Origin of the sequence: Agriterribacter humi (assembly GCF_009192765.1) — a bacterium.
Lineage (GTDB): Bacteria > Bacteroidota > Bacteroidia > Chitinophagales > Chitinophagaceae > Agriterribacter > Agriterribacter humi.
In genome coordinates this window covers 519,045-634,387 of sequence record NZ_VOHQ01000001.1, presented here as the reverse complement: position 1 = coordinate 634,387, position 115,343 = coordinate 519,045, and the positions used below count along the sequence as shown (strand labels likewise).

Genomic DNA, 115,343 nt, shown 5'->3' with positions numbered 1-115,343 from the left:
ATGAACTGGCAGAATATGAAAAAGCGCCGCAGGAAGTAACGGTTGATGCTGAGCATTTTGTTGAAAGTGGTTTTGGCGAAAACCCGGTATGGTGGGCTTTTGTAGCAGAAGCTCCTTCTGCTGAAAACGTTGGGGATGCAATAATTGTAGCATTTGCTTTGTATTATATCCGGTATTCTACCTGGAAGGGTCAGCGAATGTACTTAGAGGATATTATTGTTACCAGTGAATGGAGAGGCAGGGGAATTGGTCAGATGTTGTTTGATCGTTTGCTGGAAGAAGCCAGGGCAAAAAAATTTACAGGCATGATGTGGCAGGTGTTAGACTGGAATGAATCTGCTATACAATTCTATAAAAAATACAATGCGCAGTTTGATGCAGGCTGGATAAACTGCAACGTTAATTTTTAATGTTAGCCAACGTTAATTTTTGGGAAATAAATGTTAAGGGTAAAGTTTTGAGCAACCGTATGCCCTGTAAATGCGTAATTTCAGATGGTATTTTGCTGTCGTTCACCTTCTGTTCCAAACCTCAATAGCAGAAATATGAATTTGAAAAACATTGCTTTATTATTCTTTTCAGCCTTTATGTTTTCATTTTTCGGCTGTAAAAAAGAAGATAATAATTCCGGTAATACCACTGCAGACGATAAGATAAAAGATAGTGCCTGGAGCTATGCAAAAGATCTTTATTTATGGAATAAAAATCTTCCTTCTGATTTTAATGCGAGAACCTATGCGGATCCCGATGCTATCATGAAGGCGTTGCGTCCCTATAGTACTGAATCCGGATTTACTGATCCTGTAGACCGCTGGAGCTTTGCTATAAAAAAGAATGAATGGGATGATGTAAGTTCCGGAATCAGCGGCGATTTTGGACTGGGTATATTTTTCATGTCTGAGAATGATCTTCGGGTTTCGTATGTTGAACCTGCATCTCCTGCTGCCACAGCGGGCATAGAAAGAAGCTGGCGTATTATATCGGTAAATAACAATACTGCTGTTAATACCGATGATGCAACGGTATCACGTATTACCAATGCAGTATTCAACAGTTCCTCCACCAGTTTTACTTTTAAAAAGCCCGATGGTACTGATGTTGATATTGCACTCACTGCTAAAACGTACCAGGATGAACCCATTATTCTGGATAGCATATATACCAATGGTGGTAATAAAACAGGGTACTTCGTCTATAATTCTTTTTTAGGCAATATTGGTAATATCAAAACCCGCCTTGGCGATATTTTCAATACGTTTTCTGCCGCGGGTGTTACTGATATGGTAATAGATCTGCGTTACAACGGGGGAGGCTATGTAGAGCTTCAGAATGAACTGGCAAATTATTTGGTGCCTGCCACGGGTAACAATGGCGTTATGTTGCAGGAAAAATTTAACGATAACTACAGCGCCCTTCTTGATACTACAATCAACTATCAAAAAAAAGGAGCGCTTGATCTTAGCCGTATCTTTTTTATCATAACCAAAAATACTGCATCCGCAAGCGAACTGCTTATTAATAGTCTTAAACCATATATGGATGTAAAGCTGATTGGCAGGGCAAGTCATGGAAAACCTGTAGGCTATTTTAATATAGGCGTAGGCGATTGGTACATTTTTCCTGTATCCTTTCGCAGCGTAAATAAAAACGGCGAGGGTAATTATTTCAATGGACTTCAGCCTGATGCCACTGTTGATGACGGATTGGATAAGCCCTGGGGCGATGTAAATGAAAGCTGCCTGGCAAGTGCATTGTATTATATAAATAATGGGGCTTTTTCACGTATTTCGTCCCGTGCGCAACAGGATATTAAGCTGGAAAGCAGCAATAGCGCATTGGATGTAAAAAGATTTAAGGGAGCGGTGGAGGAGAGGAGGAGAATGTGGTAATTTGAGTGAAACGTGAGAGGTGAGAAGTGAGGGGGCTGTCGTTTCACGTTTCACAAGAGAAGAGGCAGGCGGTTGCTCATAAAAGAACCAAATCACAAAAGACAAGAACCAAACTAAAGGGCAGGCAGGCCTGTCCGCCGTGGCGGATAAAAACCAAATTTCAAATCAATTACTCTGCCTGACGTTAGTAGTAATCACCTGATCTGAAAGCTGGTTGTTCAGAGACGAGAAACGTGAGAAGTGAATAGGAAAAGAGGGAAGATAACACTGACATCGACTTTCTGTGTCGTTTTTTGCTGATAGATGACCGCTGACCGCTCATAGCTCACTCCTCATTTCATAAATGCAAAATACACGGCGCCCATAAGGCAAATGAAGCTCAGCAAGTATTTCCAGTGCATGGGTTCGTGCAGGTACAGCAAAGCAAAAGCAACAAATACCACCAGTGTTATGGCTTCCTGTATAATTTTTAACTGAAAAGCGCTTAAACCGCTGATATATCCATAACGGTTGGCCGGCACCTGCAGGCAGTATTCAAAAAAAGCAATGCCCCAGCTTAGTGCAATTGCTTTCCACAGCGGAACGTTTTGATGTTTTAAATGACCATACCATGCTATAGTCATGAAGATGTTTGAAAACAACAACAATACAATGGTGCGCATACATAAATGCTTATAAGTAGAAAGCGTAGTGTGGGTTAACCTCGCCACCTGCACCCTGCAACCTGTAACCTGAGACCTCCGTCTTAATCTACTTTTGTAATCTTAAGCAGGTTGGTAGGCAAATGAAGGTGAACAGGTAAACTGCCCGTATTTACTACGGTATCTCCCGTTTTCAAAAAACCTCTTCCTTTTAAAATTTGTATCTGGTCAAAAATAATCTGGTCTATATTTTCCTCCTCATTATAAAAGAACGGTCTAACTCCCCAGCTCAGGCTAAGCTGGTTAACCAGCGATTTTTCTTTTGTAAAAATATACAATGGCGATTTAGGCCTGTAGCTGCTTACCACAAAGGCCGTGTAACCTGTTTGCGTCATCGCTAACAAAGCGTCAGCATTTACATCTTTTGCAATTTTGCAGGCATTATAGCAAATGGCATCGCTGTGAAATGAAGGAGAATGCGGCTGTGGCTTAAGGTCTTCTTCACGGTTATAGCGGTATTCCTTTTTTTCTACTTCCAGGATGATTTTGCGCATGGTTTGTACCACCAGCACCGGGTACTGACCCATTGCTGTTTCAGCGCTCAGCATCACTGCATCTGCTCCTTCCAGCACGGCGTTGGCTACGTCTGTAGCTTCGCTGCGGTTGGGTTTAATTCGGTCAATCATGCTTTCCATCATTTGCGTAGCCACAATAACGGGTTTGCCACGATGGAGGCATTTGCGTATAATGTCTTTTTGGATGAGAGGAACCTGTTCAATAGGCATTTCAACGCCAAGGTCACCCCGGGCGATCATAACACCATCCGATTCAAGAATGATCTCGCGAAGGTTTATAATGGCTTCGGGCATTTCAATTTTAGCCATCACCTTGCATTTGCTTTTCCGCTCCTCCAGTATATCTCTTATGATCTTAAGATCATCAACTTTTCTCACAAAAGAAAGCGCCACCCAGTCCAAAGCATGTTCAATCATAAAATCCAGGTCGGCAAGGTCTTTTTCGGTTAGCGCCGGTAATGAAATTTTCGTATCAGGCAGGTTCACTCCTTTTTTGGATAATAGTACACCAGGCATCGTAACCACCACTTTCACATCCCCTTTTTTCGTGATCTCCGTAACCTGTACTTCTAATTTCCCATCATCTATCAAAATTTTGTTACCTACTTCTACATCACTTGCGAGGCTTGGATAGGAAACATATATTTTTTCTTTATTTCCAATACATTTTTCATTTGTGAATGTAAGAATATCACCCACATTTACCGGCAAGGAACCATTTTCTATATCACCTACGCGAAGCTTGGGTCCCTGGAGGTCGCCTAAAATACAGATATTGTAAGGCTCTTTTTCATTAATCTGGCGGATGTATTTGATGATGTTCAACTTGTCTTCATGCGCACCATGCGAAAAGTTTAAACGGAATACGTTCACACCCGCCTTAACCAGTTCCAGCAATTTTTCATAGGTGTCGCAGGCCGGTCCAACTGTAGCGACAATTTTTGTGCGATGAAAGGCATGTTCAAGACCTGCTTGTTTATCCATTTCTTCATACAGATACTTGGTAATATTTTTTGACATACTATTATAAAGATTTTATTTTTGATATAGGGTATGGAACGTAAGGCAGGGGCATTTAATTGTACCCCAAACATTTCATAAATCTTCTACGAAGCTAATATCTTCACAATTTTAAGCCATTCGTAATCTATTGTTTGTTCCGCTTTTACTGCCTGGTCCAAAGGGGTATAATGCAATTGATTGTTTACAATCCCGATCATAGTATTAACATCTTTGCCAGTCATCAGGCATTCCACGGCTGCGTAGCCCATGCGGCTGGCGATCAGCCTGTCGAGGCAGGAAGGTGAGCCGCCACGCTGTATATGCCCGAGGATACAAACTTTTATATCGGCATTGGGCATTTTTTCCTTTAGCACTTTGGCTATTTCATTGGCTCCTCCCAGTTCGCTTCCTTCCGCTACTACCAGCAGGTTCACTAATTTCTTCCTTTTTTCTTTTTCCTGTAATGAATCAATTACTTCGTTGATATCTGTTATGCGTTCGGGGATCAGGATGTTTTCAGCGCCGGTAGCAATACCGCTGTGCAAAGCAATATAACCGGAGTCTCTGCCCATCACTTCAATAATAAATAACCTGTCGTGGGCATCGGCGGTATCCCGTATTTTATCTATGGCTTCTACGGCCGTATTTACTGCGGTATCAAAACCTATGGTAAAGTCTGTACCGGCAATGTCTTTATCAATGGTGCCGGGTAAGCCAATACAGGGAATATCGTATTCGTTGGAAAATATCTGTGCACCTCTGAAAGAGCCATCCCCGCCTATGATTACCAGCCCGTTAATGCCCAGTTTCTTAAGATTTTCGTAGGCTTTTTTTCTTCCTGCGGGTTCAAAAAATTCCTTGCATCTTGCGGTTTTAAGGATAGTGCCTCCTCTTTGAATGATGTTGGCTACGCTGCGCGTTTCCATCTTAAAAATATCATTCTCTATCATTCCCGCATACCCGCGCATAATGCCAAATACATCTAATCCATAATATAAACCGGTACGTACCACAGCACGTATCGCTGCATTCATACCCGGGGCGTCTCCTCCTGAAGTCAATACCCCGATTTTAGAAACTTTCTTTTCCATTCGTTTAAAACTTGTCTGAAATGATTAAAAATCATTCAAAGGGCAAGTGCAATTATTACAAAATTTTATATATCATTTTAAAGAAGCGTCAAAAGTACATAATTACAATCATTTCCCAATTTTAGATTAAAGGTTTAATGATTTTGTAAATTGAGGCCTTATACGCTTTAATAATGAAGATTTTAATTACCGGAGCCAACGGTCTTTTAGGACAATATGCTGTGAAACAGTTTGCAGGCGCCGGGCACGAAGTAATGGCTACCGGCAGGGGTGGCTGCAGGTTGCCGGATAATGCTAAACCATACCAATATACTGATCTTGACATTACGGATAAAAAGGGGGTATTGGCGTATGTAACTGCTATGCGGCCGGAGGTAATTGTTCATGCCGCCGCCATGGCCCAGCCCGATACCTGTGAGCTGAACAGGGAGGCATGTTACGACAGCAACACCAATGCCACGCTTTATTTTACGGAGGCTGCTGAGGCTGTGAGCGCAAAAATGCTATATATTTCAACCGATTTTATTTTTAGTGGTGATGACGGGCCCTACCGCGAAACGGATAAGCCTGCGCCTGTTAATTATTATGGTGAGACCAAATTGGCTGCGGAGCAAATCGTCCGGCAAAGTAAAATCAACTGGGCTATTGTACGAACCGTACTGGTATATGGAAATATATTATCCGGAACCAGGAGCAATATTGTAACCTGGGTAAAGGAAAATCTTGAAAAAGAAAACCCGATAAAAGTGGTAAGCGACCAGGTTCGTACACCTACTTATGTGGAAGACCTCGCCCGCGGCATACACCTGATCGTAGAAAAAAACGCCATGGGAATATACCATCTCTCCGGTAAGGAAGTGCTTACTCCCTATGAAATGGCAGTTCAGGTTGCTGATTATTTTGGACTGAATAAAACGCTGATGGAAAAAGTAGATGCTTCCGTATTTACCCAGCCTGCGCAGCGGCCATTAAAAACGGGTTTTATTATTGATAAAGCAGAAAAGGAATTGGGCTACAGCCCCGTTAGCTTTATGCAGGGCATTCGAAAAATGTTTCCTGGGAAAGAGGCAGGTATGCATAAATAAATAGGTCGCCGCATATTTTAAACGACCAATAGCCTAACCTTTTCTTATGGTAACGGCCATTTCTTTTATGATCTCCTGTATGGCATAGTTATTTTCGTTAAAGCTTTTTTTTGGGAGTACAGTGGAGTCTGATGCAGCTCTTTGAATGATCAATAGCTTTGAGTTGTCGGGCCGGTCATCTATGCTTTCATTTATTTCGTTCAGGATATTGATGTAGAACACAGCAGACCATTCTCTATTAATGATTGAATTTCCTTTTCAAATTTGAAAGGAATTTCCTTAATAAAGTCAAGTCGTTGTCCAGGTTTGTATATTGCCATTTGTTTTACGTTATCTGTCGCTTATAATTGTGCTCCGATTTACGCATCTATCTACCCTTAAACGTTCCCAGGCATTTACAAATGCCTGGGAACGTTTAAAGCTTTCAATATTTAATGCTAAACAGATTTATTCAACGGCAGAAAAATGCATGATACAGAACACTGTTATTCACTATAACACATAAACCCAATGCCATTAAAATAGCCGGATCAACTCACCACTCACTACTCACCACTCGTCCCCTCACACCACTCTTCCCATAAACGGATCCGTAATGCTAATCCTGCCTGTTTCCACCCTGCCGGCGTATCTTTTTTCAAAATCCTTTTGTCCTTTTACTTTCACACTCAGGTCGTACCAACCGGAGCTTTTAGACAGGTCGGCAATAATGCTTGCCTGTGCACCAGGGTTGATGATCTTCGTTTGCGCCTTACCTTTATAAGCATTGTCTGTTACTTCTACGGTTAGTTTTTGTTTACCGGTGTTCCTGAGCTTTATTTCGGCATTTCCGCTAAGCTTTTTTGTGGCGCCAGCAGCACGCTGGTATTCCAAAGCAATATCTAAGGCAGGATCGTTGCCATTACCCAAAAATTCGCGGAAGAAGCCATTTGGGCCGTACACCTGCAAATGATAGTTTTCATTAGCGGGCAGTGTCCATGTATCAATGAGCTGGTCGCCTGCTTTTACAGCATAATTACGAGGGGCAGTATCTTTACCGGGCATATATACATTAAATGGCGAGCCGGTAGCTGAAGTGCCAAATACTTCGTTCTTTGCTGCAAATTTTATTTTAAAAGTTTGCTTGTCATCGCTAAGCTTTCCATCTGCATACAATTGGTAAGGCAATGGCGTGGCGGGCCTTGTTCCTTTTTCCTGCTGCGGTATCCATGGTGAGGCGTAAGGATCTTTATTGATTTGTTCTATTTCGGAAGTGCTGAGATTCTTAAAGCCGGAAGGCAGCGCTTTAAACTGCGCTTTATGAATGCTTTCTAAAAATGGAATTCTGTCAACCGGTTTTGGCGCGGGTATGGCTTCTCCATTGTATGGTCTGAATACGGAGGTGAGATCTCCCGAAACCGTGCGGCGCCATTGGGTGAGATTGCTGTTCTCTATTTTCTTACCTGTTTTTTTAGATAAAAAATGTTCCAGGAACTGGATAGGAGAGGTAAGGTCAAATACTTCTGAGTTTACAAATCCGCCGCGGCTCCAGGGCGATGCCACTACCATGGGTACACGAAAACCAAGGCCTATAGGACCTTCACGGTCGCCCTTGCTTGCTGCTTTATCTTTCATCCATTGCTGGCTGCGGTTCAGGTATTCTGTTTTGGTATCTATTCCGGCCGATACCAAACCACTGTTTTCTTTATAAGGATTGGGCGGTACAAAAGGAGGTACATGATCAAAATACCCGTCATTTTCATCGTAATTGAGCACAAAAATGGTTTTTTTCCATACTTCCGGATTCTTCGTAAGAATGTCTATCACTTCACTTAAATACCAGGCGCCATACCACGGTGAACCCGGATGATCGGAAAAACGGCACGGCGCCACAATCCACGAAACAGTAGGTAATTTACCATTTTCCACATCAGTTCTGAACTGGTGCAGCACATCACCCTTTGGGATCTCCATTTTGCGCTCCGTATTGTTTTCAGTATAGGTGATATCTGTAAGGTGGCGGTAATCGGGGTCATTCCGGTTGTCGGTAAATGCCTTTTCATGCAAATTTTTATGCCACTCCGATAATTTGTTGTATGCTTCCAGGTTATACTCCTCCGAATCTTTTGTTGCGCGGGCTAGAGTCGCTTTTTTTCTGTTCAGGTCTTTCAAAAGCTGCGGACGATCATTGTTGGATTCAGGCAATGCTGCTATTTTTTCTTCCAGTTCTTTTATTATAGCAGGCAATACCTCCTGCATTTTTTTCATGTACTGGATATGCCGGGGTGAAAACCGTACCTTAAACTGCGAAAACCATTCAATGGGATTGTCGGTAAAATTGGCCAGCCAATCTTCCTCCTCTCCTTCAAAGCCGGTGTCAACGCTTAGCTCATTCTGATATATTCTCCAGGGTATATCGTTTTCTTCGAGGTATTCCGGGAATGTTTTCCACGATGCTTCCCTGTCATAGGTAACATCGGAATTATATACATTGGCCTGTACATTTTCATCGTGTTTCTCACGGATGGTTCCTGTCCAAAAATACAGCCTGTTGGGTGTTGTGCCGGTTAAGGAACCACAGAAATGCTGATCGCAAACGGTAAATGCATCGGCAAGTGCGTAATAGAAAGGAATGTCCTGCCGGTTAAAATGGCCCATGGTCAATGGCATCTCTCTCACCTCCTTATGCCCCGATTTTTTGGAGTCTAACCATTTATCATGTTTTCCTTCATTCCTGGCGTCCGTCATGTCACTCCAGCCATGCGGCAGCGACCCCAGCCAGGTAATGTTACTTTCTTTTATGTTTAAACGGAAAGGTGCATACGTTTCACCGGCAGCGTTGGATTGCAGCCATACTTTGTTTTTGTTGGGTAATGGAATAGCGCGGGGATCATTAAAGCCGCGAACGCCCTGCAGCGTGCCATAGCAGTGATCAAAGGAACGGTTCTCCTGCATCAGAAAAACAATATGTTCCGCATCAAGATAAGTAGAGCCTGCTTCGGGGTTAATAGCAAATGCTTTCTGAATAGAAGGTGGCAGTCCGCTTAGCAAACCTGTGCCGCCCGATAATAGTGCTGCTTTTTTAATAAAATCTCTCCTGGTATCCATGAGGTAAAAGGGTTTAATATATAAAGGATAAATATAGGAAATACGAAGGGAATATAAAGGTCCAGGAAATAAATAACAGGAAACAAATAAATGCAGATGGTTCGTTCCCCGCCACGGCGGGCAGGCTGCCAATGCCAGATGCAATTAAATCCGAAGCCGGAATTTCGAAACCCGAATAGAATACAGGATGAATACCAAGCATAAAGAACCAAATCACAAAAACCAAATAAATTTCAATTTCAAATCCGAAAACAGAAACCCGAAATTCGAAATGAAATCTCAACGGTAAGCCAAAAACAATAAACCACAAAATTCGAAGACGGAATTTCGAAATTCGAAGTGCAATGCAACCATAAACCACAAATCACAAAATCCGAGAGGAGAATTCATCCTACTGTTATTAATTTACCCACCTGATACCTGACTGCTGATGCCTTATCCAAACAATATCATGGCGATGATCAGGGTGAAAATAATATTGAAGAATTGTGCGATCAGGAATGCGTAAAGTGGTTTACGGTTATTGGTTTGGAACAGATCCCTGAAATTGGTTTCAAGTCCTATACTGGTAAAGGCCAGGGAAAACCAGAGCGTTTGGATATTTTTCAGTGGTGCTTTAACCGTTGCAACTACCGATGGATCTATGATAAAAGAAAAGAGCAGCGATGCAGCCACAAACCCTACTACAAATTTTGGAAAACGTTCCCATATCAATCCTAATGTAGGTTTTTGGTCAACGCCCGGGATATTGTTTTTTTTGGAGTAAGTCCAGTAAACGGATATGGCGAAAGCAGCCAGCCCTAATAATACATTCTGCGAAAATTTTACAATGGTGCTGATCTTTAAAGCTTCTTCGCCAACCAACGTTCCTGAAGCTACTACAGCGCCTGTGGTATCAATCGTTCCACCCAGCCAGGCACCGGTTACTGCTTCCGGAAATTCAAAGTAAAGCGCAATATAGGGCATGAAGATCATCATGGGAATGGCTGTGATCAGTACCAGTGAAACGACATACGATAGCTTTTTAGGATCTCCTTTTATAGCGCCTGAAGTAGCAATGGCAGCCGATACACCGCAGATGGACACGGCACTGGAAAGCATCATACCTAATTCTGCATCAATTTTTAGCTTTTTGCAGATCCAGAATGCAAAATACCATACGGCTAATACTACGATAACGGCCTGTAATAGTCCTTTGGAGCCCGCTTTCAGCACATCCGAAAAAATAATAGCGGTGCCCAGCAGTACCAGCCCGATCTTTACGAACATTTCAGTGGTTAGTGTTTGCCTGAACCAGTCGGGCAATTTTATGGTATTGCCAATCAGCAATCCAATAGCCAGGCTAAAGATCACCGATTCGAGGTTGAGGTCATTCATTGTTTTATTGCCCGTTATAACCAGGGCGATGACGGTAAGCACAAAAACAACAGGAAATACATATACCAGGTTTCGTATGGACCTTCCCGTTAGCCATGTACCCGCTATAGCGATAACGAATGTAATTAAAAATTGCAGGCTTATCTCTGCAAGGTTGTGACCCGAAAATACTTTGCTGAATAATTGGTCTGTATTGCTCCATTTAAAAGCCGGTAATGGAAAATATAATCCTGCGATAGCCAGAAGAATAAGTGCAAAGCCCAGTATTACCACTGTCCAGTCTTCTGTAATAGCTAGTCCTTTTTTTTGTGCTGCCATGAATAGAATTTTTTTTTCGCTAATGTAAAATAATATTTTCAGTATCTTCGCATTATATCATTGCATGCGGCTCACATTAATGCATGCTGTTATTCCTGCATCATTGCTTTCCCTCATAACTTTGCATGTCCGTTATAATGTTATCTAACTATTGGCTGCCTTTTATTTAACCATAAAAAAAGGTATATGTATAAAACAGGTTTTCTGATAGACATGGATGGTGTTATCTATAAGGGCAGCGAGCCTATCCCCGGTGCCGTTGCATTTATTAACGGGCTTAAGCAAAAGAAATTCCCCTTTTTGTTTCTCACCAACAATAGCCAGCGAACCAGCAGGGATGTTTGCTATAAATTGCTGAAAATGGGCTTTAACGTAAGCGATGAAGACATTTTTACCTGTGCAATGGCTACTGCCAGGTATCTTGCATCTAAAACGCCCGGTGGTACAGCATATGTAATTGGTGAAGGAGGTTTGCTGAATGAACTGCACAATGCAGGTTATTCCATTGTAGACGATCATCCTGATTATGTAGTAATAGGAGAAGGCAGAACCATTATGCTGGAATCGGTTGACAAAGCGATTAACATGATCATGAAAGGATCAAAATTGATTGCTACAAATCTTGACCCGAATTGCCCCGTAGGCGGAGGAAAATACAGGGCAGGCTGTGGCGCTTTTGTAGCGATGATTGAGATGGCAACAGGAAAGCGGGCTTTTAGCGTGGGTAAGCCAAGCCCGGTAATGATGCGTATGGCCAGAAAAACATTACAGTTGGCTACAGACGAAACGATAATGATCGGCGATACCATGAGTACCGATATATTGGGCGCAGGCTCTATGGGGTTTACCACTGTGCTTACTTTATCGGGAGTAACCAAAGCAGAAGACCTGGAACAGTTTGGGTATGCACCTGATTTTATTATTCCTTCTATACATGATCTGTTAAACGAAGAATTGTTTGATCAGGTAATCAGCAAACATGCCGAAGATCGGTTAGTAGCATTAGGTTAGCTTCATTTGAGATTGCAGTACCAGGGAAAACTTTTTTATTAAACTGCAATTTTTATTTTATGATGCTTCTGTATTTCATCAGGCCATATGGCGTGTATTGCGGGATATATTATCAATGGTCCAGTCTATTCTTTTTTCAAATGTATGTTGCCTCACGGTGCACTCCATCTTTTGGCATATGTTGCAGGAGAAGTCGAGACAGGCATCTGCATGGATGAAAAGCTCAACCGATTCTCCAAATTCTTTTTGTATTAACAACGAAAGCGCATCCATTTCGGCATGTGCTTCCTTTACATTAAGATACCAGGGTACTGTAAGATGGCAATCCATGTGCAGCACATTGCCGTATTTAATAATACGCAGATTGTGCAGGTCAATCCAGTTTACCCGCCTGTTGGCATTCAGCAATGCCACCATTCTTTGCAACAGGGCCTTGTCGGCTTCATCCATTATGCCTGCCACAGAACTTCTTACTATGCGGTAACCTGTATAAATAATAAAAAACGAAAATCCAATGGCAATCGTGCTGTCTATCCATTGCAGGTGGGTAAACCATATGAGTGCCAGTCCTGCTATAATGCCCAAAGTAGACCAAGTATCGCTTTGCAAATGCTTACCGCTGGCAACCAATGCCAGGGAATTGTTTTGTTTTCCTGTTTTTATACAATAGCCGCCGGCTATATAATTGATAATAGCTGTAACAGCTATGAGGAGAATACCAAAGTCTAATTTTTTTAACTCCCGGGGATAAATAAAATGATGAATGGATTCATATATAATAAAAACGCCTGCTATCATCATCAGTGCGCCTTCTATGGCTGCGGATAGAAATTCGGCTTTGCCATGCCCGTAAGGATGATTCGCATCGCGCGGTTTGCCAGCAATATATAAACCGAAAAGGCTGATAAATCCTGCTGTTACATTAACTGTACTTTCCAGCGCATCTGTAAGCACAGCCACAGACCGGGTAAGGTACCATGCAATGATTTTGATGATGAATAAAGCCACTGCTATAACAGTTACTATCTTTTGCAGTCGTAGATTGATCCGGGCAGTATGCAATAGTGAATATTTTGAGGTAAAGGTATTTTTTATCTCTTTACAGGGAGCGGGCTTAATAGGAATAAAAAAAGGCTCGCTGAAATCGTATTCAGCAAGCCTTTATATTGCTCTCTTATCCCTGCTTCCGGCTATTGTTTATTTTTTTTAAACCTTTTGTCTGCGGTACCGTCTTTTTTTAGGTGCTGGCTGTGCTTCTTATACCTTTTATCCGGCGTACCATCTTTCTTTAAAGGTGCAGCAGTTGCTGTTGCTGAAGATTCCTTAACCGCAGCCGTTGTTTGTTTTTGATGGTCCGCTGTTTTTACAGCATGTGTTTTTGCATGTGCAACTTCTTTTTTAGCCGTCTTTGTTTTTTCCTGTGCCGGCTGAGCCGATTGGGTTTGCTGTGCGAATATGGCGCTTCCTGTGAACAGCATAATAAAACAGGCGAGAATAATCTTTTTCATAATTGTAATTTTTTATAGAATTATACAGCATAATTAATTCCAAAATATCGCCGGCGCCTGTAACGGGTTGTTAATGAACCAGCATTAACTATTGTTTTACAATGGCCGGACGGCAGAAGCGTTCCAGGTAAAATAGCAACAGGCAGTTGTTGGGCTATGCCGGAAGGTAAAAGTGAAGGGTGAACGGTTGTTAGTTCAATTCTTGTATTTTTGTTTTCTTTTAAATAACAGTACTATGCAATTCCAGTTGAATGAAGAACAATTGATGATTCAAAAAGCAGCGCGAGATTTTGCACAAAATGAATGTTTACCGGGTGTAATAGAAAGAGATGAGAAGCAACAGTTTCCTGAAGCACAGGTCTTAAAATTAGCGGAACTGGGTTTTATGGGAATGATGACTGCGCCCGAATACGGAGGTGCAGGTATGGATAGCATCAGTTATGTGCTGGCCATGGAAGAAATAAGCAAAATAGATGCAAGTGTGAGTGTATGCATGAGCGTTAACAATAGCCTGGTTTGCTGGGGTTTGGAAAAATATGGCAGCGAAGAACAAAAGCAGCAATACCTTACTCCATTGGCCCAGGGCCGTAAAGAGGGGAGCTTATACCTGGGTGCTTTTTTGCTCAGCGAACCGGAAGCCGGGAGTGATGCAACCTCACAGCATACCATAGCCGAAGATAAAGGCGATCATTATGTATTGAACGGAACCAAAAACTGGATCACCAACGGCAAAACTGCCAGCATATACCTGGTAATGGCGCAAACAGATGTATCAAAAGGCAGCAAAGGCATTAATACTTTTATTGTAGAAAAAAATACCGCAGGTATAACAGTTGGAGCAAAAGAAAATAAATTAGGCATCAGGGGAAGCGATACGCACAGTGTTATGTTCCAGGATGTAAAAGTGCCCAAACAAAACCGCATAGGCGATGATGGCTTTGGCTTTAGCTTCGCCATGAAAACACTGGCTGGCGGGCGCATCGGCATTGCAGCGCAGGCGTTGGGCATAGCTTCCGGGGCCTATGAAAGAGCGGTTGATTACGCGAAACAGCGCAAGGCCTTTGGTAAAGAGATCGCCCATCACCAGATTATACAGTTTAAACTGGCAGACATGGCAACCCGTATTGAAGCCGCGCGGTTATTGTGTTTGCGGGCGGCATGGGAAAAGGACAACGGTAATGATTATACACTTAGCAGTTCTATGGCTAAAGTATATGCTTCTGAAACAGCTATGTGGGTTACTACAGAAGCAGTGCAGATTCACGGAGGCTATGGCTATGTAAAAGAATATCATGTAGAACGCCTGATGCGCGATGCAAAAATTACACAGATATATGAAGGCACCAGCGAAGTGCAAAGGATAGTGATTGGAAGGGGGATATTGAAGTAGGGGGAGTTACAGGTTACAGGGAGGTAAGGGGCTACAGGTTATAGAATTCAGGGATATACAATAAGCAATTCATGGCGGTAAATATTGAAGCATATCAAAGTATAAAAAAAGAACTGGATAGTAAAAATGTAGTGTTGGTTGCAGTATCTAAGACCAAGCCCGTTAATGACATTCGTACTTTATATGATCTGGGTCAACGCGATTTTGGTGAAAACTACGTGCAGGAGCTTGTGGAAAAACAAAAGCACTTACCCGGTGATATCCGCTGGCATTTTATAGGTCACCTCCAGCGCAATAAAGTAAAGGAAATAGCGGCTTTTGTTCATTTAATTCATGGCGTGGACAGCCTGAGGCTTTTGGCTGAGATCAATAAGCAGGCTACCAGGGGTAACAGAACCATTTCCGTATTGCTGCAGGTGCATATAGCACGTGAAGAAACAAAATTTGGACTGGATGAAAACGAACTGGAAGAAATAGTAAAAAGCCTTTCGGGATTGAATAATGTAGCAATAAAAGGACTGATGGGCATGGCATCATTAACAGATGACAGGGAAACCATAAGAACAGAATTCCGTTACCTGAAATCATTATACGATCAGTTCTCGTTACCTGCGCAACCTGCCCTCCACTCATCACTGGCCATTCACCCCTTACCACTCACTACCCTTTCCATGGGCATGAGCAATGATTACCCGATTGCTATCGAGGAAGGAAGCAATATGGTTAGAATTGGCAGTTTATTATTCGGCGCCAGGAGTTAGAGGTATGAAAATCATACTTTAAAATTTGTAGTGTATACTATTGCATTTTTAATATAATTGTGTTTCCTTTAAGTGCTTCATTCAAAAAAGAAAACAGATTCGTATGTATGTGTTTAAAAAATTGGCATGGATCATTTCATCCATGTTCTTCATGATAAGTTTATTATCCTGCAAAAACAAGTCTTCACAAATAAAGAGCGAACCGTTTATTGATCTGACCGGCATGGATTCAACAGTGAAGGCGGGCGAAGATTTCTTTTCGTATGCCAATGGTAAGTGGTATCAAAACACGGTTATTCCTGCCGACCAGTCTGGCTGGGGTACTGCTCATATATTGTATGAAGACAACAGAGAAAAATTGCATGCCATGCTGGAGGAATCTGCCGCAGGCAATAATTTTGCGAAAGGTTCGCCCGAACAGATGATGGGTGATTTGTATGCGGGAGCAATGGATTCCTTGGCTATTGATAAGGCGGGGTATACTCCTGTTGCAAATGATCTTAAACGGATTGATGGATTGTCTTCTGCAGCAGATATCGTTAAGGAGTGTGCTTATGAATACAGCCAGGGTGCAGGTAACCTGTTTGGCGCCTATGTGGCGGCCGATGACAGAAATGCGGCTGTTAATAAACTACAATTTTACCAGTCTGGATTATCGCTGCCCGGCAGGGACTATTATTTGAAAGATGATGCTGAAACAAAACATATCCGCAGTGAATTTGTACACTATGTTGCCCGTATATTTAAAGCAATTGGCGTGGATAGTTTAACGGCAACAAAAAATGCGTCAGCTATTCTTGAACTGGAAACAGCTTTGGCCAAATCGCATTCCACCCCGGTTGAATTAAGGGATCCCGTAAAAAATTATAACAAGTTCGCAGTAAAGGATCTCAATACGTTAACACCAGGCATAAACTGGGATCAGTTTATTGAAACCTATGGTGCAAATACAGATACCGTATTGGTGGGTCAGCCGGATTACTTTAAAGAACTGGACAGGCAATTGAAATCTGCTCCATTAGAGGTGTGGAAAAATAAGCTCAAACTGGGCGTAATAGAGGAAGCATCACTGGGCAATCCTTTCGAAGATCTGCAGTTTTCATTTTACAGGAAAACATTAAGAGGTATACAGGAAAAACCTGTGCGCTGGAAAATGGCAACGGGCGTTGTGAATAACCTGGCAGGAGACCTGCTGGGCAGGGTGTATGTAAATAAATATTTTCCGGCCGATGCTAAAAAAAGAATGCTTGACCTGGTAAATAACCTGCAGCGTGTATACGAGAGCAGGATAAAGAATTTAGACTGGATGAGCGACAGCACCAAGGAAAAAGCGTTGAACAAACTCAATGGCTTTGTAAAAAAGATAGGGTATCCCGATAAATGGAAAGATTATGCCGGCGTGCATATTGAAAGGAATGATTATTTCAGTAACATCAGGCAACTGGAGATATATGAGTTTAAAAGAGATTTGGCTAAAATTGATAAACCGGTAGACAAAACAGAATGGTTTATGAATGCTTCCGAGGTAAATGCGTATTATAATCCTTCTTTTAATGAAATCGCGTTTCCTGCAGGAATTCTTCAGCCGCCGTTTTTTAATAACGCCGCAGATGACGCCATTAACTATGGCGCCATAGGTGCGGTTATCGGGCATGAGATGACGCACGGCTTTGACGACCAGGGCAGACAGTATGATGCAAACGGCAACCTGCACGACTGGTGGACGAAAAAGGATGCAGAGCTATTTACGCAGAAAGCAAAAGTGGTAATTGACCAGTACGATGCGTATACGATGCTGGATAGTTTGCATGTAAACGGCAGGTTAACGTTGGGAGAAAATATTGCTGATATTGGTGGTTTGATGATTGCTTACGATGCTTTTAAAAATACGCCTCAGGGTAAGGGTGATGAAAAAATTGACGGGCTCACACCTGATCAGCGTTTCTTTTTATCTTTCGCCAATGTATGGCGTTCAAAATTCAGGGATGCTACGGTGAGGGAAAGACTGCTGCTTGATCCGCATTCACCTGCAAAATACAGGGCAAACGGTTCGGTTTCGAGCATGCCTGTGTTTTACAATGCATTTAATATAGAGCCCGGCGATAAAATGTACCGTGCTGATAGCGTAAGAGCGAAAATATGGTAGGGCAGCAGGTTACAGGTTGCAAGTTACAGGGACGCCCTCTCAAAGAAGGGAACCAATCAGGCAATCACCCCCTTTCACTTCAACTTATTCTTTTCAACGCCATCGTTGGTAATAATCACGGGTTTGATCAATCCATTTCCATCAAAATACATGCGGTCAATACAGGTTACTCTCGCATTGCGGTCGGTTTCGGTTAAAGGCCGGCGATGGTAAACCATATACCATTGGTCGGCGCCTGGGCTGTGGATCACCGAATGGTGGCCGGCGCCGGTTGCGATTTTCGGATCCTGCTGGAGTATCTTTCCAATTCTTTTGAACGGACCAAACGGCGAATCAGCAATTGCATAGGCAACGCTGTAGTTGGGGCCTGTCCAGCCGCCTTCCGACCACATAAAATAATATTTGCCATTGCGTATAAACATAAAGGGGCCTTCAACATATCCTTCCGGTGTTATTTCTTTAAATGTTGTTCCGTCTTCAAAAGGAATGAAGCCCGTAAAATCATCATTGAGTTGGGCGATGTTGCAATGTCTCCATCCGCCGTATATTAAATAATACTGCCCGGTGCTGTCTTTAAAAACAAACTGGTCAATAGGCTGTGCGCCGTTACGAAACTTATCCACCAATGGTTTGCCCAGGTGATCTTTAAAGGGCCCTGCGGGATGATCGGCAACGGCAACCCCAATGCCACCCGGTTCTTTATCACTTTGAATATCGTTGGCGCCGAAAAATAAATAGTACTTGTTTTCTTTCTCTACAATGGCCGGCGCCCACACCGCCCTTTTGGCCCACTTAATAGCAGCGGTATCCATTATGCGGTTATGCTTTGTCCATTGAATAAGGTCTGGTGATGAAAAAGCGTCTAAAAAAACCTGCTTGTCATAAGGCGCGGAGTAAGTAGGATATATCCAGTATGTATTATTAAAAATGATGCCTTCAGGGTCGGCGTACCATCCCGGAAAAATGGGATTGCCTGATTTGATTACGTCTTTCTTTTGTTGCGCATGAAGGATGGTGGCGTAAACCAATAAAGCACTAATCAGCATTATTCTTTTCATTATGCTTTTTATGCGAAACTACATGATTTGCCGGTAGTAGAAGTTGGGTCTCTTAACTAATAATATTGGGCCATCGCCGGAGGCGATAATAAGAAAGTTCGCGGCGAGGACGCCGCGAACAGTAGCGTTTCGTATTAATTTACCGGTATATTGTTAAACCTGCCGGAAGCATCGGTGATGCTGCCAGAGTTCCCTCCTGCATCAATACAGCCGAAAGAAAAAAGAAAGGTGCCGGATGCCTTATTGCCTTCAATAGTTTCTATTTTAAGCCAGGATTTAGTTGTAAAATAGTCGAATACATAAAAATGCTTTATCAGCGAATTTCCTTTAAAATGCGAATAGGAAATTGTGCCCCTGGTATCGGCAAGGGGTACATTATAATAGTTGAGATTATAGGTTTTACCCTCTATCAGCTTATCTCCATCCACGGCACGCGACCATTCGAAGCTTACTATATACTCATCTGTGCCACCGCTTTGGTAGCTTGCATCGCAGAATTGCCATTGAGGTAAAGGAGGAGAAGTTGCCACTCTTGAAACTGTGAAAATCCAAATGCACCGAATGGTATCTTTAGCCGTATATATTCTCATGGTTCCGCTGACCGGCATGGAGGCTTTAAACTCATAATCTTCGTTTGTAACCTCAACAGGAACACCCTGAATTTTCATGGCTACGTAAGATTGTACCTGGTCGAGAGCCGGAGGGTCATTATCATTATTGTTATCATCCGGCGATACATCCTCTTTTGAGCACATACCCGCTACCGATATTGAATAGAAAATAAAGCAGAACACGGAATATTTAAGTGTAGAAAGTAATTGTTTCATAACGCGATATTTTAAGCGATGTTTAGTTATTGTTGATTGGTGTTGCATTTTTAATTATTGCTTTCTTTTTCAGTTTCCATTTCTTTTTGGCGCTTCTGTTTTTTAAACATATTCTTTCTCAATCCCCCAAAACGTAACCCCACATGAAAATCTACCTGCTTTGAATTGCCGAACAAAGCGGTAAGCACACTGCCTGAGCCTACAACTAATTGCCCCAGGCGAAGGGATACGCCTGCATTGAGTTTGGTTAACTGATTATAATTAACGGGTATATACAAACCCAGCTTTCTGCCTTCTATACGGGGTGTAACAGTAATGGAGGAATAATAATAGCTGTTCCAGGCTTTGTTGGAGGCATCTACTAAACTTAGCTGCCCGGCAACGTTAATATAAAAACCTTTATTGAAATGATAATCCGCATCAACGCGTAGCGAAGAAGGCAGTGCCACTTTATATTTTTTATCGCTACTAACTGCACCAGGTGTAAAGTATTGCGGGTGCCCATCAAAATAGTTTTTAAGATCATCAACCGGCACGTCGGCCAATTCATTTACATACCATTTTTCGGAGCCTGTAATATCCATGTTGTAGGCGCCGCTGCGCTGCATATCTTTTTCATATTGAAGGGAACCGATATCAAGTAAGGCCACGCCAATCCTTAATTTGTATTTATTCATGTCTTTTCTCCAACTGTTATCATCAAGCCGGTACTTGTCATAATCGGGCCTAAATTCATATACAAAGCCTATATCAGCGCCAATGCCCGTGCTTTTAAAAGTGAGCAACTGACTGGCTTCAAAATCATCAAGATTTATGCCGCCAAACCCTAACTGCATGTTGCCGGTACTGTTTTGCAAATAGGCTTCCTCTTTTACATCATCAAAATTTAATGTACCCTTAAGGCTATTAATATTAAGATAGGCGTTAGCGGCGCCAGCCAGGTATTTGAGCGTGAGCCCGCCTTTAAAAAAATGTTTATCCTTATCGGTGATTACCATAGCGTAGGAAAGCCCGTATTCCGTCCATCCGTTTATGCCAACGCCCATATTCGCATTGGAGTTAATGCTGTAAGGAAAAGCAATATCGCCCGATGAGCCATCTATTATTTGATTTGCCAGTGCAGCGTCTATTTCGTTGGCGTTTTCCATTACCCTTGCACGCGTGGTAAGCGCGATAGCGCTTTTTTTACTGGTATTGATCATCAGGGAAGGTCCGTTCATTATCACATTTGCCAGGGCATTTGTTAAGCCTGCGTTTTTGCCAATGAATTGATTGAGTATAGAGTCGCCGAAGGTTTGCCCAATGTTTTTAAGGTTAAAGGAGGCCTGGTTATTACCCACATAAGTATTTAGGGAAAACAAATTAAAATCCCAACTATAACGGCTATCCGCAATATTGGCGGGATTAAAAAAAGCACCGTTAACGCCGGTATAATTTCCACTGTTGTAACCGGGGAAATCCTGGGCGCTCAATTGACCTGAAGCGAACAGGGCGATAATGCCAAGTGTTTTATAAATGCGCATATAAAGGGTTTATGTGTTGACGAAAAAGATTGTTATTCAGATTTTTTTAAGAAGATAATGCTAAGGGTTAAAAGGACATTCATTGCTTTTTACCTGTTAGTAATGATTTATCGGAATTTTATTAAACCGGCCTTTTAAGTTGGTGGCAATTGGAAGCCGTTACTGTTGAGCTCGCAGACAGAGCCGAAACTTAGTGAAAAGGAATCAGAGGCAGTATTGTTTTCCATTTTTTCAATTTTCAGGTAGCTCTCAGCAACATTACCACCATTGCCTCCAAAATAGGTATTGAAGGAAACGACAACTGCATTGTTGGCATGTGCGTGTACAAAAATAGAAGCACCTCTTGTGTCACTAATGCTCAACCAGTTTCCCGCACCATCTTTATGATGCGACAGGCTGTAAGTTGCACCCACTGTTAATTCACCCTGGGTTCCTCCCGTCCATTCAATTGAATTTAAGAATCTGTCGTGGCCTTTAAAATCATAAGTAGAATCACACAGGTCCCAGAAATTGGTTTGGGTATCATCATTCTCTAGCGTCTTATTCCGGAATTCAAAATTTAAAAAAGTGGTATCGCCATGTGTTGTTATTATGAATGGCGAGGAAAAAGTTGCTACTCCATAATGAGGCTCATTTATTCCCACAGCATTGGCATAATAGGCGACATAGGCCTTACTGTCATCGGGCAGGCCATTGCCGTTGTTTTTATCGGGATCTGTAGCATTCTCTTTGAAACACATGCAATAAATGGAACTGATGGCTGCAAATAACAAGAGGAATTTTAAAGCTGTTGATTTCATATTACTGGGTTTGAGTTTTTTAAAAATCATTGGTCAAAACTGAAAGGGAAGCCCATCTCATCAAACCGTTTTAAGCCCGGTTTACCACCGTATTTTCCCCGGTATAGTAAAAATGGTTTTGAAAAGGATAATGAACGGAACCCGCTATTGCGTATCTTTCATTAGGAGGAGTCTTTTGTTTGGCATCACTTTACCGATACAAATATTGCACACTATAAAAACCAGGACAATACAAAGCAGTTGGTATTTTTTTAGATTTTCCATCAGGCTATCTTGTGGTTGGAAACGCGGATATCTTATTTATTCGTTTAACCATACGCCGGGTGGTGCGTGGAGACGCGCACCACCCGGCGTATGAGGAGATTATCTTGTGGCCCGAAATGGAGTTATTTTAAATATTTTTTTAGAACTGGAATGCGATTTAAAAAAATCATACTGCTTTCGTTTTCTATTTTGAGCTGGCTGCTGACTTATTCACAGCCAGTTCAGTTAAAAGATTTTTCTCAGGAGAAATATATATTCATTAATGGCTTTACCGATTATCTAAAAACTACTAATCCTATCCCGCTGGATTCAATTCTTCAACCACGAACGCAGGAGCAATTTGTCAGGCTTGAAAATAAGAAAGTGCTATTTATAGGATATGATCCGTATTACTATTGGTACAGGTTTAGCATCTCTAATAAGGATACTTTAAATAAGGATATTATTTTACTTCTGGGCGGTCTCGGCATACACGAGGCTGATTTATGGCAACGAAAAAATAACCGCTCTATTTTTTCAGGAAGATCCGGTTATCAGTACCCCTTCGACAAAAGGCCTTATCCATATGTGCATCATGCGTTTCCAATGACTATTGCCGCATATAGCACCGACACTTTTTATATTAGAATGGACGAAAGCCATGCGTATAAAAGCACCGCGTTTGTATTGGTAGAACCTGCAAGTATGCGAAAGTTTGAACATCGATTCTATTTTATAATGGGTATCATAATAGGATTATTGTTGCTGTTTTCAATTTTCAACCTGTATTTATTTATCTCTGTAAAAGAAAAAATTCATTTGTGGTATAGCCTGTACATATTCGCCATTTTGTTTTTTCTTATAAAGCAGGAGGGAATTGATGCGGAATTTTTAGGATTGGATTCAGACCAAGGCTACAGAACCACTTACATGGGTGCTGTTGCCAGCCTGGCTGTAGGTTTTTTGCTGCAGGTGGTGCAATTGTTTTTAATGAATATTAAACCAAAAAGTTTTCTGTACAAAATAATGCTTTTAACAAAATGGTCTTCATTTGTTACTGCAATTATTCAATTCATTGTTTTTTACGTTCGGCCCGATTACAAAATTGAGCGATTTGTTTTTGAATGGTCCAACAAAACCGCATTGCTTGCTTTTATGCTTATTTTGATTTCCTGTATTTATAGTTTTTATAAAGGCTTTAAACCTGCATTATTTATATTGATCGGTCAATCCCTTTTTATTATAGGCGGAATCAGCAGAGCACTTTTTATAGGCACTGAAAGTTATATCTTCCCACCCTCCCTGTTTGAAACAGGATTAGTAGCCGAAGTGGTAATCATTTCATTTGGATTAATGTACCGCTACAACTTGTATAAAAAGGAGAAAGAGCAATTAACCTTTCAACTACAGGAACAAAAAATAAACGCAGCACAGGAAATACTCTTTGCGCAGGAGCAGGAGCAAAAGCGCATTGCGGAAGACCTGCACGATGAACTGGGCGGCAACCTGGCCGCCATTAAAATGACTTTGCAAACCCTGGATTTGCCCGGTGAGCAATCCGATGCATTAACCGGGCTTATTGATAAAGCCTCCACTAACGCCCGCAATATATCGCATAACCTGATGCCCCCCGAGTTTATTGAAACCAGGCTGGATGACCTGTTGAGGAATTATTATACCAGGCTAAATACAGAAGGAACTATAAAGTTTCACTTTCATTATTCGGGGATTGACGAAAAGTTTAATAAAAAAGATGAACTGATGATTTACCGCATTATCATGGAGCTTACCAGCAATATCATCAGGCATTCAAAAGCCACTGACGCCACCATACAATTGGTATATCATGAAAAGCAACTGGCGATTATGTCCGAAGATAATGGCAAAGGATTTATTTCCGATACGCAGACGGGCATCGGATTAAAAAATATTCGTTCCAGGGTAAATTACCTTAACGGCACAATGAATATTGATTCGGGAATGCACGGCACTACGGTTATGTTTCATATCCCTTACAAAAAACAGCAGGATGAATAATATAAACATCATAATTGCCGATGACCATGATTTGTTTATTCATGGATTGCAGTTGCTGCTGAAGGCAGAACCTTATTTAGAAATATTGGATATTGCACGCGATGGAAAAGAACTACTGGATATTTTAGATAAAAAACTTCCGGATATTGTTTTGCTTGATATCAATATGCCCAAAATGAATGGACTGGAATCAGCACGTTTTATAAAGCAGGCTTATCCCACGGTAAAAATTATTATGCTTTCCACTTATAACGAAGATCACCTGGTAGAGAAAGCAAAACAATATGGTGCTAATGCCTACCTGCTTAAAAACAGCAGTAGGGAAGAGCTGTTGCAGGCTATCGGGCTTGTAATGGAAGGGCATAGCTGTTTTCCTTATCGTTTGCCCAAAACAGATAATGGTTTTAATGCGGGCGACAGCTTTTTGAAACAATTCAATCTTACCAAACGCGAAGCCGAAATGATACAGTTGCTCAAGAAAGGATTAACCAATCAGCAGATTGCCGATACCTTATTTCTAAGCGTGTATACCGTGGAAACTCATAGAAAGAACATTATGCAGAAACTGGATTTAAAAACACCCGCTGCTTTAATGAAATTTATAATGGAACATAACCTGTAATGAATAGCCCATATTGTCGCAGGCATCCTTTATTTTATAATATCGTACTGCATTTTAAATTCCGACAGATCAGGTTTATATTTCCGCTCCCGGTTTAATTCGTGTCGGTACAGTACTTCACCCAAATATTTCATAAATGGAAACCCAACCGTATTATAGTCATAAACGCCATCATTAATAATATTATCCTCATTGCAGTAAATAACCGCGCTCAGCATAAACTCAACCTGGTTTTCAAAATCTGCTATATAGGCGGCATCGGTTAAAAAACCATAGGCGCCCCCAATCTTATTGAATATGCGAACACCTCGTGGTAGCATAGCTTTTTTATCGGCCCCCAGCAACAGAAATTTGCAGGAAGCATCATAATACAAAGAGTCATATGGAGGGTAAACTGTTTCCTGCGGTAATTGCGACATGTATTGCCGTACAAAGCGGTAATCTTCAGGTGTAATATTAAACCGCTCACCCGCAGGAACTGATTGTGGGAATATTATGCTGCGCAGCATATGATGAAGGTCCTCTAATGAGATACGGTTTTTAATGGAAAAATTCATGGGCTCGTTTATCAATACCTCATCTTTATAATATCCTTTTCCCAGCCGGTCATTTCTTTGCAAATAGGGAGTAGTGCTGTATTGCATGGGCTGATCATAAATAACTTTTCCCTGTGCATTCCTGAACTGTACAGGATTGGTATGGCGGTTTTCATCATCCGGTAGCGCAATATTGAGGCGGTGATTGATTTGCACATCCTTATATCCTTTGCTATGCAATTGATCATTAATATATTGTTGTCCTAAAAATTCATACAAACGGTTGAAAGCATTGTTATCACTCACCAAGAATATTTTTTTAATATATTGTTCCACCGACGGGCTTCCATCCGGAGTAGTGGGATCATTGTAAACGGCAGTTTCACCACTGTAATCGCTTTCAGTTATCATTGTGGTGTGGCGGTTAAGTCCTGCTATATTGAGTTCATTCAAGCGCTGTAAAGCCAATAGCGCCACCGGCATTTTAACCGTAGAAGCAGGATAGAAATAAGCTTTTGAATTTACGTGAAAGTAGTAATCTGTAAAATGGGGATTATTATCAGCATCCCTGTTTATTTGCGTGTAAATGATCTGTACTTTAAAGTCTGTTCTTTTTTTGAGTATTGAATCAAAATATTGCGGGTATTGCTGAAGCAGGTTTTCCAAAAAGGCATCTGTGCGGCTGCTGTCTTTTTGGGGAACAGGTTTCTCTGCTGTTACAGCAACGGTATCTTTCGGGTTTATTTTAGTAGTATCAGTGATGGAGTCTATTATTTCAATTGAATCCGTTACCCCAATAACATTATCATTATTGTTATCCGGCGCTATGGATTTTTGAGTGGTTTTACAGGCGAAGAATGAAATTACCGTGAACGTTATTAGTGATAGGATATCGCGTTTTATATGCATTATGTAAAGTTTATGATTTATCGTTTTCTCCCTGCAGTCAGTTTTTATTGCGGGATTTGTTCTACTGTAAACATTTTAATATTTTTTTATGAAAATACCAATTATTGTTGCTTTATCCACCCCCGCATACCTTGTGGCTAAAATGCAATGAAGCCAATGTTGCCATTAGCACCTAAGCTGTAATGGTAAAAGAAGCAAAGATGCATATATAATAAATTGCTTTAATCCGGCATACCGTTCCTGCACATTCATAAGCACCCGTAACCTATGCTTGTAAAGCAATTGAGAAAAGAAAAGCACTTCGGGGAGAACTGTTTTTATGCCACAAATTCATGTTGAAACCCCTATCTTTGCCCCCACTTTAAACTTTTGTAAACGCTTTTTTGTATGCAACTGAAAGGTTTGGTCTCTGTTTTTGCGATTGCATTGATTGCTATATCCCTTTACCAACTGCATTTTACATGGGTGGTACATAACCACGAGGGGAAGATGGAAAAACAAGCCCTTAACTGGGTAAATTCTCATTATAACGGCGCTTCACAGGAAGCCAAAGATTCTGCCTATGAGCGCAGATTAAGCCGCTTATTGGACAGTACCAAAGGAAAAATCATTACTTACGGCATTAACGGCGCTACCAGTTACCAAAAAGCCAAGGAACAGGAATTAAGCCTGGGATTGGATTTACAGGGTGGTATGAGCGTAACGCTTGAGGTGGAACTGGAAAACCTGCTGCGGTCTATTTCCAACAGTCCCAAGGATGCTAACCTGAACAAGGCTTTGGAACTTGCCAGTCAGCGTAAAGGAACAACAGACGCTGATTATATAAGCCTGTTTGCAACAGCATATAAAGAAGTAAACCCTTCCGGGAAATTATCGGGTTTATTTGCCAATGCCGGCCAGCGCAACATTAAATTGGAAGATTCTGACGACCAGGTTGTTGCCAAGTTAAGAACGATGGCAGGAGAGGCCTTTCAAAATACTTTCAGGGTATTAACCAAGCGCATTGACCAGTTTGGCGTGGCTCAGCCCAATATTAACCCCGATCCGCGCAAGGGTACGATAAGTGTGGAGCTGGCGGGTGTAAAAGATGATCCTGAAAGAGTACGTAAAATATTACAGGCTACCGCCAACATGCAGTTTTGGGAAGTGTATACAGGTAATGAACTGGCACAGTCTTTTACACAGGCCGAAGAAACGTTGAAGAAAATGGGCGGCGAAAGTAAACCGGCTGCCGACACAAGTCAAAAAGCCACGGATACTGCACAAACCGCTGCTGCTTCTGCCGATACTACTAAAACACTTTCGTTAAACGAGCTCTCCACCGATACGAATCAGGCAAAAGATATTGGCGTTGCACCCTCAACTACCCATACCATACTTGGTTTATTGATGCAGGCTCCGCAGGGTGATGCGGCGATTGCCTATGTGCAGGTAAAAGACACCGCCTTATTAAATCAAAACCTTAATACTGTACAGGATATCTTTCCGGCCAATGCCCGTTTTTTGTATGGCATTGCACCAAAAGGGGCGGGTACAACTTCAAATGTGCTTCCGCTATATGCGATCAAAACACGCGATGGCGATAAAGCGCCCCTTGAAGGAGATGATGTGGAAGAATCTACTATTTCTTACGATGAGCGTGGCAGACCTGCAGTTTCACTGAGGATGACCAAGCAGGGAACAAAAAAATGGGCAGATCTCACTACGGAAAATGTAAACAAACCGGTAGCCATCGCGCTGGATAATATTATCTATTCAGCACCTAATGTTATCAATCCCATATTAGATGGCAACTCCCAGATTTCCGGCAGTTTTACCGTAGAAGAAGCTTCTGATCTGGCAAATATCCTCCAGTCGGGTCAGTTAGCTGCACCGGCAAGAATTGTACAGGAACAAATGGTCGGTCCTACGCTGGGTGCGGAAGCCGTTAGAGGTGGCGCTATGTCTTTCGTCATTTCTTTTGCGGTAATATTCGCCCTTATGTTATTGTATTTTAATACCAGTGGCTGGATCGCCAACATAACATTAATATTAAACCTGTTCTTCACTATTGGTGTTTTAAGCGGTTTGGGCGCTACATTAACGTCTGCGAGTATTGCAGCATTGGTGCTTGCAATTGGGATGGCAGTAGACACCAACGTGATTATATTTGAACGTATCAAGGAAGAAATAACCTGGGGACGAAGCTATGCTATGGCCGTAGACCATGGGTATAACCGGTCGTTGCCGCCGGTGCTTGATGCGCACGTTACCACGTTACTAACCGCAATCATCCTGTATATTTTTGGCATGGGGCCTATTAAAGGTTTTGCCACTACGCAAATTATTGCCGTGGTATTGAACCTGTTTTGTGGTATTCTTATCGCCAGGCTGGTTTCCGAATGGTGGACAAACAAAAAAGGACGTCACTTTGAATACTTCACTAAGCTGTCCCGCACTATATTTAAAAAGGCGCATTTCAAATTCGTTGAGGCGCGTAAATATGCCTATGCTATCTCTGTAGTGGTATTTATATTTGGAATTGGGTCTTTCTTTTACGGATTTGATGAAGGGGTTGAATATAAGGGTGGAAGAAGTTATACCATTCATTTTGATCATGCCCAGGAAAACAATGATGTAAAGAATGCTTTGCAAAAGGTTTTTGGCGAATATCCTGTAGTAAAAACAGTAGGTGATGCGCGTACTCTCAATATCACTACAGCTTTTCAGAAAGAAAATCCTTCGCGTACAGCGGATTCTTTGGTTGAAGCAACTTTATATGGAGGGCTTAAGCCATTTTTAGCCGAAGGAGCAACTGCTTCCGATTTTAAAAGGGTATACCTGCAAAGCTCGCAAAGCGTTCAGCCTTCTATTTCGGAAGACCTGAAGCGTGGCGCTGTAACTGCTACGATTGTATCCATAATTCTTATTTTCTTTTATATTTTTCTCCGTTTCCGCGACTGGAGATTTTCGCTCGGTACTATCTTTTCACTGGTGCATGATGTATTTGTTACACTGGCGGTGTTTTCTTTCTTCAGGCATATTATGCCCTTCCCGCTCGAAATTGACCAGCACTTTATTGCCGCGATATTAACGGTAGTAGGGTTTTCGATGAATGATACGGTGGTTGTATTTGACCGTATTCGTGAATATAGCAGAACAATGAAAGGAGAAAGTAAAACCAAAATTATTAATGCGGCTATTAATGATACTTTAAGCCGTACCGTTATGACATCGGTAACTGTATTTATTGTTTTAGTGGTTTTATTCATTTTTGGCGGAGAAGTAACAAGAGGATTTTCTTTTGCTATGCTGATCGGTGTAATAACAGGTATCTATTCCTCGATATTTGTCGCTGCGCCTATATTGGTTGACTTTGCAAAAGATAAACCTTTGGGTAAGTTAACTTCCGAAGAAACAAAACAGCGGGCTAAAGCAAAACAGGCCGCTGCCGCCGCGCACTAACAAAATCGTTTCTATAAACCAACCCCGGGTAAGCAGTCCGGGGTTTTTTATTGCAGTAACTTAGCTTTGCTATCATTCATTCACTAATCCCGTTAACAGGCATTGACCATTGATGAATTATATATGTACCGTTGCCTCCAACTGGCTCAGGCCGGGGCGGGACACGTTGCACCTAACCCGATGGTAGGCGCTGTACTGGTGTACAATAACCGAATAATAGGCGAAGGCTACCACCGGGAGTATGGCATGCCTCATGCCGAAGTGAATTGTATTGCATCGGTAAAAAAAGAAGACCTGCACCTGGTTAATAAAAGCGTGATGTACGTATCGCTGGAACCTTGTGCACATTATGGTAAAACCCCACCCTGCGCCGATCTTATTGTACAACATCGCATCCCCAAAGTAGTAATTGGCTGCAGGGATCCTTTTCCGGAAGTAAACGGAAAGGGAATTGAAAAACTTTTGGCGGCAGGTGTAACCGTTGCAACAGGTGTATTGGAAAAAGAATGCCGGCAATTGAATAAACGGTTCTTTACATTTCATACACAGCATAGTCCTTATATAATACTTAAATGGGCTCAAAGCAGTGATGGAGCCATAGCCGCTGCTGGTGGTTCCGCTGTGCAAATCAGCAATGTATACAGCAACAGGCTGGTGCATCGCTGGCGCAGTGAGGAATGCGCTATTTTGGTAGGAACCAGAACTGCCATGCTTGATGATCCTGCCTTAACCACACGATTATGGCCGGGTAAAAACGCCGTAAGGCTGGTTATTGACAGGGAGTTGAAACTGCCTGCCTCTTTACGGTTGTTTGATGAAACTGCTCCGACTGTTATTTTCAATGAACTCAGGAATACAGTTTCGATGGATGGAAATAATGTTTTTACGGATGGAAGAAACTGGTATTACCAGTTTAAGCAGGATACAAGTATCATTCATCAGCTTATGAACGCCCTGTATCAACTGCGTATACAAAGTGTGCTGGTAGAAGGCGGGGCAAAATTACTGCAATCTTTTATAAATGAAAACAGGTGGAATGAAGCAAGGATTATTACGAATGAAACATTGCGGATTCCCGGAGGTATTAAAGCGCCGGAACTGGCACAGGCGCAAATGATAAGGGAAGATCATTTGTTTTCCGACAGGATTGAGCATTATATTAATCCTTCAGTATTGGTTTAAGTATTGGTATATACTGTGCGGGAGAGCGATTTATTCAGGATAATGACAAGCATATGGATTTTTATTATACAGTTGAGCAAAGGGCAATGGCAGAATTTAAAGACAGGGGAAGCCGGTTTATTGCCTGTTTAATTCCGCTTGCATCGGTTGGTGATTTTAAAAAAGAATTGGAGACTGTTAAAAAGGAATATCCCAAAGCTACGCACTATTGTTTTGCTTACCGGGTGGGATTGGATGGAAATAATTTCCGTGTTAGTGATGATGGTGAACCTTCGGGCACTGCCGGAAAACCTGTTCTCGGCCTTATGGAAAGCAGGCAGCTTACCAATGTGCTGATAGTGGTGGTCCGTTACTTCGGAGGCACTTTACTGGGCGTGCCAGGTTTAATTAACGCGTACCGATCGGCGGCCGCCCTGGTGCTGCAAACCGTACCTGTTGTGCAAAAAGCCATCGAACGGAACTACAAACTCCAATTCGACTATACTATTATGAATAGTATCATGACAATCATTAAACAGTATAATTGCAGCATAACGGAACAGCAATTGCAACTATTTTGTACTATGACAATTGGTATACCACAAAACCGGCTGGAAGAAGTGTTGTTCAAATTGAAAGAAATAAGAGGGCTGGAGATAAATGCTGAGGTGTGAGTTGCCGGGTGCAGGTTACAGGTCTCAGGTTTCAGGGAACAAGTTTCAAGGAGAAACAAAAGTTGCAGGTCTCCGTTCCCGGCAACTGACTAAAGTATAGTAATGATTTGTAATGGAATGTGCGTGCCTTGTAACTTGCAACATGTAACCCATCTTACCACTACTTATGATACTGCAGCATCCATTCATAAACATTCATGCCGTTTTCTTTGTAAGAAGGATTGGTGGCTTTTGTCCATGCATCGTGGCCACCGGTTGGCCATAAGGTCATCCTGGCTTTGGGATTTGGATTGTAGCTGTTGATAAGCCGTACAAAATCTTTTGTTTTTTGTACAGGTGCCGCCGGATCATCTTCATTGTGAAATGTCCACACAGGTATATTTTTTGACGCTATTGCTTTTGTGTTTGAAACGGTTGCAGTATTGGAAGCGCAAATGGGTGCAACTGCTGCTGCCATTTCTCCATATTTAGATGCGAAATTCCATGTGGTATTACCTCCTAAGCTCAGCCCTGTAACATATATTCTGGTGGTATCCACCCTTAATTTGGTGATGGCATATTTTATCATGGCGCGTACATCTTCAGGTGTTGTCCAGCTTTTAACCTGTGGGGAAAGCACAATAAAAGAGAAGTGTTTGCCTCCTGCTGTAAAGCTGGGAGGGAATTTCTTTTTATTGATGAGGTTGGGAACTGCATTTTTTAATACTTTGGGTAAGTCTGTTGTGCCGTTACCCATTTCTCCGGCTCCATGAAGGAAGATGAGCAAAGGATAATGTTTTGTTGTTGAGTCGTAACGTGCGGGCAATGCCCTGTAAAATCCGGCGCAATTGGCTGTAACATTATAATGAACCGCCACCTGAATTGGGGGGAGGGTTTCAATAATATCAATATCTGGTTTAGTGCTGCTACCGTCTGCGTTTAAGCCGGCGTTTTCTTTTTTGCAGGAAATGAAAATGCTATGGAGTAAAAGAATACATAACAATTTTGCAATTGCAGGTTTCATGGGATCAGATTTTATAAATAACGGATTATCGCCGTTGTTTATTCAAATCTGGTGCCGGTTGTAGTTGATAAATGTGAAAATTTATTCTTCCATTTCTCTTTTGATCGTTTCGGAAATGGCTACCAGTACTTTATCAATCCGGTGCCCGTCCATATCGGCTACTTCAAAAGTAAATCCCCGCCAGTCAAGCCTGTCGCCGGTATGTGGAATGCGTTCTAATTGATGTAAGATAAATCCTGCAAGCGTATCAAAATCATGCTCGCCTTCATTCATCCATTCTGTTTTTTCAAAGGTTCTTAAAAAATCGTAAAAAGGGATCTGACCATCTACAAAGTAAGTGCCGTCTTCTCTTTCCGTTATCTCGTAGTCTTCTTCATCTGTTTCTGGTATGTCTCCCACAATGGCTTCCAAAATATCGTTGAGCGTGATCATGCCCAGGAGACTTCCATATTCATCTACTACAAAACAGCAATGTATTTTTGTTTCCTTAAACCTTTCCAGCACCTGGTAGGCTGTATTGTTTTCGGGTACAAACAGTGTAGGTTGCATGATCTCGGCAAGCAATGTGCTGTTTTCATGCACATACAGGTCTTTAATGGATACCACGCCCTTTATATTGTCAATATCACCATCACAAACAGGGTATACGGAGTGTGGTTCGGCGATGATCTTTTCTTTTATTTTTTCTTCGTCTTTATGAAGACTGAACCAAACAATATCATTCCGGTGGGTCATTAATGATGTAATGTTCCTGTCGCCAAGATGAAAGACACGCTCAATGATTTCCTGTTCGGCTTCTTCAATGGTTCCCTGCTCCGTTCCTTCACTAATGATCGCCTTGATCTCTTCTTCTGTTACCTGGGTGTCTTTTCCTTTTATGTTCAATAATTTAACGGTATAATGGGTTGACCTGCTTAAAAACCAAACAAAGGGATAGGCTATTTTGCTGAGTATGCGCATGGGCGCGGCAACCAGTTTGGCTATACTTTCCGGCCGCGAAAGTCCAATCCGTTTGGGAACCAGTTCGCCTAATATGAGTGTAAAATAGGTAAGGATAATTACAATAATGGCTGTGGCGGATGCGCTTGCATAAGGGCCGATCCATTCGAACCTGTTGAGATAAGCAATCAAATCTGTTTTTAATGCTTCACCTGAGAAGATACCGGTTAAAATGCCGATAAGGGTAATGCCAATTTGTACAGTAGAAAAAAAAGCATCGGGTTTCTCCATGAGTTTTAATGCCTCTTTTGCCCTTTTGTCGCCCTTTGCTGCCTGTGTTTCTAATCGTGTTTTCCGGGAAGATACCAGTGCCATCTCTGCCATGGAAAAAATGCCGTTCAATAAAATTAATCCCAGTATAATCAAAATTTCGATCATAATGTATGAAGTTAAGCTAAAGTGGGTAAACCTGCTTTCTTATTGAAAGTCCAGGCAGTACCCATGCCAATAGCGCAGCCCAGCAAGGCTCCGCAGGCAATATCCAATGGAAAATGTACACCAACATATACCTGGGCATATGATATGGCAAAGGCCCATGCAAACAATATCCATCTCCATGCCAATGGGATAAATAAAAGGGTTTTAAAAGCAAACATGGCCATGCCAAAATGATTGGCGGCATGCGAAGAAGTAAAGCTATATGGTCCGCCGCAACCTACAACCTGCCGTACCGAATCGGCAAGAAATGGATCGGCGCATGGCCTTAAACGGCCTACCCAGGGCTTAATTACGGAACTGCTGAGCATATCAGTTATAGCAAATGTTATCAGGAAAAAAGCGATCCAGCCAAAACCTTTCTTTTTAAAATTTATTAATATAAAAACAAGGGTGAACAGGTATAGGGGCGACCAGAAGAACTGGTTCCTTAACAAGGGCAAAAGCCAGTCTAAAAAGGAATTATGCCATTGCCTGTTTATCTTAAAAAATAATTCAATATCATACCGGATCAGGTTGTTCATGCCAAAAGAATTTTAGTATGGAACAGCGCTGTTGTAGCTATGCTGTGGGATTTTGCCAGATAAACAGATGTATGATAAAGTGTGAAGAACCAACGGTTGCCCGGCATGAATAGGATGAATTGTTTAGGCAAATGTAATTATACTTTTACAACCCGGCTCATTTAGGATGGGTTTACTTGCAATACCTGTTATAATTCCTGCTTCAAAATTGTTCCGGGGAAGCCGGACAGGTACTGCTAAACATGGAATAAGATATAAACAGGTATGTCTTCCCGACTTATTACAGGCAGGCGGATTTAAAAATTTAAACTAAGTTTGCATCCATAAAATAATTAGTACCGTGGCATTGATTAAGAGCATATCCGGAATCCGGGGCACCATAGGAGGAAAACCTGGGGAAACACTTTCACCATTGGATACAGTAAAATTTACAGCGGCTTATGGAAGCTGGCTGGTTGCAAAAACCGGTAATAAGAAAGTAGTTATTGGACGAGACGGAAGGATAAGCGGGCCATTAATACAAAGCATTGTTGTAAGCACGCTGAATGCTCTTGGAATAGACGTAGTTGACCTGGGCTTAAGTACAACACCTACTGTAGAAGTTGCAGTAGTAATGGAAAAGGCCGGTGGGGGAATTATTTTAACTGCAAGCCACAACCCCAAAGAGTGGAATGCTTTGAAATTGCTGAACAGCAACGGAGAATTCATTTCGGCACAGGATGGAAAAGAGGTGCTGGAGATTGCGGACGCTGAAAATTTTACATTCGTTCCGGTTGATAAGCTGGGTACGGTAAAAGAAGATGACTCATATCTTAAAAAGCATATAGAAGCTATTACTTCTCTTAACCTGGTTGATATTGCAGCCGTTAAAGCCCGGAAATTTAAAATTATTGTAGATGCTGTAAACAGCACCGGCGCCCTGTTTGTGCCGGAGCTATTGCATGCCCTGGGCGTGCAGGCTAAGGATATTACAGTGATAAACGGGGAGATCAATGGTAAGTTTGCTCATAACCCCGAGCCGCTTCCCGAAAACCTGGGGGAGCTAAGCAATATGGTGCGCAAGAGCGGGGCAGATATGGGTATTGCCGTTGACCCAGACGTTGACCGGCTTTGTTTTGTATGTGAAGATGGTAGCATGTTTGGAGAAGAATATACACTGGTTGCCGTTGCCGATTACGTGTTAAGCAGGCAGCCCGGTAATACAGTCAGCAATATGTCTTCTACCCGGGCTTTAAAAGATATTACTTTAAAACATGGGGGGCAGTATTATCCCAGCGCTGTGGGCGAAGTAAATGTGGTGAACCGGATGAAAGAAATAAATGCTGTGATAGGTGGCGAAGGCAATGGAGGCATTATATTACCTGCTTTACATTACGGACGCGATGCCCTGGTGGGTATAGCGCTATTTCTTACCCAACTGGCAAAAACGCAAAAAAGCATCAAACAGTTAAGAGGCACCTACCCGGATTATTTTATCAGTAAAAACAAACTCGAACTGGAACATGGGGTAGACGTAAAGCAAGTGTTTGAAAAAATTAAAACCAAATATAAAAGCCATCCCGTTAATACCGAAGATGGTCTAAAAATTGAGTTTGATAACGATTGGGTACACCTGCGTACCAGTAATACGGAACCGATCATCCGCATTTATGCTGAAAGTAATTTTGAATCTACCGCAAATAACATAGCACTGCGCTTAATGCAGGATATCAGGGAATTGAAATAGTATAGTACTGCCGCTTTTTAATTTTTTGTTGCCTGCAGGTTTTGTGAGGATAAACTTAAATTTCGTGCAAAAAAGAATATATTTTGATAATGCCGCCACTACGGCGCTGGCTCCCGCTGTATTGGATGTGATGTTACCCTATATGACAGAGAAGTTTGGTAACCCTTCTTCTATTTATTCTTACGGGCGGGAAAGCAGGCTTGCAATTGAAAGCGCAAGGAAATCTGTTGCCAAAATACTCAATGCGCATCCCGCAGAAATTTTCTTTACCAGTGGGGGAACGGAAAGTTCCAATACAGCCATAACCGCTTCTGTAAGAGATCTGGGATGCAAACGCATAATTACTTCACCCATTGAGCACCATGCTGTTTTGCACACGGCAGAGTATTTACGGAACCGGGGAGAAGCGCAGCTTTCCTTTGTTAAATTATTGCCCAACGGTCATATTGACCTGGATAACCTGGAGCAGTTGCTTGCAGGCAGCGAAGAAAAAACTTTAGTTACGCTTATGCACGCCAATAATGAAATTGGTAACCTGCTTGACCTGCACGCGGTGGGCGAAATGTGTAAGCTGTATGGGGCAATTTTTCATTCAGACACGGTGCAAACAGTGGGTCATTATTCCATTGATCTGCGGCATACACCTGTTCATTTTATTACAGCAGCCGCTCATAAGTTTCACGGTCCTAAAGGCGTTGGTTTATTGTATATCAATGAAAATGTAAGCATACATCCTTATATACATGGCGGAAGCCAGGAAAGAAATATGCGCGCCGGAACAGAAAACCTGTATGGCATTGTAGGTTTCGCAAAAGCGCTTGAGCTGGCTACAGCCGCTTATGCAACAGATAGCGAGTTCATCAGATCCATTAAGCAGTATATGGCCGAACAGCTAAAAAAACATATCAAAGGCGTTGGATTTAACGGCGATTTTACAGGGAGAAGTTTGTATACCGTGCTAAATGTGAGCTTGCCGAAAACTGAAAAATCGGAAATGCTTTTGTTTAATCTTGATATCAATAACATATGTGCATCCGGTGGGAGTGCATGCACCAGCGGCGCAGACCAGGGCTCTCATGTTATCCGCTCTGTTAATAATAACCCCAACAGGGTTGCCGTTCGTTTTTCATTCTGCAGGCATAACACAAAAGAGGAAGTAGATATAGTGGTTGAAAAACTAAAGGAGTTGATATGATCCTATGGTTGATTGGTTCATTAGTGATTGGTTGGTCGGTTCATTGGTGATTGGTTCCGTTCCTTCGGGTAACAATACCTCCCTGCAACTTGCAACCCGTAACAAATAGTTGACACCTCACCCCTCACTCTTCTTTTTCGCTGAACAATACCCTGTTTCCAAACGGATCCGTTACTTCCATCGTAATGGCGTTCCATGGCGTATGCTCTAATCCGGGACGATTGTATTTGTACTTTTTTTCGGATAGCAGGGTATAAAACTCACCGGCTTTTGCATAGTCAAAAATGCGCAACACGGGAATGACTTTATTGCTCATGGTTTAAAAGTTTGCGCAGCAGGCTAACTTTTCGGTTACTCGGTTTTTAACAACTTTTCATGCAGTGCAATAACCTGTGGTATTAATAATTGTTGTTCATTATTGTATATCACAAAATCACAAAGCTTCATTTTTAATTCTTCATTCACCTGGTTGCTCATGCGCTTCAGTACTTCATCCCGGCTAATCGTATCCCGCTGCATCGTTCGTAGAATACGAAGGGACTTAGGTGCATATACGCCTATTACCAGGTCAAGCCCGTTCTGCGAGCCACTTTCGAAGATCAATGCAGCTTCCTTAATTGCATATGCTGCCTGCTGCTGTAGCATCCATTTTTCTGCAGCTCTTATGGTGGCCGGGTGAACCAGTGAATTTAGTAAAGCTAACTTTTCTTTGTTTTGAAAAACAATGGACGAAATATATGCCCGGTTAAGCGTGCCATCTGTATATGCAGCTTTACCAAAATGCTCAATTATTAATGCTTTAAGGCTTTCGTCTTCATTCATAATGGTTTTGGCAGCGGCATCCGCATAGTATACCGGTATACCCAATAGTTCAAATATACGGGCAACCATGGTTTTGCCTGATCCTATGCCTCCTGTTAAGCCAATTTTGAGCACTCCATTTTAAATTTTAGCCATTTTTGAACTTTATGTAAAACAAAAATCCGAAATCCTTTTAATATTCGGATTTCGGATTCTGAAACTGAGGTTTCGTAAAAGCTTATTTTTTGTCAGCAGCAGTTCCGCTGTTCAATTGCTTGCTCCATTCCATGCTTACAGCGCTTTTTTCAATGCGCAGGTAGCTTCCGGGACTCACTTCCAACTGGATGGTATTGTCTTCTATCTTATCAATTTTGCCATGTATGCCGGCAATGGTTACTATTTTATCGCCTTTTTGCAGGTTGCTTTGAAAGTTTTTGGCTTCTTTTGCTTTTTTAGTTTGGGGGCGGATCATAAAGAAGTAGAACACAGCAATAATACCAACCAGCATTATCATCTGCATCATTTGAGCGTTTCCTCCGCCACTTTGTAATAAAACGAAATAATTGTTCATGTTGATGATTTAAATATATAAGTACTAACTCTTTTTATTAACGATTACATTAAAAGTAAGGCCATAGGTTTCCGGTTGTGTATTGGCTACTACTGTAATGGTTTTATGATTGGGACCTGGTTTGTTATGGCTGTCGAACACTGCTTTAATGATTCCTTCCTTACCGGGTGCAATAGGTTCCAATGGTTTTTCGGCTACCGTACAGCCACAGGACGGGCGGACATCTTTTATAATCAGTGGTTTTTCACCGGTGTTTTTAAAGCGATAAACGATCTCTATTTTCTCCCCTTCTGTAATAGTGCCTTTATTAAAAGTTGAATCCAGCCATTGGATGGTAGTAATGGCCGCGGGTTCACTGGCAGGTGTGTTTGCCTGAACAGCAATATCGCTATCCCCGGGTTTGTTTTCCGAAGACTGGCAGGCCGTAAATACAATGCCAAAAACAGCCAGCAGTAAAAAAGGATTTTTTGTCATAATTGCAAAAACTTTTTGAAGGTGCAAATGTATGCATTTGGAGGTATATCACGGCTTCATCAATGCCACTAATTTCAGGGTTTTTTATAAGATATTTTGTGCAGTTTATCCTGCGCCAGCAAATCTTTATGGATGTTATCTAGTATGCCGTTCACAAACTGCCCGCTTTGGGGGGTGCTGTACTCTTTAGCCAGGTCAATATATTCGTTTATGGTAACTTTTGTTGGAATGGTTTCAAAATACAGGAATTCACATACGCCCATCCGCATCAAAATCATATCCAGAACGGCAATTCTTTCAGCATCCCAGTTTTTTAATTTGGGTTTGATCAATTCCATGCAATAGGATTCCTTATTGATTACTGCATCTAACAGTTCGTTGGCAAATTTTCTTTTTTCTGTGCCCAGCATATCCTGGAAATTGCAGTTCACGGGTTTTTGCAGAAAGTTCAGTATAAGCTGGTTCATCATTTCTGCATCATCATCCCAGTGAATAAAAATATCCTCCATTTCCGATATAAAATCATCATTGGGAAGCATGAGATCGGTAAAGATAAATTCCAGGATATTTTTTTCCGATTTTTTATTGCGTTCCTGTAATTCAATGTATTCCTTATATACAGGAGTTTCAGCCAGTTGCAGGTATGTTTTCCGGATAAAAGGGGGGTTATCCCATTGCTGGGGTTTAATGTCACTACAGGCTTTCTGGTAGGAGGGATCTTCCATAATCTTCCAGATCAGTTCATTGCCTGCAATTTTAATATTTACATTCAGATCCTGTTCGGTAGGCAAATGCTTGGACGACCTGTTATGGGAATCCTTTTCGGCATAACGCGCCACCTGTATTATAAAATGAAGGAGATAAACAAATAATTGCCGCGATTGCTCCAGGTGTTTATCCAATAGCCTGTTCGCTTTATCTTTCTGGTCTTCGGCCGCATCAATGGTATACAGCGTTTGCATTACTTTAACCCGGATATTTCTTCTGCTAATCATCTTAAAGAGCTTATTATGCGGCGGCGAAGATAGGAAATTTGAAGCAGGTTTCAGGTCTCAGGTTACAGGATTGAGCTATCGGACTTCAATTTCAAATTTCAAACCTGTCCGCCGTGGCGGATATTAAATCTCAAATGCACCTGTTACCTGGCAAACCTAACAGGTTGTGCAAATTTGGCATACCGCTCTGTGTCAAACGCTGCCAAGTTTTTGATTTGACCCCGTAATTATCATCAAAACATGAAAATTTTTCCGGGCTTGACGCTTTGGCATATTATTCGTTTACCTTTGGCAGCCTTAAAGATTTATAAAACCAATCTTTAACCAACACAAAAAAATTATTAACTATGTCTAAAAAGTTCAATGTAACTCCACTCCATGACAGGGTGATTGTGAAGCCCGCCGCTGCCGAAGAAAAAACTGCCGGTGGCATTATTATTCCTGATACCGCTAAAGAAAAACCTCAGCGCGGAACTGTTGTTGCAGCAGGACCAGGCAAAAAAGATGAGCCGGTAAGTGTAAAATCGGGCGATACCGTTTTATATGGCAAATATGCCGGTACTGAAATTACGATTGAAGGTGCTGATTATCTCATTATGAGAGAATCTGACATTTTAGCGATCGTATAATGAATAAACGCAAAATCAGTTTGTCTCTAAACCGGGGACGATTTTCATTTCAAATTACAAATTCACAAATTTTCAAATTGTTATAATTATGGCAAAACAATTATTCTTCGAAGTTGAAGCCCGCAATAAAATGAAAAGAGGGGTTGATATCCTTGCCAATGCGGTAAAGGTTACCCTGGGGCCAAAAGGACGTAACGTGGTATTGGAAAAGAAATTTGGTGCACCCGCAGTAACTAAAGATGGTGTTACTGTAGCTAAAGAAATTGAACTGGAAGATCCTATTGAAAATATGGGCGCCCAGATGGTAAAAGAAGTAGCCAGCAAAACTGCTGATATTGCAGGTGATGGTACTACTACCGCCACTGTGCTGGCCCAGTCTATTATCAGCGAAGGTTTAAAGAATGTTGCTGCCGGTGCTAATCCCATGGATTTGAAGCGCGGTATTACCAAAGCGGTTGAGAAAGTAGTTGAACACTTGCGCGGACAGTCACAGGCTGTAGGTTCCGACAGTAAAAAAATTCAGCAGGTAGCTTCTATTTCTGCTAATAATGATGAAACCATAGGTAAACTGATTGCCGAAGCTTTCGGTAAAGTGGGTAAAGACGGTGTAATTACCGTTGAAGAAGCCCGCGGTACAGAAACAACTGTAGAAGTGGTAGAAGGTATGCAGTTCGACCGTGGTTATGTTTCTCCTTATTTCGTTACCAACAGCGAAAAAATGGAAGCTGAACTGGAAAAGCCCTATATTCTTATCTACGACAAAAAGATCAGCACCATGAAGGATATCCTTCAAATTCTGGAGAAAGTAGCTCAGCAGGGCGCTCCTTTGCTGATCATTTCTGAAGACCTGGAAGGTGAAGCATTGGCCACCCTGGTGGTAAATAAATTGCGCGGTACGCTTAAAGTAGCTGCAGTTAAAGCTCCCGGTTTCGGCGACAGAAGAAAAGAAATGCTTACAGATATCGGTATTCTTACTGCCGGTACTGTAATAAGCGAAGACATGGGGCATAAATTAGAAGGCGTTGACCTTACTTCCTTAGGAAGAGCAGAAAGAGTAGTTATTGATAAGGACAATACTACCATTGTTGGTGGTAAAGGTAAAAAAGTGGATATCGCCGGACGTGTTAACCAGATCAAAGCACAGATCGAATCAACAACTTCCGATTATGATAAAGAGAAATTACAGGAACGCCTTGCTAAATTAAGCGGTGGTGTGGCTGTATTGCAGGTTGGCGCTGCTACCGAAATGGAAATGAAAGAAAAGAAAGACCGTGTGGATGATGCTTTGCATGCAACCCGCGCTGCGGTTGAAGAAGGTATCGTTCCTGGTGGTGGTGTAGCATATATACGCGCTATCGAATCATTAGAAAAATTCAAAGGACTGAACGAAGATGAACTGACCGGAATTGCTATTGTAAAAAGGGCTATTGAAGAACCGCTCCGCCAGATTGTTATCAACAGCGGTATTGAAGGCAGCATTGTTGTACAAAAAGTAAAAGAAGGTAAGGGTGATTACGGCTTTAATGCCAGAACAGAAATATATGAAAACCTGTTCAAAGCCGGCGTTATTGATCCTACCAAGGTTACCCGTATTGCACTGGAAAATGCAGCTTCAATTGCTGGTATGTTGCTCACTACAGAATGTGTGATTGCCGACAAGCCTAAGAAAGAAGAAGCAGCCGGGCATAACCATGGCGCCCCTGATATGGGTGGAATGGGTTATTAATCTGCCTTTCTTAAAGCAAATAATAACAGGTCCCGCTTCTGCAAAGAAGCGGGATTTTTTTATTACGGTGTGGAGCTGTCAGCAATCAGTCACCAGCCGTTAGCCAGAGAGTGTGTGAGTAGTACTCTACCTGGTAATCATATTTTTTCGTAAATAGCATCAAATACGGATCGTAATGAAATTATACCGGCTTTATATTATGCTGCTGGCAAATGCCCTGTTATGGCTGGGATGTAATAATGCCACGCCGGATCAATACTCCGGCTGGGGAATGGTAAATGGTAATTACACCGGAAACAAGTATTCTTCCCTGGCGCAAATAGATACCGGCAATGTTAAGCAACTGCAGGTAGCTTGGATTTACCGTACAGGCGATGCAGATACAGCGGCGCATTCACAAATCCAATGCAATCCTGTAATTGTTAATGGCATACTCTATGCCGTATCGCCACAACTTAAATTGTTAGCGCTTGATGCTGCTACCGGTATACTCAAATGGGAGTTTCTTCCTTATGATACAGCGGGCGCAGGTAAGAAACCGAACTTCAATCTCAACAACAACCGTGGTGTTGCGTATTGGAGCGATGACAAAGATGATAAGCGGCTATTTTATACGGCTGGTGCATTTATTTATGCTGTTGATGCCGGCACGGGTAAAACAATCGCCGGTTTTGGTAAAAAAGGCAAACTGGATTTACATGAAGGGCTGGGCGAAGAGGCGGCCGGTCTCTTTGTTACGGCAACGTCTGCTCCCACCATTTATAAAGATCTTTTGTTAACAGGTACACGGGTTTCCGAAGGTATGGATGCGGCGCCCGGGCATATCCGTGCTTTTGATGTGCGTACCGGACAAATGAAATGGATCTTTCATACCATACCACAGCCCGGAGAGCCGGGCTATGAAACCTGGGAAGATAAGGATGCATGGAAAGTGACCGGGGGAGCTAACAACTGGATGGGCATGACCATTGACCAGAAACGCGGCATTGCCTATGCGTCCACAGGGTCGGCCGCTATGGATTTTTATGGTGGCAAAAGGCTGGGCGCTAACCTGTATGCAGATTGTTTGCTGGCCCTGGATGCGTTAACCGGAAAGTTACGCTGGCATTTTCAATATATTCATCACGATACCTGGGATTATGATCCATCTTCTGCACCGGTGTTGCTAACGGTAACGCATAATGGAAAAGAAATTGACGCGGTGGCACAGACCACTAAAACAGGTTTTGTATTTATATTCAACCGCGATACCGGTGAACCTTTATTTCCCATAGCGGAAACGCCTGTAGATACTTCTGGTGCATTGCATGGCGAAAGATTATGGCCCACACAACCCATTCCGCAAAAGCCCATGCCTTTTGTGCGGCAGTCTTTTTTAGAAAAAGATATCAATCCTTATTTGTCACCGGAGGAATCGGAGGAAGTAAAAAAACAGTTGAGATCATACCGCACGGGTAAAATGTTTATGCCCGGCTCGCTGCAGGGTACCATTGTATTACCAGGGTTTGATGGCGGCGGGGAATGGGGTGGTCCGGCCGTTGATCCCGAAACAGGATTGCTGTATGTGAACGCCAATGAAATGGCCTGGATATTGAAAATGGAAGAGGTTAAAAAGAAGGAAAGCTACAACGAAAATTATTTACAGGCCGGGCAACGCTTATACCAGCAACATTGTACCAGTTGTCATGGAAAAGATATGAAAGGCGGTGGTAATTATCCTTCTATAGCCGGCATGGATAAAAAATACGACAAGACATCACTGATTGAATTTATAAATAATGGACGACGGATGATGCCCGCTTTTAGCCATCTGAAACAGGAAGAAAAAGAAGCCATTGCTTCGGTAGTACTGAATGTGAAGAATGAATATCAACGCAAATTTGAAATACAACAAACAGCGGCTGATATATTCCGCCAGTTGCCTTACCGGTTTACAGGGTATGATAAATTTTTGACTAAAACCGGCAAGCCTGCTTTAGCGCCTCCATGGGGAACACTTACGGCCATTGATTTAAATACGGGCGAGCATGTATGGAAAACCGTTCTTGGGGAAGATGCAGCGTTTAAAGAAATGGGGATAAAAGAAACGGGAACAGAAAATTATGGCGGGCCTGTTGTTACCAAAACCGGGCTTTTGTTTATAGCCGCCACTAAGGATGCTAAGTTCAGGGCTTTTAATAAAAGCAACGGGAAATTATTATGGGAAACCACTTTGCCCGCACCCGGCTTTGCTACACCTGCTATGTATGAAGTGAATGGCAAGCAGTTTATCGTTATTGCATGCGGTGGTGGAAAATTGGGTACAGCTTCCGGCGATGCGTACGTGGCTTTTGCATTGCCATAGCATTTAATTTGTATCCGCATTAAGGAGTCGGATGAAACGTATGATATCGTTGCGATTAATTGTTATAGATGCTTCCCTGCCTGCCGGTAGTCAAGCTGCGTTAGCATGACAAGCAGTGTAAAGGTGATGAGCTTTCCCGCTAATGCTGAACAAAGAACCCACTGTCTGTCACCCTGACGCAGGAAGGGTCTGGCTCCGACCTTCGGCATCTTCAGCGCGATTAAGTGTTTTGTGCAAACACGACCAGGTAATATTTGTATCTTAGAATAAGAACGATCATTCTTATTCCTTCAATACTTCTGCTATGCATGCAAAAATCACGCTTGCTGTATTAACATGTTTACTATGCTGCTGCAATGGCATTGCACAAAAAACAGCCACCGGTTCCCTGCTGGTGTTGAATAAAGCAGACAATACCCTGGTTGTTGTTGATGGAGCAACTTTAAAAGTAGTAGCCACCGTGCCCACCGGCGAAGGGCCGCATGAAATGACGGTATCGGATGATGGTAAGCTGGCTTTTGTTGCCAACTATGGTGCACAACAGCATGGACATAGTCTTTGTGTTGTTGATATAGCTGCCCGGAAAGAAATCCGCCGGGTTGAACTGGGCTCTTTGCTGCGCCCTCACGGCATTGAAGCAAAAGCAGGTAAAGTATATTTTATTTCAGAGCTTACGCGAACGGTGGGCCGCTATGATTTTGCCGCTGATAAAATTGACTGGCTCACGGGAACCGGGCAGGATGGCGGACATATGCTGGTATTAACACCTGATGGTAAACGAATGTATACAGCAAACAGGGTATCCAATACCGTTACTTCCATTGACATTGGTACACCGGCATCGCCAGGGAAAATGATGCAGATCGCAACGGGCAGCAAACCTGAAGGAATTGATATTTCACCCGATGGCAAAGAAGTATGGGTGGGTAATACCGGTGATGGAACCATTGATATCATAGATGTGGCGTCCAATGCCATAAAGCAAAGCTTCGCGGTTGGAAAAGTGCCTATCCGCGTTAAGTTTACGCCCGATGGCAAAAGAGTGCTGGTATCCGATAATGGTGCGGGAGAGCTGATCATCATAGACGCCACTACGCGCAAAGTGATCAAACGGGTTAAGGCGGAGGGTGCACCGGTAGGGATACTGATCGTTCGGGATGGCAGAAAGGCTTTTGTTGCACGCAGCGGATCGGGCATAGTAAGTGTGTTTGACCTGGATACACTGGAATTTACAGACGATATTAAAACCGGCAACGGACCGGATGGCATGGGATGGGCAAGATAGTTTGTGGTTTGTAATTTGTAGTTTATCGTTGCATTTAGGGCTATCAGCAATCAGCCGTCAGGTATCAGTGCGTTAATTACTAACGATAGTGAATACTACTTCATCATGTATTGGCCGTAGCTCAAAACTGATTGCTGACAGCTTCTTTCGGATTTCGAATTCCCGGCTTCGGATCTTTTTAGTTTACAGTTTATTATTATAGTTGCATTTGTCTTCGAATTTCGAATTTTCTGCTTTGAATTTGACATTTGAATTTTATTTGATTCCACTTGCTTTGTATTTCCCCAGATTTCGGATTGTTTCACGCAAAGTGCGCAAAGAAGCAGCGGACGCAAAGAAAGGTTTACAGTTTGGAGTTTAAAGAACTACAAACCATAAACCATAAATTATAAACTTCTCTGTGTGTCCCTGTGGTGCAGCGGTTTATTTCAAAAACCCTCTCAGCACATATTGCAGGATACCGCCGTTTTCAAAATACGCCACATCAATGGCGGAATCTAACCTTGCTTTTGCTTCAAATGTTATTGTTTCACCGGAATCTTTTCTTGCTATGACTTTTATTTTTTTAAAGGGATACAAATCTTCAGCTATCCCTGTAATATCAAATTTTTCTTTACCCGTTAAGCCCAATGTTTCCGCGGTTTCTCCTGCCGGAAATTCCAAAGGCAAAATACCCATACCTACCAAATTACTCCTGTGAATGCGTTCAAAGCTTTCGGCAATTACCACTTTAACACCCAACAGGCTTGGCCCTTTTGCCGCCCAGTCTCTCGATGAACCACTGCCATATTCTTTACCAGCTAAAACGATCAGCGGTGTTTGGTCTGCCGCGTATTTCATTGCCGTATCAAATACCGTCAGTGTTTCGTTGGTCGGTAAATAAGTTGAAAATCCGCCCACCTTGTCTGTGATCTTATTTTTAATACGCACATTGGCGAAGGTGCCGCGCATCATCACTTCATGGTTCCCCCTGCGGGAGCCGTAGGAGTTAAAATCTTTCCGGGCCACGCCTTTGCTAACTAAGTATTGTCCTGCTGCGGTTTGTTCGCCAAAAGCGCCTGCCGGTGAAATATGATCCGTGGTAACCGAATCTCCCAGAAATAACAGTACACGCGCGTCTTTGATATCGGATAGTTTTTCCGGAATGTTACTAAGGTTTTGAAAGAAGGGCGCCTCCTGGATATAAGTAGAATGGTTATCCCAAACATATTTCGTGCCTTCGGGCGCTACTAAGTTTTTCCAGTCTTCCTCTCCTTCAAAAATTACACTGTATACCTTTTCAAAATCTTCCACACGCATACAGGCTTTTATCGTTTCATTGATTTCTTCCTGGGTAGGCCAGATATCTTTCAGGTAAACGGGCTCGCCATTGGGATCGTAATCCAAAGGATCATGCAGCAGATCAACATCTACACGCCCCACCAATGAAAAAGCTACTACCAGCATTGGCGACATTAAGAAATTCATCTTTACCTGCGGATGTACCCTCGCTTCAAAATTGCGGTTACCCGATAATACGGAAGCTACTATCATTTCACTCTTGTCAATGGCCTCGGCTATATGCGGTGGGAGCGGACCGCTGTTGCCGATACAGGAAGTACAACCATATCCAACAGTATGAAATCGCAATGCTTCCAGGTCTTCGGCTAACCCTGAACGTTGCAGGTAGCTGGTTACCACTTTGGAACCAGGGGCCAGGCTTGTTTTTACCCACGACTTTGACCGCAATCCTCTTTCAATGGCTTTCCTGGCTACCAATCCCGCCCCCACCATAACTGTAGGGTTAGAAGTATTGGTGCAACTGGTAATGGCTGCAATAACAATGCTTCCATCGCTCAGCACATATTCCTTGTTTTTTATTTTTATTCTTACCGATCTCAGGTTGTTTTCTTTTTCTACAGTAATGCCGGCATGTTCCTGGCGTGGTGAATACGAAAATTCGGTACCCGAACCGCCTTCCGCAAGCCAGGCATGTTCCTGGCGGCTGTGAAACGGAACATAATCTCTTAAAAATTCTGTCTTAAGCACCTCTGTGAATTTTTCGTCTAATTCTTCCAGTAATATTTTATCCTGCGGACGTTTTGGCCCGGCAACCGTAGGCCGCAAACTGTCGAGGTTCAATTCCAGCACATGGGAGTATTCAATGGCTTCATTTCCCGTGCGCCAGAGCATATTGTCCTGACAATATTTTTTTACAAGATCAATTTGTTGCTGGCTGCGGGCGGTGCGCTTCATATAATCCAGCGTTTGATCGTCTATTGGAAAATAAGTAACCGTGCAACCAAATTCCGGCGACATATTGGATATGGTAGCCCGGTCGGTAACCGTTAAATGATCCAGCCCGTTTCCAAATACTTCAACAAATTTTCCAACTACGCCATAATCGCGAAGCAGCTTTGTTATGGTAAGCACCATATCGGTTGCGGTGCATCCCTGCGGGATTTTGCCTGTTAATTTTAAACCTACCACCTGCGGGCACGAAAAATAAATGGGTTGTCCCAGCATAGCGGCTTCGGCTTCAATGCCGCCAACGCCCCAGGCCAAAACACCAATTCCATTTACCATCGGGGTATGCGAATCGGTCCCTACAAGCGTATCAGGGAAGGCCCATCCATCTCTTTCAATAACACCTTTGGCTAAGTATTCTAAGTTTACCTGGTGACAAATGCCCATGCCCGGGGGCACAACAGTAAAATTATCCAATCCCTTTTGCGCCCATTTTAGAAGTTTATATCGTTCGGCATTGCGTTCATATTCTAAAGCCACATTGCTTTTATAGGAATAATCCGTGCCAAAAAAATCTACCTGTACAGAGTGGTCAATTACAAGATCTACTGGTATAGCCGGGTTGATCCTTGATCCATCCCCCCCTTTCCGGATCAATTCAGCACGAAGAGATGCGATATCTACCACAGCGGGAACGCCTGTAAAGTCCTGCATCAGCACGCGTGCCGGTTTAAACGGAATATCCTTATCCGATCCTGCAGCATTCCATCCGGTTAAAGTATGCAGGTGCTCATCGGTAATGGCAAAGCCATCGTGGTTGCGAAGTATGTTTTCCAGCAATATCCTGATGGAAAAAGGAAGGCGATGAATATTTTTTCCTTCCTGCTGAAGTTTTGTAAGCGAAGCGATTTTATTATTCATGATTTTAAAATTATTCTGTTCTGTAGAATGCTTAATGTAAGCAATTTTTTTGAGATGAAGCATTGTGCTCATGTTTCAGGTTTCAGGGACGGCCCTGCAACTTGCACCTTGCACCTACGAGCCTACTGTATCGCAACTTCCACTGTATGTTCCCGGCCATCGTTTTGCAATTGAAGAAAAGTATTTTCCGAAGTATTCCCATCTACCTGAACCGTTATTTTATGTTCGCCAGCCCCGGATGCTCTGATACCGATATGGTATAAAGTATCCATATACTTGTACCGGATGTTAAATGAAGACCATGATGGTGGGGTGCTGGGGTCAAAATGCAGTTGCTCCCCTTTTTGCTGTACACCCAAAAACGATTCGAGTATCAATTGATACATCCACCCTGCAGAGCCGGTATACCATGTCCATCCTCCGCGGCCAAGATGCGAAGGCTCGAAATATACATCGGCAGCTATTACATAAGGCTCCACTTTATATTTTGCAATGGTTTCGGCACTGCTGCCCCTGTTAACAGGGTTAATCATTTGTAATAATTCCCAGCCCTCTTCCTTTTGTTTTAAAGCCATCAAAGCCATTACCAGCCATATGGCGGCATGTGTATATTGCCCGCCGTTTTCACGTACACCCGGAACATATCCCTTGATATAGCCGGGATTAAGGTCCGACTTATCGAAAGGCGGGTTCAGCAACTGGATCAGCCCCGCGTCTTTTTTAACCAGGTGTTGAATTGCCGACTGCATGGCTATGTTTATTCTTTGAGGGGCACCGGCTTTAGACAATACGCTCCAGCTTTGAGCAATGGAATCAATACTGGCTTCTTCATTTTGCGAGGAGCCCAAAGGCGTACCGTCATCAAAATAAGCACGGCGATACCATTGTCCGTCCCATGCATTTGCTTCAATATTTTTCCTGAGGGTTTCAGCCTGTTCACTACATTTTTGCTCAAAGGCTGCATCATTTCGGTTTGTTGCAATTGTGCCAAAGCGTGTTAATACATCATACAGGAAAAAAGCAAGCCATACGCTTTCCCCCTTTCCTTTTTCCCCCACTTTATCCATGCCATCATTCCAGTCGCCCGATCCTATTAATGGCAATCCATGTTCTCCAAAACGAAGCGCTCTTTCTATCGCCTTTGTACAATGTATATACAAACTGGCTGTTTGACTGGAACGGGAGGGCAGGTCGTAATAGGATTCTTCTCCCTCGTTCAGCATCCGGCCTTCAAGATAACCGACAGGTTCTTCCAATATTCCTGTATCACCTGTTTGCACTGTGTATTTTGCCACTACATAAGGCAGCCATAAAAAATCATCGGAGCAGGTGGTGCGCACCCCTCTTCCCGAAGGCGGATGCCACCAATGCTGTACATCTCCTTCCCTGAACTGCCTGGAAGCGTTCAATAATATTTGCTGGCGTGCTATATCGGGTTTGGCATACATCAGCGATAAAATATCCTGCAACTGATCTCTGAAGCCAAATGCCCCGCCCGATTGATAATAGCCACTTCTGCCCCATATCCTGGAGGCGAGCGTTTGATAGTTCAGCCAACCGTTGGCAAGAATGTTTAATGCCGCATCGGGCGTATCCACCTGGATGGTTCCTAATGTGTGTTGCCAGAAATGGGTTACTTTATCCAAAGCCTGGTAAATATTGGCATGGGTTTTAAATTGTTCAATGATGTGCAGTGCATCCCCATGCGTTTTTGCAGCTCCCAGTTTGAAAATAATTTCATGCGATTCTTCATTGGCTAAATCAAGGTTGGTTTGTATAGCTGCACAGGGATCGAGCGCAGAACCTGACTTTCCTGAAAGTTTCACTTTATTCATAGCAGCCGGATTGCGTGAAGATCCGTTGCGGCCAAGAAATTCTTTTCTATCGCAGGTAAAGGAATCCGGCATGCCATCGGCATCAAAAAAGGCCACGCGGTTGGCGAATTCCGTATTGTAGGCATTCCGGGCAAAGATGGTTCCTATGTCGCCTTCAACGGAGGTTACCACATGCATTTGTGTTTTCGGGCGAAACTCTCCCAGCACCCATTCCACATACCCGGTAACAGATAGTTTCCTTTGCCTTCCTGACCGGTTATGAATTTTCAGCATAGTAAACTTTATACCGGTATCAAGGTCAACAAACACGGTCATTTTCGAATAGATACCATCTTCACTGTGCTCAAACGTACTGTAACCGAAGCCATGCCTGGTAATGTACGGTGTTTTGCTTCTTGCAGGCAATGGAGCCGGCGACCAGAATCTTCCGCTTTCCTCGTCACGCAGGTAATAACATTCTCCTTCCAGGTCGTTTACCGGGTTATTATTCCACGGGGTAAGCCTGAACTCATGTGCATTTTCCAGCCAGGTATATGCCTGACCGCTTTCGGATATGATCGTTCCAAATTCAGCATTGGCAATTACATTGCACCATGGGGCAGGGGTTACTTTCCCTGGCTGTGTTATAATAATATATTCTCTTCCGTTTGCCGAAAAACCACCGGTGCCGTTAAAGAACTGCAGGTCTTCGGGTAATGCAACAGCAGTAGGCGTTGAAGGATAAAATTTAACCGGGGTAAAATAAGGAATTACATTTTTTATTTTTATGTTCCTGTTGATCTGTTCTTCTAATGAACCGAATCTGTCGGACAACACCACCCGGGCCACCGTTTGAAAAAGAATGTGATCTTCATTGGAGAGCTGATCTGCAGAGCGTATAAAAACGCCGCCGGGATCTTCATTGATTTGGGCACCCACCAGCGGAACTACCAGCGACATGATCTGGTTTTGAAGTGTATGCCTGTAACTGCCATGATCTTCATTCCAGATAACCAGGTCAACAGTCATTCCTTTTAAGCGCCAGTAAGCATGCGCCTGGATCATTTGTTTTACCAGTTCAATATTGCCTGCGTTCTCAATCTTCACGAGCACAATGGGCAGATCGCCTGAAATAGAATGGCTCCAAAGGCTCGATTGCCCGCGGTTATTGCGCGCTATCAGGTCGGAAGCACCCCGCATTTCAGGATCCGTATAAATAACCGCACTGGCTAATCTTGCATACAGTTGTGCATCTGCTTCTGTTGCATTGATCTGGCGCAATACGATCTGGCTATGGGTCCACGACAATTCGAAACCGCGGTCTACCAGGAATTTATCCTGGTATTTATCTATCATATCATTACAGTCTTCTTTCGTTTCTGCAATGCCGGTTATCATATCAATTACGGCGGTTTGCTGCGGATCAATTTCTATTCTGTATTGTATAGAAACAATAGGATCCAGTACAGAACCCTGGGTAGAAGAAAGTGATGCAGCCTGTTGCATGGCCAACGGCTGATGAATAGTGTTGCCTCGGCCGGTAAATTTTGTTCTGTCTGTTTCGTAGGCTATATTTTGTATGGTTGCATGATATACTTTCATTAAATGAAACATGGAAGGTGGCTGCTCGTGCTGCGAACGCGGACGGCGTGTGCATACAATAGCATGACTTTGCTCCAGCAAAGCGGTTTGTACGAACAGGTTACTGAAAGCGGGATGCGCAGCATCCGACCCCACCGGCGCCAGTACTACTTCGGCATAGCTGGTTACTTCAATTATTCTTTTTTTACGCGACCGGTTGGTAAGATGCAATCTTCTCAGTTCCACATCATCTTCAGGCGATACCACTATTTCGGTATGCGCTTCAATAGAAAAATCGCGGCGGCGGAATTCAGCGCGTCCCTGCGAAAATACTGCTTCATAATGATCGCCACCCTGTAATGCGGGCTGGTAAGCAGATGACCAGTACTCATTGTTTTCGAGGTCTCTTATAAAGCAGAAATTGCCCCAGTTGTCGCAGGTGCTGTCTTCACGCCAGCGGGTTACAGCAATATTTTTCCACCTGCTGTAGCCTCCCCCCGCATTGGAAACCATAACATGGTATCTTCCGTTGGAAAGCAATTGTACTTCGGGAGTGGCGGTTTGAGGGGTGCTGATAACACGCATAAAAGCATCATCTTCCTTGCTCACCTCGCTTGCTGCATCTGCAATATGAATATTAGGAGCGCTTAACGCCGTAACACGGGGTATGCGTTCCTGTAATAACAACAGTGTTGCCTGGAACTGCACATCTGCCGTAAAGCGTTTTTGCATAGGCTGATTAAGCAGCAAATGCGAAAGCGACAATAAAGCCATCCCCTGGTGATGTACCATAAAGGAATGAATGATAACATGTTCCTGCCCTCTCGGCAAACGGGAGGGGGTATAATCTATCGCTTCATAAAAACCATAAATACCGGCAAATTCCTTTTTTGCCATAAGCTGAAGATTGTGGCATGCTTCTTCAGGCATTACCATTAAAGCCATAATGGAGGAATAGGGAGATATAACCAGTTCTTCTCCCAGTCCTCGTTTGAAACCGGTTCCGGGTACACCAAATGCTTTGTACTGATAGTTCATATGGGCGTCTATCATATTATATCCCGACTCCGAGATACCCCAGGGTACATCTCTTTTATTGCCGTAATCAATTTGTTTTTGTACTACGGCTTTATGCGTTTGATCCAGCAAAGTGTTTTCATACGATGGCATCACCAATAAGGGCATAAGGTATTCAAACATGGAGCCGCTCCACGAAAGCAAAGCCGGCGCTGAACCAAAACTGGTGAGTTGCCGCCCCAGTGCAAACCAGCTTTCCTGCGGTAATTTTCCCTGGGCTATGGCAACAAAGTTTCCAAGTCTTGCTTCAGAGGCCAGCAAATCGTAATAACTGTTATCGCGCCGGTGTTCTTCGGCGTTATAGCCTATAGCGAGCAGATGCTGTGCTTTATCGTACAAAAAATCATATTCAACATTTGCGAACTCATCGCATTGCCTCGCCAGATCATCCAGGTCGAGTATTCTTTCTTTGGCGCGTTTGGCAGATTGAATGATATGGGATACCAGCATGTCTAACCAGTCGTTTTCCTGCGGCGTATTGGATTGCTGGTAATGCGATTTTACTTTTGGCAAAACTTCTGTTGGTATACTGCACAATTGTGTTAGCGTTGGAATATAATCTATTTCATTAATGATGTTCTGAAATGCAGGCGATGGGGGCTGCATCAGTAACCAGGGCGCCAAAGTGGCCATATCACCCGCAAAGTCATTAAGCTGTACGCCTAACAGGGCCACCCATTCCCGGATTTCACTGTCGGACTCTTCATTGATATTTTCATATTGCGCGGCAATCGTATTATACCTGTTTTTCAGATCTTCCAGCAATGGCATCAGTTGGGGAAGCGATGTTGGTGGATTGAGTTGAACCGCTTCAATTTCTTTATTTAGTTCCGGCAAAAATTTGTCATGCTCATTTTTTTCGAGCAATATGGCTATTGTGTCCCGGAGACCATCAAAGGCTTTGGCAGAAAATATTTTGTTTTCTTTTAACGCGAGTAAACCCTGTTTTAAGGTAAGCAGGTGTCCTGTAAAATTCCCACTGTCTACGGTTGAAATGTATCTTGGCTGTAAACAGGAGAGTGTTATCGTGTCGTACCAGTTATACAAATGCCCCCTGTACTTTTCCAATGTCTGTACGGTATTAAGCGTACGGGTAGTGCGATCTATTAATCTCCCGGCCGATAAATAGCCAAAATCAAAAGCGGTAAGATTAGCCAGTAGTGATAGCCCGATATTGGTAGGTGATGTACGGTGCGCAATTTTTGGCCCGGGCTTTTTTTGATAATTGTCAGGGGGAAGCCAGTTGTCTTCATAGTTTACGAATTTTTCAAAGAAAGCCCATATTCTCCGGGAAAGCTTTTGAAGAAAAATGATCTGGTCTTCATTAAGTGCAGCTTTCTTTGGCCTGCGGGGCATGCTCACGAGGTAAGCAATGCCGGGAGAAAGCATCCACAATATTAACACGCAAAGATCTACTGCAACAGACGGAAGATCTTTATACAGTAAAAACAGTACCACTGCTGTTGCAAAAGCAGGCACCATCCACATGCTGGCATAGTTTGCTGCAAGCGTTTTTGGAGTGGAACGTATTGAATTGCCATAAGGATTCCATTGCAGTAATTTGCGTTTTGAAATGAATATGCGCCAGGCCGTGAGCAAAATGGCATGGGTATTTATAAAAGCTTCATAAGGAAGAAATACAAGGTCAAGCAGGTGACGGAAGAAGTTATCTGCTGCAGCGTGTATCGTAAATAAAAGGTGAGGATAAAAGCCAATGTCCTTTGGCTTGTTGAATACTTCCCATATAAATTTTATGATGGAAGGAATAACAATGATGCTCACTACGGTAAAAGTCCAGAAACTACCGGAAGTGAACAGCCATCCGTATAACAGCAACAGCAGCAGGCAGGCGGGTACGAGACTGCGCCGGATATTGTCAAAAATTTTCCAGTGCGATAAAGTGCTCAGCGGGTTTTTTCTGTAATTTTTGTCTGGCGCCGGCACAAGCGGAAACAACCATCTCAGTATCTGCCAGTCGCCACGTATCCAGCGGTGACGGCGCTGCATATCGGCATAGTAGCTGGGTGGGTAGTCTTCATATAACTGCACATCGCTCAAAAAACCTGAACGTGCATAGCAGCCTTCAACCAGGTCATGACTAAGAATCCGGTTTTCAGGAAATCTGCCTTTAAGCGATTGCACAAAAGTATCTATATCGTAAATACCTTTTCCAATAAAGGAACCTTCTGCAAAGAGGTCCTGGTATACATCAGAAATCATCCGTGTATAAGGATCAATACCGGGTTCATTGCCATGTATCCGCGCATATAAAGAACCGGTAGGTCCGGGAAGACTGTTGGAAACCCTGGGTTGTAAAATGGTATAACCTTCTGTTACTCTTTTTTTATGATCACTATACACCGCTTTATTAAGCGGGTGCGCTAAAGTAGCTGTCATTTTCCATGCGGCTTCCCTGGGCAGTTTGGTATCTGTGTCGAGCGTAATAATATATTTAATGCCTGCAAAAAGGCTTCTGTTGGCTGTAATTGATGAAAAGTTGTCATCGCCTTTACCCCTCAGCAGGGCATTCAGCTCTTCAAGCTTTCCTCTCTTTCGTTCATGCCCCATCCATACCTCTTCTTTTTCATTCCACTTACGTGGGCGATGGAACAGCATAAAAATATCGGGTGTGGATCTGCCGTATCGCTCATTGAGTTCAATGATTTTATTTTTCGCGTATGCAAGCAGCGGCTCATCTTCAGGGAGTGTTTGTGCTCCGGCGTCTTTAAAGTCGGTGAGCAGTGCAAAATGCAGGTGGTCATCGCGGTTAGCCACAAAGCGCACTTCCAGCTCTTCAACCAGTTCATCAACCGCATCGGTATTTGTAAGCATCGTAGGTATAACAACAAGTGTGCTGTGCTCCTGTGGTATTCCTGAAGAAAAATCCATCCTCGGCAACGGGCCGGGGCGTGTAAGCAGCGTAGTGAGCCAGTTCAATAACATTATTGCCGGCTGGCTTGTGGCAACAGCGCAAATCAGCAGCAGCAGGCCGTATTGCCAGGTTTGCAGGTTCTGGGTGATGTTATAAGTGATTATGCGGCAAAACAAAAAGGTAAGCAGGGCGATACTCAACAGGTAATAAAACAAAGGCAGCCCAGCGAAATGTCTTCGTAATTTTGTAGTAAAAGGCATATTTGCCTTTGCCATTTTTTCAACTTTGCTTACTCCGCGGTCTACAAGATAATATCCCACATGTTTCTTTCTGCCATCTTCCGGGCTCAATTTGGACTGGTCTATGGCAATTTGGGCTATTTCCTTTTCGGACAAGGTACTGTATTTGGATATTCTTTCAACCACATGTCTGTAATGATCTCTCGTATAGAAATCCATTTTCTCATATATGCCATCCGGATCTTCACTCAATATTTTTTCAACTGCGCTTTCCTGTTCTACGAACTTGCGCCAGTCGGTGCTGTTTAAAAACCGAAGACTGCTGATGCTGTTGCTTACAGAAACCTGGCGGGCAGCCTGTTTTTGATTTTCGATGTGTACCAGTTCGGCGCCGGTCAGTGACATGTCTGACACAAATTGTTCAATCCAGCTAAGCGGTAAGCTCAGTGATGCACCCCTGCCCTGGAGCCGCCTGGTTAGTTCCGCCACAAAAGCGCCTACTACCGGTGGTTTCGACCTGGCCATATCGGCTATTACCACCACCAGGTTTTTAGGATCCTTATCAAGGGTGTCCAGCATCTGGTCGGCCCAGTAATCGGCCAGGTTTTTATGCAGTATGTCTAATGCTATCTCCGTTGATAAACGACGTAAATTTTCAATTAAAGCAAGGCGGAGCATAATAGGAATAGCCCACAACTCACCCAGTTGAAGATTGGTTACCGACTGGTAGGCGCTGATAAAACCCGATAAGCTTTCGAAATCAACTCTGCCATCGCTGTGCGAAATTAGCTCTACAACAATATCATATACCCTTGGCAAACCTTCCGATGCTCCATTGGCGAGTTGGGGTAAACCTTTACTATATCCTTTGGGTAAATGCTTTTTGCCTGTGTTTACCTGGTCTTCAATAAGATAAAAATTATCCAGAAGCCATTCACCGGCCGGAGCAATGCGGATGTTAGACTTAACTGTTTTGGTAAGCAGGTCGTGAATTTCCATCAGGAGGCGTTCATTTTCTCCTAATCGTTTCAGCATTTTTTCTGAAGGCTCGCCTTTGGTTAATATATGTTTGGCCGCCAAATCCCTGGCATGATGCTCCATTTGCTGCAGGGTAAAAAGCTCGGAACGCAGGGGCGGTTTTTCATTGGCATATTTTTGAAAAAGATTATCAGAAAATAGTGGGTTGATAATCGTTTTTTTTAGCACCGAAATAGCCTGGGGGAACAGTTCGGAAAATACATCTTTGTTTTGCCTTTCTTTATTTTGAAATTTCATTTTAGAGGATAAATTTTTTGCTTAAGCCAAACACCCGCATGGTTTTGTCTTTATGAGCCAATAATCATGCCTTCACTCCTTATAATCAGCGCTCTGAAATTTGTTGTGGTGTTAATGCGGATAGGTACAACCTGCAAAAGGTAGTGAAAACATTTAATCTTATAGGTGATGGCTCTGCACCCCGTATGATAAGACAAAAAGCCCGATAAAAAAAATCAACCATTAGTTGCCTGGTATTTCCCGCGTTTTGCATTTAGCTGTGTATTGTTAGTTTAATTTAATATCTTAAGCAGGTTGTGGAATTTTTTCCTCACATTTTTTATAAAAACTCAATCAATCCGTAGGCCCTGTGATGCAGGGTTGAAGCAACCGATTTTTATAGCGGCCGATTTGCATAAAAAGGCCCGGCACGGTTTTTTGCTATAATACCATTCATTTCAGATAATGATTTCGTGGACTGAAATATTAACCCGATTGCTTGTTGCTGCCTTATTTGGCGCAATGGTAGGATTAGAAAGAGAAAGAAAGAAATGGTCATCTGCCGGAATGCGAACCCATATGATGGTTTGTGTAGGTTCTTCTCTTATTATGATGGTGTCGGCTTTTGGCTTTGCTGATGTATTAATGAATGAAAATGTATCGCTCGACCCATCCAGGGTTGCCGCACAGGTTATAACCGGTATCGGTTTTATTGGAGCCGGAACAATAGTACTGCTGAAACAAACAGAAATTAAAGGATTAACTACCGCGGCGGGATTATGGACGGTGGCTGCCATTGGGCTTGCAACCGGTGGTGGTATGTATTTTGCTGCAGGTGTAACAACAGCAATGACACTGCTTATACTCTGGGCTTTGCAGCCCCTGGAGAAAAAAATAATGGGACGTTTTGAGCAAAGATACCTCCAGTTCACTACTACATACGCTTCGGATGTAGCTGAAATGATGGGTGGGCTGCTTTTTAATAAGCATGTAGCCGGCGTACACAGCTCGTTAAATGAAATTAAAAATGAAAATTCCATTCGCATCACTTTCTATAAAATAGAAGAAAAAGAATTTGCTGAAATAATCAGGAGTCTGCAATCACATGCTGCGGTAAAGGAAATTTCCTGGGGCAATGGTAACAAAATGAAAGCAGCAGAAAATGAAAAATAATTTCCGGTTGGTTACAGAGGAATGAAATCAACGTTATTGCACTCTCTGCTGCTGTTCAGGGTTTCATACGATATGGATATTCAATTGCAGCTTATTGCTGCCGGTTCAATGTTTTTATACGGACGGTTAAAAACATTGCTTTCTCAAAGGCATTGGATTAAATGCTTCTCTTTGGATATTGGATCAGGGATCAGGGATCTTAAAACAGGATTTGGATTTGTTGCACAAAGGAACGTGAATAAGATGTGTAAAAAAATAGTGCTTTATATTATTGTAACGTAAAAGAATTTTAAAAAAACTGTAGCTGCTCTACTACGCATTGGGAAAACTACTATGGGTGGTGGCTGATATTGAAATGCGGTTATCTGCAATGTTATGGGGCTTAAAGCAAAACCCGCTGCCATCCTATGTTTTATTGAAAAGGGTTGTATGCTTAATATACCTTCTGCAACGGAAAAGTACGTAGGGCATGATTTCAGATAGAAGATAAAGAGAATTTATAGTTTGATATCCACAGCGATGGGCAGTTTGAGATTGACCCAGGTCACAGGTTTCAAGTTTCAGGGAATATCCGTTTCAACCTGAGTTATCGTTTATTGTTTGTGGTTTATTTCGGCTTTGCGACAATCAATCAGTTGAGAAACTACTAACCGCAGGCTGGGTACGCCTTCTTTCACCTTTCTCTTTTCAACTCTGACCTCTCTCGGATTTCGCTTCGAATTTGAACCTTATTTGTTTCTTGTTATTTGTCTTTTGGTTATTTGTCTTTGTATTCCTTCGAATTTCCTCATTACGTAACCATTTTTCCTTTTAGCGTAAACGAAATGGCAAGGCCGAAAATATCTTTGCAGCGTTAAAAAACTGCTTGTCAATTGAAATGAATAGGGTATTCAATTTCGTAATAAAAAAAAGACTAAAGTGAAAGGAAAAGCTATAAGTTTTTGGGCCAAAGGATTAATAGTGATTTGTTTTTGTTGCACAGCCGTACTGGCTGCTTATGCCGCCGATGAATACAACGGACGGATAAAAGGAAAAGTGACCACATTAGATGGCAAGCCGGCTGCCTGGGTAACTGTTCAGATCAAAAATTCAACAGTTGCCACTTTAACCGATGAAGAAGGTTTTTTTATCATTAAAAATGTAAAACCGGGACAATACATCATTAGTATTTCTTATACCGGTCTGCAAACCCAGGAAAAACAGGTAAATGTCGGGGAAGATGGGGCCGTGGAATTGGAAATTACTTTTAAAGAAACGGCTAAGCAGTTAAATGAAATTGTTATCGAAGGCAGAAGAAGTCCCAATCTTCAACCGGTTTCTGTGGGGAAACTGCCTGTTGCGCCAATGGATCTGCCACAAAGTATCGCGGTAATAGGCCAAACGGTTATCCGGAACCAGCAGGCTCAGCGCCTGAGCGATGTAATCAGGAATGTGAATGGTGTTTACCTGTCTACTACGAGAGCCAACACACAGGAAACTTTTTCAGCACGTGGCTATCGTCTTTCTAACGATAATATGTATAAAAATGGTGCAAGGGTAAATTCGGGCGTAATGCCGGAGGTAAGTTCCCTTGAAAAAGTGGAGGTGCTCAAGGGTAGTGCCGCTATTTTGTATGGCAGTGTGGCGCCCGGGGGAATCGTTAATATGGTTACCAAACAGCCAAAGTTTGAATTTGGGGGCGAAGTTTCCATGAGAGCAGGAAGTTATGACTTATACAAACCCGCATTTGATGTATATGGACCTGTATCATCTAAAATAGCTGTGCGGCTCAATGGCACCTACGAAAATGCCGGAAGCTACCGCGATCAGGTACATTCTGAACGATACTATATTAACCCATCTGTATTATTTAATTTGAACAAAAGAACCAGTTTACTGGTCCAGGCTGATTATCTGAATCATGAATTTACACCAGATTTTGGAATTGGTTCTTTAGACAATACCATCATCTCCGATGTACCCCGTTCTACTTTCCAGGGCGTTTCATGGCAATACAATAAAGCCAACCAGGCAACGGCTACCGCCACTTTAAAACACCAGTTCAGCGATGCGTGGAACCTTAACCTCACAGGTTCTTACCAATCATACAAAAGAGACTATTATTCAACCGAAAGAATACAGGCCGCTGCAAATGGCGACTGGATCCGTCCGCTGAATAAAATTGAATCGAAAGAAAATTATTACCTGGGACAGGCAGATCTTACCGGAAAATTCAAAACGGGTGAAATAGATCATACGCTGCTGGCAGGTGTGGATGCTGATAAGTATTTTACCACCAGCTATACCTTCGATAATCCCAAAACCTACGACACCATTAATATACTGGATCACTCAAAATATACGCAGCGCACCGATATCCCGGATGCTGCTAAGGTAACAAGCGTACAAACACCGGTTAATCGTTTTGGGGCATATGTGCAGGATTTGATCAGCATTTCAAATCAGTTAAAATTGCTGGCAGGTGTACGCTGGTCGTATCAAAATTCGCAGGCTGCCCAAACCACTTACCTGGCAAAAGACAGCATGGTAAAAGGCAGCGGTAAAAGCGACCAGGCCTTTTCGCCCAGGTTTGGCATAGTGTACAAGCCACTTTCCCATACCGCCGTTTTTGCAAGCTATAGCAATTCTTTTTCTGTAAACAGCGGAACAGATGTGTTTGGCAATGCGCTTTCTCCTTCCCTTATTGATCAGTTTGAACTGGGCGTAAAGAATGATTTTTTCAAAGGATTATTATCAGTAAATGTTACCGCTTACCGCATCATCAACAATAACCTGGCGCAAACAGCGCAGTTTGAAGCAGATGGGGTTACCCCAAATAATAATACCGCATTAAAAGAACTGGCAGGACAAACGACCAGCGATGGTATTGAACTGGATATTACCGGGCATCCTGCAAAAGGACTGGATATTATAGCCGGGTACAGCTATAATAATATGCGTTACACAAAAACCCCCGATACAAAAGGGAGCTATGTAGAAGGGGAAAGATTGGTTAATACACCCGCCCACACCACAAATGCAAGCATTTTTTACAGCTTTAATAACCGTTTAAAGGGATTTAAAATAGGAGCATCTGTATTTTATGCTGGTAAACGCTTTGCGGGATGGAATAATACCCATCAGCAATCGCAAAATTATTCCAGGTTAATACCCGTGGAAGGATTTACCAGCATTGATCTTTCGGCAGGTTATTCTTTTAAAAAGATTTCTTTACTGGCAAAGGTTTCCAATCTTACCAATACCTATAATTATTATGTGCACGAAAACTATAGTATCAACCCTATACCGCCACGTCAGTTTATAGCTACCGTATCGTACAGATTTTAATATAATATATTATGACAAATGCAATGAGGCCGCCGGGAAACCGGTGGCTTTTTTGTGCACTACACTGTCCCGCTTTTGCACGGATGGGAAATATTTCTACAATATTTCACCAGATGATTGAAGTTTGATATGACTAAGGAGCTGGCCGATTTTTTGCTTGATAACATCGGGCGAAAAAAATACGCTTACCATATGAATATATGATCATTGTTAATGAAGAAGAGATCATAAAGCTCCCTGACAGAAAAATAGAAGCTATTGTTAACGATCCCGTAAAAAGCGCGGAAGCTGTTAACCTGGTATATGTTACAGACACGCAACCGGGTATTGTAAGAGTAAAAAACGGAAAGGGCTTTTATTATGTACAGGGCAAGGCAACTGTAAAAGACAAAAAGCAGATCCTCCGGATTAAAAGCCTGGTTATACCACCGGCCTGGGAAAATGTGTGGATCTGTACTTTGGAAAACGGGCACCTGCAGGCAACCGGACTTGATACCCGGAAAAGAAAGCAATACCGCTATCATCCCTTATGGAACACCTTAAGAAATCATACAAAATTTTATCGCCTGCATGCGTTTGGGGAAGCTTTACCTGCTATCAGGCTGCAATTGGAAAAAGACATTGCATTGCCAGGATTACCTCTGCAAAAAGTGCTGGCAACTGTGGTAAGCTTAATGGAACGAACGAATATACGGATAGGCAGTAATTTTTATGAAAAACTATACGGCTCATTTGGATTAACCACTTTGAAGGATAAGCATGTTGCTATTGAACAAAAAAAGATTACCTTCTGTTTTAAAGGCAAAAAAGGCATTGAACATAATATTACGATCAAAAATAAAAAGTTGGCCGCTATTGTAAAACAATGCAGGGATATTCCGGGTAAGGAACTTTTTCAGTATTATGAAGGAGATGAAAGGCGCTCCATTGATTCGGGAATGGTAAATGAGTATATCAGGCAGATTAGCGGTAGTGATTTTACAGCCAAGGATTTTCGCACATGGTCCGGCACGGTGCAGGCTTTTTTAGCTTTTAAAGAAATGGGTATCGCGGAGACAGACACTGATGCAAAAAAAAAGATGGTTGAGGCTTTAGACCAGGTATCTGCACAATTGGGAAATACCAGAACCGTATGTAAAAAATATTATGTGCACCCGGTAATTATATCTTTATATGAAACCAATAGCCTGGAGAAATATATCCGGCAATTAGATAAAATAAGTATAAATGACAATAAAGCCGGGTTAACTGCGGAAGAAAAAATAGTGATGAAAATATTGGAAACCCATTAAAGGATGCTACATGAGTGACAAGAGACTTCAGCAATATCTTTCTAAAAAAAAGCAGTCTGCCCCGGCAACGGAAGAGGATAAAGATTTTATGGATGAAATGGCGCAGCGGATCAATGCACCCGTTGATTTTGAGAATGAAACGAAAACCGGTAAAAAAGAGCATATTGATGAACAGGAATCTGATGGCTCGGCCAATGCATTTGAAACCAAATAGTATAATTCTTTTTATGAAGATTTGTAAAGACATAAAAATAAGATCATGACAACACAACAAATTGCTTCGCGGCTGGCTGAACTTTGCCGTAAAGGCGAGTTTGAAACGGCACAAAAAGAATTGTTCTCAAAAGATGTGGTAAGTATTGAGCCTTATGCTACTCCCGGATTTGAAAAAGAAACAAAAGGGTTGCCGGCGGTCATTAAAAAGGGGCACCAGTTTGAGGCGATGGTTGAAAAAACACATGGTATTACCCTGTCGGAGCCTTTAGTGGCAGGAAATGCCATTGCTTTTGCATTGGATATGGATATTACCATGAAGGGGCAGGATCGTTCGAACATGAATGAATTGTGCGTTTACCAGGTGAAGGATGGAAAAATTGTGTCGGAGGAATTTTTTATGTAAGGATTCCACAGCAGCAGGAGGTCTTACAATTATCGTCATTTTATAAGGCGGCATACCTGTAATTTGCTACCTTCATCATAAACGCACAAATTGCCTTTTTATAAAGTATACCAGCCTTCTCCCATCCTTAAGGGAATAGTTCGCGAATTGCAGGTGTATCATGCGCAATGGAGTGAAGCAACAAAGCTTCCAGAACCTTTTATTACCTGCCTGGCCAATACCGAGCAAAATCTTTATTTCTACATCAATGACCTGGTAAAAATTGTACCTGCCGCACACGTAGAAATACCGCTTCCCCGTGTAGTGGTTACCGGTCCAAAATACAAACCTGTAGGACTGTTATTTGGTAAAGATCACCTGATGGTTAAAGTGGCTTTTCATCCAACCGGCACCTGGCGCTTATTGGGTATACCCATGCAGCAAACGGTTAATAATGGTGTAGATGCTGCCACAATATGGGGTAGCGAATTGATGGATCTGATGGAGCAACTAACAGCCGCCTCATCTTATGATGCTATGTCAGAAATAATTATGTCATTCCTCGAAAAGAAGTTTGATACATCCTGCCGGACGGAAGAACCCATTGATCAGATCGCTGTTGACATGCTTGATCCGTTGACAGCGCATTCATTGAAAACATGGGCAGATTTGGCCCGCCTGAGCCTCCGGCAGTTTGAACGTAATTTTACTAAAAGGGTGGGGATCGCTCCCAAATTGTTCATCCGTATCGTACGGTTTGAATATGCCATGAAAATAAAGAATGCACATCCTTATAAAAACTGGTCGCAAATCGCCATAGAATGCGGGTATACGGATTCTTCTCACCTGTTGAAAGAATTTAAAACATTTGCCGAGTTTCCTCCGGGACGCTTTTACCTGCAACCCACCAGCGGGTACAGTACATTTCCAACCGGTTAAAGAATGTCGTTTTTTTACTAAGATTTAATACCGCGTCCGTTTAATTTTGGACTGATGCAGGAATACCTGTAGTGTATATAATTACTTCAGCGCACAAACAGAGAATCATAATGCAAAAGAAAGATCATCCGGGCGTATATATACCACCGCCATTAATTTATGTGGCATTTTTCTTTTTGTCTGTTGCATTGCAAAAAGCGATGCCATTGAACAGCCTTTTTTTGCAAACGGCAGTGGCTGCAACGGCAGGCCGGGTTTTACTTATTGCAGGTATATTGGTTTTACTGCCTGCGCTATGGAAGTTTCTTGTTTCTAATAATACCCTGATTACCATTAAGCCCGCTCATTCCCTGCAAACAGCCGGGATATATGCTTTTACCCGCAATCCCATGTATTTGGGCTTGTTGTTATTGTATAGTGGCATTGGCTTTTTTAAAGGCAACTGGTGGACCTTCATTGTGATACCACTGCTTATTATAACTGTTCAGGTTTATATTATCAGCAAAGAAGAGCATTACCTGCAAAGAGCTTTCGGCAACGCATACCTGCAGTATAAGAAGAAAGTGAGAAGATGGATATGAAGATTACAGGCTCATGTTAGAAAATAAGGCTCATAATCTGTTTCTAAAAAATCTTCTACTCCAGTTATCCAGTACTGTTGAATAAATGCAGTATGTGTGGGATGGTTATTGTATGTTTCATAGGCTTCCCGATCTGAAAACTCCATTGATAAACCGAAATCAAACCTGTTCTTTTTACTGGTTTGCCTCAGCCTTTCAAAATGTTGTACGCCGGGTATCTTTACCAAATGCAAAGCGGCATCTAAAAATTCTTTTTCTTCCGGAGACCCCTTTGGGTATTTTAATGTAAATGCTACGGTATGACGGATCATGAATTCAGATTTGTGAAATTGATTAAGTTGATGGGGCGTTTTATATTTAATGTACCTGGTAACTCACTAATAAATTAATCAGCAACGAACCGGTAATGATAAGCAATCCAAAGCATTCCCTTGTATTTTCAATATATGGCCTGGTAGCCTGCATGGTTGCCGCAATATTTTGTCTTTTGTATTTGGTCATCCAGTCCCAAACGCCATCTTTTTTAAAGAAAAGAATAACGGCATATATCAAATAAAAGCCCATAACCGGCATATAAATAAGCGGATAATAATATTTAAAAGCTGCTAAACCGCACAAAATGGCGGATACCATATAAATACTTACCCAAAGCCATGCATCTTTGTCGTTTACATTTAACCAGGCAAACCATACAAATGCAATAAAGAAAATGATATTTAATACAGATAAAAGCATATAAAATTTGAATATGAGGTTAAGGCAATGTTATTTGTAAATTTACAGGTAAATTAAATTCATTAATAACTTACTTAGCTTTGCATATTATTAATTATTAAAGCAGCAGGTTAAAGATAATATGATGTCTCATTATCAGTCTGAAGCGTTAAAGATATTATTTTCAGCAGTTGTCAGGCAAAATGTAACTCCCGAAGTCTGGAATTGGTTAAACGATAAGTCAGCCCAAACCAATAATTCCCAACAGTTTAATATTGCCTTTGTTTCGGTTCCCCGTAAAACAGGGAAATCGCTCATTCGTGTAACAGAAGAGCAGGAAAAATCGCTCCGGAAAGAGGGGGCAGGCTTATCTATTGCGTTGTGGACCATTGACAGGTTGTGCAGGGTTTGGTTGCTTGCGAATGCTGACAGCACGGATAAAGCGCAATATTTTCAAACGATTGAAAATTTATTTTTGGCAGCCGAAGTAAATGAACTGGTAGCGTTGTATTCGGCTTTGCCTGTTTTAGCTTACCCCGAAATGTGGAGCAAGCGTTGCGCCGAAGGCATTCGCAGCAATATTGGCGGCGCCCTGGAAGCGATCATGTGCAACAACCCGTACCCGGCAGCCTATTTAAATGAGCAGGCGTGGAATCAACTGGTATTAAAAGCTTTTTTTACGGAAAAGCCTGTTGAGCAAATTATTGGGTTGGAAGCACGCGCTAATGCGGAGTTGACCAAAACCTTATCCGATTATGCCCATGAAAGATGGGCGGCACATCGTACGGTTAATCCGCAGATATGGCGTTGCACAGGAAAATTTATTGACAAAGACATTTTTCCTGATATGGAAAGATTAGCGCAGTCGGAAAATATTTTAGACAGGGAAGCCGCGGCACTGGCCTGCAGTGAAAGTCATTATCCTCCCGCACAAGAATTATTAAACAAATTGCCTGGTATTAAATCTGCCATAACATCGGGTGAGTTGAACTGGAATGTACTGGCAGAAAAAATAAAAAATCATGTGTTGCAGTCATAACATTACAGAAAAGGATATTCAACCCGGAACTCAGGACAAATCTTACCTTGAACGTATAAAGGGGATGCAGTTTTTTGATCCGCATATTCATATGACATCGCGTACAACCGATGATTATGAAGCCATGGCAGATGCAGGTATAGTTGCCATTATTGAACCCGCATTCTGGCTGGGGCAGCCCCGTACAGGTGTTGATACGTTTCGGGATTATTACAGCAGCCTCATTGGCTGGGAACGTTTTCGCTCTTCTCAGTTTGGCATAAAACACTATTGCACCATCGGTTTAAATTCACGCGAGGCCAACAATGAAGCCCTGGCCGAGCAGGTAATGGAAATACTGCCTTTGTTCGTATATAAAGAAGGCGTAGTGGGCGTGGGAGAAATTGGCTTTGATGATCAAACCCCCGCTGAAGAAAAATATTATCGCCTGCAGCTCAACCTGGCTAAAGAAGCCGGGCTTCCGGTGCAGATACATACCCCGCACCGCGATAAAAAAAGAGGCACAACCCGCAGTATGGATATTGCTCTGGAACAGGGACTTGATCCTGCGATGGTGATCGTTGATCATAACAATGAAGAAACTGTGAAAGAAGTGCTGGACAGAGGATTCTGGGCGGCCTTCACCATTTACCCCTTTACAAAAATGGGGAATGAACGTATGGTAGATGTGGTGAAGCAATATGGTACAGACCGCATAATGATTAACTCGGCTGCAGATTGGGGGATCAGCGATCCGCTGGCCGTGCCTAAAACCGCGGCACTTATGAAAGATATGGGCATCAGCGATGAAGCCATTCGGTTGGTTACCTATCAGAACGCAATTACCGCTTTCGCACAAAGCGGGCAGATTGATGAATCGGATTTCGCCACGGTAAAAAATGTTGATCAAAGCCTGAAGTTTAGCGGGAACACCATTCTCAGGGGAGGACAGCAACCCCGCACAGACAAAAGCTCCATCATTATACGATAAAATACAGCATGTGGATAAGCTGATTGGATTTTTGCGTTTAATGCGTCCGGCAAATATTGTTACTTCTATTGCAGATATACTGGCAGGCGTTGCCATTGCAGGATATGTTGTTAATGATGGAAATGCGTATCAATGGCAATCCATTGGCTTACTGATATTTTCCACCATTGGTTTGTATGGGGGAGGGGTGGTTTTAAATGATGTATTTGATGCAGAACTGGATAGTAAGGAACGGCCTGAGCGCCCCATTCCCAGTGGGCTGATCACAAAAAATGGCGCTGCTTTGTTTGGCATCATTTTGCTGTTGGCCGGCATTGCCACTGCTGCCAGTGTACATATAACTGGTTGGTTCTCTTCTTCCGCAATGATATCCATTGCTATTGCAGTCTGTGCAGTGGTATACGACAAATGGATGAAACATAGCGGTTTTCTGGGTCCGCTTAGTATGGGCGTTTGTCGTGGTTTGAATTTGTTATTAGGCATAAGCATTCTTCCTGCGGCTTTACCGCAGTATGGTTATATAGCCATAGTGCCTGTATTATATATAGCTGCAATTACCATGATCAGCAGGGGAGAAGTGCATGGCGGAAAGAAAAGCACTTTGTATGGCGCCGTATTCCTGTATGCATTGGTCATCGCGGGTATTTTAACAGTGGCAATGATCAATAATCATTTATATGCCATAGCTTTTGTAATCTTATTAAGTGCAATGATATTTCCGCCTTTGCAAAAAGCCATTCGTAACCCGGCCGGCCCGCTTATCGGAAAGGCTGTAAAGGCTGGTGTAATTGCATTGATTGTAATGAACGCCTCATGGGCAGCCGCATTTGGCGCAATTTACTTTGCGCTGCTTATATTATTGCTTTTGCCGGTTTCTATGCTCCTGGCGAAACTATTTGCAGTTACCTGATGGCAATGATTTGTTAATAACTTATTTTTACGGTTTTAAAATGGCGTAATATCCTGTTTCCGTACTATTTTAGCAACAACGTGATGGATCATATAGAGCAAACATTCAGCGTACGATTTGAGTACAAAGTTTTTTTTACCAATCATTTATTTGCACCCGATAATTTTCTTTTCCGCAATTTCCTGAAGGCAACCTCAACGGATATTCCTAAGAAAGTATTTTTTGTAATTGATGAAGGTGTAGCAAAACATCATCCCCAACTGCCGGAGCAGATCAAAAACTATTTCGCCAACGAACCTGGTTTTGCATTGGTAAAAGATATCATGGTTATCCCGGGTGGTGAACAATCTAAAAATACCGAATCACATTTTTACAGCATTGTGCAGGCTGTTGATGCGCATGGCATAGACCGGCATTCTTATATTGTGGCGATAGGCGGCGGTGCTGTGCTCGACCTTGTTGGGTACGCAGCAGCCGTATCGCACCGGGGCATCCGGCATATACGGATACCCACTACCGTACTTTCGCAAAACGATTCTGGTGTTGGCGTAAAGAACGGCATCAATTATCTTGGTAAGAAAAATTTCCTGGGAACATTTGTTCCTCCTGCCGCTGTATTCAATGATCATTTTTTTTTAACCACGTTGAGCGATGCGGAATGGCGTTCGGGCATGTCGGAAGCGGTGAAAGTAGCGCTTATTAAAGACAGGGCTTTCTTTGGATGGTTAAAAGCGAATGCTGCACTTTTAGCAGACAGGAATATGGAGGCTATGCAATACCTCATTAAAAGATGCGCAGAACTGCACCTGCAGCATATAGCCGGGGGCGATCCTTTTGAGATGGGATCCTCACGTCCCCTGGATTTCGGACACTGGAGCGCTCACAAAGTAGAACAGCTTTCGGATTTCACTATCCGTCACGGAGAAGCGGTGGCAATGGGCATTGCGCTCGATAGTGCCTATTCGTTTTTGTCGGGAAAACTGGAAGAAACAGATGCTAAAACCATCGTTGACGTATTGAAATCGCTTGGCTTTTCGGTTACTCACCCCCTGATGGATATACAAAACGGGGAAAGCCCGGTATTGAAAGGGCTGAATGAATTCAGGGAACATTTGGGCGGGCGATTAACGATTATGCTGCTGGAATCTGTTGGCAGGGGAGAAGAAGTACATGAACTGGATACAATTATGTTACAGAAAGCCAGCCAGTGGCTGAAAACCTGTTAAAAAAAGAATATGCAAACAGTACTCGGACATCTCACCTATTGCAGTAATATACATGCCGGTGAAAGCTGGGATGATCACTTTAAACAGTTAAAGGAGCATATTCCTGTCATCAAAAAACAGGTATCACCCGGTAAATCTTTTGGCATAGGGCTCCGGCTTTCCAACATGGCAAGTATTGAGCTGATCAAAGAGAAGAATCTCGAAATTTTTCAGCAGTGGCTGCACGATAATGACTGCTATGTTTTTACCATGAACGGATTTCCTTATGGCGGTTTTCACCATACCGTAGTAAAAGATAAAGTGCATGCACCCGACTGGACTACCACTGAACGCGAAGCATATACGATCAGGCTGGCACAAATATTATCGGTGCTGCTGCCCGATGGTATGGACGGAGGAATTTCCACATCTCCTTTATCGTACAGGTTCTGGCACAGCACGGAACAACTGCCCGAGGTTTTTGAAAAATCAACACTTCATTTATTGGCGGTGCTTGACCAGTTGATCCAGATAAAGCAGTCTACCGGAAAGTCAATACATATTGATATTGAACCTGAGCCTGATGGATTATTGGGAGAAGGGGGAGAATTTATAAGCTGGTATACGCAATATTTGCTGCCACTGGGCATACCTTACATTGCAAAACTTTTTGGATGCAGTGATGATATTGCTGCTTTTCACATAAAAGAGCATATTCAGCTTTGCTATGATGTATGCCATTTTGCTATTTGTTATGAAGATCATGCGGCTGTGATCAAACAAATCCGGGAACTGGGTATCAAAACAGGTAAGATTCAGATCAGCGCAGCGCTGAAAGCGGAGTTGCCCGCAGAACTCGAAAAAAGAGCGCCTGTAATTGAGGCCTTCAGCCGGTTTAATGAACCTACTTACCTGCACCAGGTGGTGGCCATGCAGCAAAATGGTAAATTGAAAAGATATGCGGATATGCCTGATGCTTTGCCCGATGCGTATAATACCGAAGTAACGGAATGGCGGGCTCATTTTCATGTGCCATTGTTTGTGGAAGGATACGGGGTATTGCAGTGTACACAACAAGACATTGAACAGGTATTATCCATTCACCAACAGCAACCGTTTACAGCACACCTTGAAATTGAAACCTATACCTGGGAAGTATTGCCCGATGATAAAAGACTACCGCTTACCCAATCTATTGTAAGAGAAATGCAATGGGTGATGGCATTGCTGAAAGTGAGAAGTGAATAGTGAGTGGTGAATAGTGAGAACTATCGTTTCACGTTTATCGTTTCACGAGGCGGGAAGGTGACAGGTGAGAAGTGAATAGTAAGACGTGAGTACATAGCCCATCGTTAGTAGTTTTTAGCTGACAGCCGATAGCTGATTGCCAATAGCTAATTGCTGATACCTCATACCTGAAACCTTCTTAATAATGCATAAAACCGTTGTAATAGATATTGTGGGATTGTCTTCTAATTTGATAGGAGAGTATACTCCCTTTTTAAAACGCTATATCAGTAATAAGCATTTACAAACGATTGCACCCATGCTGCCTGCCGTAACCACATCGGTACAATCCACTTATATTACCGGTAAGTGGCCGGATGAACATGGTATTGTGGGCAATGGCTGGTACGATCGTACCGATTGTGAAATAAAGTTCTGGAAGCAGTCCAATAAGTTAGTCCGGTCTGAAAAAATATGGGAAAGAGCAAAAAAGATGGATCCATCGTTTACCACTTCTAAAATGTTCTGGTGGTATAATATGTATTCAAGTGCAGAGTACGCAGTAACGCCACGTCCCAATTATTTAGCTGACGGGCGAAAAATGCCGGATTGCTATTCTCATCCCGCAGCGCTGAGAGATGAGCTGCAAAAAGAACTGGGGCAGTTTCCGTTGTTTACGTTCTGGGGCCCGGGTGCCAATATCAAATCCACACAATGGATTGCCGATGCCACTGTTTTTACCGATAAAAAATACGATCCCACACTTACGCTGGTTTACCTGCCACATTTGGATTATTGTTTGCAAAAATATGGTCCTGACTTCTCAAAAATAAGTACGCACTTAAAAGAGATAGATAAGGTTGTTGAAGACCTCGTTAACTATTATTCAGGAAAGGGAGCCAGGATCATGCTCTTATCGGAATATGGTATAACTCCGGTTAATCAACCCATTCATATCAACCGTGTACTGCGCCAAAATGGAATGCTGGGCATAAGAGTAGAACGTGGGTTGGAGCTTTTAGATGCAGGTGCGTCCAGAGCCTTTGCTGTGGCGGATCACCAGGTTGCGCATATTTATATTAAGGATTCTTCGGTAACTGCGCAGGTAAAAGAAATTGTTTCCGGCTTACCGGGTGTGGCGCTTGTGCTGGATCGCGAAGCACAGAAGGAATATCATATTGATCATGAGCGCTCGGGAGATATCGTATTAATGGCGGACGAAAAAAGCTGGTTCACTTATTATTTCTGGCTCGATGATGCCGTAGCACCCGATTATGCAAGGGCAGTGGACATACATAAAAAGCCTGGTTATGACCCGGTGGAGTTATTTATGACATCAAAAGCGCGGGCAGGGTATAAACTGCTGCGCAAAAAAGCAGGGTTCAGGTATGTGATGGATGTGATTCCTTTGGATGCCACATTGGTAAGAGGCTCGCATGGCAGTGTGCGCGCAGATCAATCTTTTCATCCTGTACTGATCACTGATCAGCCTGTTGGAAAAACGGAACTGGTAGCAACCGATGTATATGATGTTATCTGGAAGCAGCTTACGGAGTAGGTGAGAGGGGAGTTACGGGTTACATGGTGCTGGTTGCATAGGTGCAGGTGTATATATATATTGCCGGTTGCTCCAACATAGAGCCATGCTATTGCACTATGGTGTGCAGCCAAACCTTTAGTCATTTAGCCGGTTTTCAATATCCATCCGGTGATGTAAAATTCTAATGATTTCGGTTTCGCTTTGTTTTTCTGTAAAGCGATAGAAAATTAAGTGAATACCCGGTTTTATTGATCGCTTCCCTTTACTTCAAAACCAAATGTGCTGCTGCCTGCTTTGCCACCGGCGCTCATGCCTTCTATTACACCTATATATTTTCCTTTTACGTCCCCTGTAAAAAAGGTCAGGGCCGCACGTCCATCCTTACCCGTTATAACATCAGGACACCAGTATAAAAGGTTCCTGAAATCGGGAAGGCGGCTGGCGGCCTGCGCTTCGGTTTCATACAGTGGTGAATAAAATTCTCTTTGCCATTGCATCCCTTCATAATCAAGAATTACAGCACGACTATCCACTTCAAATTCCGGCAGATTGCCTTTATATGTAGTAAAATTAAGTATGCCGTCTACCACCAGCGGGCCATAATAATATCTTCTTTTTACCAGTTCCAGTTTTCTTATTTTTAACGGATCATAGCTCATAATGCGATCCATATCATGCACCGGAACGCCATCTAATAAAACCAGTGGGTTGTCTTTAAACAGCCGGTTATTCACCACGTCAATTACATTTAAATGAAACTTTCCCTTAGCTCTTCCTACCAGCACCCCTGATACATATTCCCGCAATACTTCTTCCATTGTAGTAAAACGCGTATAATCATCAAGTAAATATTTTTCATCGGGTCTGCCGTAAAAAGCGATGCTGTCTGTTTGGGGCAGGTTGTATATTCTTAACTGATCCGCTAAAAATTTTCGCTGCACCTGTGCATTGATACTATTTTGTTCGATCGCATTTTTAAGTCCGGCTGAAAGCTGCAAAGCAGCCAATGGCTTTGTTGAAAACTGGTCCTGGAATGGAGTATTGATGTCAATATTATAGCTGCTTACTGAAAACCCTTCCGGCTGCAGAATAACCTCACCCGGTCCGTATGCTTCGCGGGTATAAAACCGGATATTCCCGTTTGCATCCGAACTGGAAGCATAGAATTGTGTACGGTCGCCGGGTACAGACAGGTATACTATTACATCAGTCAGAGGTTTGCGTGTGGCCGAATCCGTTATCTTTCCGGTTATGATATGCCCGGTATATTCAGGAAGAAATTTGTAAGTAGGGAGCCTGTTTTGCTGTATAGCCGTCCACGCAAATCTTCGCCATCCATGTGTAAGCATAAGGTTGTCCATTGCCTCCGCTGTACTGTCGCTGCCGCTAAAATACCAGGACGGGGATTCAACCGTTCCTTTCAGATCGGCGCTCAGCCACAGGTAACTGAAAATATCAGATTGCTCACTGGTTTGAAGTGAATCTAACCTGTACACGGCAAGCGACATGTTTGCCGGAATGGATTCATTGTGAGAATCAGCGCTGTTTACATCAACGTTTACTTTTTTTCTCATTCCATACCCCGGTACATTGGTTTTTGCATGAATAACCAACCGGTTCAATGGATTTTTAAAGTATAACCTTTCGCATACCGGTTGCCGCAGATTATTGAATACAGTGAAATGGGAAATACCGTCCCCCAGTATATCTTCAGCTATAATAAAATGCGCACTGCTATTTTGTAGCACTTTAGTTTGTACGTTTTTTACCAAACCTCTTGTGTGAATAAAAAGGTATACCGCCGATGCAGTGTTTCCTGTATTGCGTGAATGTACAGTTACTTCAACCTGCCCCTGGTCTGCCTTGCGAAGTTTCATGGTATAGCCTTCTTCCATTGCAGCCGGTAAGTCTTTTACTATTGTTCTGCCTGAAGGAGTAGTAATATAAGCTTTGTAAAGACGTGTATCGGCAGGGGTAAAATTAAAATAACCAATACCGAACCGCGAAGGATTGAATACGGCAATGGTATCCCGGTTTTGATTTAGCACTATACCCGTAAATGCCTGTACCCCTTTCCCATTTTTATCTGTCATGCGAAAGGCAACCTTGCTTTCCACGTTTTTCACCAGGTTGCCACCTTCCGGAAAAAATTGTATATCGTATTCTGGTGTAGTACCGGCAACAACCAGCCCCGCAGTTGACTGTGCGTTCACCACTGTAAAAGCCTTTTCAAAATAAAATGCCGCATCAGCATTTTTCATCCAGTTGGTATAGGTCCTTATTTTGTATTTGCCGGATGGCATATTTGCCGGCAGGTATAATGAGCCATTTCCCTTTCCGCTTTTTAATGCTATTTTGGTTTGAAGAAAAACCTTGTTGCTGATGTCAATAACATCCACATATGCAACCTTGCTCAAATCAGCAGGAGCATTCAATATGCCATCTGTTATATAGGCTTTGAACCACAGGATTTCACCGGCGATATAAAAATTCCTGTCGGTATGCAAATAAACTTTTTCGGTGAAGGTATTTTGCGTAAAACGGGAGAATTGTTGCTGCAGGCTATCGGTTACGGGGTTTTGCGCATACGACTGCATCAAGATGAAAACGAAAAAGAAAGTGATCTTATATTTCATGCTCCTGGCTGGTATTCCTGTTTATTGATTCTTTAAAAATGTATAACTTATTTCAGATAATCATCTCCAGAAATCTGGTTTTACATTCGTTCCCCTGCGGGTGCAGTCAATGCATAAGCCGGTAGATCCTGTATAGGCCACTATGGCTGCTCCCGCACGTACTTCATCTATAACAAGATTATAGTTGCCTAAAAAAGCTGCATCCAGACTGTCTTTGTTATTTGCTACAGTAATTATGTCACAATAAAGGCGGTAGCGCCAGTCTGGCACCTGCACGCGGCTGATAAATATTCTTTGCTCATCAATAGAACTGGCGTACATATAGCCAATCACCATTTCATTGGGATCGTTGGCACAATACATATTACCCGAGGCGGTGGAAGGTTGCGGATCGAAAATACTTCCCAGTTGCTCTGAGTTCTTTTTCATTTTCTCTAGGTACTCAAAAGCACCTTTGCTGAGTGCCCGTTGTTTTACATTAATACTGTATTTAACACCCAGTTTCCATGAATTATCAGGAATAAAAACGAGGGGCGCACGGTGAATAACATCACTTGTGAGTTTTGCAGAAGAACCAATAAATATATTGGTTGATGAGGAAGATTGCCAGCAGGTATAAAGCCTGGCAGGATTATTCCTGTATACCATTGTTCCATCTATATATTCCCACAGTGATGGGTAATTGGAATGAAATTCCCAGGTTTCCGTAAACTGCCATCCATAATAGCGGGTATCGTTTCCCGGGTCGTGCGTATTCGCATAAATCTGTACGCCGTTTGCTGTTCTTGCCCAGTTGATACTGTCAATAGGTGGCGTTGTTTTTACATCTACAAATTCAGAGAAATACGATTTTCCGTTCGTTGTTTGTATAGAAAGCCTGTATCTTTCTGCAGGGTTTAATGCAATCGGAGCTCCGCAATATAACCCTGCTCCTGTTTCGAAAAGTGGATAATCCATTCCGCTTTCACCTTCTACAAAAACAATAGCGGCTCTTTCGGGTTTGATAAATACACTGTCATCCGGTTTAACCGATCTGCTGAGCTTTATACGCGTACTGTCATTTCCGCTATTGATAAATCCTTCCACTACCAGGTAATTTTTGTCAACTGCCGATGGCGGAAACGGAAATTTTTCCTTGCATCCCGTTGTTGCAATAACCAGGGTAACTATTGCTCCAAAACAAAACCGTTTTAACAAAAGCATCTTTCTTTTCACACTTTTTATATTTTGACTGTCGTTGGTCGTGCACTATAGAATATTAAAACCTGATATTAAAGTTGGCATATAAGATGGCCGCACCAAAAATGGACAATTTATAACCGTTGATCACGCCATTTTCCGATACAAAATATACCGAGTACGGGTTCTTCCTGCCCAATAAATTATATATGCCGAATGTCCATGAATTGTGTGTTTTTTGTCTCACCTTATGATTGCCTTCTATATTCAGGGACATATCCATTCTAAAATAATCCGGTATGCGGTACACGTTTCTGTCTGAATATAAAGCCCTCATACTGCCTTCGTAATAGTACCTGCCTATGGGTATGGTAATAGGGCGTCCGGTGCTGTAGGTGGTATTGAGTGAAAAGCTGTAGCGGTGCGAAAACCGGTAATTGCCAATCAGGGTAAGCTCATGGGGCTTGTCGTAATTGGCCGGGTAAAAAGCGCCGCCATTAATGATTTCTCCCACAGTGGGATCATCCATTTTAAGAAAAGTACGCGACCAGGTATAGCTGATCCATCCGTTAAGCTTTCCCGTTAGTTTTTTGATCATGAGTTCCACGCCGTAGGCTTTGCCGGTAGTATTAAATACGTCTGTTTCAATGTGATCATTTAATACAAGCACAGCGCCGCTTTTATAATCTAAATAATCCTTTATTTTTTTATAATATACTTCAACGGAAGTTTCGATGGTATTGGATTTGAAGTTCTTGTAAAATCCAACCGAAAGCTGTTCACCATACTGGGGTTTAATATTAGGATCACTGAGCTTCCAAATATCGGTTGGCGCTATGGCCGTAGTATTGGAAAGCATGTGAATATATTGTCGCAATGAATTATACCCCGCTTTAACGGAGAAGTCGTCTGTAAATGCATATCTCAGTGACAGCCTGTATTCCGGTCCCTTATAATTATTGATGAATTTGCCCTTGTTATACGACATGGTATCGGTGATATTGCTTAATTCCCTGGGTAATCCTTCCGCATATTCAAATACGGTTTTCGGTCCCATATAATTGTATAAAGAAAAGCGTAACCCGGCCTGTACGGATAAGGCGGATGTAATATTGTACCGTTCACTTACATATACTGCGCTTTCGAGCGCCTGCTCCGCGCCAACCATTTCGGGTGTCACTAATGATTTTTCATTGCGTGGCCCAAATGACCCGGGGTGAAGTGTATAGTAAATAGAATTTAAGCCAAAGTCGAGTGTATGTTTGGAATTCACGAAATAATTAAAATGCAGTTTGAAATTGGTTTGGTTGATATCAAACTTCATCGTATATGCATTTACAGGATTTTCCTGGCTGTATATTTTATACCCGTAAGCATCGTATCCCGCCGTAACTAAGCTTTGCAGCTTGTTGTTGAAAACATGCTTCCATTTCAGCGAAATATTTTTATTACCGTATCCATATACGGTATCACTGTTCAGGTTAAACCGGTCGTTGCTTACATAACCGGTTAAATACAGGTCATTTTTGTCGTTTATTTTATGGCTCAGCAGCAAATTCACATCGTAAAAAGAAGCTTTACTGTGCTTATATTCATTGGGTAAAAACTGCAATAACCAGTTGGCATAAGTGGTGCGTGCACCAACGATAAAGGAGGTTTTGTCCTTTTGCAGTGGTCCTTCAATATTGATGCGGCTGGTTAAAAGACCTATACCGGCCGAACCGGTTATTTTTTTCTTATTGCCTTCACGGCTGGCTACATCCAGTACCGATGAAAGCCGCCCGCCGTATTTAGCCGGGATACTGCTTTTGTATAATTCAACGCTGCTTACCACATCAGGGTTAAATGCCGAGAAAAAACCAAAGAAATGTGAAGGGTTATATATAGTGGCATCATTAAACAGGATAAGGTTCTGATCGGCTGATCCGCCTCTTACATTAAATCCGGTACTGGCTTCACCTACCGTTTTTACACCGGGAAGTGTTTGTACTACTCTTAATATATCGGCTTCTCCAAATACAACGGGAATTTGTTTGATCGTTCTGATATCTACTTTTTCAAGTCCCATTTGCAGGCTGTTGATATTAGCTGCTTTTTTGGCGGAAATTACAACGGCTTTGAGAGACAGGATATGATCGCGCATATCTATATTCAGGTTGCCGTCTCCATAGAGCATTACCTGCCGCCAGGTATCTTTTTTGCCGAGGCTCTGTATATTCAGTACATGCCGGCCTTTAGGCAATGTAATAGAGTAATATCCATACTGGTCGCTGAGCACAGAAATTTTTAATTTTTCAACAAAAACCGCCGTTCCGGGCACGGGCTCTCCTGTTGTAATATCACGGATATAGCCCGCCAGTTTAACAACACCCTGCAATTTGCCCTGGGTTTTAATACCTATTTCGTACAATTTGTTTTCTAAAGATGCACTTTGAGGTTTATTCTCTTCTTCAGCTTCTGTTAACATGTCGCCCGGAGCAGCGGCCATATCCGCCCTTGTATTTTCACGGGTAAAAAAATCACCGGGCAAAGCAGTAGAGATGGTCGTTCCTTTGGTAATAAAAACTACTGTATGATAGATGGCATACCTGTATTCCGTATTGGCAAATGCGCTGTCGAGTACTTCAGGCAGGGGCTTACCCTGAATGTTCATATTTACTTTTACACTGTCCAATCCGGTGCTGTCATAATAAAAATGATATCCGGTTTGTGTTTCCAGTTCGTTGATAAACCGGCTGGCTGCCAGGTTCTTGAACTCCCCGTTCACAACGGGCCGTTTGTTTTGCTGGGCATGAACAACCGGGCACAGCAGCATGAAAAAAGAAAATAGTATGATAAGGAGAGAAATGTGCTTCATGTCATCTGTTTAATGCATCGTATTGTTCTGCCATCAGTTTCATTGCATATTCACGGTTTTTCCTGAATTTGACCTTATGTTTTCTCAGCGTTTGTTTTAATTCGGACCGTTTATCTTTCATCAGCTTTAATATGGAGGATTCAGAATGAATATCGTGGTATACACTGTCTGTATAAAGAAAGTATTTATCATTCTGGTATACTCTTCTTTCTACCTGCATATCCGGAATAGATTCCTGGATGACCTTCTTTCTTTTAACATAGAGCTTTATATTCCCATTGTATATTCTGTCGTAAAAGCCTTCCTGTATTCCTTCCGCAATACTGTCTCTTCCAAGGTGCGAAAAGTGATGTTCCTGCATACTGAAGGAGTCAATTCCGGCACGAATAAGCCGCACTAAAAAAACTTTATTGTAATGCTGGATAATAAGTTCGTCAGTAATAATATCATAAAGCATCGGAACATCACTGTATACCATTCCATCGTAATGTACCCTGCCTGTAGTTAAAGCAGAAGTGTCAAAATAAGGATGTCCTTCTTTTAAAAGATTGATGTATGGTACATATTCGCTGCCATTGTACAGCCCCGATTGGTGCTGCAAAGACTGGTAATATAATCCAATGGCATTTGCTTTTTGCAGTTGTGCCATACCTGTATCATCCGCAGTTTGGGCTTTGGAATGTGATGAAATAAAAAGCAACAAAGCAAAAAAACAGCGTAGTGGATTAAACAACCCATACACTTTCTTTAACAGGCTATAGCGCATATTTAAAAAAGGAATCAATATAATATTAATTTATGTTTTACCCAAATCATTTAGGGTAAAATGGTATGCTTTGGTTTGTTGGTGAAGAAATACATGCTTTCACTTATAAGTAAATATGATTGCCGCACCTGGTCCAACGTTGAAAGCATCTGTGAGGAGAGACTGTTTATTTATTTAATTTTTTGTACTCTTATTTTTACAATAATTTCAGTAATGGAATTGATTGGATATATAGCTGCTGTTTTAATTGGTATATCACTTGGGCTTATTGGCAGCGGAGGTTCTATATTAACTGTTCCTTTGTTGGTTTATATATTCCATTTACCGCCGGTTATGGCTGTTTCTTATTCACTTTTTATTGTGGGAACAACCAGTTTGCTCGGCGCATTCAATAATTTTAGAAAAGGACAGGCGAGCTTTAACCTTGCATTGCCGCTGGGAATTGTATCACCGGCAACTGTATTTTTAATCAGGAGATATGTTGTACCACATATTCCGGAACAGCTTTGGATGGCCGGCAAATTTGCCATTACCAAATCTGTGCTCACTATGATATTGTTTGCAGTATTAATGCTGGCGGCTTCCATATCAATGCTAAAAAAAACGGTCAATCCTTCAACTAAAACCACTTCTGTCCGCAGTATAAAAGATTATATTCAACTGGCATTATTTGGACTGGGTATAGGATGTGTAACGGGTTTTTTGGGCGCCGGGGGAGGCTTTCTTATTATACCTGCTTTGGTAATACTGTTAAAGCTGCCTATGAAAGAAGCGGTGGGCACTTCTTTGTTCATTATAGCGATCAATTCGCTTGTGGGCTTTGCGGGCGACCTGGGACATTATGATATTGACTGGCTTTTTTTATTGAGCATCAGTGCTATTGCTGCTGCAGGCATCCTCATTGGTGTACAGTTAGCAAAAAAGATCCCTTCAGAAAAATTGAAAAAGGGTTTTGGCTGGTTTGTACTGGTGATGGGCATTTATATTATAGTGCAGGAATTAATGGTGCTGCAAGGGTAAGGTGATTTTGAAATGGATCCAGGTTGCAAGTCAAAGGTCACAAGTTTCACGCTGTGCAGGGCTTCCCGGCTTTGGATTTAGGCTGTCATTGGCAGCCTGCCCGTTGTGGTGGGGAACCATCTGCAACCGCCAGGGCAGACAGTTTTTTTGTTTCTTGTGATTTGGTCCTTGGTTCTTTGTATTTCCTTCGATTTCGAATTTCCGTATTCTATTCTTTTTCAATTTGTCTTTTATCCGCCCCGGCGGACAGGTTTGGTTCTTTGTATTCCTCCGGGTTGTGTATTTTCAAGTACCTTTGCAACAGCATAAATATTAGTATATGAAGGTAGAGCAGATATATACCGGTTGTTTAGCGCAGGGTGCCTATTATATTGAAAGCAAAGGTGAAGTAGCTATTATTGATCCGTTGCGCGAAGTAAAACCTTATATTAAAAAAGCGGCGGCAAACCACGCTACGATTAAATATGTTTTTGAAACCCATTTCCATGCCGACTTTGTATCCGGTCATATTGACCTGGCTGCCGAAACGGGGGCCACTATTGTATATGGACCTACTGCAAAACCCGAATTTGATGCTTATATAGCTAAAGATGGCGAGACTTTTACGCTGGGAGATTGCACTATAAGAGTAATACATACCCCCGGGCATACCATGGAAAGCGCCTGTTATTTGTTAATAGATGAAAAGGGCAAAGAAAAGGCTTTGTTTAGCGGTGACACATTGTTTATTGGTGATGTGGGACGGCCAGACCTGGCACAAAAAATAAACAATGATCTCACGCAGGAAAAGTTAGCGGGTTATTTGTACGATTCGCTGCACGATAAAATACTTCCTTTGCCCGATGATATTGTTATTTATCCGGCCCATGGCGCAGGTTCGGCATGCGGCAAAAATATGAGCACGGAAACCACCGATACATTGGGCAATCAAAAAAAATACAATTATGCGCTTCAGCCTATGAGTAAAGCGGAATTTATTACCGCGGTAACGGAAGGGTTAACGCCACCGCCGGCATACTTTCCTAAAAATGTGCTGATGAATGTGCAGGGATACGAAAGCATAGACAGCGTACTGGAGCATGGCACACAGGCGCTAACCCCCGATGTTTTTGAAGCAGCAGCTAATGAAACCGGAGCGTTGATGCTGGATACCCGTTCACCGCAGGACTTTGCCAAAAGTTTTATACCCAACTCGGTAAATATTGGAATTGACGGGAATTTTGCTCCCTGGGTTGGGGCGCTCATCACCGATATAAAACAGGAAATACTTATTATAGCCGATGAAGGCAGGGAAGAGGAAATAGTAACCCGTTTGGCGCGTGTAGGTTATGATAAGGCTATAGGCTACCTCAAAGGAGGCATAGCAGCCTGGCAAAAAGCGGGTAAAGAAACAGACAGCATAGAAAGCATTTCTGCTGATGAATTAGCCCGGCGTATGGAAGCTGAACCAGGCCTGCCTGTTATTGATGTTCGCAGGGAAGAAGAATATACAACAGGGCATCTCCTGAATTCAAAAAATCTTGCCCTGGACTATATAAATGACCACATAAGCGAAGTGGATAAAAATAAAACAGCTTATGTACATTGCGCTGGTGGATACAGAAGTATGGTATTTAACTCAATTCTCCGTTCCAGGGGGTATCATAATCTTGTAGATATACAGGGTGGCTTCAAAGCGATAGAAGCATCCGGAAAATTCTTTATAACTGGCAAAGCAACTCCTGTTTCAGAATAAGAACAGTAGGGGAAGGGAAAAGTGAAAGGTTGAGAGGTGAGGGGAGAAACGTGAGAGGTGAGAAGGTAAGGTTGCAGGAAACTCACACCTGAGACTGTAACCTGAAACCTGAAACCTGCAACCTGTAACCTGCAACCTGTAACCTGCAACCTGTAACCTGCAACCTGTTTATGCCTCTCTTAATACGCCAAACTTTTTGTCGAAGGTGGGAGCGTGCTCATACAGCATATCAATAAATGATTTGCCGTACCGGGCGTAATAGGGCAATATATTTTCAACTCTTTCCTGCAGGGTATTATTGGGAAATAATCCCGATTTTAATTTCCGCAACTGGGCGGTTAATGCAGCATATTTATTTTTCTCGGCCCTCAGCATTTTCTTTTCTAAGTTCTTAAGCGCTTTTTCAGCTTTGGTTTCCAGTGCATTAACATGTTCTGTAAGGGTTATATCAACCTGGTTTGTGAGTAACCTGATATGGTTGTAAAACGCAGCTAACTGCCCTGTTTCTTTTTCAAGTGTTAGTTGCAGGGTGCTCCGGGCTTTAATGATGTTATTCAGCAACAGCGCTTCATCTTTAAAAATGTCTTCTGCAGAAAGCTGCAGCTTTTCCATCAGACGTGTCATTTTTTGCTCTACGATCAAAAAGGAATTGCGCTGTATCAGAACAGGATAAGGTACTTTATAATGGGCAAACATTTCTTTTAACTCGAGCCAGTAAGCAATTTCAGAACCTCCTCCTATAAAAGCCACATTGGGTAAAATGGTTTCCTGGAACAAACCGCGCAATACTACATTAGGACTAAACCTTTCCGGATAGCTGTGCAGTTCATTTAATATTTCATTGGAGGAAAAACGGGTGTTCGTATTATTGATTTCAAACTGATCTCCATTTTTGATTATTCTCTCCCTGATGCCGTCTTTCATATAAAAAAGGTTAATATCTCTCGGATTAACCTGGGCATGATAATGTTTTGACAGTTCTGCGGCAGTTTTTTTGACGATTGCAGCAGGTGTATGTTGCAGGAGGTCATCTTCAAACACTTTTATCATCTCTTTTTTTAGCGCAGCATTATCTGCAATTAATACCAGCAGCCCGTAATTTTCAAACAGGCTGTTTACAAATTTCAAGGTGCCTTCCTGCACGGAAGAAGACTGGCAGTAACAACTTTTTAGCAGATCAACCAATTCTTGTCCATGCTCAAGTACGCTTAGTTCACCGCTAATGCGATGAATGAATGCGTCCAGTCCTTTGGTATGCATTCTGCCAACAGCGCCTGTTTGATTTGTTTCCCAGGTTAGCTTATCGCCATTCAAATAGATATGGTTCAGTTCCTCCAAATCATTATCCTCACTGCCCATATAATATACCGGCACAAAATGGTATTGCGGATAAGCGGCATTTAGCTCATCGGCCAGTTTTATGGCGTGCACAATTTTGTAAATAAAATACAGATAGCCGGTAAACAGGTTGGGTTGATGCGCTGTGCATACGGTGAATGTACTGGTATCGGCTAATTTTTCAATATTGAATGTTACCTTTTCGCACACATCAATTCCCTGGTATTGAGTTTTGAGTGCTGCTACTGCATTTTTACGACTGGTGTTGAACGTCTTTCTTTCCTCAATAGCTCTGCCAATTCCCCCCAAGCCGGGATTGTATTTATAAAACGGTTGTAATGTTGTATGTTGATGCAGGTAATCAATAGCCAAAGCAGAAAAAGCGTTGGTGCTGTCGTAACTGATCCATTCGGCAGTAAAATTCATATCATTCACAATAAAATATGGGGCAAATTAGCTAATTCATATAAATGGATGGAGAAATTACATTTTTATTAAGAGAAAGTTACAATGGGGTGCTTATAAAAAGCTACAACCTCCCGAGTGAGAGGTTGTACTTGAAGTTGATTGACACTAACCCACCATATATGTTGAATAGCTTGCCCTGTAAGGCTAACTGAATGGGTTCAATTTTGAAATGGGCCTTTTACGTGCTAAAAATACCTCTATTTTTAGCGAAAATCAATACCGTAAACCGGGTATAAATGTTAAATTTTTTTACCTGGAAGTAGGCAATAGATTTTATAAATTTCTAATAACCAGTTGTTTATAAATACTATACTATCTCCAAATAGCTTTTAATTAAAATGCACTCCCTTTGAAATGCCCAGTTCCAATCCACGCAATTCGGCCAACCCGCGCAAGCGGCCTATAGCGGAATATCCCGGGTTTGTAATTTTATCCATATCGTCCAGCATCTGGTGGCCATGATCCGGACGGAAGGGTATGGGATGGGCAGCCTGTTGCTGAATGGTGAGCAGGGCTTTCATTACAGCATACATATCCGTATCACCATCAAGGTGATCTGCTTCATAAAAATTCCCCTCATCGTCTCTTATTGTATTGCGTAAATGAGCAAAATGGATGCGGGCGCCCAGCTCTTTGATCATTGCCGGCAGGTCATTGGCAGGATTTGCGCCCAGCGATCCCGTACAAAAGCAGATCCCGTTAGACGGCGCTTCTGAATAGGAAACAATATCCTGCAGGTCTTTTTGCGAACACACAATGCGTGGTAATCCCAGTATATCAAAAGGAGGGTCATCGGGGTGGATGGCTAACTGAATGCCCAACTCGGCTGCTGCGGGGGCTACTTGTTGTAAAAAATAAGCGAGGTTGCTTTTCAATGCTGCACGGTCAATATCCTTATACTTTTCCAATTCCTTTTTCATCCCCTCAGTGGTACGCCTTTCCTCCCCGGGAATACCAAACAAAATGGTATTGACCAGGTTTTCTTTTTCGGCTGACGAATAGGACTTATTTTTTTGGACTGCTTTTTCAATAATAGCAGCGGGATACGTTTTTTCCGCGTCTTTTCTTTGCAGGATGTATATATCAAACAAGGCCAGGTCGCTCCAGTTAAAATAAAGAGCTTTTGAACCGTCGCGCATGGTATAATTGATATCCGTTCTGGTCCAGTCGTTTACCGGCATAAAATTATAGGTAACAATCTTTACACCGCAGGAAGCAAGGTTGGCAAGTGACTGTTTGTATTTTTCAATCAGTTCAGCGTAATTGCCGTTGCGTGTTTTTATGTTTTCGTGCACGGTAAGACTTTCCACTACGCTCCATTCAAAATCTCCAGCCTTCAGTTCATCCTGGCGCTTACGTATGTCTTCTTTCGTCCATACTTCCCCGTGGGGAATGTGATGCAGCGCGGTAACAATGCCCTGAACGCCCGCCTGTTTAATATCCCGGAGACTTACCGGATCACTTGGCCCGAACCAGCGCCATGTTTGTAGTAATTGTTTGGTATGCATGTTATTGTTATTGTTTATAGCCTTATACTAACTTTTAAGTCAACGCCCCGGTTCGTGCAAACAAGAACCAAGGCATTGGTGGCACCAGGAAAGTAAAACCGGAGGATATTTTGCCGCAAAGTCACTAAGACACGAAGAAAATAAAACCTGGAGTTCAGAACTTTGTGTCTTTGAGTCTTAGTGGCATATCTTCTAAACCGGCCCTTTCGAGACAGCCTCTTCAACATTGTGCGGAAATATACGTTAAAAAGTGAAAAGCGAAAGATTTGATCTTCCGCTTTCCAGTATAGTAAGAAGTCCTGGAATTATTCTTCCGGTATTTCAGTTAACGGCGGCACATTATTCTGAAAGCCATCATAACCTTCATTCTGGTTTAATATACCTTCCACATTACTGTTTATGGCACCCTGGGGTATCGGCCAAAGCACATGGTATGGGCTCATCGTATACCTGTCGCCATGATTGGTTGTAACACCTTTATTGTAAAAATTATTCTTCTCCATGATCCTGTCATAAAAGAAATTATCGGTAGAGAAGTTTTGCAGGTTATAGGTTTTGCCATTATAGGCCGTTTTTCCTGTTTGGGCAAACAAATACGATATACGTGTAAGCTCAACCTTGCGCGGTTCTTCGTAATACAGTTCCCTGCCGCGTTCATCTAATATAGTGCCGATATTTACATCTGCTGCTGTTATGGGTGCTGCACCTGCACGGGTTCTTACTTTATTGATGTCTTCAGCGGCAAGGTCATTCTGATCTTTCCAGTAATAGGCTTCAGCTCTCAGTAAATAGGTTTCTGCCAGGCGAAATACATACCAGTCGGTATGTCCACCGCTGGGGGTTGCATTTTCAATGTCCGGAATGTATAATTTGTAATGCGGCCAGTCGAACCAGCTTCTGATGGTATCGGCACAAAGAATACCTCCGGAAGAATTGTAGAGTTGCAGCGGTTTTCCGTAATAAGGATCGGGAGGATTCATGGTTTTTAATGCAGGGTTGTTGTATACCAGGTCTTCCATCCGCATCCAGTTGCCCGGCGCATGACGCAGATCGTTCGGATCGCCCCACAAGGTATGTGTACTGTACCAGGTAGCACGGCACCGTCCTATGGCCCTGCCAAAATTAGTAGCCTGGTCATAATCAATACTTGCGTTGTTCTTTTTTAAAGCATCGGTTGTTCCCCTGTTGCCGCTGGGCGTAATGATGTTATTGGAAAACCAATAAGGTACGGCCTGCCGCATAGTGGAACCGCCACCGGCGAAATCACCATTGTCTTTATATCCGTCCCTGTCTATAACCAGCATTAAGGCTTCTGTATTTTCAGCTCTTGCTTTATTAAGCGGACGATGCAAATCCCATATAACATTTTTAGAAGCATCGCCTTTATCAACACCAAAACGCTGTGTCATCAGGGCATGAACACCACCATCTATAACACGACTGGCAGATGCAATGGCATCGTCAAAATTCCCTAAAGCAAGGTTCACTTTGGTAAGCAAATGGCTTACTGCGCCTTTGGTTACCTCGCCTCCACTGGTTTTTTCCGGAACCCATTGTTCCGCGAATTCCAGGTCTGCTTTCATTTTTTGAAGGATCACTTCGCGTTTTACCGAGTAAAAATCAAGCCTCGGTTCTGTTACTTCCTTCATTACCGTGGGCACATCACCAAATTCATTGGTAAGCATGTAATACCTGTAAGCCCTGTGAAAATAAGCGGCTCCCAATACCGCGTTTTTTTCTTCTTCCGACTTCCATTTGGGCTGATCAATATAAGATATAGCCGTATTGGCGTATTTAATGCCCTTGTAGCCCTCGTACCAGTACCAGCCGATCCTGTTAAAATCTGTATGGTTTAACTGTGCGGTAGGCGTGATCTGCAAATTGAGATCCTGTGCTGGTCCCGATTTGTCTGTTGTACCCTCAATAGCCATCTCCGAAAAAATCAATTGTGTAATGATGGGCGCGCCATCTCCAAACCACTCGTAACGCATATTACGTTCACAGGCTACTAAAACGCTTTTTAACCCTTCGGGCGTATTAAACGTATTTTCAGGCGTATAAAAAGATAATGGTTGCGGTGTTAAAAAGTCTTTCTTGCATGAACCCATCAATGTAATTATTGCAATTGCCACCAGGGATAATGCAGGTTTATATATTATTTTCATTTTCTGATATTTATGTAGTGATTGGATATAGTACTCAACTCTTTACCTCACGAAAACATTTTATAAAGTAAGATTTAAGCCTAATGTATATATCCGTGGTGTAGGACCACTGTTTTCCGGATCCCAGTATGTCCATTGCTGTGCATACATTGCCGCATTTTTAATTGTGAAAAAGAATTTCAGATCCTGCGTACTGACTCTTTTCAGCAATGTTTTAGGAACTGCATAAGCGAGTGCCACATTGTCTAACCGGATGAATGATTTTTTCCGGTATACGCTGTAACTCGCACTACCGTCATTCGATGCCAGTCTTGCGTAATCGTTCGTTGGATTGTCGGCTGTCCAGAATGGAAATGCATAGGAATTCACACGATCAGGGAATGCATTGCTCCTGTTCTTTGCCTGGTTATAGGTGGCCATGTGACCCCAGTACGAATACATCATAAACGAGAAACTGAAATTCTCAAAGAAAGTAAATTCATTGCGCAGTGTCCACCGGAAGCGTGGTTCGGTATAGCCCAGGAACTCCCTGTCGTCATCCGTATATTTACCGTCATTGTTTACATCTTTGATCTTAAAATCGCCGGGGTAAACACCATATGCACGTGCCTGGTCAAATTCAGCGGTTTGCCAGATGCCTAATGCGTTTTGATCCCATACAACGTCTAAGGGCTGACCAATAAACCATTTATTCGCCTTATCATCTGCTTCTTTTTCTCCTATAACATTTCCATCGGCGTCTTTTATGTCTGTTTTAGAGCCATAGAGATGCACGATTTTGTTACGGTTCAAAGAGAAGTTCAATGATGTATTCCATGTAAAATTATTTCTTTGAATATTTCTTGAATTGAGCCCTATTTCCACGCCGGAATTATCAACCTGCCCAAGGTTGTCCCAAACAAAACTGAAGCCCAGGATGTCGGGTAATGTGCGTTTAACCAGCAGATCATTTGTTTTGCTTTTATACACATCAATACTTCCATCTATCCTGTTGTTGAGCAGGGCAAAATCGAGTCCCACATTAAAAGCGGTAGTGGTTTCCCATTTCAATAATTTATTCTGCATATTGTTCACATACAACTGCGATACCTGCTGGATATTTCCGTTGGGCAGTACGTGTAAATATTTGCCGGTTTGCAAATCAGATAATGCTACATACCTGCCGATATCCCTGTTGCCATTAAGCCCATAGCTTACTCTCAGTTTGCCATAGTTCAGCCATCCCGATTTGAGGAATGGTTCATCACTGAAAACCCAGCCTATTGCCGCTGATGGGAAAGTAGCTCTTGGATTGCTTTGTCCAAAGGCTGAGTAGCCATCACGCCTTGCCGTTAAAGTGAGCATGTAGCGGTCTTTATACGAGTAAAACAAGCGGGCCATTAAGGCATCCGCAGTGCTTACTTCATCTCCATACTGAGTGCCATCGCCTTCATCGCTGTAAACACAGGTATTACAGGGAACAGTAATGGTTGCGGCTCCCATATTGTGGTAACCCAGCACATCACTGGGTTGAAAGCCGGTACCCACCACTTTATTACGCCATACCCTGTATTTTTCCGCATTGGCCAATAAGGTTACATCTACATGGTGATCCCGTCCAATATTTTTACTCCAGGTAAGCAGGTTATCTACCTGCCATTGATAAATATTTCGGTTTTCTCTTGTTGCAATGCCTCCAACATTTGTCCAGTCCTGGTATTTTGAAGATTGCCCGTTAAAATAATTATACCATTCAAACCGTGGTGTAAGATTTATCTGGTATTTTATATCGAACGGCAGTGAAACCTTTGCATAAATACTGGCATTAAGCGTATAGTATTTTTTGAGGCGGTCGGTATATTTTGGAACGGAGAAAGGGTTTCTTCCCCCACTGGCTTCATCATTTGGAATATAACGATAATCGGTGGAGTCGTCATTCCAGAAAGAGCCCCAGGGAGAGTTTGCTGTAATCAGCGTCCAGTCTACAGGTACGGCGCTTTCGTCGCGTACGCTGAATTGCGTGTTGGTGCCCACGCTTAAGAAATCCGTTACTTTAGCGTCTATATTAATGCGGGTACGCATTACATTGTAATCATCTCCCACTACAACGCCTTCGTTTTTCATATAGCCCATAGACCAGTAATAGTTTATCCTGTCCTGCCTGCCGGAAAGACTTATATTATAATCCTGGCGCTGGCCATTATGGAACATCTTGTCGTACCAGTTTTGCGTTCGCCCGGCTTTGTAATTGGCTATTTCAACGGGTTGCAGGTTTAATCTTTGCAGCCAAACGGTAACAGGGTCGGCAGTAGGATTAGAATTGTCGTAAGCCAGCCAGTCGGCTACAGGAATGTTTGATGGTAATTGACGGGGATCGTCAAACTGGTAAGGCTTTGCATTAATGTTCGTGCTGTATTGCGCGTTTCTTCTCCAGGTGTATAAAAATTCATCAGCATTGTACACTCTTTCATTAACACTCATGGTTGCAAGCCCGGTGCTCGCATTAAAGTTAATAACAGGTTTGCCTGTTTTACCTTTTTTGGTAGTAACCTGAATTACGCCACTGGCCGCTTTTGCGCCATATACTGCCGCAGAACTTGCATCTTTTAATACGTCAATGGTTTCAATGTCATTGGGGTTAATGTCGGCCAACGCACCATAATAAATGATACCATCCAGTACAATAAGCGGACTGGACCCTGCATTCAAAGTGTTTTTACCCCTTACCTCCAGCGATGCATCTCCTTTGGGCGAAGCGGTGAAGCCGATATTTAAACCCGGAATATTTCCGCGTAGGATATCCTGGATGGATGATGGTCTTTCGTTTTCCAACTGGGTAGCTTTTACTGAAGACACGGCTCCTGTAAGGTCTTTCTTTTTGGCCGTACCATAGCCAATCACCACCACCTGTTCTAACTGGGAAGCTTCTGCTGCTTCTAATTCAACATTAATGGTTGACTGGCCTTTTACAGCGATGGTCTGTGTTTTGAAACCCACAGATGAAAATACAAGCTTCCCCGAGCCGGGTACTCCGGTTAACCGGAATCTGCCTTCATCACTGGTGGTAGTACCATTGGTGGTACCCTCCACGCTAACGGAAATTCCGGGAACGCCATTGGGGCGGTCGGTCGTGGTTACCGTGCCCTGCACAGTAATGTTCTGTGCAAGCGTGGTTTGCCACTGGCAAAGCAGGAGGATGCATAAAAGCACCGGTAGCCTGCGAAGTTTTCTCTCCTTCATAATAGCAAGTTTTGTTAGTTTATTAATAATCTGTTTTGGTTTGGTGCTTTTCTCAGTTAGCCCTATTTCTATTGTTTTATTTGAATGAATATGTATTTTATTATGCTAGTACTTTCCCTGTAACCTGCAACTTGTAACCTGTAGCCTACATCTTGCAGCCCAAAGTTGACGGCTGAAAGCTGATAGCCGACAGCCTTCAGATTCATCCGCGGTCTGACGCTCCTTTGTCGCGTGCCGACCGCTGTTAGCTGATCGCTAAAACCCAATAGCATTACCTCCGTCAACAGGCAGTACTATGCCGGTAATGTAGCCTGCCGCATCGGATGATAAATACACTGCCGCATGCGCTATATCTTCCGGTGTTCCCAATTTGCCCATCGGTGTGCGCGACAATACCCGCTCTTTCCTTTCTTTATCGCCATTCAATGCTTTGGAAGACATATCCGTTTCAATAAAGCCGGGGGCAATACAATTTACCCTTATGCCCAACGGCGACAGCTCTACCGCTAAACCCCTTGTCATTCCTTCTACTGCTGCTTTTGCTGATGTATATGCGATTACTTTTGGTATGCCATATTGGGAGGCCATGGAACTCACCATGATGATCACGCCCTTTTTGCGCTTCACCATTTTTTTTGCACACTCCCGGCTCAATGCAAATACGGCCTGCTGGTTAATGCGGATCACTTCTTCATACTCTTCGTTACTTACTTCCAGTGCATCTTTTTTTAAATGGATGCCGGCATTGTTTACCAGTATATCAATAGCACCATGTTCTTTTTCTACGGTTGAAACAAATGCTGCTATTCGCTCTAAATCTTTAAGATCAAAAATCAGCCCTGTACATTTTTGTCCAAGCGCCTTACATGCTTTGTTCATGTGCTCCTTATTCCTTCCCGTAATGATCACTTCTGCGCCGTATTCAATAAATGCTTTTGCAATAGCAAATCCCAACCCTTTACTGCCCCCGGTGATCAATGCTTTTTTTCCTGATAAATTGAACTTATTGGTTGTCATCATAAAAATTAGTTAGATCTGTTGTTTGTATAATGGTTAGTGCAGACACTAACCGCGGCTCAAGCTCATCTTATTAATGTATTTCAAATGGGCAAAGCTCCGCCACCCGGCATTGTGTGCTTTTTTCCCGGACCTTTCTTTAGCTTATATGGTGTGGGTGGCTTACCTGTATCTTAACTATCGGAAATACAGTTTCTATTTCGTTGCTGTTTCTAATGCTTTTGTAGTGGTATAATATTTTGTTATCATGTTCGGAACTTCCCATCCGGGCAAACTGCCTTCTTTCAAATATTGTAAATACCTTTCCATCACCTGCCCAAAATGGGCTTCATGCCCCACGTCGTATGATGAAGGAACAATTACTTTCCATTCCGCTCCCTGCTTTTCGGACTTTACACCAGGATATTTTGCAGCGATGGCTGCTATTGCTTCCTGCACCGCGGAATCAAAATCATCCTTTTTATCGCCGGAAGGAATGATGTATAAAACAGGTTTGTAATTTTCTGCTTTGCCCTGTCTTATTTCCAGGGTGGCTTTGGTTCCTTTTATAATTTCATGATGGGTATCGCCCCCTTCTGCGGCTTTATAATCCCACCGGGCAATGATCTTAACATGAATATCTTTTAAGGTATAATTCATTTCGCCATTGGCATGCGTATTTAAAATGGAATCCTTGACGATATCTGTTTTCAAAAATTCGGGATAAGTGTTTTTACCTGTAATGGATGCGTATTGCGATAAGGTTAGAGGCGTTGGCCAAACGCGGGCAGTATTGATCTGAATATCTTTTGTATAATCCAGTGACACTCCGGGGAAACACTGCCACTGTACAAGATCAACAAGGTGTGTTCCCACATCGGCTATGGCATCTCCCTGCTGCGCCGCATCAAAAAACCATTCCGGCCGCACCAATGGTTTACCCGATACGCTTTTAAAAAAGTAGTGTACACTTTCAATCATAACGGCCGGGTCGTTTTCCGTTCCCTTTGTTAATTCGCCAAACAAGCCGGGCATATGCATCAGTTCCTGCTGCAGTATATTGGTAATTTCCGAACGCTCTGTCATAATATCATAAAGAAGCACATTTTTCTTTCCCGCATCATCAAATGCCTGTAACAGTTTGGTAAAATTAGTACTGTTGATGACCATAGGTTTGTCTGCCAGCACATTCAACCCGGCAGCTACAGACCTTTGTATATAATCTGTTTTTAAACGGTTGTTGCCCGACAGAACTACCACATTCCCTTTCTTTTCCTCCAGCATTTTTTCAGCGAAATCGCTTCCTGTATATATTTCTTCTTTCCAGTGCGTGGGATTATCCGCTCTTTCGTTGTATTGGTTAACCAGGCTGAGATAGGATTGCAGTTCCGGTCCTTCCGGCGCATATACATGCACGGTAGTATCTACACCGGGATAGCCGACCTTTTGCACCAGTGCGGCATGAAAATGGCCGGGATCGAGTGTGATGAGTTTCACCATGCTGCTGTCTTTTATGGATTCATCTTTTTTATCGCCTGAAGACTGGCAGGCCGCTGCTCCTATCATTAAGGCCGAAAATAGTATGGTTGTATATCGTTGCATAGTGTTGTTTTACCTCACCTTCTTTTCCTCTCCGCACAGCGGAGAGGAACGGCGCTTTAGAATAATTTCAAACTTGTGGCTCTTCCACATCAGCTTAGAATATAGCCAAACAAAGCTGTAACCCTTTCTTGATTTTCAAATTACCACATGTCCTCTTTAGCCTCATCCTCTTATCCTTCTTCTTGTGGCGAAGGACGGTGCTGCAGAATAATTTCAGGCTATTGGTACTTCCCAATCTTCTTTAGAATATATCCCCGTCCATATCCATACAGCACGGGCGGGCAATCGTTCAGCACCTTTATAAACAATAAACCCCAAACCATAAACTGTATTCCAATTTCAAATCTCCAATTCCAAATCTCAAAAATTATATCATCGTTCTTACATTAAACCCTTTTTCAATCTGGTACGGCCATCTTTGTGAACGCACAAGCATGGCATTGGCTTCATCGTCATTTTTAAAGCGTTCCGTTACGGGATCCCAGTATAGTTTCCTGTTCAGCTTCATGGCGCTATGGTTCAGCAGGCAAACCGAGCATGCCCGGTGACCTACTTCTATTGGCGCAATATTGGGCACTCCGGTAATGATGCTGTTCAGCCAATTGGCATGATGATCTTTACTGTCAACAAGATGAATTTCATTTTCGCCAATGACTGATGTAAGGATTTTTGGATCGCTTGCATCAAGCGCTTTTGCATTTTTGCCTTTTACTACCGGATCGCTGGCTGTTGCGGAATAACTGCCCCGTGTAACGAATATCCATCCTTCGGTGCCCATAAATTTTACGCCATTGGGATAGTCATTGCTGGCCAATACTTTTACTCCATTTGCAAACAGGCTTTCCGTTTTGTAATTGCCATGCACATCCCACAAAGCTTCTTTAGCAGGCCAATCAGACTTACCTGATATTTCAATGGGGCCTGTATTTTCTGTTCCCATTCCCCAGTTGGCAATATCAAAATGATGTGCTCCCCAGCCGGTGATCATGCCCGCGCCAAATTGTTCGCAGCGCAGCCATCCCGGCCGGGAGAATCCATTTTGCGGGTGCACCAATTTTTCGGTGTATGGTACATACGGTGTAGCGCCCAGCCATTTTTCGTAATTCAGATTGAGTGGCACCGGCATTTCTTTTTCAACCGTGCTTTCTTCGGGTTTGTCAATGGGCAGACCTACATAAATGGTATGTAATTTGCCAATCCGTCCATTGCGCACCAGTTCACATGCTTTTTTAAATTGTGGCATCGAACGTTGCTGGCTGCCTATTTGCAATACACAGCCCGATTTGAGCACTTCATCACTCAGTATCCTTCCCTCACTAATACACAGGGAAGCGGGTTTTTCCATATACACATGCTTTCCTGCCTGTACGGCATGAATAGCGGGGAGCACATGCCAATGGTCTGGCGTGGCAACGATTACCGCATCAATATCCTTATTGGCAAGCAATTCTTCGTAGTGCTCATAGGTTTTTGTACTGTTGTAGCCCGACTGTCCCTTTTTTATATAATAATCATCTACCCATTTTTTAGCGCTTTGTACCCTGTTGCTGTCTAAGTCGCATACTGCCAGTATTTTTGCAGTATCCTGCTTTATTACACCAGGCATATCCCAGTCGCGGGCAATTCTTCCGTTGCCGATAGCGCCAACGTTAATGCGGTTGGATGGCGCGTATTTGCCCAATACGGATGCAGGTACAATAGAAGGAATGCCAGCCAGCATGGCGGCGCCTGCCGTACCTTTTAGTGTATTTTTAATGAAATTTCTCCTGGAGGATACTGTTTTTTTTCTGCTCATGATAACTGGTTTTATAATAGCGGTTTTTATTATATTGAAAATGTAATGTTTTGCCGGTCTTCATCTTTAATATGGTAAAGGGTCAGCAGGACTTGTTGCCCTGGCTTTTGAATAATCCAATGGTTTATTATTTCCTATAACCCATATAATACCACCCATAATGTGCTTTTGAAATGCTGCTGTTGCATAGGTGGCAATGTCATGTCCTAACGAAGTATACCATTGCCTTCCTCCGTCAAATTCATGGCACCACACTGAAGGAGAAGATGTGCCACCATAATAGGTCGGCTTATCTTTATCATCCAGCGGACCAAGATCATGAACTATTAATACACGAATATCAGGATTGTATTCTTTAAAGAAGTAGCACTCGTCATCTCTCTCCCACACCTTAGGTAAAAAGGAGGTAGAGGGATGATCTGCATCAATGATGATCTCTTTGAAAGGCTGATGCTTCGCATGCCGCAAAAATGAAGCGCCGATCAATCTTTTAAACCAGGGCCACTGTCTTTCTGTGCCTGTTGCAGAATGAATACCCACGAACCCGCCGCCTGCCTGCACATAACGCATGAAAGCTACTTTTTGCTCATCGGTATCAAAAACCTCATTATTGGTATTATTGAATACAACCAGGTTATACTTTTTAAGATTATTTTCGGTAAAATCCGCCGGATCTTCCGATACTGCTACTGAAAATCCATGCTGAGCCCCCAACTGCTTAATGGCCGCCACGCCTGCCGCCCTGTTCTCATGCACATATCCTTTCCCGTTTTTAATATATACCAGCACATTCACTTTTTTCCAGTTCACTTTAGCCTTATCCTTTGATTTGTTTTGGGCTACAGCAAATAAAGCCAGACAGATACATGTAATAAAAAGCAAACTTTTCTTTCTCATATTTTTATATTTTATCCCGCTCTCTTTTCCTCTCCCGTCATTGCTTCTCCGCCGCGGCGGAGAAGCAAGAGAGGGGCGGTGCTTCAGAATAATTTTAAACTTTTGGTTCTTCCACTTCCACTTGTAAAACCTGTTAGGACTGCTCAACACGGCATCAGACCGGTAGTCCTTACAGGTTGCTGATTCCCACCTTCTCTATCTTCACTTCCGGCGGATGCGCAAAGCTTTTCCACACTTCTTCCGCCTGTTGAGGCGTTATTGTTCCATCATAAATAAGCATCCTGTATTTTAAAACGTAATTCTTTTGAGGTTCCAGCAGCCAGTCTTTATTTCTGGTAGGACTGAAGCTAAAAAACACATCCCCTCTTTTATTGGCGTCTACCGGCCAAACCCGCATAGGTTCGGGAAAATTATAATTGGAAGGGAAACTCATAAATAAAATGCCGCCGTGTCCTTTCTCCAGGTCTCCGTCAATCATACACCAGCGGGCAGTGGAGGCGTCCGCTTCTTTACGTGTTTTGCCTTCCGATGTAAACACTTTGCTGTTGGCGTTATTCCATTCTTCCGTAGCCCTGAACCCAAAACCACCATAGCGGTATTCTTTAAGCGTTACCGGGCTGTTGGTAGCACAATTCAGGGAGGAGGTAAAGTCACACAGCCACATATTTCCTCCCGCATTATACACTTTGATATCCCAAACTTCGTTCATCGCTGTTTTTTCCATTCCGGCTTCTGGTATATTAAAAGCTACATGTTGCTGCAGGGCCTTAAACCCGGCATATACATTGCCACTGTATTTTGAAATGAAATTGCTGAAACGAACCGTACCTTTTTTATCGCCGATATTCCAGAAATCAACTTCTTTATTTTCAAAAAGCACATGCGTCCACGGGTTCCATAAACCCATATGATGATAGTGGTCCGGCGGATTGATCCTTGTAAGTACGTTTCCCGAAGGCGTCCATAAAGGATGGATAAAACCGCTGCGTTTAAAAACAGTGTCAACACCGGCGGGAGGATAATGCGTGGCAAAATTGTATTGCAATACATTCTTACCATTTTCTGTAATCAATACAGTTCCATTAGTTGTAGTTAATTGTAAAGCTGCGGTTGCAGAGGAAGAGGGAGAACTTGTTTTGACCAGCTCAAATACTCTTTTTGAAGCGCCATTCTTATTATTCACCATCCACCACAGGTAGCGGTGATAGCCTGTTTCAATTTGAAAAGGTACTGCTGTACTGTTTTTACCGGTTATTTCGCGAAGCGTTAACAGAGAATCCGGAATACTGGTTATGGCATCAAGATTAATATATACCGGCGCACCAATGCTGTTGTTAGCAGCAGGAAGCGTTAGTTTGGCAATAACCTGGGCATTGGTTGCAGAGCAGCACCATAGCATCAGCATTGCTATAGTGGTCAGTAATTTTATTTTCATATTTAAATCAAAAAGCAATCGCGGCAAAATCAAAAAACATTCTTAAAATTCTGTTAACGTAAAAATAGGGAGATACGCTGTGCTTTCCAACAGTTGATATGAACAACACACCAGCACTTTTTCCGCACTCGTTCCCGGCAACGTTTGCATTATATGTATTTCAGTTAAAGGTGCAATAATTTAGAAAAGATTTATTCCTGCCGGTAAATATGCCTATGAATGGTAAAGGGATTATATCTTTATTGTATGCAAACGCCACAGCCGGTAACCATAAAAGATATTGCACGTAAGCTGGGTATTTCCGCGTCTACGGTTTCCCGTGCGTTGAGGGGAAGTACTGAAATTAATGATGATACACGTAAGCTGGTACAGGATCTGGCCAAGGAATTGAAATATACGCCCAACCCGATTGCGCTTTCATTAAAAGAAAAAAGAAGTAAAGTAATAGGCGTAATTGTTCCTGAGATAGCCAATTATTTTTGTTCGGCCGTAATTGCGGGTATTGAAGATATAGCCTACAATATGGGTTATCATGTGGTGATCTTCCAAAGTCATGAAAAATATGAAAGAGAGGTAATCAATATCAACCTGCTGGCATCGCGCAGAATAGATGGTTTGATCATTTCTGTTTCCAATGAAACCCAAAAAGGCGCCCACCTGGCTGAACTCATTGATAAAGGCGTTCCGGTGGTAATGTTCGACAGGATATGCGATGAAATTGATACGCCCCGTGTAGTTACCGATGATGCAGGCGGGGCTTATGATGCTACCTGTCACCTGCTGGAACAGGGATACCGCCGTATAGCCCATGTTACCATGGCTCCTTATTTATCTGTTACAAAGAACAGGATGAAGGGGTATATGGAAGCATTAAAAAAATATAAGATCCCGGTTCAGAAAAAATGGATCGTTCACTGCGATTTTGATTTTGCCAACATTAAAAAAGCTTTGGTTAAATTATTAAAAAACACGCCAAAACCAAACGCTATATTGGCTACCAGCGAAAGAATAGCGATAGGTTGTTTTGAAGTATTGAAGGAAATGAAATTGCGGATACCTGCAGATATAGCCATGGTAGGTTTTTTTGATAATCCCGTTTGCCGTTTTATTGATCCTTCTTTAACAGCTATACATCAGCCTACATTTGATATAGGGCAGTCGGCCGCCAGGCTACTGATAACCATGATTGAGAACAATACCCTGCATCATCAGTACAAAACCATTGAACTAAAAACCACAATGGAAGTGAGGGCTTCTTCGATGAGGAAGTAAAATGCAAGTTTATAGTTTATAGTTTGTGGTTTATGGTTGCATTTCGCTTCGGACTTCGGATTCTCCGCTATCAGATTCAGACAGTAACTACTAACGAGGGGACGGATATTTCCTTCTTTGACTTCTCTCTTTTCTCCTTTCCCTTTGGTTTTTTTTAATTTGTTATTTTACTTGGTTCTTGTTATTTTGGTTCTTTGTATTCCTCACCCACTACTTCATCCTCGACCATATTTCATATATCGGATCGCCTTTGGAACTTAAACCGGAGTGGATCCAGTTTCCATTTTCAATTTTTCCATCAAAGCTCAAAGAAGCCCCCACTCTGGTACTATCGCGTGAAAAAAATTCAATGTGCTCTGTATATTTCCCGTTGGTAAAGGTATATGTGCCGCCGCCTGTTCCGGAAAATTCTCCCGTTTCTATATTAATGGCAGCCCATTGAAAACGTGTTCCGGTTAAAAGTTTCAGGGTTCTTCTTGCGCGCAGGGGCATATCACCCATTTTATCTCCCTGTTTTCGCTGTGTAATACGCCAGTTGCCGGCTAAATCACTTTTACCATCATCCGTTCTTTGCCATTCCGCTTTTGCGCCGCCTATATTGCTGGTAAGTATATTACTACTGACGGAAAAATTATAATCCATTGTTTTGCCCACCTGGGCTTTGTCGCTGCTGTTAAATTCAACCTTAAGGCTAATTTTGTTGTTAGCACGGGTTATCGGTCCTCCGAAGCTGTGTATGAATTTTTTATTGGCTTTGTCGTATTTTGCAAGCATACAATAACCATCTGCTATAATAAAGCTCTGCTCAATGCTGCCAGCAGTGCTGTGCCAGGCGCCATTCAGCATTGCGGAATCAGCGTATCCGTTCGAAAAATTTTTTGGAATAGCAAAACCCGCGAGTAAGAAAATCAGGATAACTGCTTTTGTGATATGCTGTGGCAAGTGTTTCATAAAAATTGTTTAAGCGATCATTGATATTTCTACAGGGATTTATGGAACGGGAAGGACAATAAAGATAGCCATCCACAAACGTTTGTCCAAAATTTTGCCCGATATAAAATGAATGCATTTTTACTCCTATCTTGCAGTTTCCTCCCATGAATTATTATTGAAACAATCAAAATATCTAAATTCTAACTGATCATGAGTATGGTTGATTCTTTTGAGAAAATTTCCTGCCAGATATTCCCGGATTTCAAGGCAGGATCCCGGTTTGCGGCCCGCGAAGTTGCCGACCTTATTAAAGACAGGCAATCGCAGGGTAAGCTCTGTGTTTTGGGACTGGCAACGGGCTCTACTCCTAAAACGCTATATGCCGAACTGATCCGGCTGCATAGGGAAGAAGGCGTAAGTTTTAAAAATGTGGTTGTCTTTAATTTAGATGAATATTATCCTATTGATAAGAATGCGTTGCAGAGTTATCATCGCTTCATGAAGGTTAATCTTTTCGATCATATTGATATAGACCAAAACAACTGTCATATACCCAGTGGAGAATGGCCAAAGGAAAGAGTGAAAGAATATTGCATCCGGTATGAGCAAATGATTGAAGAAGCTGGTGGTATTGACTTGCAAATACTGGGCATTGGTGTAAACGGGCATATTGGGTTTAATGAACCCGGATCGAGTGTATATTCCAAAACAAGGCTGGTAACACTTGAAAATTCAACACGGTTAGCCAATTCGTACGAGTTCGTCAATATTTCACAGGTGCCCCGCCTGGCCATTACAGCAGGAATAAGCACCATTATGAAAGCAAAGAAAATATTGCTGATGGCCTGGGGGCAGTTTAAAGCCCCGGTAGTAAAAGCCGCTGCCGAGGATAATATCACGGAATCCATTCCTGCTTCCTTATTACAGAACCATGATAATTGCGTTTTTGTTTTGGACGAACTGGCGGCTTCAGAACTTACCCGTATTAAATCACCCTGGCTTACCGGCGATTGCGAGTGGACGCCCAAGCTCATCCGCCGGGCAGTAATTAATGCGGCTATCAAATTAAATAAGCCTGTGCTGAGCTTAACCAACAGCGATTATACCGATAATGGTTTGGGTGATCTGCTGGTGGAAAAAGGTGACGTATATGAAATTAACCTGCAGGTATTTTATATGCTGCGCGATAGCATTACCGGCTGGCCCGGGGGCAAGCCCAATTCGGATATTCCGCAACATCCCGAAAGGTCAACGCCCTATCCTAAAAAAGTGGTTATATTTTCCCCTCACCCCGATGACGATATCATTTCCATGGGGGGTACTTTTCAGCGCCTGCACGACCAGGGGCATGAAGTGCATGTAGCCTACCAAACCTCGGGCAATATTGCGGTTACCGATGAATTTGTAACCCGGTTCCTGGACTTTGCAGTTGGATTTGAGGATATGTTTGGCATTGACAGTAAAAAATCTAAAGAAATATCAGGAGAAGCTCGTGAATATTTTGCACAGAAAAAATCCAGGCAGACAGACACCGCCGAAATAAGGAATATTAAAGGGCTTATCCGCAGGTGTGAAGCCAAGGCTACCTGCCGGTATGTGGGAGTTGGAGATGAGCGGGCGCATTTTCAGAACCTGCCTTTTTATGAAACAGGCACCATTGAAAAAAATCCGATGGGCGAAGAGGATGTGCAACTAACCATGAAACTATTACGTGAGTTAAAACCACAGCAGGTATATTGTGCCGGCGACCTGGCCGATCCGCACGGTACGCATAAAGTGTGTCTTGAAATTGTTTTTGAATCGCTCAAGAGAATTAAGGCGGCGGGAGATGAATGGGTCAAAGATTGCTGGGTGTGGCTGTATAAAGGCGCATGGCAGGAGTGGGATATTACCGAAATAGAAATGGCGATACCCATGAGCCCCGAGCAGGTGCTTAAAAAACGTTTTGGTATTTTCATACACCAGTCGCAAAAAGATTCTGTTCCATTCCAGGGTACAGATGCCCGTGAGTTCTGGCAACGGGCGGAAGAGCGCAATGCCAATACTGCTGATTTGTATGCCCAACTGGGACTCATTAAATATGCGGCAATGGAAGCGTTTGTAAGATGGCATTATTGAGAAGTAAGTGGTGAGTGGTGAGAGGAGGATTATCACTGCATCGTTAGTATACTGTAGCTGATTGCTGAGGGCTGAAGGCTGACTGCTCAGGAGGAGTGGTGAGAGAAGGATTACCAAGCCTCATCGTTAGTAATTTTATCCCTTTGTTGTTAGTATACTTTAGCTAATCTGATGGCTCAAAGCTAACTGCTCAGGTTCCATTGATTTGCTTATTATTCTTTTGGCATTTTTAGTATGCCGGCTTATCTTTGCCGCCCGAATACAGAAAAGAGGGCCCCGTAGCTCAATTGAATACCTGCCTGCCGGTAGGCAGGGAGCATCAGACTACGGATCAGAAGGTTTTTAAGTTCTTTTGTTGATCGTTTACTTAACTGGCCCCGTAGCTCAATTGAATACCTGCCTGCCGGTAGGCAGGGAGCATCAGACTACGGATCAGAAAGGTTTGAAGTTTTTTTGTTGATCGCTTACTTAACTGGCCCCGTAGCTCAATTGAATACCTGCCTGCCGGTAGGCAGGGAGCATCAGACTACGGATCAGAAAGGTTTAAAGTTTTTTCGTTGATCGTTTACTTAACTGGCCCCGTAGCTCAATTGAATAGAGCATCTGACTACGGATCAGAAGGTTTCAGGTTTGAATCCTGACGGGGTCACAAAGCCTTGCACGCAGTGCAGGGCTTTTTTGTTTGCAAGCATGCAAGCTTGCTTGCAAATGCGGACAAGCAAAAAAGACCGCGAGCGAAGCGAAGGCTTTCAAAAGCGCTGGCTTTAAAAAGCACCGCGTGGAAACGCGGCGCCAAAATTTACATGAGAAAACTAAACCCTTAATTTTCAGAGAGCTGGTACAATGTATTTTCCCTGATCCTGCCCGCCAGCCACCAGTTCCAGCAATCTCTTAATACCGTTTTAAAATCTCCCTCTCCCTGCATCTCAAAAACCCGCAGTTCGGCCCGGTATACTGTTTTGTCTGTGTCAATAAAATGAAATCTCCTGGAAGGCAAATCATCCATTTCTTCTTTTGCCTGCTGTATGCGCAGATCAATGATTTCTATTTCGCAGATGGGTGTATGATTATGGGAAACCATCTCCACTCCTGTGATTGATTTTTTTGCTGTGTTTGGTAGTAATGTGAATTTTTCCATTCTTTATAATAATTTACAGTTCAAATGCTTGTCTTACAAACAACACTTTTCCGAAAGATCATTGCCGGGACCAGCCACGATCATATGGTCAAATCTGGTATAAAGGTTTTTACATGTTGTGCGTTTGCGTATTTTGTTAGCATAAAAATACTAATTAGATTAGTATTATACAAGTTTTGTTTTGATAGCTGCTGTAGCAGGCTGTAATAATAAATACACTTATACCATGGGCATTGAACCCGAAAGATATGTTAAGGCAAATCTGATTCTGCTGCCTACACCCAATAAGTGGAAAAAGACAAATACCATTGCCCGAAGCAAACAACCCGGAGAATAGTTTGTTACTGACCTCTATTTTTTTCCACCATCGGTGTTCCAGTTTCGCTGTTGTTGCGTATGTGGGCTGGATGGGCAGAGCACATCAACCTGTCCGAACGCCAGCCCCCGTCCGACTGGTGTCATCCACGCCTGAATGGCTCAGTCGGGCAGGCGGGCGGGCAGCAGAAGCGAGGCAAAAGCAGCATAGAGTTGTTGTGGCACAAGCGAGTCCTGACTAAAGTATGGGATAAACTGTGGCAACCGGTCGTATTAGTAATGCTACAGCTAAGTACATACACCTTACGACCCTATACTCCTACACCAAAGCTGATAACATCAAGGCAGTCTTTTTTGTTTAGCGTTTCAGGCGGAAAATATTATTGAATAAGTTTTTGCCAATTAGCGGTACGAGCCTATTTTTGCGCCGGAGAGTTGGCAGAGCGGTCGAACGCGGCGGTCTTGAAAACCGTTGACTGTAACAGGTCCGGGGGTTCGAATCCCTCACTCTCCGCTGAGCGGGGGAATTGAAAAATTCTCCCGCTTTTTATTGTACATAAGTAACCCTTTCTCCTTCATTATATGGGAATTATAGGCAAGTAAATCTATCATCGTTGGGGTTCGATACACCCCTGATAGTAAAGATTTTGCTCGAACCCCAGCTTTACCAACTCTTGTTTCTCCAGTGTATCGGTCTTTGTAAACACAAATTCAAGATCTGAGAGCTTATCCAAATTATTTTGAAGAATTTTATACGTCAGTTTAAAGAATACAACAGGGTCGATGCTTTGTTGCTCTTCCATACCGTAATATTTTTTAGTGCTTTTATACACAAAGTGCAAATCCAGTTGATCCTTTAAGCGCCGGTAAAAATTATCGGCAGGCACCCGCTGGCTTAGTTGAAAACTCAAAAACAGTTTTTCGGTTAAATGTTTTTTGCCTTGCATGAATTATCTATTGCAAAAATTATTCTATTTATTGCTTCATTAACACAGTGTGAGTATCTTAGTTGTGCAACAAGCACAGGCGGTTTTTTGCTATGCTGGCAACAGAATATATCCTCATCGATAAATCGCTTATCAGTTTACTGTCCCAACAGAACGAATATGAATGATCTTTGGATACATTACTGGAAGCGATAAAGTAACTATTGTACCACACCATATGTTCAATCGTGATGGCAGCATCTTTCACGGGAAGGTTTCTAGAGTCGGTAACAATACCTGTTACAACGTCATTCTTGTTTCCCGTGGCAGGAGCCTCGGGCAAGCCAGCATTTTTTGCTACAGGCGATTACAACCACACTGCATATAAATGGCAATAGCCAATTGAATGTTTGGTATTTCATGTGGAATATTTTATGGGTTTAATGATTAAAAGTTTTCACGCAACCTTTGAGAAAGACGGTTTGTTTTCGGAAGTCATGGCCGGGCGGTCTTCGGCCGGGATCTGCTTACCCAGGATATACCTGAAGTAATATGCAACAACGAATGCCGCAGGAATACTGATGGATGTCCAGGTAGCAAGGTCTCTGGAGATGCCCTGGAAGTCTTTGTAATACCGGAGATAAGCACCCAGCCCTATTAAAATACCTGCAACTGCCGCAAGCAAATAACCAAGTATACATTGCCATACCCATTTTGCGGGAGATTTGACGAACGGCCTTAGTTGTATGGCATTGATGATACCGATTGACAGGAACAAAAAAAGAATATCGAACGGTACGAAGAGGGTGTAATAGCCCAGCCAGAACATCCATGGTGTAAAGAAAAGAAAGGGCCAGGTGTCCGACTGGGTTTTCTTTTTTCCAACTTTTTCAAATGTCTTGTTCCTCGTAACTGCAAGAAAGAAAACAAAAATGAATATAGAAATGGTATGCATGATAAACTGGGGCGTTGTCAACAGCTTATCATGATCGCCGGTAAATCCGTGCGCAATCAGCGGGTGCAAAAGGCCTAATAATCCTGGGTAAATGAGGAGGTTTCCGGTCACCCACTTTTTTAAAAACATGCTTTTACGTGTGTCCATAATATTTGTAATTTTAGAATGCAAAGGACCTTGGTTTTGCGGGCAGAAAAAGGCATCTTTTATTCCGGAAATGATATATTTTGCGCCATGGGCTTACAGGGAACAGTCATACGCACCGTCTTTCAAACAGCTACTTCATTCGGGGCGGCATTTGACGCACTTTGCCAAATGTCGCAGATCAATGGTGATGAGATGGGCGACTCAGAAAAAATGGTTGAATGGGAAAAAGCAGCGTTGATATGGGTGCCTCTTTTAAAGCTTACAGGCGATCCATTGATCGGCTTGCATATAGGTATCGGCACGCCAAAACTACTTCACGGCATGGTTGGTTTTTTGATCCAAAGTTGTAAAGATCTTGACCAGGCGTTGCAAATGTTAGGCAGGTATGGCCACATGGTATCGCCAATGATTTCATATAGATACACAATCAATGATGTTGCCGTTCTTGAAATAGAACAGAATAAGATGTGGCTGATGAAGCATCCTGAACCGGCAAGGCAGGCAAATGATTTTTTATTCGCATCAACCCTCAACACATCCGCGGCGCTTACAGGCAAGCGCATTGTTCCGTTAAGAATAGAGCTGGCCTACCCAAAAAGGGACATTTCAGCATATCAACAATTTTTTGGCTGCGACGTACTTTTTAACCAGGATATGAACCGGATCATTTTAAATAAAAGCGATATAGCAACACCTATACTCACAAGTGATCAATCTATGTTTGAACGTTTCAATTCGATGGTTGCTGAAAAACAGGCGCTGCTGGCACACAACACTACCGGCGGAAATCTGAAACAGGTATTGTTCATGCAATTCAAGGGAAGGATACCTTCTATTGATGAAGCTGCATCAGCATTGGATATAACGCCCCGCAGCCTGCAACGAAGACTGATGCAGGAGCGCACTACCTTTCGCGATGTTGCCGGAGAAATAAGAAAGGATATTGCTTTCCAGTTGATGCAAAACCCCGCGATAAAAATATCGGAAGTTTCAGATATTCTGGGATACTCAAACCCAACCGCATTCAGAAAAGCCTTTAAGTCGTGGACAAACGCGGCGCCGCGTGCAGTTAGAAAGGCGCGGGTGTAAATTACAAATAACATTAAGCTCAATTGTAAATTATTCACATCCTCTGCCTTTTAGATGCGCTTTGTATGGGAGTGCTTCTGCTATAAATTTTGTTCTACTTCGAAAAGTTGTTGTGCCATGCCTGACCGGGGATGCGCCTGTAATTGAGTAATAATGCGACATACTAAAATAACATCGAGCGAATGAAATACTTTTAGTTATTTATAGATACAAACAATAGCTTTGAAACATATACAATGTGACAAAACTATTAGAAATTCGACCGACCGAAACAGAAAAAGAAAAGAATTCGGCTGACAGATATAGTTCGTGGATCTATATGGTGACACAGGCTGACACCACCCGTATTTGATTTTATAAATAATTCTCTTGATTTATCAGAACCAAAGTTTGCTGACCCTGAAAAACGTGGAGTGACAAGAGATAAAATCTTGTTTTGGATGCTTTATGAATATGACCAACAATGCGGAATGGAATTTCATCCACAAGAAATGGTACGACCTGGACAAAGCGGTACTCATTTAAACATTGACTGTTGGACATTAAATGCTGAAAAAGTATGACCGCATAACATGCGGTTTGGCGACAAAACAAAACAAATGTTTCCAGTAATGACTAACAGAAATTTTACACCGTTTCCAGTTTTGAAAACACAAAGGCTGATATTGAGGCAACTCATAAGCAGTGATGACAAAGCAATATTTGCTTTACGTTCGGACGGCAACGTAAACAAATATCTTGACAGGAAGCCAGGCAAATCAATTGATGACGCAAGGAATTTCATCCGGACTATTAATAAAAACATCGAAAGAAATGATTCAATTTATTGGGCAATCACATTGAAAGGTACTGACAAACTAATTGGAACAATCTGTTTATTTGACTTTTCGAACGACAATTTGAAGGTAGAAATTGGGTACGAATTATTACCCGACTTTCAGGGAAAAGGAATAATGCAAGAAGCGGCTTCAAAAGTAATTGACTTTGGGATTCAACATATCGGTATAAATTCAATAGAAGCATATACTCATTCTAAAAACCAAAGTTCGATCAGACTTTTGGAGAAATTAAATTTTAAAAGGCACAATGCTGGTGACGACAACTTTATGATATTTAAATTGACACATAGGGGCTGAAAGAAAGAACCAATAATGAACTTAACTATCATATGTTTAATGCAAGAACAAAATAAAAAAAGTTATACGTAGGTATATTAAAGATTCGACAGACCTGTATAGGGCTTTTGTTTTCTGGAGCTTGAAATTAAAATGGATGCATTTGACTGATTAACTGCATTTACGTAACCTTACGTAAGTTGTTTAGTTCTTATAATTGTAAAGACTTGATGCGTAAACAGTGGAGTTCTAGTTTTTTGCAGGTCTTAATTAATTGATACTAAAAAGAGAACAGGCCGGGTTCACCTCCCTCACTCTCCGCTGAGCCCACCGAAACTTTAGTGCAGGTGGGCTTTCTTATGTAGGCTACGGTAGACAAGGTCCGCTTTTTTTTGCCCACCGAAGTTTTGCAGCCTATGCTAAAGCTATGGGCTGCTGCAAAACGAAAGCGCGCTTTTTATATCATTATATTTTATTTCAATTTTATTAGTCGTGAGCTTCGGTGGACAAAGTCCGCTGAAAGTGTTCGGTTGTAATGCTGCAAGTCGGTGAATGACCCCACAGCAGCGGGGTATTTTTATTTTGGAGCAATCAATAGCAAATTTAATCCATCTTTGCGGGAGTTGCGTTACAACCCTTCAAGGTTGTTTATCTTAAAGATCTCTTTAGTAATAAGTTTACAGTTTTCGGCCAATTCCTCCAATGTACAGGTAATCAGTTTCAGGTTCACCGGAAGATCATCCCTGGTTTCCATAAAGTCAAGGTACAGCACATTTCTTTCACTAACATCGGCTGTTCCTTTCAGCTTCCGGAAAAGAGCATAAGCTGCCACCCGGTTATTACCAATAAAAAAATGGGCAAAACTTTCCGGACCGGCAAGTGTTTTCATGCTTAACAATATGTAATATTTTGTTTCCATAAAATCTGATTATTTTCCATAGATCAGTTTCCTTAGAATTGTGATCCAAATGGCAGATAGCAGCAGGGCAGCCTGTTATCCCATGTGCCGATTTAAAATTGTTGTCTATGATATGTTTCCCTGAAAGCCAGGTGACTATATTATATATCCGAATTCACCAGTTTGTGATAATACAGGCACCTGATATTGAATAATGCATCATGCATATCATATTACTTAAAAGGTGGGACGACTACCGGTCCCACCTTTGTTGGAAATGGTAATCCGTTTGTGTCATTTGATTTCGATATTCCGGGAAAACTTTTTCGCCTTCTCGTTTTTGGGAAGGGTAAGCCGCAAAATGCCATTGGTATAAGCTGCATTGATCTTAGTCACGTCAACGGTATCATCCAGAGTAAATGTTCTGCTGAATGACCGTTGCAGGTATTCATTTCGTACCCATCCGGCTTTCTGGTCCTGTTCTTTCTTATCTTCCTTGTGATTGAAAGAAATAGTGAGCAGGTTATCCTGAATGTTCACGCTAAAATCTTCTTTGCTGCAGCCAGGGGCTATTACATCCATTTCATACTGTTGTTCGGTTTCCCTTACGTTCACCGGTATTTTGCCTGTTGCCAGCGGGGTGTCGGTTTCCCAGAAATTATCATCAAAAAACCGGCGTAAACTATTTTGGAATAAGTTGTCAACTACATTTCCAAAACTTACAGATGGATTACCATTTTGTTTTTTTGCAATTGCGGTTGTCATACTAACCTCCTTTTTTTGAAAAATGTAGCAACTCTTATGCCAATGCACTATCAGAGGAAAAAATGACATTTGCAGTGTCAATTCTTCAAACATAAACCGTAAAGCTGTCGGGTAGACAAGTATAGAAAATTGATTTTCATTTATGAATACCCATGCTGTTATTTTGTCTTTTTTGACTTTCAGTTAATTTATTTGACTGATATTTTCGTTGCGATAGAACTTGGGAGATTTTCCGTTTTTCTTTTTGAATAATTTTGAGAAGTAATAAGCAGAATCAAAACCTGTACGGCTGGCAATTTCATTGATATTCATATCCGTTGATTCCAGAAAGTATCTTGCCCTGTCCAACCGCAGATTTAAAAGGAATTGATTGGGTGGCTCGCCGGTTATTCTTTTAAATTCTTTCCGGAATGTGGAATAACCCATCGGCAATTCCCTCGCCATTTGTATAAGATCTACAGGTTTTTCCAAAGACTCCTGCAATAAAAACTTAGCCTTTTCTATCAACATCGCTACAGTGCTTTTCTCCCGTCCTTTATAAAGCGATATGGAATAGATAACACCCAGTATCTGCATTGCAATTCCTGCAATAATTTGCTGATACCCGTATGCGCCAACCTGTATGGTTTCTATCAGTTTATGAAAAAGCTGTAAAAGTTCCGTATTCATACCCACTTTAATGAAAGGAAGATCCACATTGAAAAAGCCTTTATTCATCAGTTCATTAGCGAAAGATCCGTTAAATCCAAACCAGTATTCCTCCCATCCGGATTGCGGGTTGGGCTTGTAACGGTGCCATACACCAGAATGCAAAAAAAGACAGGTGCCCTCCGTTATTTCAATTGAATTGGCAAATTCGGATTCAAAAACACCACCGCCTTTGGATATGAACAATAACTGATATCCTTTCAGCACCCGCCCTTTGTTCCATGAAAAAGTATGTGTGGACGGATGTTCGTAATTCTTCGGATAGCTTTGATTAGGTTCAACTTTTGAATAGCCTGCGGTATCAAGGTACAGCCCCCAGTTTTCCTCTGCACGGCCCATACTGAAGTATTTGCAAAAATTATCCATAATGGCAAAGATTAAAAACTGAAGCTATCAAAATATGTCAAAAGGTACAAAAAGAAAATATTTTATCCATTCTTTTGCTACAATCAATAAGATAGTTTTGTTTTCCTTTCATGTGAAATTCAAACGATGAGCCATGCAAAATTATCTTTCTTCCAACCAGGTTTCTTTTTACAGGGAAAATGGATATATCATTATAGAAGATTTTCTTAATAATACAGAGCTTCAGCATTGGCGTGCTTCAGTTACCGAAGCCGTACAGGAAAGGAACGGCGTAAAAATACCAGGAAAATCTGTTAAAATTGGTGAAGATGATGGGATTAACGTTGATGCGGATTATTTTAAAAACGTATTTGACCAGGTTTTAAACCTATGGCAAACAAACGACAAAGTAAAAGCATTAATGCTGGATGAAAGAATTGGCAAAATGGCTGCTGATCTTTCCGGCGCTGAGGGAATAAGGATATGGCATGATCAGGCATTGATTAAACGCCCATGGGCCAATCCTACTTCCTGGCACCTGGATACACCTTTCTGGTCATTCTTTCACAGGCAGGCATTATCCATCTGGGTTGCCTTAGATGATGTGACGCTGCAAAATGGCTGTATGTTCTTTATTCCCGGTTCCAGTAAGCAAACGGATTTCACATCTCCCTTCATCGGAAAAAACATGAGTGATATTTTTGAGGCCTATCCGCAATTTAAAAATACCCAGGCTATACCTGCAGTAATGAAAGCGGGTAGTTGTTCTTTTCACAATGGATTGACTATTCATGGCGCACAGGCTAACATGACGCCAGGCTTTCGAAGGGCAATGACTTGTGCTTATATGCCGGAAGGCAGTGTTTTTAACGGGCAACCCAATATTCTCCCGGAAGATTATCTCCGGCAGCTTAAAAACGGCGATTTGCTTAATAATGATGAACAGAATCCGCTTATTTATAAAGCTAATGTACAAGTATAGGTGGTGGGGTCTCCACCAATGGGCGGCAATTTGAACTTTTCTCACCGCAGGTAAATATAGAGGCGAACAGCATAAAAATGTAAATCATGTTTAAAGTTGGTATCACCAGGGATTTTTTAACCCAAGAGGGGAACCTTACATACAAGGATATGGGGCTGGACATTCTGGAGAAAGCAGAAGGCATAGTATATGAATTCATGGAAGAAAACCAGTCTCCTGTAACACCTGATATGCTAAAAGGATACGATGCCGTTATTTCGCTTTCGCCTGCTTACAATAAAGATAGTTTTAAAGGTGTAACCCAACTGAAGGCTATTTGCCGTTTTGGTGTTGGTTATGACATGGTTGATCTTAATGCCTGCAATGAAGCGAATGTGCTGGTAACCATTACCCGCGGAGCGGTAAATCATTCTGTTGCCGAATCTGTTATTACCTGGATGCTGGCGCTTACACACCGCGTATTTGAAAAGGACAGATTAGTACGAACCGGAAAATGGGATGAGCGTAGTATGTATACAGGAACTGAATTACGCAAACGCACACTGGGTATTATTGGCTTGGGCGGAATAGGTGGAAAGTTAGTGCAGATGCTTAATGCCTTCGATATGAATCCACCTGTTGCCTACGATCCTTTTGCAGACCCGGTTAAGGCTGAAGCGTATGGTGTTAAGTTAGTTGACCTGGATACGCTCATGCGGCAATCAGATTTTGTATCGGTTAATTGTCCTTTGACGGAGGAAACACGAAACCTGATCAGCACGCACGAATTGTCTTTGCTGAAAAAAAATGCTTATATAATTAATACGGCAAGAGGCGGCATTATCAATGAAGAAGCCTTAATAAAAATACTGGTTTCAAAATCAATTGCAGGTTATGCAACAGACGTATATGAAAAAGAGCCGCCTGATGAGGATCATCCTTTGTTTAAATTGGATAATGTAATGCTGGCGCCGCATTGTATAGCATGGACAGATGAATTATTCCGGGAAATTGGCCATATGGCCTGCCAGCAGGTGCTGCAGATTGCGCAAGGCAAAATCCCTGACCATGTAATCAATTCCGAAATTCTGGATCACTGGCATAATGCAAAAAAATAAAATCATATTGTTATGAATGCAAACACATCAGCAAGAATTCCTGTTTATCAGCAATACATTAATGGTGAATTTACAGGAAACAATAACGAACATATTGAAGTAATTGATCCATGTACTGAAGAGGTAATAGCCTTAGTGCCGAGGGGGCAAAAACAAGAAGCAGATCTTGCCATTTCATCAGCAAAAGCCGCGCAGCATGCATGGAGTATGAAACCTTCAGTTGAAAGAGCCTCCTATTTAAAGCAGATGGCCCAGGTAATAAGAAAAAACAGGGTACATCTTGCCGAAACATTGGCCAAAGAACAAGCTAAAGTTAAAGGCCTTGCGCAGGTTGAAATAGATGTAACCGCAGAATACTATGATTATTATGCCGGGATGGCAAGATCCTATGAAGGTGAGATCATTCAAAGCGATCGCCCCGGAGAGCAGATATTTCTTCATAAATTTCCTATTGGAGTAGCTGTAGGGATTTGCCCGTGGAATTTTCCATTTTTTGTGATGGCAAGAAAAGTAGCGCCCTCTTTACTAACAGGCAACACGGCTGTAATTAAAGTGAGTGAAGAAGCGCCCTTAGCCTGCCTGGAGTTTACCAAATTATTAAACGAAATTAATTTACCGAAAGGTGTACTGAATGTTGTTTGTGGATATGGTGAAGAAATTGGCGAAGCGCTTACCAATAATCCGGATGTTGGAATTATCAGCCTTACTGGCAGCGTACAGTCGGGGCATAAAGTAATGGCTGCAGCAGCGAAACATATCACGAAAGTATCGCTGGAACTGGGCGGCAAAGCGCCGGCAATTGTATGTAATGATGCGGATATTGATCTGGCCGTAAAAGCTATTGTAGCATCGAGGATCATCTACAGCGGGCAGGTATGCAATTGTGCTGAACGGGCGTACGTGGAAGAAGGTATATACGATGCTTTTATAGCAAAACTGGTTCCTGCAATGCAAGCAGTAAAAACCGGGAATGCATCGCTGGATGATGGTATAGATATGAGTG

At 42.5% G+C, this 115,343-nt stretch carries 86 protein-coding genes and 2 tRNA genes (2 of these 88 cut by a window edge); 42 read left to right on the top strand and 46 right to left on the bottom strand.

Annotated features, from left to right (window positions below):
* Positions 1-410, top strand: the 3' portion of a protein-coding gene (locus FRX45_RS02415; protein WP_152266782.1) for a GNAT family N-acetyltransferase. 61 nt of this gene lie to the left of the window's left edge; 410 of the gene's 471 nt are visible here — the last part of the coding sequence; the start codon falls outside the window, past its left edge; it ends in the stop codon at positions 408-410.
* 135 nt (positions 411-545) lie between these two features.
* The gene (locus FRX45_RS02410; RefSeq protein WP_193311557.1) at positions 546-1,889 is read left to right on the top strand and encodes a S41 family peptidase; all 1,344 of its coding nucleotides are present in this window, start codon (positions 546-548) and stop codon (positions 1,887-1,889) included.
* A gap of 332 nt (positions 1,890-2,221) precedes the next feature.
* On the opposite strand, the gene FRX45_RS02405 is transcribed toward FRX45_RS02410, so the two are convergent.
* The 3 genes from FRX45_RS02405 to pfkA all read right to left on the bottom strand — a co-directional run bounded on the left by FRX45_RS02405 (position 2,222) and on the right by pfkA (position 5,198).
* Entirely contained in the window at positions 2,222-2,551 is a 330-nt protein-coding gene (locus FRX45_RS02405) for a DMT family protein (protein ID WP_152266780.1), read from the bottom strand.
* Positions 2,552-2,634: 83 nt separating this feature from the next.
* Complete coding sequence (gene pyk / locus FRX45_RS02400) at positions 2,635-4,125, bottom strand: pyruvate kinase (RefSeq protein WP_152266779.1); 1,491 nt, start codon at positions 4,123-4,125, stop codon at positions 2,635-2,637.
* Between the two features lie 86 nt (positions 4,126-4,211).
* Positions 4,212-5,198 (bottom strand): 6-phosphofructokinase, encoded by a 987-nt coding sequence (pfkA, locus tag FRX45_RS02395; protein WP_152266778.1) that lies wholly within the window; start codon positions 5,196-5,198, stop codon positions 4,212-4,214.
* Positions 5,199-5,371: 173 nt separating this feature from the next.
* On the opposite strand from pfkA, the gene FRX45_RS02390 reads away from it, so the two are divergent.
* Entirely contained in the window at positions 5,372-6,283 is a 912-nt protein-coding gene (locus FRX45_RS02390) for an SDR family oxidoreductase (RefSeq protein WP_152266777.1), read from the top strand.
* Positions 6,284-6,316: 33 nt separating this feature from the next.
* Here the strand turns inward: FRX45_RS02390 and FRX45_RS02385 are convergent, their stop codons facing one another.
* From FRX45_RS02385 to FRX45_RS02375, 3 genes are all read right to left on the bottom strand, one after another.
* Positions 6,317-6,505: a hypothetical protein gene (locus FRX45_RS02385; protein WP_152266776.1), complete on the bottom strand. Its 189-nt coding sequence runs from the start codon at positions 6,503-6,505 to the stop codon at positions 6,317-6,319.
* Positions 6,506-6,847: 342 nt separating this feature from the next.
* The gene (locus FRX45_RS02380; RefSeq protein ID WP_152266775.1) at positions 6,848-9,370 is read right to left on the bottom strand and encodes a phosphocholine-specific phospholipase C; all 2,523 of its coding nucleotides are present in this window, start codon (positions 9,368-9,370) and stop codon (positions 6,848-6,850) included.
* Positions 9,371-9,805: 435 nt separating this feature from the next.
* Positions 9,806-11,065 (bottom strand): YeiH family protein, encoded by a 1,260-nt coding sequence (locus FRX45_RS02375; RefSeq protein ID WP_152266774.1) that lies wholly within the window; start codon positions 11,063-11,065, stop codon positions 9,806-9,808.
* A 186-nt stretch (positions 11,066-11,251) separates the two neighbouring features.
* Between FRX45_RS02375 and FRX45_RS02370 the strand changes: the two genes are divergently transcribed.
* Positions 11,252-12,076: an HAD-IIA family hydrolase gene (locus tag FRX45_RS02370; protein WP_152266773.1), complete on the top strand. Its 825-nt coding sequence runs from the start codon at positions 11,252-11,254 to the stop codon at positions 12,074-12,076.
* A 78-nt stretch (positions 12,077-12,154) separates the two neighbouring features.
* Here FRX45_RS02370 and FRX45_RS02365 read toward each other — a convergent pair whose 3' ends face one another.
* Together FRX45_RS02365 and FRX45_RS02360 are read right to left on the bottom strand one after the other, a co-directional pair.
* Positions 12,155-13,138, bottom strand: coding sequence for a cation diffusion facilitator family transporter (locus tag FRX45_RS02365; protein ID WP_152266772.1), 984 nt, complete (start codon positions 13,136-13,138; stop codon positions 12,155-12,157).
* 128 nt (positions 13,139-13,266) lie between these two features.
* A complete protein-coding gene (locus FRX45_RS02360; protein WP_226804884.1) occupies positions 13,267-13,584 on the bottom strand; it encodes a hypothetical protein in 318 nt (105 codons plus the stop codon).
* A gap of 235 nt (positions 13,585-13,819) precedes the next feature.
* Between FRX45_RS02360 and FRX45_RS02355 the strand changes: the two genes are divergently transcribed.
* The 3 genes from FRX45_RS02355 (at position 13,820) to FRX45_RS02345 (ending at position 17,881) form a co-directional block, all read left to right on the top strand.
* Positions 13,820-14,974 carry an acyl-CoA dehydrogenase gene (locus FRX45_RS02355; protein WP_152266771.1) on the top strand — a complete coding sequence of 385 codons (1,155 nt, stop codon included), beginning with the start codon at positions 13,820-13,822 and terminating at the stop codon, positions 14,972-14,974.
* A 71-nt stretch (positions 14,975-15,045) separates the two neighbouring features.
* Complete coding sequence (locus FRX45_RS02350) at positions 15,046-15,735, top strand: YggS family pyridoxal phosphate-dependent enzyme (RefSeq protein WP_152266770.1); 690 nt, start codon at positions 15,046-15,048, stop codon at positions 15,733-15,735.
* Positions 15,736-15,838: 103 nt separating this feature from the next.
* On the top strand, positions 15,839-17,881 hold the full coding sequence (locus FRX45_RS02345) for a M13 family metallopeptidase (protein WP_152266769.1): 2,043 nt from the start codon (positions 15,839-15,841) through the stop codon (positions 17,879-17,881).
* Positions 17,882-17,955: 74 nt separating this feature from the next.
* On the opposite strand, the gene FRX45_RS02340 is transcribed toward FRX45_RS02345, so the two are convergent.
* The 4 genes from FRX45_RS02340 to FRX45_RS02325 form a co-directional block, all read right to left on the bottom strand.
* Positions 17,956-18,939 (bottom strand): glycoside hydrolase family 43 protein, encoded by a 984-nt coding sequence (locus FRX45_RS02340; RefSeq protein ID WP_152266768.1) that lies wholly within the window; start codon positions 18,937-18,939, stop codon positions 17,956-17,958.
* Positions 18,940-19,073: 134 nt separating this feature from the next.
* Complete coding sequence (locus FRX45_RS02335; RefSeq protein ID WP_152266767.1) at positions 19,074-19,766, bottom strand: hypothetical protein; 693 nt, start codon at positions 19,764-19,766, stop codon at positions 19,074-19,076.
* Between the two features lie 50 nt (positions 19,767-19,816).
* Positions 19,817-21,289 carry a DUF5723 family protein gene (locus FRX45_RS02330; RefSeq protein ID WP_152266766.1) on the bottom strand — a complete coding sequence of 491 codons (1,473 nt, stop codon included), beginning with the start codon at positions 21,287-21,289 and terminating at the stop codon, positions 19,817-19,819.
* A gap of 134 nt (positions 21,290-21,423) precedes the next feature.
* A complete protein-coding gene (locus tag FRX45_RS02325; RefSeq protein ID WP_152266765.1) occupies positions 21,424-22,089 on the bottom strand; it encodes a hypothetical protein in 666 nt (221 codons plus the stop codon).
* A 414-nt stretch (positions 22,090-22,503) separates the two neighbouring features.
* Here FRX45_RS02325 and FRX45_RS02320 point away from each other — a divergent pair, with 414 nt between their 5' ends.
* On the top strand, positions 22,504-24,369 hold the full coding sequence (locus tag FRX45_RS02320) for a sensor histidine kinase (RefSeq protein ID WP_193311556.1): 1,866 nt from the start codon (positions 22,504-22,506) through the stop codon (positions 24,367-24,369).
* Positions 24,362-24,991: a response regulator transcription factor gene (locus FRX45_RS02315; protein WP_152266763.1), complete on the top strand. Its 630-nt coding sequence runs from the start codon at positions 24,362-24,364 to the stop codon at positions 24,989-24,991. Before FRX45_RS02320 ends, FRX45_RS02315 begins: the two co-directional genes overlap by 8 nt.
* A 29-nt stretch (positions 24,992-25,020) precedes the next feature.
* Here FRX45_RS02315 and FRX45_RS02310 read toward each other — a convergent pair whose 3' ends face one another.
* A complete protein-coding gene (locus FRX45_RS02310; protein ID WP_152266762.1) occupies positions 25,021-26,436 on the bottom strand; it encodes a serine hydrolase in 1,416 nt (471 codons plus the stop codon).
* A 387-nt stretch (positions 26,437-26,823) separates the two neighbouring features.
* Here FRX45_RS02310 and secDF point away from each other — a divergent pair, with 387 nt between their 5' ends.
* The 3 genes from secDF (at position 26,824) to FRX45_RS02295 (ending at position 31,715) form a co-directional block, all read left to right on the top strand.
* Complete coding sequence (gene secDF / locus FRX45_RS02305) at positions 26,824-29,880, top strand: protein translocase subunit SecDF (protein ID WP_152266761.1); 3,057 nt, start codon at positions 26,824-26,826, stop codon at positions 29,878-29,880.
* A 102-nt stretch (positions 29,881-29,982) separates the two neighbouring features.
* On the top strand, positions 29,983-31,062 hold the full coding sequence (gene ribD, locus FRX45_RS02300) for a bifunctional diaminohydroxyphosphoribosylaminopyrimidine deaminase/5-amino-6-(5-phosphoribosylamino)uracil reductase RibD (RefSeq protein ID WP_394350016.1): 1,080 nt from the start codon (positions 29,983-29,985) through the stop codon (positions 31,060-31,062).
* Between the two features lie 53 nt (positions 31,063-31,115).
* On the top strand, positions 31,116-31,715 hold the full coding sequence (locus FRX45_RS02295) for an IMPACT family protein (RefSeq protein ID WP_152266759.1): 600 nt from the start codon (positions 31,116-31,118) through the stop codon (positions 31,713-31,715).
* Positions 31,716-31,875: 160 nt separating this feature from the next.
* On the opposite strand, the gene FRX45_RS02290 is transcribed toward FRX45_RS02295, so the two are convergent.
* The 3 genes from FRX45_RS02290 to FRX45_RS02280 form a co-directional block, all read right to left on the bottom strand.
* Positions 31,876-32,718: a carboxylesterase family protein gene (locus FRX45_RS02290; protein WP_152266758.1), complete on the bottom strand. Its 843-nt coding sequence runs from the start codon at positions 32,716-32,718 to the stop codon at positions 31,876-31,878.
* 81 nt (positions 32,719-32,799) lie between these two features.
* Entirely contained in the window at positions 32,800-34,095 is a 1,296-nt protein-coding gene (locus tag FRX45_RS02285; protein WP_226804882.1) for a hemolysin family protein, read from the bottom strand.
* A gap of 11 nt (positions 34,096-34,106) precedes the next feature.
* The gene (locus tag FRX45_RS02280) at positions 34,107-34,676 is read right to left on the bottom strand and encodes a phosphatase PAP2 family protein (RefSeq protein WP_152266757.1); all 570 of its coding nucleotides are present in this window, start codon (positions 34,674-34,676) and stop codon (positions 34,107-34,109) included.
* 340 nt (positions 34,677-35,016) lie between these two features.
* On the opposite strand from FRX45_RS02280, the gene glmM reads away from it, so the two are divergent.
* The gene (glmM, locus tag FRX45_RS02275; protein WP_152266756.1) at positions 35,017-36,402 is read left to right on the top strand and encodes a phosphoglucosamine mutase; all 1,386 of its coding nucleotides are present in this window, start codon (positions 35,017-35,019) and stop codon (positions 36,400-36,402) included.
* Between the two features lie 64 nt (positions 36,403-36,466).
* Positions 36,467-37,597 (top strand): cysteine desulfurase family protein, encoded by a 1,131-nt coding sequence (locus tag FRX45_RS02270; protein ID WP_152266755.1) that lies wholly within the window; start codon positions 36,467-36,469, stop codon positions 37,595-37,597.
* 124 nt (positions 37,598-37,721) lie between these two features.
* On the opposite strand, the gene FRX45_RS02265 is transcribed toward FRX45_RS02270, so the two are convergent.
* The 5 genes from FRX45_RS02265 to nusB all read right to left on the bottom strand — a co-directional run bounded on the left by FRX45_RS02265 (position 37,722) and on the right by nusB (position 40,438).
* Positions 37,722-37,913, bottom strand: coding sequence for a glyoxalase superfamily protein (locus FRX45_RS02265; RefSeq protein ID WP_152266754.1), 192 nt, complete (start codon positions 37,911-37,913; stop codon positions 37,722-37,724).
* 35 nt (positions 37,914-37,948) lie between these two features.
* A complete protein-coding gene (gene coaE / locus FRX45_RS02260) occupies positions 37,949-38,533 on the bottom strand; it encodes a dephospho-CoA kinase (RefSeq protein ID WP_152266753.1) in 585 nt (194 codons plus the stop codon).
* A gap of 103 nt (positions 38,534-38,636) precedes the next feature.
* Positions 38,637-38,969: a preprotein translocase subunit YajC gene (yajC, locus tag FRX45_RS02255; RefSeq protein WP_152266752.1), complete on the bottom strand. Its 333-nt coding sequence runs from the start codon at positions 38,967-38,969 to the stop codon at positions 38,637-38,639.
* A gap of 24 nt (positions 38,970-38,993) precedes the next feature.
* Entirely contained in the window at positions 38,994-39,443 is a 450-nt protein-coding gene (locus tag FRX45_RS02250) for a DUF1573 domain-containing protein (RefSeq protein ID WP_152266751.1), read from the bottom strand.
* A 74-nt stretch (positions 39,444-39,517) separates the two neighbouring features.
* Positions 39,518-40,438, bottom strand: coding sequence for a transcription antitermination factor NusB (gene nusB / locus FRX45_RS02245; RefSeq protein WP_152266750.1), 921 nt, complete (start codon positions 40,436-40,438; stop codon positions 39,518-39,520).
* Positions 40,439-40,785: 347 nt separating this feature from the next.
* Between nusB and FRX45_RS02240 the strand changes: the two genes are divergently transcribed.
* From FRX45_RS02240 to FRX45_RS02225, 4 genes are all read left to right on the top strand, one after another.
* Positions 40,786-41,067: a co-chaperone GroES gene (locus tag FRX45_RS02240; protein WP_152266749.1), complete on the top strand. Its 282-nt coding sequence runs from the start codon at positions 40,786-40,788 to the stop codon at positions 41,065-41,067.
* Between the two features lie 88 nt (positions 41,068-41,155).
* A complete protein-coding gene (groL, locus tag FRX45_RS02235) occupies positions 41,156-42,793 on the top strand; it encodes a chaperonin GroEL (RefSeq protein ID WP_152266748.1) in 1,638 nt (545 codons plus the stop codon).
* Positions 42,794-42,968: 175 nt separating this feature from the next.
* The gene (locus FRX45_RS02230; RefSeq protein ID WP_152266747.1) at positions 42,969-45,137 is read left to right on the top strand and encodes an outer membrane protein assembly factor BamB family protein; all 2,169 of its coding nucleotides are present in this window, start codon (positions 42,969-42,971) and stop codon (positions 45,135-45,137) included.
* 304 nt (positions 45,138-45,441) lie between these two features.
* Entirely contained in the window at positions 45,442-46,422 is a 981-nt protein-coding gene (locus FRX45_RS02225) for a YVTN family beta-propeller repeat protein (protein WP_152266746.1), read from the top strand.
* A 423-nt stretch (positions 46,423-46,845) separates the two neighbouring features.
* Here FRX45_RS02225 and acnA read toward each other — a convergent pair whose 3' ends face one another.
* Both acnA and FRX45_RS02215 read right to left on the bottom strand, forming a co-directional pair.
* On the bottom strand, positions 46,846-49,641 hold the full coding sequence (gene acnA / locus FRX45_RS02220; protein ID WP_226804880.1) for an aconitate hydratase AcnA: 2,796 nt from the start codon (positions 49,639-49,641) through the stop codon (positions 46,846-46,848).
* A 50-nt stretch (positions 49,642-49,691) separates the two neighbouring features.
* A complete protein-coding gene (locus FRX45_RS02215) occupies positions 49,692-58,427 on the bottom strand; it encodes a glycoside hydrolase family 94 protein (RefSeq protein WP_152266745.1) in 8,736 nt (2,911 codons plus the stop codon).
* A gap of 444 nt (positions 58,428-58,871) precedes the next feature.
* On the opposite strand from FRX45_RS02215, the gene FRX45_RS02210 reads away from it, so the two are divergent.
* From FRX45_RS02210 to FRX45_RS02180, 7 genes are all read left to right on the top strand, one after another.
* Positions 58,872-59,579, top strand: a complete 708-nt coding sequence (locus FRX45_RS02210) for an MgtC/SapB family protein (protein ID WP_152266744.1) — start codon at positions 58,872-58,874, stop codon at positions 59,577-59,579.
* A 918-nt stretch (positions 59,580-60,497) separates the two neighbouring features.
* Entirely contained in the window at positions 60,498-62,906 is a 2,409-nt protein-coding gene (locus FRX45_RS02205; protein ID WP_226804878.1) for a TonB-dependent receptor, read from the top strand.
* A 200-nt stretch (positions 62,907-63,106) separates the two neighbouring features.
* Positions 63,107-64,198: a DNA topoisomerase IB gene (locus FRX45_RS02200; RefSeq protein ID WP_152266742.1), complete on the top strand. Its 1,092-nt coding sequence runs from the start codon at positions 63,107-63,109 to the stop codon at positions 64,196-64,198.
* Between the two features lie 10 nt (positions 64,199-64,208).
* Entirely contained in the window at positions 64,209-64,412 is a 204-nt protein-coding gene (locus tag FRX45_RS02195) for a hypothetical protein (RefSeq protein ID WP_152266741.1), read from the top strand.
* A gap of 45 nt (positions 64,413-64,457) precedes the next feature.
* Complete coding sequence (locus FRX45_RS02190) at positions 64,458-64,817, top strand: SnoaL-like domain-containing protein (RefSeq protein WP_152266740.1); 360 nt, start codon at positions 64,458-64,460, stop codon at positions 64,815-64,817.
* A gap of 90 nt (positions 64,818-64,907) precedes the next feature.
* Entirely contained in the window at positions 64,908-65,735 is an 828-nt protein-coding gene (locus FRX45_RS02185; protein ID WP_152266739.1) for a helix-turn-helix domain-containing protein, read from the top strand.
* A gap of 110 nt (positions 65,736-65,845) precedes the next feature.
* Positions 65,846-66,316, top strand: a complete 471-nt coding sequence (locus FRX45_RS02180; protein WP_152266738.1) for a methyltransferase family protein — start codon at positions 65,846-65,848, stop codon at positions 66,314-66,316.
* A gap of 11 nt (positions 66,317-66,327) precedes the next feature.
* Here FRX45_RS02180 and FRX45_RS02175 read toward each other — a convergent pair whose 3' ends face one another.
* On the bottom strand, positions 66,328-66,627 hold the full coding sequence (locus tag FRX45_RS02175; protein ID WP_152266737.1) for a Dabb family protein: 300 nt from the start codon (positions 66,625-66,627) through the stop codon (positions 66,328-66,330).
* 46 nt (positions 66,628-66,673) lie between these two features.
* Entirely contained in the window at positions 66,674-67,051 is a 378-nt protein-coding gene (locus FRX45_RS02170) for a transmembrane 220 family protein (RefSeq protein ID WP_152266736.1), read from the bottom strand.
* A 121-nt stretch (positions 67,052-67,172) separates the two neighbouring features.
* On the opposite strand from FRX45_RS02170, the gene FRX45_RS02165 reads away from it, so the two are divergent.
* The 6 genes from FRX45_RS02165 (at position 67,173) to FRX45_RS02140 (ending at position 73,939) form a co-directional block, all read left to right on the top strand.
* A complete protein-coding gene (locus FRX45_RS02165; RefSeq protein ID WP_226804876.1) occupies positions 67,173-68,069 on the top strand; it encodes an EboA domain-containing protein in 897 nt (298 codons plus the stop codon).
* A complete protein-coding gene (locus FRX45_RS02160) occupies positions 68,053-69,039 on the top strand; it encodes a TatD family hydrolase (RefSeq protein WP_152266735.1) in 987 nt (328 codons plus the stop codon). The genes FRX45_RS02165 and FRX45_RS02160 overlap by 17 nt, the downstream gene beginning before the upstream one ends.
* A gap of 10 nt (positions 69,040-69,049) precedes the next feature.
* Positions 69,050-69,949 (top strand): UbiA-like protein EboC, encoded by a 900-nt coding sequence (eboC, locus tag FRX45_RS02155; protein WP_226804865.1) that lies wholly within the window; start codon positions 69,050-69,052, stop codon positions 69,947-69,949.
* A gap of 83 nt (positions 69,950-70,032) precedes the next feature.
* Positions 70,033-71,175: a 3-dehydroquinate synthase gene (locus FRX45_RS02150; RefSeq protein WP_152266734.1), complete on the top strand. Its 1,143-nt coding sequence runs from the start codon at positions 70,033-70,035 to the stop codon at positions 71,173-71,175.
* A 9-nt stretch (positions 71,176-71,184) separates the two neighbouring features.
* The gene (eboE, locus tag FRX45_RS02145) at positions 71,185-72,402 is read left to right on the top strand and encodes a metabolite traffic protein EboE (RefSeq protein ID WP_152266733.1); all 1,218 of its coding nucleotides are present in this window, start codon (positions 71,185-71,187) and stop codon (positions 72,400-72,402) included.
* Positions 72,403-72,586: 184 nt separating this feature from the next.
* Entirely contained in the window at positions 72,587-73,939 is a 1,353-nt protein-coding gene (locus FRX45_RS02140; RefSeq protein WP_152266732.1) for an alkaline phosphatase family protein, read from the top strand.
* Positions 73,940-74,056: 117 nt separating this feature from the next.
* Here the strand turns inward: FRX45_RS02140 and FRX45_RS23795 are convergent, their stop codons facing one another.
* The 5 genes from FRX45_RS23795 to FRX45_RS02115 are packed head-to-tail and all read right to left on the bottom strand — an operon-like array spanning position 74,057 to position 81,377.
* Positions 74,057-74,149: a hypothetical protein gene (locus FRX45_RS23795; RefSeq protein WP_394350017.1), complete on the bottom strand. Its 93-nt coding sequence runs from the start codon at positions 74,147-74,149 to the stop codon at positions 74,057-74,059.
* Between the two features lie 17 nt (positions 74,150-74,166).
* Positions 74,167-76,557, bottom strand: a complete 2,391-nt coding sequence (locus FRX45_RS02130; protein ID WP_152266731.1) for a hypothetical protein — start codon at positions 76,555-76,557, stop codon at positions 74,167-74,169.
* A gap of 60 nt (positions 76,558-76,617) precedes the next feature.
* Positions 76,618-77,760 (bottom strand): DUF4249 domain-containing protein, encoded by a 1,143-nt coding sequence (locus FRX45_RS02125; RefSeq protein ID WP_152266730.1) that lies wholly within the window; start codon positions 77,758-77,760, stop codon positions 76,618-76,620.
* A 55-nt stretch (positions 77,761-77,815) separates the two neighbouring features.
* Positions 77,816-80,593: a TonB-dependent receptor gene (locus tag FRX45_RS02120; RefSeq protein WP_152266729.1), complete on the bottom strand. Its 2,778-nt coding sequence runs from the start codon at positions 80,591-80,593 to the stop codon at positions 77,816-77,818.
* A gap of 1 nt (position 80,594) precedes the next feature.
* Positions 80,595-81,377, bottom strand: coding sequence for a hypothetical protein (locus FRX45_RS02115; protein ID WP_152266728.1), 783 nt, complete (start codon positions 81,375-81,377; stop codon positions 80,595-80,597).
* Positions 81,378-81,572: 195 nt separating this feature from the next.
* On the opposite strand from FRX45_RS02115, the gene FRX45_RS02110 reads away from it, so the two are divergent.
* Positions 81,573-82,379 (top strand): sulfite exporter TauE/SafE family protein, encoded by an 807-nt coding sequence (locus FRX45_RS02110; protein ID WP_193311555.1) that lies wholly within the window; start codon positions 81,573-81,575, stop codon positions 82,377-82,379.
* 319 nt (positions 82,380-82,698) lie between these two features.
* A complete protein-coding gene (locus FRX45_RS02105; protein WP_152266727.1) occupies positions 82,699-84,114 on the top strand; it encodes an MBL fold metallo-hydrolase in 1,416 nt (471 codons plus the stop codon).
* Positions 84,115-84,282: 168 nt separating this feature from the next.
* On the opposite strand, the gene bshC is transcribed toward FRX45_RS02105, so the two are convergent.
* The 9 genes from bshC to FRX45_RS02060 all read right to left on the bottom strand — a co-directional run bounded on the left by bshC (position 84,283) and on the right by FRX45_RS02060 (position 99,537).
* Positions 84,283-85,878: a bacillithiol biosynthesis cysteine-adding enzyme BshC gene (gene bshC, locus FRX45_RS02100; RefSeq protein ID WP_152266726.1), complete on the bottom strand. Its 1,596-nt coding sequence runs from the start codon at positions 85,876-85,878 to the stop codon at positions 84,283-84,285.
* Positions 85,879-86,249: 371 nt separating this feature from the next.
* Entirely contained in the window at positions 86,250-87,428 is a 1,179-nt protein-coding gene (uxuA, locus tag FRX45_RS02095) for a mannonate dehydratase (RefSeq protein ID WP_152266725.1), read from the bottom strand.
* A gap of 305 nt (positions 87,429-87,733) precedes the next feature.
* Positions 87,734-89,593 (bottom strand): RagB/SusD family nutrient uptake outer membrane protein, encoded by a 1,860-nt coding sequence (locus tag FRX45_RS02090; protein ID WP_152266724.1) that lies wholly within the window; start codon positions 89,591-89,593, stop codon positions 87,734-87,736.
* 60 nt (positions 89,594-89,653) lie between these two features.
* Positions 89,654-92,812, bottom strand: coding sequence for a SusC/RagA family TonB-linked outer membrane protein (locus FRX45_RS02085; protein WP_152266723.1), 3,159 nt, complete (start codon positions 92,810-92,812; stop codon positions 89,654-89,656).
* A gap of 255 nt (positions 92,813-93,067) precedes the next feature.
* A complete protein-coding gene (locus FRX45_RS02080) occupies positions 93,068-93,832 on the bottom strand; it encodes an SDR family NAD(P)-dependent oxidoreductase (protein WP_226804856.1) in 765 nt (254 codons plus the stop codon).
* A 192-nt stretch (positions 93,833-94,024) separates the two neighbouring features.
* Positions 94,025-95,410: a putative oxidoreductase C-terminal domain-containing protein gene (locus FRX45_RS02075; RefSeq protein WP_152266722.1), complete on the bottom strand. Its 1,386-nt coding sequence runs from the start codon at positions 95,408-95,410 to the stop codon at positions 94,025-94,027.
* A 367-nt stretch (positions 95,411-95,777) separates the two neighbouring features.
* Complete coding sequence (locus FRX45_RS02070) at positions 95,778-97,205, bottom strand: Gfo/Idh/MocA family protein (RefSeq protein ID WP_152266721.1); 1,428 nt, start codon at positions 97,203-97,205, stop codon at positions 95,778-95,780.
* 66 nt (positions 97,206-97,271) lie between these two features.
* Entirely contained in the window at positions 97,272-98,102 is an 831-nt protein-coding gene (locus tag FRX45_RS02065; RefSeq protein WP_152266720.1) for a ThuA domain-containing protein, read from the bottom strand.
* A gap of 169 nt (positions 98,103-98,271) precedes the next feature.
* Positions 98,272-99,537, bottom strand: coding sequence for a DUF6807 domain-containing protein (locus FRX45_RS02060; protein ID WP_152266719.1), 1,266 nt, complete (start codon positions 99,535-99,537; stop codon positions 98,272-98,274).
* A gap of 246 nt (positions 99,538-99,783) precedes the next feature.
* On the opposite strand from FRX45_RS02060, the gene FRX45_RS02055 reads away from it, so the two are divergent.
* Positions 99,784-100,809, top strand: a complete 1,026-nt coding sequence (locus FRX45_RS02055; RefSeq protein WP_193311554.1) for a LacI family DNA-binding transcriptional regulator — start codon at positions 99,784-99,786, stop codon at positions 100,807-100,809.
* Positions 100,810-101,019: 210 nt separating this feature from the next.
* Here FRX45_RS02055 and FRX45_RS02050 read toward each other — a convergent pair whose 3' ends face one another.
* On the bottom strand, positions 101,020-101,760 hold the full coding sequence (locus FRX45_RS02050; protein ID WP_152266717.1) for a membrane or secreted protein: 741 nt from the start codon (positions 101,758-101,760) through the stop codon (positions 101,020-101,022).
* 192 nt (positions 101,761-101,952) lie between these two features.
* On the opposite strand from FRX45_RS02050, the gene nagB reads away from it, so the two are divergent.
* Positions 101,953-103,860: a glucosamine-6-phosphate deaminase gene (gene nagB / locus FRX45_RS02045; RefSeq protein WP_152266716.1), complete on the top strand. Its 1,908-nt coding sequence runs from the start codon at positions 101,953-101,955 to the stop codon at positions 103,858-103,860.
* Positions 103,861-104,435: 575 nt separating this feature from the next.
* Positions 104,436-104,509, top strand: a tRNA-Arg gene (locus tag FRX45_RS02040).
* 171 nt (positions 104,510-104,680) lie between these two features.
* Here FRX45_RS02040 and FRX45_RS02035 read toward each other — a convergent pair.
* A complete protein-coding gene (locus tag FRX45_RS02035) occupies positions 104,681-104,998 on the bottom strand; it encodes a hypothetical protein (RefSeq protein WP_152266715.1) in 318 nt (105 codons plus the stop codon).
* A gap of 744 nt (positions 104,999-105,742) precedes the next feature.
* On the opposite strand from FRX45_RS02035, the gene FRX45_RS02030 reads away from it, so the two are divergent.
* Positions 105,743-105,827 (top strand) — tRNA-Ser (locus FRX45_RS02030).
* A 94-nt stretch (positions 105,828-105,921) separates the two neighbouring features.
* On the opposite strand, the gene FRX45_RS23120 is transcribed toward FRX45_RS02030, so the two are convergent.
* Together FRX45_RS23120 and FRX45_RS02020 are read right to left on the bottom strand one after the other, a co-directional pair.
* On the bottom strand, positions 105,922-106,260 hold the full coding sequence (locus FRX45_RS23120; protein WP_193311553.1) for a hypothetical protein: 339 nt from the start codon (positions 106,258-106,260) through the stop codon (positions 105,922-105,924).
* 436 nt (positions 106,261-106,696) lie between these two features.
* A complete protein-coding gene (locus FRX45_RS02020; protein WP_193311552.1) occupies positions 106,697-107,341 on the bottom strand; it encodes a hypothetical protein in 645 nt (214 codons plus the stop codon).
* A gap of 18 nt (positions 107,342-107,359) precedes the next feature.
* Here FRX45_RS02020 and FRX45_RS02015 point away from each other — a divergent pair, with 18 nt between their 5' ends.
* Together FRX45_RS02015 and FRX45_RS02010 are read left to right on the top strand one after the other, a co-directional pair.
* Positions 107,360-108,430 carry an AraC family transcriptional regulator gene (locus FRX45_RS02015; RefSeq protein WP_226804854.1) on the top strand — a complete coding sequence of 357 codons (1,071 nt, stop codon included), beginning with the start codon at positions 107,360-107,362 and terminating at the stop codon, positions 108,428-108,430.
* 611 nt (positions 108,431-109,041) lie between these two features.
* On the top strand, positions 109,042-109,566 hold the full coding sequence (locus FRX45_RS02010; protein WP_152266714.1) for a GNAT family N-acetyltransferase: 525 nt from the start codon (positions 109,042-109,044) through the stop codon (positions 109,564-109,566).
* Between the two features lie 607 nt (positions 109,567-110,173).
* On the opposite strand, the gene FRX45_RS02005 is transcribed toward FRX45_RS02010, so the two are convergent.
* The 3 genes from FRX45_RS02005 to FRX45_RS01995 form a co-directional block, all read right to left on the bottom strand.
* On the bottom strand, positions 110,174-110,464 hold the full coding sequence (locus FRX45_RS02005) for a hypothetical protein (RefSeq protein WP_152266713.1): 291 nt from the start codon (positions 110,462-110,464) through the stop codon (positions 110,174-110,176).
* A gap of 273 nt (positions 110,465-110,737) precedes the next feature.
* The gene (locus FRX45_RS02000; protein WP_226804852.1) at positions 110,738-111,208 is read right to left on the bottom strand and encodes an Hsp20/alpha crystallin family protein; all 471 of its coding nucleotides are present in this window, start codon (positions 111,206-111,208) and stop codon (positions 110,738-110,740) included.
* Between the two features lie 183 nt (positions 111,209-111,391).
* Positions 111,392-112,282 (bottom strand): AraC family transcriptional regulator, encoded by an 891-nt coding sequence (locus FRX45_RS01995; protein WP_152266712.1) that lies wholly within the window; start codon positions 112,280-112,282, stop codon positions 111,392-111,394.
* 133 nt (positions 112,283-112,415) lie between these two features.
* On the opposite strand from FRX45_RS01995, the gene FRX45_RS01990 reads away from it, so the two are divergent.
* The 3 genes from FRX45_RS01990 to aldA form a co-directional block, all read left to right on the top strand.
* The gene (locus tag FRX45_RS01990) at positions 112,416-113,243 is read left to right on the top strand and encodes a phytanoyl-CoA dioxygenase family protein (RefSeq protein ID WP_152266711.1); all 828 of its coding nucleotides are present in this window, start codon (positions 112,416-112,418) and stop codon (positions 113,241-113,243) included.
* 86 nt (positions 113,244-113,329) lie between these two features.
* Positions 113,330-114,340, top strand: a complete 1,011-nt coding sequence (locus FRX45_RS01985) for an NAD(P)-dependent oxidoreductase (RefSeq protein WP_152266710.1) — start codon at positions 113,330-113,332, stop codon at positions 114,338-114,340.
* Positions 114,341-114,352: 12 nt separating this feature from the next.
* Positions 114,353-115,343 carry the 5' portion of an aldehyde dehydrogenase gene (aldA, locus tag FRX45_RS01980; RefSeq protein WP_152266709.1) on the top strand. Its footprint extends 470 nt past the window's final position, so the window shows 991 of its 1,461 coding nt (coding positions 1-991); it begins with the start codon at positions 114,353-114,355; its stop codon lies beyond the right edge, outside the window.

Coding starts and splice junctions, on each gene's coding strand:
- nagB (WP_152266716.1), top strand. CDS start 101,953: ATGAGTATGGTTGATTCTTTTGAGAAAATTTCCTGCCAGATATTCCCG.
- FRX45_RS02020 (WP_193311552.1), bottom strand. CDS start 107,341: ATGGACACACGTAAAAGCATGTTTTTAAAAAAGTGGGTGACCGGAAAC.
- FRX45_RS02170 (WP_152266736.1), bottom strand. CDS start 67,051: ATGCTTTTATCTGTATTAAATATCATTTTCTTTATTGCATTTGTATGG.
- FRX45_RS02050 (WP_152266717.1), bottom strand. CDS start 101,760: ATGAAACACTTGCCACAGCATATCACAAAAGCAGTTATCCTGATTTTC.
- FRX45_RS02090 (WP_152266724.1), bottom strand. CDS start 89,593: ATGAAAATAATATATAAACCTGCATTATCCCTGGTGGCAATTGCAATA.
- groL (WP_152266748.1), top strand. CDS start 41,156: ATGGCAAAACAATTATTCTTCGAAGTTGAAGCCCGCAATAAAATGAAA.
- FRX45_RS02335 (WP_152266767.1), bottom strand. CDS start 19,766: ATGAAACAATTACTTTCTACACTTAAATATTCCGTGTTCTGCTTTATT.
- FRX45_RS02180 (WP_152266738.1), top strand. CDS start 65,846: ATGCAAAAGAAAGATCATCCGGGCGTATATATACCACCGCCATTAATT.
- FRX45_RS02160 (WP_152266735.1), top strand. CDS start 68,053: ATGTGTTGCAGTCATAACATTACAGAAAAGGATATTCAACCCGGAACT.
- FRX45_RS02250 (WP_152266751.1), bottom strand. CDS start 39,443: ATGACAAAAAATCCTTTTTTACTGCTGGCTGTTTTTGGCATTGTATTT.
- FRX45_RS02210 (WP_152266744.1), top strand. CDS start 58,872: ATGATTTCGTGGACTGAAATATTAACCCGATTGCTTGTTGCTGCCTTA.
- FRX45_RS02035 (WP_152266715.1), bottom strand. CDS start 104,998: ATGGAAAAATTCACATTACTACCAAACACAGCAAAAAAATCAATCACA.
- FRX45_RS02140 (WP_152266732.1), top strand. CDS start 72,587: ATGCATAAAACCGTTGTAATAGATATTGTGGGATTGTCTTCTAATTTG.
- FRX45_RS02345 (WP_152266769.1), top strand. CDS start 15,839: ATGTATGTGTTTAAAAAATTGGCATGGATCATTTCATCCATGTTCTTC.
- FRX45_RS02265 (WP_152266754.1), bottom strand. CDS start 37,913: ATGAGCAATAAAGTCATTCCCGTGTTGCGCATTTTTGACTATGCAAAA.
- FRX45_RS01990 (WP_152266711.1), top strand. CDS start 112,416: ATGCAAAATTATCTTTCTTCCAACCAGGTTTCTTTTTACAGGGAAAAT.
- FRX45_RS02055 (WP_193311554.1), top strand. CDS start 99,784: ATGCAAACGCCACAGCCGGTAACCATAAAAGATATTGCACGTAAGCTG.
- FRX45_RS02355 (WP_152266771.1), top strand. CDS start 13,820: ATGCAATTCCAGTTGAATGAAGAACAATTGATGATTCAAAAAGCAGCG.
- FRX45_RS02390 (WP_152266777.1), top strand. CDS start 5,372: ATGAAGATTTTAATTACCGGAGCCAACGGTCTTTTAGGACAATATGCT.
- FRX45_RS02285 (WP_226804882.1), bottom strand. CDS start 34,095: ATGATCGAAATTTTGATTATACTGGGATTAATTTTATTGAACGGCATT.
- FRX45_RS02370 (WP_152266773.1), top strand. CDS start 11,252: ATGTATAAAACAGGTTTTCTGATAGACATGGATGGTGTTATCTATAAG.
- nusB (WP_152266750.1), bottom strand. CDS start 40,438: ATGATTAGCAGAAGAAATATCCGGGTTAAAGTAATGCAAACGCTGTAT.
- FRX45_RS02310 (WP_152266762.1), bottom strand. CDS start 26,436: ATGCATATAAAACGCGATATCCTATCACTAATAACGTTCACGGTAATT.
- FRX45_RS02320 (WP_193311556.1), top strand. CDS start 22,504: ATGCGATTTAAAAAAATCATACTGCTTTCGTTTTCTATTTTGAGCTGG.
- FRX45_RS02065 (WP_152266720.1), bottom strand. CDS start 98,102: ATGAGAAAGAAAAGTTTGCTTTTTATTACATGTATCTGTCTGGCTTTA.
- FRX45_RS02340 (WP_152266768.1), bottom strand. CDS start 18,939: ATGAAAAGAATAATGCTGATTAGTGCTTTATTGGTTTACGCCACCATC.
- FRX45_RS02015 (WP_226804854.1), top strand. CDS start 107,360: ATGCAAAGGACCTTGGTTTTGCGGGCAGAAAAAGGCATCTTTTATTCC.
- FRX45_RS02085 (WP_152266723.1), bottom strand. CDS start 92,812: ATGAAGGAGAGAAAACTTCGCAGGCTACCGGTGCTTTTATGCATCCTC.
- FRX45_RS02230 (WP_152266747.1), top strand. CDS start 42,969: ATGAAATTATACCGGCTTTATATTATGCTGCTGGCAAATGCCCTGTTA.
- FRX45_RS02130 (WP_152266731.1), bottom strand. CDS start 76,557: ATGAAATATAAGATCACTTTCTTTTTCGTTTTCATCTTGATGCAGTCG.
- FRX45_RS02005 (WP_152266713.1), bottom strand. CDS start 110,464: ATGGAAACAAAATATTACATATTGTTAAGCATGAAAACACTTGCCGGT.
- FRX45_RS02350 (WP_152266770.1), top strand. CDS start 15,046: ATGGCGGTAAATATTGAAGCATATCAAAGTATAAAAAAAGAACTGGAT.
- FRX45_RS02290 (WP_152266758.1), bottom strand. CDS start 32,718: ATGAAACCTGCAATTGCAAAATTGTTATGTATTCTTTTACTCCATAGC.
- FRX45_RS02105 (WP_152266727.1), top strand. CDS start 82,699: ATGAAGGTAGAGCAGATATATACCGGTTGTTTAGCGCAGGGTGCCTAT.
- FRX45_RS23120 (WP_193311553.1), bottom strand. CDS start 106,260: ATGCAAGGCAAAAAACATTTAACCGAAAAACTGTTTTTGAGTTTTCAA.
- yajC (WP_152266752.1), bottom strand. CDS start 38,969: ATGAACAATTATTTCGTTTTATTACAAAGTGGCGGAGGAAACGCTCAA.
- FRX45_RS02215 (WP_152266745.1), bottom strand. CDS start 58,427: ATGAAATTTCAAAATAAAGAAAGGCAAAACAAAGATGTATTTTCCGAA.
- FRX45_RS02225 (WP_152266746.1), top strand. CDS start 45,442: ATGCATGCAAAAATCACGCTTGCTGTATTAACATGTTTACTATGCTGC.
- FRX45_RS02175 (WP_152266737.1), bottom strand. CDS start 66,627: ATGATCCGTCATACCGTAGCATTTACATTAAAATACCCAAAGGGGTCT.
- FRX45_RS02110 (WP_193311555.1), top strand. CDS start 81,573: ATGGAATTGATTGGATATATAGCTGCTGTTTTAATTGGTATATCACTT.
- FRX45_RS02120 (WP_152266729.1), bottom strand. CDS start 80,593: ATGAAGCACATTTCTCTCCTTATCATACTATTTTCTTTTTTCATGCTG.
- FRX45_RS02080 (WP_226804856.1), bottom strand. CDS start 93,832: ATGATGACAACCAATAAGTTCAATTTATCAGGAAAAAAAGCATTGATC.
- FRX45_RS02070 (WP_152266721.1), bottom strand. CDS start 97,205: ATGAGCAGAAAAAAAACAGTATCCTCCAGGAGAAATTTCATTAAAAAT.
- FRX45_RS02410 (WP_193311557.1), top strand. CDS start 546: ATGAATTTGAAAAACATTGCTTTATTATTCTTTTCAGCCTTTATGTTT.
- secDF (WP_152266761.1), top strand. CDS start 26,824: ATGCAACTGAAAGGTTTGGTCTCTGTTTTTGCGATTGCATTGATTGCT.
- FRX45_RS02375 (WP_152266774.1), bottom strand. CDS start 11,065: ATGGCAGCACAAAAAAAAGGACTAGCTATTACAGAAGACTGGACAGTG.
- FRX45_RS01985 (WP_152266710.1), top strand. CDS start 113,330: ATGTTTAAAGTTGGTATCACCAGGGATTTTTTAACCCAAGAGGGGAAC.
- FRX45_RS02190 (WP_152266740.1), top strand. CDS start 64,458: ATGACAACACAACAAATTGCTTCGCGGCTGGCTGAACTTTGCCGTAAA.
- pfkA (WP_152266778.1), bottom strand. CDS start 5,198: ATGGAAAAGAAAGTTTCTAAAATCGGGGTATTGACTTCAGGAGGAGAC.
- pyk (WP_152266779.1), bottom strand. CDS start 4,125: ATGTCAAAAAATATTACCAAGTATCTGTATGAAGAAATGGATAAACAA.
- acnA (WP_226804880.1), bottom strand. CDS start 49,641: ATGAGCACAATGCTTCATCTCAAAAAAATTGCTTACATTAAGCATTCT.
- FRX45_RS02010 (WP_152266714.1), top strand. CDS start 109,042: ATGACTAACAGAAATTTTACACCGTTTCCAGTTTTGAAAACACAAAGG.
- uxuA (WP_152266725.1), bottom strand. CDS start 87,428: ATGCATACCAAACAATTACTACAAACATGGCGCTGGTTCGGGCCAAGT.
- FRX45_RS02315 (WP_152266763.1), top strand. CDS start 24,362: ATGAATAATATAAACATCATAATTGCCGATGACCATGATTTGTTTATT.
- FRX45_RS02360 (WP_226804884.1), bottom strand. CDS start 13,584: ATGAAAAAGATTATTCTCGCCTGTTTTATTATGCTGTTCACAGGAAGC.
- FRX45_RS02240 (WP_152266749.1), top strand. CDS start 40,786: ATGTCTAAAAAGTTCAATGTAACTCCACTCCATGACAGGGTGATTGTG.
- FRX45_RS02280 (WP_152266757.1), bottom strand. CDS start 34,676: ATGAACAACCTGATCCGGTATGATATTGAATTATTTTTTAAGATAAAC.
- FRX45_RS02330 (WP_152266766.1), bottom strand. CDS start 21,289: ATGCGCATTTATAAAACACTTGGCATTATCGCCCTGTTCGCTTCAGGT.
- FRX45_RS02295 (WP_152266759.1), top strand. CDS start 31,116: ATGGATTTTTATTATACAGTTGAGCAAAGGGCAATGGCAGAATTTAAA.
- FRX45_RS02325 (WP_152266765.1), bottom strand. CDS start 22,089: ATGAAATCAACAGCTTTAAAATTCCTCTTGTTATTTGCAGCCATCAGT.
- eboE (WP_152266733.1), top strand. CDS start 71,185: ATGCAAACAGTACTCGGACATCTCACCTATTGCAGTAATATACATGCC.
- FRX45_RS02075 (WP_152266722.1), bottom strand. CDS start 95,410: ATGCAACGATATACAACCATACTATTTTCGGCCTTAATGATAGGAGCA.
- FRX45_RS02060 (WP_152266719.1), bottom strand. CDS start 99,537: ATGAAAATAAAATTACTGACCACTATAGCAATGCTGATGCTATGGTGC.
- FRX45_RS02150 (WP_152266734.1), top strand. CDS start 70,033: ATGGATCATATAGAGCAAACATTCAGCGTACGATTTGAGTACAAAGTT.
- FRX45_RS02200 (WP_152266742.1), top strand. CDS start 63,107: ATGATCATTGTTAATGAAGAAGAGATCATAAAGCTCCCTGACAGAAAA.
- FRX45_RS02380 (WP_152266775.1), bottom strand. CDS start 9,370: ATGGATACCAGGAGAGATTTTATTAAAAAAGCAGCACTATTATCGGGC.
- bshC (WP_152266726.1), bottom strand. CDS start 85,878: ATGAATTTTACTGCCGAATGGATCAGTTACGACAGCACCAACGCTTTT.
- FRX45_RS02195 (WP_152266741.1), top strand. CDS start 64,209: ATGAGTGACAAGAGACTTCAGCAATATCTTTCTAAAAAAAAGCAGTCT.
- FRX45_RS01995 (WP_152266712.1), bottom strand. CDS start 112,282: ATGGATAATTTTTGCAAATACTTCAGTATGGGCCGTGCAGAGGAAAAC.
- FRX45_RS02165 (WP_226804876.1), top strand. CDS start 67,173: ATGATGTCTCATTATCAGTCTGAAGCGTTAAAGATATTATTTTCAGCA.
- FRX45_RS02125 (WP_152266730.1), bottom strand. CDS start 77,760: ATGCTTTTGTTAAAACGGTTTTGTTTTGGAGCAATAGTTACCCTGGTT.
- FRX45_RS02405 (WP_152266780.1), bottom strand. CDS start 2,551: ATGCGCACCATTGTATTGTTGTTGTTTTCAAACATCTTCATGACTATA.
- FRX45_RS02000 (WP_226804852.1), bottom strand. CDS start 111,208: ATGACAACCGCAATTGCAAAAAAACAAAATGGTAATCCATCTGTAAGT.